Origin of the sequence: Caloramator sp. (assembly GCF_020054765.1) — a bacterium.
GTDB classification, from domain to species: Bacteria; Bacillota; Clostridia; order Clostridiales; family Caloramatoraceae; genus Thermobrachium; species Thermobrachium proteoclasticum.
The window spans coordinates 1-96,497 of record NZ_JAIHAO010000011.1; the positions used below are offsets into that span (position 1 = coordinate 1).

Sequence of the window (96,497 nt, forward strand, 5' to 3'; positions counted from 1 at the left end):
TGTAGTTAATTTAATTTTACCAGGCATCTAAAACAGGTGCATATTTTTTTTGTAAAAAAAATATGCTGGGGCTACGCCCCAACATTTATTATAGAACCTAAAATTTTTAATAAAAAAATTAATGATTCTATAAACTTAAAAATTTTTTATACGATAAATATTAATGATAAAACTGTAAAGGGTGTGTGGTATGAAAAAAGAAGATTTGGGGGTTCTTAAAATTTCAATTAGTTATTTTTTGCTTGGTGCTATATGGGTGTTTTTTTCTGATAAAATATTATTTAAATCACTGAAATTCAGTGAAGGCTATTTGAATTATTCGATTATTAAGGGGATCATATTTATAGTATTTTCATCTGTATTTATTTTTGTTTTAGTAAAGAGGGAAATAAACAAAAGAATAAAGATTTGGGAATATTATGCGACACACGATTCTATGACAAAGTGTCTAAATAGAAAAGCAGGTTTAGAAAAATTAAATACACTGCTAAAAAACTATTCATTGCGTTCACCTATATCAATTATTTATGTTGATTTAAATAATTTAAAAATGATTAATGATAATTATAGCCATAGTGAAGGAGATAAGGCTATTATTAGAATCGGTAAAATATTCAAACAATCTGTTAAAAAGGATGATTTTGTTGTTAGATTAGGTGGAGATGAGTTTTTGATTGTTCTTTTGAATTCTGATGAGAAAAATGCAGGAAAAATTATTGAAGTTATAAATAATAAAATAAAAGTGTTAAATGTATCAAGTAGAGTAGAACTAAGTATAAGCTGTGGAGTGGTAACCTATTCACAAGAATATATAAATATAGAAGACTTTATAAACGAAGCAGATAGAAGGATGTATGAAAATAAGAAGCTTTTTCACTCACAGTTAAAATTTGCATAAAATAATTATAAAAACGTATTGACAAAAATATAAATTCATTGTATTATAATTTATGTCAAATGAATTGGGCGCGTAGCTCAGCTGGGAGAGCATCTGCCTTACAAGCAGAGGGTCACAGGTTCGAGCCCTGTCGTGCCCACCATAATGGCCCAGTAGCTCAGTTGGTTAGAGTGCCGGCCTGTCACGCCGGAGGTCGAGGGTTCGAGCCCCTTCTGGGTCGCCAACTGGCCAGATAGCTCAGTAGGTAGAGCAGGGGACTGAAAATCCCCGTGTCGCTGGTTCGATTCCGGCTCTGGCCACCAATTTTTATATGCGGGAATAGCTCAGTTGGTAGAGCGTCACCTTGCCAAGGTGAATGCCGCGGGTTCGAGTCCCGTTTCCCGCTCCAAAAATTAATATGGCGGCATAGCCAAGTGGTAAGGCAGAGGTCTGCAAAACCTTTATTCCCCAGTTCGAATCTGGGTGCCGCCTCCAAAGAATAGGGATAGAAGTAAGACTTCTATCCCTATTTTGCTAATATGTATAGTTTTAAATGAAGGAGCGAGTCTGTCAATGGAAAAATTTATAGAAATACCAAATCTCCCAAAGGGGGAAGTCTCTTTGGTTGTGTGTGATGGAAGAATAAACTCAGATGTTGAATATAATTTAAGAGAGATGGGAATTAAAATTATCAAAACAAATAAACAAAAATTATTGTATGAAGCTGTATCCTATCATCCTGACATATTATTTCACCATCTTGGTGGGGACAAAATAGTTATTACACCCAATGTTGATGATAAATTTTATTATGCCTTAGAAGATGAAGGTTTTGATTTAATATTAGGTAAAGATAAGATTGAAGGTAAATATCCAAAGGATGTTTTATACAATGTTGCAAGACTAAAGGATGTTGCCATTTTAAACATAAGATATACTGATGAAATTTTGCTGGATGAATTGATAAAAAGAAACATTAAACTAATTGATGTAAAGCAGGGTTATGCTAAATGTTCTATATGTATTGTATCAGAGGATGCAATAATTACGTCTGATAGAGGAATCTATAAAAAGGCTTTGCAAAATTCAATAAACTCCCTTCTAATCAAACCAGGACATATCGATCTTTTTGAACTAAACTACGGTTTTATTGGAGGATGCACAGGATTTATTTCAAATGACACCATAGCTTTTTACGGTGAAGTTGAATCACATCCTGAAGGTGTTGAAATAAAAAATTTTTTGAATAAATTTGAAAAAAAACATCAAAATCTATCAAAAGGTAAATTAATAGATTATGGTACATTAATACCTCTTAAGGAATATTGTATAATATAACTTTTTAAGTTTATTAGTATATGTTTTTTCTACGAACATATACTAAACTTGAAGGGAGTGATAATATGATTCTCCTATCAATTGGATTTAGTAAGGATAATAAAGAATTTTATGATAGATTAAACGAGCTCTGTCAGTATTTTAAAGAAAAAGGCGTAAATATTGCTATATGTGAAAATAAAGTATCTAATATGAATTATATAAAGTGTGTTTTAAAGGAGACAGAAAGGGATATAAAGGTCTTTGATAGTTTTAGCGAAATGTTTTATATATATGTTTCGAATCTTATCTATGAATATATAGTGAATTATTATGATTCTGTTTCTATAGAAAAGATTATAAAAAACAATTATGATTTCTTATCCAATGAGGATGCAGAAATAATAAAAGAAAAGTGTATAATGGCATTAAATGGAACGGGCATATTTACACAGGATGGAATACAGATTATTATAAATAGAAAAAATACAATTCTAAAGCTAATAGAAGAGTATTTAGATGAAAATAAAGAGCTTATTATAGATGGTTTTATTACCTTTAGATTAAGAAACTTTTCTAATGATTTAAAAAATATAGTAGAAAAGATTACAGAGGAATATATCATTGAAAAGGAATACAGTGAGTTTATAAAGCTTTTAAAATATTTTGTAGATATACAGGAGAGTAAGTATGAGGTTGTTAATGTTATAATACAGAAGGATGGTAATTATTTAATCTACGATAAACAATATAAAAATATAACATCAGAGTTTTTTGAGGATTTTTCTTCTGACATTAAAATAGATGCAACTATTCACGATATGCTAATTAGTGCACTTATTACCTTTGCACCACAAAATATAGTGATTCACGGAGTTGAAAATTCTAAAAGTCAGGAGACAATTGAAACAATTAAAAATATATTTAGTGATAGGTTAAAAATTTGTAGTGGATGTGAAATTTGTAAATCAATTAATAATATTATATTGACATAGCTTAATGCAATTAATATAATAGTAATTAAAATATGAAAGGCGATGAAGGGGAAGAGTAAATCAAACCCAGTTATCAGAGAGGGAAATCCGTTGGCTGAAAGATTTCCTTAACATGGATGATTGAAAACCACCCCAAAGCTCCTACCTGAAATATAGTAGGGATAGGCGTGATGCTGCGTTAATGCTAATGAGTGGACCATATAAGGTCAATTTGGGTGGAACCGCGAGAACTCTCGTCCCATTTTTTGGATGAGGGTTTTTTTATTTGCATAAAAAGCTTAAGGAGGGATAGTATGATTAAAGTTACTTTAAAGGATGGCAAAGTTTTAGAGTTTGAACATCCAGTAAAGGTAGAAGAAGTTGCAAAAAAAATAGGTATGGGACTTTATAAGGCAGCACTTGCTGCAAAGGTTGATGGAGAAGTTGTTGATTTGATGAAGACAATTGATAAGGATGCTGTGGTAGAAATACTTACCTTTGATGATGCGGATGGAAGATGGGCACTAAGACATACAGCTTCCCACATACTTGCACAGGCAGTTAAAAGACTTTATCCAAATGTTAAATTGGCAATAGGTCCAGCAATAGATAATGGATTCTACTATGATTTTGATGCGGATTTTGCTATTACACCAGATATGCTTGCTGAAATTGAAAAGGAAATGCAAAAAATTATAAAAGAGGATTATGAACTTGAAAGATTCGTGCTTTCAAGGGAAGAGGCAATAAAGTTAATGAAGGAAAAGAATGAAGATTATAAAGTAGAATTAATCGAAGAGCTTCCAGAAGGAGAGGAGATATCCTTCTACAAGCAGGGAGAATTTGTTGACCTATGTGCAGGTCCACACGTGCCATCAACAGGAAGAGTTAAGGCTATAAAGCTGCTTTCAGTAGCAGGGGCATATTGGAGAGGCGATGAAAAGAATAAGATGCTTCAAAGAGTTTATGGTACAGCCTTTACTAAAAAGAGTGAGCTTGATGCATACTTAAATATGCTTGAAGAGGCTAAAAAGAGAGACCATAGAAAGTTAGGTAAAGAATTAGAACTGTTTGCAATAATGGAGGAAGGCCCAGGATTCCCATTCTTCTTGCCAAAGGGTATGGTGGTTAGAAATGAACTTGAAAACTTCTGGAGACAAGTACATCAAAAGAATGGATATAAAGAAATAAAGACTCCTATAATATTAAATGAAGCACTATGGCATCGTTCAGGACACTGGGATCACTACAAAGAAAATATGTATTTTACAAAGATAGATGAACAGGATTATGCAGTAAAACCAATGAACTGCCCAGGTGGTATCTTAGTATATAAGAGTCAAATGCATAGCTATAGAGAATTACCACTTAGACTTGGAGAGCTTGGACTTGTACACAGACACGAAATTTCAGGTGCACTACACGGACTTATGAGAGTAAGATGTTTTACTCAAGACGATGCTCATATATTTATGCTTCCATCACAAATAAGGGATGAAGTTTTAGGTGTAATCAACTTGATTGACCATATTTACAAGCTATTTGGATTTGAATATCACGTTGAATTATCAACAAGACCAGAGGATTCAATGGGAAGCGATGAGGATTGGGAAAATGCAACAAATGCACTAATAGATGCATTAAATGCAGCAGGACTTGAGTATAAGATAAATGAAGGTGATGGAGCCTTCTATGGACCAAAGATTGACTTCCATCTTAAGGATTGCTTGGGAAGAACATGGCAATGCGGAACAATACAACTTGATTTCCAAATGCCAGAAAGATTTGACCTACACTACATAGGAGAAGATGGAGAAAAGCATAGACCTGTAATGATACACAGAGTTATATTTGGAAGTATTGAGAGATTTATAGGAATATTAATTGAACACTATGCAGGTGCCTTCCCAACTTGGCTTGCACCAGTTCAAGTTAAAATACTTCCTGTAACAGATAGAGCAAATGAATATGCAAAACAACTTGAGGAAAAGCTAAAGGATAATGGTATAAGAGTTGAAACAGATTTAAGAAATGAAAAAATAGGATATAAAATTAGAGAAGCACAGCTTCAAAAGGTACCATATATGCTGATACTTGGTGACAAAGAAGTAGAGGCAGCAAATATTTCAGTACGTTCAAGAAAAGATGGAGATATTGGTGCTATGTCTGTTGAAGAATTTATTTCAAAGATAAGAGAAGAAATAGATAAAAAAATAAGTACATTATAAAAATCTATTAAAATCTATTGACATACAACAAATAGTATGTTATATTAGTTAAGTGTTAAGTAGAAGCCATCCGCTTCTCACCTTACGCCAAGGGTAGTAAGGTTAGAATTTAGTGGTAAGTTGAATGTTTGCGGATGGAGTATGTCCATCCGCTTTTGTTTTGTAATAAATTAGGAGGTGAATGTTATTAATAAAGAACATTTAATCAATGAAGAAATAAGAGCTAAGGAGCTTAGAGTTGTTACTGCAGATGGAGAACAGCTTGGAATAATGCCAACTAAGCAGGCACTTGAGATAGCTGAAGCAAGGCAGCTTGATTTAGTTTTAATAGCTCCAAAGGCAGAACCACCAGTTGCTAAGATAATGGACTATGGAAAGTTCGTATATGAGCAACAAAAGAAGGAAAAGGAAGCTAAAAAGAAACAAAAACAAATTACAGTAAAGGAAGTAAGAATAACTCCAAACATAGAAGAACACGATTTGAATGTAAAGGCTAAAAATGCTGAAAAGTTCTTAAAGGATGGAGATAAGGTAAAGGTTACTGTAAAGTTTAGAGGAAGAGAAGCTGACTATGCTCACTTTGGTGAAGAAATTTTAAATAGATTTTATGAAAAGATTAGAGAAGTTGGACAAATAGAAAAGCCAGCTAAATTAGAAGGTAAAAATATGACAATGGTTATAGCACCAAAGAAAGGTTGAAAATAAGAGAGGAGGAAACAACTATGCCTAAAATGAAAACTCATAAGGGTGCAGCAAAAAGATATAGAAAAACTGGAAATGGAAAGTTCAAGAGAGCACACGCTTTTAAGAGACATATTCTAACTAAAAAGTCATCTAAGAGAAAGAGACAACTAAGAAAAGGAACTTACGTTGCTAAGACTGAATTCAAGATTGTAAGAAAGTTACTACCATACGTATAAGAGGCAAAGGAGGTTTAAAAAATGGCAAGAGTTAAGAGAGCAGTTCATTCACATAAAAGACGTAGAAAAATATTAAAACTTGCAAAGGGATACTATGGTGCAAAGAGCAAGAATTACAGAATTGCTAAGCAAGCTGTAATGAGAGCATTAAGCACAGCATATGTAGGAAGAAAGTTAAAAAAGAGAGACTTCAGAAAGCTTTGGATAGCAAGAATAAATGCAGCTGCAAGAGCAAATGGACTTTCATACTCAAAGTTCATAAATGGACTAAAGCTTGCTGGAATCAACATCAACAGAAAGATGCTTGCTGAAATAGCTGTTAATGATGAAGCAGCTTTTGCAGAATTAGTAAATATAGCTAAAGAAAAGGTAAATGCATAATATAAAACAAGCTAAAAGGCCTGATTTTCAGGTCTTTTAGCTTTTGTATAAAATACGATTTTTTTGGTATTATACTTAAGTAGTATAATATTGGAGGTTAATCTAAAATGTTTATAAAAGATAAGATAGAGGGAATTAAGTTTTATAGATTTCAGCCAGTTCAAGTATTAGCGTTAGGCTTTGCAGTTGTAATTTTTTTAGGAGCTATACTGCTCTCACTACCTATATCATCAAGAGATGGTAACCCTACCAATTTTATAGATGCTCTATTTACAGCGACTTCAGCAGTTTGTGTCACAGGATTAGTTACAGTAGATATTGGTACTCATTATAGCCTATTTGGACAATTAATTATTCTACTCCTAATTCAAACAGGTGGTTTAGGTTTTATGACCTTTGCAACATTAATTGCCTTGATATTAGGGAAAAAGATATCTCTTCGTGAAAGGCTTATAATGCAGGAGGCATATAATACCTTTAATATACAGGGAGTAGTTAAGCTTGCACTTTATGTTATGGGAATAACATTTTCAATTGAGTTTATAGGTGCACTAATTTTATCAACCCAGTTTATACCTCAATATGGACTTTTAAAGGGATTATATTTTGGATTATTTCATTCGGTTTCAGCCTTTTGTAATGCAGGGTTTGACCTTATAGGAAATTTTCAAAGTTTGACTCCATATGTAGATAACACAGTTATAAACTTAACTGTCATAAGCTTAGTTATAATAGGTGGAATAGGTTTTGCTGTTTTAACTGAGGTTATAAACTATAGAAAAACAAAAAGGTTATCTTTACACGCTAAAGTTGTTCTGTCTGCAACAGCCTTTTTAATAATAAGCGGAGCTATTGGGTTCTTCTTATTGGAATATACGAATCCTAAAACCTTAGGAAGTTTAAATATAAAAGGCAAAATTTTAGCAAGCTTGTTTGCCTCTGTTACTCCAAGAACAGCAGGTTTTAATACAATATCAACTTCGGATATGACCACAGCAGGTAAGTTTTTAACAATAGTACTAATGTTTATAGGTGCATCTTCTGGATCAACAGGTGGAGGTATAAAAACATCTACAGCATTTTTGCTTTTTATGACTGTTGTTGCTGTTGTACAGGGTAAAGAGGATACGGAAATTTATCAAAAGAGAATAAACAAAAGCTATGTCTATAGGGCACTTGCAATAGCATTGATAAGCTTTACAATAGTAACATTTGTTACAATGGTTTTATCAATAGTACAGCAGGGAGATTTTATTGAATATTTATATGAGGCAACATCAGCCTTTGCAACTGTAGGATTAACTTTAGGGCTTACTACAAGGCTAACCTTAATTGGAAAGATTATAATTATAATAACAATGTACATAGGAAGAGTAGGACCGCTTACAATTACAATGGCAATTGCTCATAAACAGCAAACAACAACAAATTTAATTAGATATCCTGAGGACAAGATATTAATTGGCTAATTGGGAGGTTTTTAAAAATGAAATCAAAACAGTTTGTAGTTATAGGACTTGGAAGGTTTGGCTCAAGTATAGCAAAAACGCTTTATTCATTAGGCCACGAGGTATTGGCAATAGACATTGATGAAGAGGTTGTACAGGATATTTCAGACCAAGTAACACATGTTGTTCAGGCAGATGCTACAGACGAAGCAACTTTAAAATCACTTGGAATAAGAAATTTTGATATTGCAGTTATAACAATAGGTTCTGATGTACAATCAAGTGTTCTTGTAACGCTTCTTGTTAAGGAACTTGGTGTAAAATATGTAATAGCAAAGGCACAAAATGAACTTCACGCAAAGGTTTTATATAAAATAGGTGCAGATAGGGTTGTATTCCCAGAAAGAGATATGGGAATTAGGGTAGCACACAATCTATGTTCATCTAACATATTAGACTATATAGAATTGTCATCTGATTACAGCATTATGGAAGTTACAGCACTTGAGGAATGGGAAGATAAGACTTTAAAGGAACTAAATTTAAGAACAAGATACGGAATAAATATAATGGCTATAAAGAGAGGAAATGACATTAACATATCTCCAGTCGCAGAAGATAAAATAAAAAAGGGAGATATTCTAGTTGTAATTGGCGGAACTGATGATATAAAAAATATAGAGATGCAAAGGATGTAATCTGTATGATTTTGAAAAGGGATAGCAGTCTTGTAAAAAATGCACTTAAGCTAAAGCAGAAAAAATATAGAGAGTTGGAAAATAAGTTTTTAGCCGAGGGTATTAGGTTTGTTGAGGAGGCTATTTTGGAAGGTTTAGTTGACCATATTTTTTATAGTAGTCAAATATATGAATTAAAAGGTAATGAGAGAGTTCTTAATAATAATATACCAAAGTATGAAGTAGATGAAAAAACTATAAAGGAATTAACAAATACAACAACACCTCAAAGTGTAGTTGCTGTAGTTAATAAACCTAATGTACAATTAAAAAACGATTTGAATTTTGTTGTATTAGTTGACAGGGTGCAGGACCCCGGAAACTTGGGAACAATAATTAGAACCTGTGATGCTGCAAAAGTTGATGCAGTCTATATAGTTAAGGGTACGGTAGATGTTTATAATGATAAAACATTAAGGTCAACAATGGGTTCGATTTTTCATCTACCTATAGTTTATTTTGATTCCTTTAAGGAGGCGGCAGAGGATTTATATATTAGAGGATTTAATATATATGCTTCAACCTTAGATGGAGAAGATGTTTATAAAACAGATTTTAAGGAAAAGACAGCAATAGTAATAGGGAATGAGGCAAATGGTATGTCTAAAGAGGATATAATGCTCTGTAATAAAAAAATAAAGATACCTATGCTTGGTAGGGCAGAATCCCTAAATGCATCCATTGCAGCAGCTATAATTATATATGAAGTTGTAAGACAAAGATTATAATTACATATTTACACTTAAATAAATATTGTGTTATAATAAGCAAAAAAAGTAAAGGCTGTGAAGGAGGCAAGTAGGCTAATACCCTGCACAGGGAGGATAGGCCATAGATTGAGAGCTTATCTGCAGAAGGATTAGTTGAAGTTTCCCTCTGGAGCTTTCTGCTTGAAATAACAGTAGGGCAGAACGGTGTAACCGTTATTTTAATGAGTGGGCCATTTTGGCCAATTAGGGTGGTACCGCGAAGATTTCCCTTCGTCCCTTTTTGGGATGGAGGGTTTTTTTGTTTGGAAATTTAAATAGAAAGGAGTAGTAAAATGAGGGAGAAGCTACAACAAATAAAGGAAAAAGCACTTTTGAAGCTTAAGGAATGTCAAAATAGTCAAGAGTTGGATGAAGTAAGAGTTAAATACCTTGGAAAAAAGGGAGAGCTTACAACTATTTTAAGAGGAATGGGGCAGCTATCACCTGAGGATAGACCAATAGTAGGAAAAATAGCAAATGAGGTAAGAGAAGAGATTGAGGCAGCAATTGAGGAGACATTAAAGGAAATAAAACAAAGGGAAAAGAATTTGAGACTTTCAATGGAAACTATTGACGTAACTATGCCTGGTAGGGCAAATAGAATAGGTGGACTACACCCACTTACTAAGGCATTAGACGAGATAAAGGAAATATTCATTGGGATGGGATTTTCAATTGCAGAAGGTCCTGAGGTTGAACTTGATTATTATAACTTTGAGGCACTAAACATACCAAAGAACCATCCAGCAAGGGATGAACAGGATACCTTCTACATAAACCAAAATGTAGTTTTAAGAACACAGACATCACCAGTTCAAATCAGAGTAATGGAAAATAAAAAGCCTCCAATAAGAATTATTGCACCAGGTAGAGTTTATAGATCTGATACTGCAGATGCAACACATTCACCAATTTTCCATCAAGTAGAGGGACTTGTTGTCGATAAGGGAATTACTATGGCAAGTTTAAAGGGAACATTAGATGCCTTTGCTAAGAGAATGTTTGGAGAAAAGACAAGAACTAAATTTAGACCTCACCATTTCCCATTTACAGAGCCTTCTGCTGAGGTTGATGTATCCTGCTTTGTTTGTGGCGGAACAGGATGTAGAGTATGTAAAGGTTCAGGTTGGATTGAAATATTAGGATGTGGAATGGTTCATCCAGATGTATTAAGAGCAGGCGGAATAGACCCAGAGGTTTATAGTGGTTTTGCCTTTGGACTTGGACTTGAGAGAATTGTAATGATTAAATATGGAATAGATGATATTAGGCTATTCTATGAAAACGATGTAAGATTTCTAAAGCAGTTCTAAGGAGGGATAGTATGAAGGTTCCATTTAATTGGCTACTTGAATATGTAGATTTAGATAAAGATATAAATGAAGTTGCAGAAAAGCTAACTTTAACGGGTTCAAAGGTAGAGGAAGTTATAGAAAAGGGTAAGGAAATAGATAAAGTAGTAACAGGAAAAATAATAAAGACGGAAAAACATCCAAACGCAGATAAATTAACAGTATGTCAAGTAGACGTAAAGGATGAAGTTATACAGATAGTAACAGGTGCTGATAATATTAAAGAGGGAGATATAATTCCTGTTGCACTTCACGGTTCAACACTTCCAGGTGGTGTAAAGATTAAAAAGGGAAAACTTAGAGGTGTTGAATCTAATGGAATGTTATGTTCAGAGGCAGAACTTGGACTTGCAGATGAGGATTCAGTTCACGGTATTATGATATTAGATGAAAATACACCAATTGGTGTAGACATTAAGGATATACTTGGATTAAATGGTGGAGTAATTGATTTTGAAATAACATCAAATAGGGCAGACTGTTTTTCAGTATATGGAATAGCAAGGGAAACAGCAGCCTCCTTTGGATGTGAACTTAAGAAGGTGGATTTAACTTTTAATGAAAATAGTGAAAATATAGAGGATTTTTTAAAGGTTGAAGTTAAGACTCCTTTATGTAGAAGATATATGGCAAAGATGATAAAGAACATAAAGGTTGGGCCTTCACCTGAATGGATGCAGGCAAAATTACAAGAAGCAGGGGTTAGACCAATAAATAATGTAGTTGATATTACAAACTATGTTATGTTAGAACTTGGACAGCCAATGCACGCCTTTGATTATGAAAATATAGAGGGCAAAAAAATAGTAGTTAAGATGGCAGAGGATGAAAGGTTCACTACATTAGATGGAGTTGAAAGACAGCTTGATAGTTCAATGATAACAATAAATGACGCACAAAAGACGATTGCAATTGCTGGTGTAATGGGAGGACAAAACTCTGAGGTTACAGAGGATACAAATACAATAGTACTTGAGTGTGCAAGCTTTGATGGAGTAACAACAAGACTAACATCAAAGAGATTGGGGCTTAGAACTGAGGCATCATCAAGATTTGAAAAGGATTTAGATCCAAATCTTGTTGAAACAGCATTAAAGAGAGCTTGTCATCTATTTGAAACATTAAAGGTTGGAGAGGTTGTAGGTGGAGTTATCGATTGCTATGAACAAAAATTAGAGCCTCATTATGTAAATGTTAGTCCAAAATGGATAAATAACTTCTTAGGAACAGATATAGCAGTTCAAGATATGGTTACTATGCTTAAGCGTCTTGATATGGAGGTTGAAGTAAAGGATGAGCTTATAATAAAGGTTCCAACCTTTAGACAGGATGTTAAGATAAAAGAGGATGTTGCAGAAGAAATAGCAAGACTTTACGGCTATGATATAATACCTACACAAAAGATTATAGGTGAGGCTGTTGAGGCAGAGATAACAAAGGAACAAAAACTAATTGAAGCTGTAAAAAGAACTATGGTTTCATCAGGGTTGTACGAAACTTTAACATATTCCTTCTTTAGTCCAAAGGTATTTGATAAGATAAACTTACCTTCTGATAATGACCTTAGAAATGTAGTAACTATATCAAATCCTTTAGGTGAAGACTTTAGTGTTATGAGAACAACTTTAATTCCATCAATGCTTGAAGTTATGCAAAGAAATATCTTGAGGGATAATAAGGAAGTTGGACTATTTGATATAGGTAAAGTTTATTTAAATGTTGGTAAGGAATTACCTGATGAAAGATATAAGCTTTGTATAGCAATTGCAGGAGATGTAGATTTCTTTAATCTTAAAGGAATTGTGGAAAACCTAATTAATGGTTTATCAGTAGATAAGGCAGAATTTGAGAGGGAAACTGAAAATAGCATATTCCATCCTGGTAGATGTGCAAAGCTTTTAGTTAGAAAAAGATATGCTGGTGTTTTAGGGGAAGTTCATCCAGACGTTTTAGAAAACTATGATTTAGAAACAAGAGTATATATTGCAGAAATTGATTTAGCAACATTGTTTGAAGCGGCAAAGACAGAAAAGAAATATAAGCCACTACCAAAGTACCCAGCTGTTTTAAGGGATATAGCTCTTTTAGTTAAGGATGAGGTTGAAGTTAAGAAGATTGAAGATATAATGTTAAAGCAGGGCAAGGGAATTATTGAAGAAATAAAACTTTTCGATGTATATAAGGGTAAACAAATACCAGAAGGTTTCAAGAGTGTTGCTTATTCAATTATCTATAGAGCAGAGGACAGAACTTTAAAAGATGAGGAAATAAACAAAGTTCACAATACAATTGTAAAGGAACTTGAGGAAAAGCTTGAGGCAAAACTTAGATAGGATATCCTATCTAAGTTTTTTTATAGAAAACAAAAAAAGGTATAGTAATCTAAAATAAATTAATGTAAAATATAAGTAATTAAGTCTATCTAAACTTGAAAGGGTGCTTGGTATGGTAAATAAAGTTGTTGTTAAGATAAATGGAGTAGAATATACTTTAATGGGAGAAGACTCAGAGGATTACTTATTTTCCATTGCAAATTTTGTTGATAAAAAGATTAAAGAAATACTCTCAAGCAATCCAAAGCACAATACTACATCTTCTGCGGTTTTAACTGCTTTAACGGTTACTGATGAGATGTTTAAGTTAAAGAAGGAAATGGAAAAGTTAAGACAGAGTACTGTTGTTCCAACTGAAAAATTAAGAGAGGCAGAGGAAAGATATAGAGCATTATACGAAGAATTTAAAAGAGTAGTAGATGAAAACAACTCTGCAAAATCCAAACTTGAAGAGGTAGTTTTAAAGGAAAGGGAATATAGTGAAGGTATAAATAGGTTAAAGGCAGATTATGAAGAGAAAATAAAGGAGTATGAGGCACTTTTAAAAGAAAATGCATATCTAAGAGAAAGAAACGAAGAAGTAGAAAGAGAACTAAAGGAAACTAAAGAGATGTTAAGTAGTGTTAAAGAACAGCTTCTTGAAAGCCAGATTGAACTTGTAAGGGTAAAAAAGGATTTAAAGGATTTTAAAGAACTTCAAAGTAAAAAGAGGAGTGTATAAGGGCGGTTAGCCCTTTTTTGGTACATAAAATTTAAAATTTATGAATATATATAATACATAGCAAGTATTTTGGTATATTTATGAATATAGTACAGTCTAAAATAATAAAGTCACGTTATAATAAAAGTCATTTAATTTTAGATAAAAAAATAACTTTTGAAGGCGGAGTAAAAATAAAAAAATTAATTTCACATTATGAAACTGTTAAGGTAAAGAGTGTAAAAAGAAATACTAAGTATTTTGATATTGAACTTTTTATAGAGTGTATTTTAACACTTGAGGTATTAAACGGTAATATACTTGAAAAATATTCATTAACCTATAATTTCGAAAACAATGTAAAGGTATTTAAGGAATATTTTGAGCCACGTGTATCATTTTTAGATTTTATTGAGCTTGATTATGTTATTAAGTTTAAAAAAGTTAATTTAAAGTACGATATAAATTTAGATTATGATACTTTGTCTATTTTAGGTGAATGCTTTATTATTATTAATCTTTTGGTGGAGAGGTGCCTTATGCTAAAGGAAATAGATGAGATGCAGGCATATTTGCAGGTTGCTGCTGGACTTGATGATATGGACATAAAGGATGTTATAGGTAATTTAGATAATATAGTAAAGACATTATCAAACAGATTAAATGAAATAGAAGAAGAAAATAAATTTTTAAAAAGAGAAATAGAGAGACATAGGGCTGAAATTGGTGTATTGAATTCTGAATTGCAAAATGAAAAGATAAAAAATATGAATTTGTCTTTAGAGTGTACAAGGCTTACTGAAAGGATAAAGGATTTAGAGGAAAAATTGGACAAGGAAAGAAAAAAGTGTTCATTGTTAGAGATAGAGAATGCAAGGGCACTTGATGAAATAAAAAGGCTAAAAAAAGAAAGAACTGAAATAACAAGCGAGCTTCAAAGAGAGAAAACGGGCATAGGTAAAAAAATAGTTGAGTTTTTAAAAAAATAGGGCAAAGGCCCTATTTTTTTGTGTCATTAAAAACCGATTTTGAATAATATATAATAAACCATGCTTTGGAGGATGGAACATTGGTACGCAAAGATGCAAACCAAATTCAATATGAGTTTAATACAGGATGGCAAAAGGTAATTAAATCTCAAAGTGAAAGCATATTTGATGACATTAATAGTAAGCTAAAAAAGATTGATATAGAGATGGATGAGCTAAAAAAGCAGGTAGATACATTAAAGAAGATGAATTTAGAGAATTTAAGAAGAGAATATGATGAAAAGAATGAAGTTATAGAGGATTTAAAAAATAATATAAATGATTTAAGTGTTGATGTAGATGATTTTAAAAAGAACATAGAGGATTTATTGAACGAGGTAAATAATCGTGTAGATGAACAGAGAAGGCTTTTTGATTCACAAATACTTATGCTAAACGAAACAATAAAGCTTATACTCGATAAAATAAATGAATTAGATAAAAAAAGTTCAGGTTTCTTTAGGTTTTTTGGAAGATAAAATCACACAAAATATATAACTTGCATAGTATAAATTAGAATTTGAATTTATGGAATAATTTAGGGAGGGAAATATAATGGAGGACCTCTTAAGGAATGGAACACCACAACAGCTTGATATTTATGTAAAGAGGATATTAGCAAAGTATGCAAATGAAGAACAAATATTATTTGCAGAAGAAATTGCAGGGGATCCACCAGCTCCAAATGATAAAAAGGTTCCACTTCACTTCTGTATTGACAAAAAGCTTGTTGGAGAAGATGCATATGCAATAAAATGCATAAATGAAGTTAAAATAACTGATTGGACTGCGACACAGGAGATTATTTGTAACCACAAGGCAAGACTTACCATAACATTCAAAGTTGTACTTTGGGTAAAATATGAAGATAACAGCTTCGGTATAGTTGTTCTTCCAGACGATGTATATAAGCCATATCCAAATGCTTGCTTTATTTCAGCAATGAATGTACCTCAAACTATAGGTTATGGTGAAACTTTAGAAATCATAGGCATTGGAACAAATCCAAAGTTTAAGTGGGTAAAGGATGTACCATTAACTGAATTTGATGCACCAATTCCACCAGAGTGCTTTGATGACCCAACTATACAATCACATCTATTGATTAAGGCTATAAAACCTGAATATGACATTTTAAATGACTGCCCATATACAACTCACGCTGTAGGTCATTCTTCAACTGGTGAGACTTGGGAACTAAATGGTATTCATGCACCACAGGGAGCAACAGAAGTTTTACTCAGCATATTTGTAGATGTTCTTGATAAATTAGGAGTAGACCAAGATATTCTAATTGAAGGAATACCTCTTGATTGCTAAAAAGGCTGCTTATGCAGCCTTTTAGGCTGTTGAAAAGTTATATATTGATTAGCCCCATGAAGGATTTCTTAGGCATCAGTTCTACGACTTAAGCAATTCTAAGCTTTTCTTTATTTGAAAAAGTCCTACCCTTGCGATGCCATCATCCTTATGGCTGCTCGGCTCGGCACGTCCTGTGCCGAATTATGGACTTTTTCAAAGTCGAAAAGCAATAATTGCTAAAGTTCATGAAAGAGCCTTTTGAAATCCTTTCATGGGGCTTTTTTATACTTAAGCTAACAGTGGGCAAGGCTGCTTATGTTTTTATAATGCAAATAATAATTATATTAGTATAAAAATAAGCCTTTATATTTATTAGAATTGTAAAATAGGATAAATAGTGTATAATTAAGTTGTTATAAATGTTAAGGGAGAGATTAAATATGTTGGAACTTTTGGCACCAGCAGGTGATATGGAGAGTTTAAAGGCAGCTGTTTTAAATGGAGCAGATGCTGTTTATTTAGGTGGAAAGGAATTTTCTGCAAGACAGAGTGCAGCAAATTTTAATAGAGTAGAGTTAATTGAGGCAGTTAGATTTTGCCACGCATATAATGTTAAGGTCTATGTTACTATAAATACTCTTTTAAAAAATACAGAATTAAAAGGAGCCCTCGATTATGCGTCCTTTTTATATTCAATTGGTGTTGATGCAGTTATTGTACAGGATTTGGGTTTTTTACATCTTTTGAGAAGGTATATTCCTGATTTTGAAGTTCATGCAAGTACTCAAATGACTGCTCATAATTTAGATTCTGTTGAGATGCTATATGACTTAGGGGTAAAGAGGGTTGTACTATCAAGGGAGCTATCACTTGACGAAATTAAATATATATCTAAAAACACAAGGGCAGAGCTTGAAATGTTTGTACACGGAGCACTTTGTATAAGTTTTTCAGGACAGTGCCTTATGAGCAGTATTATAGGAGGAAGAAGTGGTAATCGTGGAAGATGTGCACAGCCTTGTAGGTTAGAGTATAGCCTTGATAATAAGAGGGCATACCACTTAAGCCCCAAAGATTTATCAACTTTAGAATTTATAGACAAAATAAAGGAGCTTGGAGTTTATTCTTTAAAAATAGAAGGAAGAATGAAGAGACCAGAATACGTTGCAACGGTAGTTTCAGCATACAGAGCGGCCATCGATGGAAAACTTGAAAAATCCCATATAAAGGATGTAACACAGATATTTAATAGGGGAGGATTTACCTCTGCCTTTATGTTTAAAAGGCAAGGCAGTGAAATGATGAGTTATAAAAAACCCAGAAACTGGGGTACATATCTTGGAAGGGTTACTAATGTTAGGGGCGATTTTGCAAGAGTAAAACTTGATGCCCAACTAAATGATGGTGATGGTGTTGAAGTATTTGATAGAGGTGTTGGTGTTGTTGTTGCCAATATGAAAAAGGATGGTAAAGTTGTTAAAAGTGCATTACAGGGACAAGAGGTTGAGTTTTATTTAAAGGGAGCAAAGAGGGGAGATATACTCTATAAAACCTCCGATGCAGAGCTTATAGATAGAGCAAGGGAGAGCTTTGCAGGAAGGGATATAAAAAGAGTACCTATAGATGTTTATATTAAGGTAAGAAAGAATGAGGATATTGTTTTAAGGATTAGGGATATCTATGGTGACGAGGTTGAAGTTAAATCAGAACCACCAGAGATTGCGATTAATAAGCCGATTACTTTAGAAAAATTAAAGGACAGCCTATCAAAGACTAAAGATACACCATATATATTAACAAATCTAACTGCAGATTTAGATGAAGATGTAATAATTCCTGTTTCAAGGATTAACTCTATAAGAAGAGAAGGGATTGAAAAGCTCTTAGATAAAAAACAAAATAAAAAGAAAGAAATAGAAATAGAGTTTAATTTAGAAAAGAAAATTAAGAAGGATAAAATGAATTTAATATTAATAACAGGGAGACAGGATATTGTTGAGGGTGTTTATGACTATTTTGATGAAGTTTACTTTGGAGGAGATAATTTAAGAATAAATAATGGGGATATAGAAGAATTAATTGATAAAGGGTATAATGTTAATTTATGGATACCTGAGATTATATTAGAGGAAGAAAAGAAAACTAAAGACAAAATATTAAGTATGAAAAATAAAGGTATAAAATCAGCCCTTTGTGGTAATTTGGGTATGTATAAGTATTTAATAGAGAACGGATTTGATGTAAAACTTGATAAGGGTTTTAACATTTTTAATTCGGTTTCAACTGAGGTGCTTAATAATGCTGGAAGCTTTATTTCAAATGAACTAAACCTAAAGGAAATAAAGGATTTAGTAGATTGTACAAATTTAGACACAATGCTCTTTATATATGGTAGAATAAAAATGATGGTATCAAGGCAATGCTTCATTGGAAGCTCAAAGGGTGAAGGAAGAGAGGAATGTGGGTTAGTCTGTCAAAATAAAATACATTATCTAAAGGATAGAATAAATGAGGATTTTTTAATTGTGCCAGATAGATACTGTAGAAATCATATCTATAATTCAAAGGTTTTATGTATGTTGGAGGATATAAGGGAAATATATAAAACTGGTGCAAAATATTTAGTTGTACAGTTTTTAGATGAAAAGATTGATGAGGCAAGGAAGATATCAAGGGCCTTTAGAGAGGCAGTTGATATGCTAAACAACAATGAATTTATTCACACAGAAAACATAAAAGAAGTTTTGGATATGCTTAAGGGGAAAATTACTAAAGGACATTATTATAGAGGTGTTTTATAAGGAAGGATGGGTTTATATGAACGAAAAGACTTTAAGGATACTTGAGTTTAATAAAATAATTGATATGCTTCAGATGAGGGCTACAACTGAAATTGCAAAAAAAATGATAAGAGAGCTAAAGCCCTCAAGTAATATTCACGAGGTTAGAGAAAGACTTGAGGAAACAAAGGAAGGTTTTGAGGTTGTTTTAAAGTGGGGTAGTTTACCTATTAGTGTTACCTATGACTTGCAGGATACTTTAAAGAGGGCAAATATGGGATATACTCTTCAACCTATTGAGCTTTTGAGGGTAAATGCACTATTAAGATGTACAAGACAACTTAAGGAGTTTATGAAGGATGGTAACAAGCAGGAAATATGCCCTATTATATATGAAATAATCGATTCATTGGCTACAATAAAGGGACTTGAAAATGAGATTGAAACAAAGATAATAAGCGAATCAGAAATATCAGACAGAGCAAGTGAAAAGCTATATAGCATAAGAAGAGCAATAAGGGACAAAAATGCAAAGGTTAAAGAAAAACTCCAGTCAATGCTTCAGAGCTATTCTAAATATCTTCAGGATCCAATTATAACATTAAGGGGAGATAGATATGTTCTTCCTGTAAAGGCTGAATTTAAAGGAAACGTTCCAGGCCTTGTACATGACCAATCTGCAAGCGGTTCAACTTTTTTTATTGAACCTATGGCTGTAGTTGAACTTAATAATGAAATTAAGGAGCTTATGCTTAAGGAAAAGCAAGAGATTGAAAGAATTCTTTATGAACTAAGTGTAAAGGTTGCAGATAATGCAGATATGTTAGAACATAATAATCTAAACATAGGATACATCGATTTTATATTAGCAAAGGGAAGATTTGGACTTGATTTAGATGCATCAATTCCTGAGATTAACCAAAGAGGGTTTATTAATTTAAAAAGGGCAAGACATCCTTTAATAGATAAGGAAGTAGTAGTACCAATTGATGTTAAGTTAGGTGATACGTATAAGGCACTTGTTATAACAGGCCCTAATACAGGAGGAAAGACTGTTACTTTAAAAACAACAGGGCTTCTGACGCTAATGGCAATGACAGGACTTGCAATACCAGCTTCATCTGGTTCGCAGGTATCTGTATTTAATAAGGTGTTTGCAGATATTGGAGACGAGCAAAGTATAGAACAGAGCCTATCAACCTTCTCTTCTCATATGACAAATATAGTAAACATATTAAAGGAAGTAGATGAAACATCACTAATTCTTGTGGATGAGCTTGGAGCTGGAACAGACCCAACAGAGGGTGCAGCCCTTGCGATGTCAATACTTGAGTATATATTTGAAAAGGGTGCAAAGATAGTTGCAACTACACATTATAGCGAACTTAAGGTTTTTGCTATGGAGAAGGAAGGTTTTGAAAATGCAAGTGTTGAATTTGATGTGGAAACCTTAAGACCAACCTACAGGCTTTTGATTGGAATTCCAGGCAAGTCTAATGCCTTTGAAATATCAAAAAGGCTTGGGTTGAGTAATGAAATTATTGAAAATGCGAAGTTAAAGATTTCAAAGGATGCAGCAAGATTTGAGGATGTAATACAGGCACTTCAAAATAAAACTATACAACTTGAAAAAGAATATGAGGAGATTGAAGCAATTAAAAAGGAATCTCTTGAAATAAAGAGGCAACTTTCTGAAAAGAAGTTTAAACTTGATAGTCAGAGAGAAAATATTATAAAAAAGGCACAGGATGAGGCAAGAAGGATACTGCAGCAGGCAAAATATGAGGCAGATTCAATAGTAAAGGAACTTGTTGAACTTAAGAAAAACAGTGAAGCAGTCTCTTTAAAGCAGGCAGAAGAGGCAAGAAGAAAGCTTAAGGAAAACATTGATGAGTTAAATAAGAAGGCTGTTGAAAAGAAGGAGGAAGAATTTGAAGTATTAGAGGATGTTAATGTGGGAGATGAGGTATTTGTAACAACAGTTTCACAAAAGGGTGTTGTTCTATCAAAGCCAGATTCAAAGGGAGAAGTACAGGTTCAAATAGGCATTATAAAGATGAATGTTCCTTTGAATAAACTAAAGAGGGTAGAACAGGATAAAAAGGAAGTTAAAAAATCAGGAGTTACTAATATAATAAAACAAAAGGCACAAAATATATCAGCGGAAATTGATTTAAGAGGACAGACAGTAGATGAGGCATTATACAATTTAGACAAGTATTTAGATGATGCATATCTTGCTGGACTTAATTTTGTAAGAATCATACACGGTAAAGGAACTGGAGCTCTAAGAGAGGGAATAAAGCAGGAACTAAGAAAGCATCAGTATGTAAAATCAATGCGTTCGGGAGATATAAATGAAGGTGGAAGTGGAGTAACAATTGTTGAATTAAAATAGAAAAGCAGGGCTGTCTGAATATTTATATTAAGACAGCCCTTTTTATATTGCTTAAGTATGTTTTAAATTTATATTAAAATACATTAAGAAAAATTTATATTAAGTTTTTGACTAAATTATTGAAAAGTGTTGAAATATAATATAAATTGTAAAATATCTAAGGGGTGATTTTATGATATTAGTGAGTGCTTGTTTATTAGGTGTATGTTGTAAATACAATGGGGGTGATAATAAAAATCAAAAAGTAGTTGATTTAGTTAAAAAATATAATTTAATACCTGTTTGCCCAGAACAATTAGGAGGACTTAGCACTCCAAGGAAACCAGCAGAAATTACGGCAGAGGATGCAAAAAAGGTTTTGGATGGAATAGGGAAAGTAGTCAATGTTTGTGGGGAAGATGTAACAGAAAACTTTATAAAGGGAGCCTATGAAACTTTAAAATTAGCAAAGCTCTATGATGTGAAAATTGCAATATTAAAATCAAAAAGTCCATCCTGCGGGTGTGGATTTATATATGATGGAAGTTTTAGTGGTAAATTGAAAAGCGGAAATGGAGTAACAACAGAGCTTTTAATTCAAAATGGAATAAAGGTTTATACTGAAGATGTTATAGATTATAAAATAATAGAGAAAATTATGAAAATTGATTATTAAAAATTTTTTAAGAAAACTGTGTTGAAATAAATCATTCTTTTTAGTAAAATAGTAAAGTCGAAAAAAGTAAAAAAATATCGAATAACACAGGAAGGAAGGGTAGAATGCAAGCTTTAAAGGAACAAAATTATCAAGTACAGCAGAAAAAGAGTTTAGGACTTATTGAAGCAATAGCAGTAGTAATTGGTGTTGTAATAGGTTCAGGTATTTTCTTTAAACCAGCAAAGGTTTTTACTGATGCAGGAGCACCTGGACTTGGAATTCTTGCTTGGGTAGTAGGTGGAATTATTACAATGGCAGCAGGACTTACTGTTGCGGAAATAGCAGCAGCAATTCCAAAAACAGGCGGATTATTTGCATATCTTAAGGAATTGTATGGAGAAAAATGGGCCTTCCTATTAGGATGGGTACAGACATTAGTATACATACCAGGTTCAATGGCTGCACTTGGTATAGTATTTGCAACACAGGCAACTGCCTTTGTTACTTTAACAGATTTTCAACAAAAAATATTAGCAGTTGGAGTAATAGGATTTTTAATGGTAGTGAATATGCTTTCAACTAAGTTTGGTGGAAAGCTTCAATCAGTAGCAACAGTAGCTAAGCTACTTCCAATGTTTGTTTTAGTGATATTTGGATTACTTAAAGGCCAAGCTCATAACTTTACTCCAATAGTGTCAAATGCAAGTACGACTGCTGGATTTGGAGCTGCAATACTTGGAACACTTTGGGCATATGATGGCTGGATAAATGTAGGAAATATTGCAGGAGAAATAGAAAATCCAGGCAAGAACCTACCAAGAGCTATAATAGGTGGATTATTACTTGTTATGGTGGCATATATTACAGTAAATGTTGCTTTAATAAACGTGCTTCCAGTTGAACAGATAATGGCTTCTAAAAAGGCTGCATCAGATGTTGCTAAGGTGCTATTTGGCGAGGGAGGAGCAGCATTTATATCAGCTGGAATATTGATATCAATATTTGGTGCTTTAAATGGTTATATATTAACAGGTACAAGAGTTCCTTATGCTATGGCAAAGGAAAGACTTCTTCCTTATCACGAAGTTTTATCAAAGGAAAATGAAAAGTATGGAACTCCTGTTAATGCTATGGTTTTAACATTTATTATGACTACAATATATGTTGCAACAGGTTCCTTTGATATATTAACAGAACTTGTTGTGTTTGTACTTTGGATATTCTTTACTATGGCTGTTGCAGGCGTATTTATTTTAAGAAAGAATTTCCCACATCTACACAGACCATATGAAGTCCCATTATTCCCAATAATTCCACTTATAGGTATTGCAGGTGGTGTGTTTATACTAATAAATACACTTCTTACAAACACAACATATGCACTTTATGGTGTGGTTGTAACATTAGTTGGACTTCCAGTTTACAAATATCTTAGAAAGAACTAATTAAGCTTAAAAGACTGCCATTTAGGAAAAACCTGAGGCAGTCTTTATTTTTTTATGGTATAATTATGCTAAATGGAAGGGGAGGTGTTATATTGCTTTCTGGAAAAAAGTTTTTTTAAGGGCAGTTGAACTTGAGGATTCGAGGATAATATCAGCTTGGCTTAACGACAGGGACACCAATATAAATTTAGATATAATTTACCCATTATCAAGACGTTATGCAGATTCTTATGTTTTATCTTCTGAGGAAGAGGCAAGTAAAAGAATTTTTGTTATTGATAATCAGGACAGAAAACCGATAGGACTTTTTATAATAGATAAAATAAAATGGGAATATAGAAATTGTGAAATAGGAATTGTAATCTATGATAAAAATCAAAGGGGAAAAGGATTAGGTGAAGATGCATTAAGAACAGGACTTGATTTTATATTTAATGAGATGAATATGAATCTTGTATATCTTCACGTTTTAAGTGACAATAAAGCAGCATTAAATTTATATAGAAAACTTGGTTTTGAATTTGAGGGCGAGCTTAGAGATAGAATATATAAGAATGGAAAATATCATAATCTTATAGTTATGAGTAAAAAAAGAGAGGAGGATATAATATGAAAATAGGTTTTATAAGTGATATTCACGGTTATCCTAAAAGGTTTAAAAGGGCAATGGAACTTTTAAAGGATGCAGATGTTGTGCTATGTGCAGGTGATGTTTTATATCACGGGCCAAGAAATCCAATTTTAGAAGGGTATAATCCACAAGGTTTAGTAGAGGAGCTTAAAAACATTCAAAAAGAACTAATAATTGCAAGAGGAAATTGTGATGCGGAAGTAGATTTAATGGTTTTAGAGTATCCTGTTTTTACTCCAGTTGTATTTTATGAAAAGGATGGAGTAAGGTTTATGGTAAATCACGGCCACGAATATAGCGATGACGAGATAAAAATGATGATTGATAGATTTAATATTGATGTTATGGTTTTAGGACATACGCATATAAGAAGATTTGAGAAGTATAAAAACTCTGTAATTATAAATCCTGGAAGTATTTCTGTACCAAAGGGAGATGATATTCCTTCGTTTGCATATTATGAGGATGGTTACATAGTATTTGTTAATTTAAATAATGGTGAAATAATTGAAAAAAATAAAATTTAAATGGGGGATAGTTATGGATTATAAAGAAGTATTAAAAAGGGCAAAGGAAAATCTAAATGGTAGCTGTAGAGTGTGTAGTGTTTGTAATGGAAGGGCCTGTGCTGGAGAAGTTCCAGGAATGGGTGGTACAGGTACAGGAAGTGCGTTTTTAGCAAACTATGAGGCACTTGATAGGCTTAAAGTAAATATGAGGGTAATTCATAGTGCTAAGGATCCAGACACTTCTATAGAACTATTTGGTAAGAAATTAAGAATTCCAGTAATGGCGGCACCGGTATCAGGTACAACTCTTAATATGGGAGGTAAATTTACAGAAAGAGAGTATATTTCCTGGGTAATAAGGGGATGTTTAAGTGGAGGAATTTATCCTATTGTTGGAGATACTGCCGTAGATTCCTTTTTACCAACAAATTTAGAAGAGCTTAAAAAGGTTGGAGGACAAGGAATTGCAATAATAAAGCCTTGGGAGAATAAAAACATAATACAAAAGATTAAAATGGCAGAGGATGCTGGTGTATTTGCAGTTGGAGTTGATATAGATGCAGCAGGATTAATTACCTTGGCACTTTATGGGAAACCTGTAGGTCCTAAAACAGTTGAAGAGATTAAGGAACTGGTTCAATCTACTAAATTACCATTTATATTAAAGGGAGTTATGACTGTAGAGGATGCAATGCTTGCTGTTGAAACTGGGGCAAGTGCTATTGTTGTATCAAATCACGGTGGAAGGGTATTAGACCATACTCCTGGAGTTGCAGAGGTATTGCCAGAAATTGCAAAGGTTGTAAAGGGTAAGATTACAATACTTGCAGATGGTGGAGTTAGAACAGGTGTTGATGTTTTAAAGATGTTGGCACTTGGTGCAGACGCTGTTTTGATTGGAAGGCCATTTGTAACTGCATCCTTTGGTGGAGGAGAAGAAGGAGTTAAGGCATATATAGACAAGATAGCAGCAGAATTGAAGTCTGCAATGATTTTAACAGGATGTAACAGCATTAGGGATATAGATGAGAGAGTTATAAGATATTAAGGAATATGGAATAAAGAATAATATAATTAACAAATATAGTGATAATTGGTATACAAAAGCCCAATGAAGGTATTTGATAAGTCTTAGCTTTTTGATTTTGTAAAAGTCCTTAATATTGTACAGGTGTTCCAAGTTAGTGACCTTTACGGATGAGGGCATAGCAAGGGTAGGACTTTTTAAACAAAAGCTTAGATTAGTGAAATGAACGAACGATAACAAAACCTTCAAAGGGCTTTTTTTATTATAGCCAAATTAGGTTGGTTATGATTAGAAGGTATAGTTTTCTACTTCTTATTTGGTTGGATAAGAGATACGTATAATTGTTTTTAGAGGAGCACAACTTTAGTTTTAACCTAATTTTAATTTATTGATAAAAATTTTTTTGTTTAAAGTGTGTCAGATAAACTTTGATAGATTTAATGTATTTCTGTACTTTTATAACCTAAAATAAAGTAAATAGGAGTTAATTAATAATTATTATTGTCAGAAACTTAACAATATTATCTATTTTTTATCAATATAACAGAAGATTTTGTGAGATATAACAGATTACAAAAAGTGATAAAAATAATTGAAAAATAAGCAAAAAATATATTGATACAGATAACAAAAAGGTATATAATAGGCTTAAGAAAGATGTTCTACATAAGGAGGTAATTACTATGAAGTTTAATGAATGGCAAGGTTTTGTTGAGGGTCGTTGGACTGAAGAAATAGATGTAAGAGATTTTATACAAAAGAACTATACACCATATGAAGGAGATGCATCATTTTTAGTACCTACTTCAGAAAAGACTGCAAAGCTTTGGGAAGAAGCAAAGAAGCTTATAATAGAAGAAATAAAAAAGGGTGTAATAGATGTAGATACTGAAACAGTTTCAGAAGTAAATGCATATAAGCCTGGATATTTAGATAAAGAAAATGAAGTGATTGTTGGTTTTCAAACAGATGCTCCACTTAAGAGAATAGTTAACCCTTGGGGCGGAATAAGAATGGCAGTTCAAGCTGCAGAAGCTTATGGATATAAAGTTAACCAAGAAATAGTAGATATATTTACAAAATATAGAAAGACACACAATCAAGGTGTATTTGATGCTTACACAGATGAAATGAAGCTTGCAAGAAAATCAGGTGTTATAACAGGTCTTCCAGATGCATATGGTAGAGGAAGAATAATAGGTGACTACAGAAGACTTGCATTATATGGGGCAGACTACCTAATAGAAAAGAAACAACAAGATAAGAAAAAGCTTGTTGGTGCAATGACTGAAGAAGTAATTAGACTAAGAGAAGAGTTAACTGAACAAATTAAGGCACTTGAAGAATTAAAGAAGATGGCTGCATCCTATGGTTATGATGTTTCAAAACCAGCAAAGGATGCAAAGGAAGCAGTTCAATGGGTTTACTTTGCATACCTTGCAGCAATCAAGCAACAAAATGGTGCTGCAATGTCCCTTGGAAGAGTAAGTACATTCCTTGATATATATATAGAAAGAGACCTAAGAAATGGTGTTATAACTGAAGTTGAAGCACAAGAACTTATAGACCAATTTGTTATGAAGCTAAGAATGGCAAGACACCTAAGAACTCCTGAATATAATGAACTATTTGCAGGAGATCCAACTTGGATAACAGAAGCTATTGGTGGTATGGGTGTAGATGGAAGAACACTTGTAACAAAGAACAGCTTCAGATTCCTACACACACTTGTAAATCTTGGTCCTGCACCAGAACCAAATATGACAGTGCTTTGGTCAACTAAACTTCCAGAAAACTTTAAGAAGTTCTGTGCAGAAATGTCAATAAAGACAGACTCAATACAATATGAAAATGACGATGTTATGAGACCAATATTTGGTGATGACTATGCTATTGCTTGCTGCGTATCTGCTATGAAGGTTGGAAAGCAAATGCAATTCTTTGGAGCAAGAGCAAACCTTGGTAAGGCACTACTATACTCAATAAATGGTGGTGTTGATGAAAAGCTTGGAATGCAAATAGGACCAAAGACAGATATTCCACAAGGTGAATACTTAGATTACGATGATGTAATGAGAAGATTTGATGAAACTATGGAATGGTTAGCAGGCCTTTATGTAAATACTATGAATGTAATACACTATATGCATGATAAGTATGCTTATGAATCACTACAAATGGCACTGCACGATACAGAAGTTGAAAGACTTATGGCCTTTGGTATAGCAGGTCTATCAGTTGCAGCAGACTCATTAAGTGCTATAAAGTATGCAAAGGTTAAGCCAATAAGAGTAGATGGAATAGCAGTAGATTTTGAAGTTGAAGGCGAATATCCAAAATACGGAAATGATGATGATAGAGTAGACCAAATAGCAGTTGAGCTTGTAGAAAGATTTATAGAAAAACTAAAGAAACATGCAACATACAGAAATGCAATACACACACTTTCAGTATTAACAATAACTTCAAATGTTGTATATGGTAAGAAGACTGGTTCAACACCAGATGGAAGAAAGAAGGGTGAACCATTTGCTCCAGGTGCAAATCCAATGCACGGAAGAGATATACAAGGTGCACTTGCATCACTTAACTCAGTTGCAAAAATACCATATACAAGCTGTATGGATGGGGTATCAAATACATTCTCAATACTTCCAGACGCACTTGGAAAGGATATGGAGGAGAGAGTAAATAATCTTGTTGCGATAATGGATGGATACTTTGCACAAAATGCACACCACCTAAATGTTAACGTGCTAAATAGAGAAACACTTATGGATGCTATGGAACATCCAGAAAAGTATCCAACACTTACAATAAGAGTTTCAGGATATGCAGTAAACTTTACAAGACTAACAAAGGAACAACAACTTGATGTTATAAAGAGAACATTCCATGAAAGAATATAAAGGGGAGTAGGAAATGTTAAAGGCAAGAGTTCATTCCATTGAAACAATGGGACTTGTTGATGGACCTGGAATAAGAGTTGTAGTTTTTATGCAGGGATGCAAACTAAGATGTGCCTATTGCCACAACCCTGATACTTGGGATAGAAACGGTGGATTTGAAATAACAGTTGATGAGCTTTTGCAGAAGGTCAAGAGGTATAAAATATATTTTAATCACTCGGGCGGCGGTGTTACACTTTCAGGCGGAGATCCCCTCCTCCAGCCTGAATTTGTAATAGAATTTTTTAAAAGATGTAAAGAGGAAGGAATACACACAACTCTTGATACATCAGGATATGGAATTGGTATGTATGATGAAATATTAAGATATACAGATTTAGTGCTTCTTGATATAAAGCATATTGAAGATGTTGAACATAAAAAGCTTACAGGTTATGATAGGCATGGGTTTTTAGAATTTTTAGATGCGGTTAAAAAAAATAACACAAAGCTTTGGATAAGACACGTTGTTGTTCCAGGTATAACGGATACAGAAGACCATATAAGGGCTCTTGCTGATTATATTAACACCATTCCAAATGTTGAAAAGGTAGAGCTACTACCATATCACGTGCACGGAGTAAACAAATATGCTGAGCTGGGTATGAAATATAGGCTTGAAGGTGTAGAACCTTTATCTAAGGAAAGATTAGAGCAGTTGAAAGGTATAATGAATACAAAATTAAAGGATGTCCAAATTAAATAGGACATCCTTTAATTTTGTATTCGAGTTAAATAATTAACATACTTATAACGTAAATATAAATACATAGTAACAGAAGAAATTTATTATAAAATAAGAATTTAAATAGGAGGTATATGCTATGAATAGCAAAATTAAGAAAATATTTTGTGGGGCTTTATGTAGCATTGTACTTGTTGGTTCTTTAGTTACAACAGGTATTAGGAATACTTTTAATGTTAAAGCAGAAAGTCCCCGAAAAGTAAAAAATGTAATTATGTTAATTGGAGATGGGATGAGCACAGAAGCTATAACGCTTGCAAGATGGTATAATAATGGACAACCACTTGCTATGGATGAAATCTCTGTAGGAGCAGTAAAAACTTATTGGGTAGATGGTCCAATAACAGATTCAGCACCTGGTGGTACAGCTTATGCTGTTGGGCAAAAAACAAAAAATAAATATGTTGGAGTGTCAAAAGATAAAAAACCTTTAGCAACTATATTGGAGGCTGCAAAGTTAGATGGGAAAGCAACTGGTCTTGTAGTTACTTGTGAAGTTCCACATGCTACACCAGCGGATTTTTCAGCACATATTGATTCAAGAAGTAACTATGATGCAATCATAAAACAACAGGTTTATAATGGATTAGATGTGGTGTTAGGTGGAGGTAAGAAATATTCGGAAGTATATAAGGATGAATTAATAGCAAAAGGTTATGATTATGTCACAACAAAGCAGGAGATGCTTCAAGCTACATCTAATAAAATTTGGGGTATGTTTGCTGATGTAGATATGGCCTACGATATAGATAGAGAAAAAACAAGAGCAGAGGAACCGACTCTCGCAGAAATGACAAAAAAGGCAATAGAAGTTTTATCAAAGGATAAAGATGGATTCTTTTTAATGGTAGAGGGAAGTAAGATTGACTGGGCTGCACACGCCAATGATCCAGTTGGTTGAAACAGGTTCAACAAAGGATAAGAGATACTCTTATGATAATATTAGTTTTGAAGATAGCGTGAACAAAATAAAAAATTTTAAAATGACTGCACAAACATTTAATAATTTAATTGTTGGGAAAAGTGATGATGAAATAAGAAGTATTGTTGCTGAAAATTATGGAATAAATGATTTAAATTCAGATGAATTAAATAAAATAAAGTCAAACAAAATAAATGAAGTTATAAGTGCACGTTTAAGGGTAGGTTTTACTACAGGTGGACATACAGGTGAAGACGTTTATCTTGGTATATATGCTCCTTTTGGAGTAGAAAAGCTAAAGGGAGTAGTTGATAATACAGAAGTTAATAGGTATATGCAAAGGATACTTTTAGGAGAAGAAAAATTAAATACATTGACAGGAGAATTATTTGTTGAAGGACAGTCTGCTTTTGAAGCAAAGGGAGCAACAGTAAATATAATTATACCTAAAGTTCAGGATCCTAAGGATGCTACAAAGGAAATTGATGATGTTAAAAATGCATATGTAATTGTAACAAAGGGTTCGGATGTACTTAAGTTATATTTGTACACAAATAAGTATGAGTTAAATGGCAATATAGTAGAAATAGAATCTGTAATGCCTTTTGTTTCCGGAAAGTTTTATATTCCTAATAAAATTGTTGATTTAATTAAGTAAGGAGGCATTATATATGAATTTTAAAATATATAATAAAAAAATTACAAGTATTGTATTGGCGTCAATATTGTCAATTTCGGCAATTACTTTTAAAAGTTTAAGAGAAAATAATATAGCAATGGCAGAAGAACAAAGAAAGGTAAAGAATGTAATATTTTTGATACCAGATGGTATGAGTATAGCAACGACAACGCTTGCGAGATGGTATAAGGATGCACAGGATGGAATAGTAGGAAATGATAAATTAACATTAGATGAGATAGCATCAGGATATGTAAAAACATATTGGGCAAATGGTCCAATAACAGATTCAGCACCTGCTGCAACAGCTTATGCACTTGGAGTAAAATCAAATAATAAGTATGTAGGAGTAGATACAGATAAGATTCCAAAGGCTTCAATACTTGAAGCTGCAAAATTAAATGGTAAGGCTACTGGTATTGTTGCAACTTCAGAAATAATGCATGCAACACCTGCAGATTTTACGGCACATTATCCAGATAGAAGTAATTATAATGCATTATCAAAGCAACAGATTTATAATAATGCTGATGTTGTTTTAGGTGGAGGAGATAGTTTCTTTGCTAAGGATGGTGCAGGCAAAAGAAATGATAATAAAGATTTGAAAGAAGAAATTAAAAAACTTGGGTATGATTATGTAACAACTAAGAATGAAATGATAAATTCAAAAGCAAGTAAGATATGGGGAGTTTTTGCACCAAAGGATTTAGCATATGATATAGATAGAGCAGAAACAAGACCTGAGGAACCAACTCTTGCAGAAATGACAAGAAAGGCAATAGAAGTTTTATCAAAGGATAAAGATGGATTCTTTTTAATGGTAGAGGGAAGTAAGATTGACTGGGCTGCACACGCCAATGATCCAGTTGGCTATGAAACTGGTTCTACATCAGATAGTAGATATAAGTATGATAATATTACATTTGCAGATAGTGTTTTCAATATAAAAAATGCTAAGGCTACTGTACAAAGGTTTAATAATATGATAATTGGAAAATCTGATAGCGAAATATTAAGCCTTGTATCAACATATTATGGTTATAATGATATAAACAGTGAAGAGTTAGCAAAAATAAAAGATGGTAAGATAAATGAAGTTGTAAGTAATAGAACAAAAATAGGTTTTACAACAGGTGGACACACAGGTGGAGATGTAATGCTTTATGTTTATGCACCTTATGATATAGAAAGATTATCAGGTACAGTTGATAATACTGAAATTAATAGATATATACAAAGAGTTTTAGGTGTAGATTTAAGTAAGGCTACTAAAGAATTATTTATTAATGCTAAAGATGCATTTGAAAATATTGGTGCTAATTTTACATTAGATTTAAGTGATTCAGATAATCCAAAGGCAATAGTAAAGAAAGGAGATATAACACTAACTGCATATGCATATACAAATAAAATTGATATTAATGGAACAGAATACACATTAGATGGTGTAATTGTTTATAATGGTGATAAAATTTTCTTATCTCAAAAAGCAGTTGACTTATTTAATGAAAAATATAATGAAGCTGTAAATAAAGGCTCTGAAAATAATATAAATAAAAATAATAACAATGAAAATAGTAGTTCAGAAAAGCAAACACATAATACAGATAAAAAATTACCAAAAACAGGATCACCTTTTGATTTCACATTAATAGTTGTAGGAGCAGTTTTTGTTATTATAATAGGTACATCATTAATGATTATTTCAGAAAAAAGTGCATAATAGGGACAGTTACTTATTTTATTAAGTTATAACCAATGAAAGAGCAGACACTAATTTTGGATGTCTGCTCTTTCTTACTTTTGTAAAAAGGGACGGTTACTTAATTTTTGACCTACTCAAACAATAAGGGGTAAGGTATAATATAAAAAATTAACATTATATAGACTTGACTGTTTTTATCAATTATTGATTTAAAGGCACATTGTATATTTTAATTCTATTTAGTAAATAAGTAGGGACGGTTACTTATTTTTGCAATACTTTTAGTTTTTAAGGGGTAGAGGATGAGGTATTTTAAAGTGGTATATAACTTATTTTTAAAATATTGATCAGAATACTTGCAATAAAGTTTTAAATTAGTAAAGAAACTTGAAAGTTATTCTTATAAGATTTATAGCTAAAATAAAATTAGATAATGTTCTCAGGCTATAAAAAATAAGTAACTGTCCCCAGTTTTAATGTTTTACTGTACAATAAGTAAAATATAATTTAATATATATAAAAAATTCAGGAGTGATTTTATGGAAAGATATATTATAATTATCTTTAAATTAATGCTGTCCTTTATATTAGGAGGAACTGTTGGTTATGAGAGAGAATTTAAAAATAGACCAGCAGGACTTCGTACACACGTTTTAGTATGCCTTGGTGCTACTTTAGTACAAATAATTTCAATTGATTATTATAAATTAAATTCTATAGTTAATTATGATCCTATGAGGCTTGGAGCTCAAGTGATAAGTGGCATAGGTTTTTTAGGTGCAGGTACAATATTAAAGGAGGGTGTAAATGTAAAGGGATTAACTACTGCAGCAAGCATATGGTCTGTTGCTTGCATTGGTCTTGCTGTTGGTTCTGGGCTATATTTTGAAGGTATTATTACAACTTCATTTATTTATTTCTGTCTAAGATGGTTTAAGGGAATAGAAAAAAGAATTATTCAAGGTAAAAGATATATAGTTTTTAGTATGATTTTAAAGGATGAACCTGGAGTTATAGGGGAAATTGCAAGTATATTTGGTAAAAAGAAAATTAATATAACTAATATAGAGCTTCAAAAAATAGATGATTATTATGTTGAGGTGGAAATTTCAACAAACCTTATGTATATGCAAAATGCAGGTGAAATAATGGGTTTATTAGAAAATGTTAAAGGTATTGAGACAATTAAGATGAAGGAGGAATAAACAAAATATTTTAAATATAAAAAATATTTGATAAAATAAGAATAGGTAAATTTATAGGGGGTGAATAACAATGATAAAAAATTTTGATGAATTGATTGAAATTGTAAAGCAACAGCCTAAGATGAAGCTTGCAGTTGCAACAGCAGAAGATGAAGAGGTTCTTTTAGCAGTTGATGAAGCTGTAAAACTTGGTATAATTGATGCAATTCTTGTAGGTAATAAAGAAAAGATATTAAAAATAGCAAATGAACTAAAAATAAATGTTGACTCATATGAAGTTATACATACAGATAATTTAACAGATGCAGCAAGGATTGCTGTATCACTTGTGGCGGATAATATTGCTGACTTTTTAATGAAGGGTTTAATTGGTACAGCAGACCTTTTAAAGGCAGTATTAGACAAGGAGAAGGGGCTAAGAGGAAGTGGGCTTTTGAGTCACGTTATGGTATATAGCGTTCCAACTTATCATAAACTTCTTTTTTTAACTGATGGAGGTATGGTTACATATCCAGATCTTTATCAAAAGGTTCAAATAGTAAATAATGCTGTTAAAGTAGCAAAGGCATTTGGAATAAATCCAATTCATGTTGCTCCTCTTTGTGCTGTAGAAGTTGTAAACCCTGATATGCAGGCTACACTTGATGCAGCTGCCTTATCTAAAATGAACCAAAGAGGACAAATAAAAGATTGTGTTATTGATGGGCCATTGGCACTTGATAATGCAATATCTATAGAGGCAGCAAAACATAAGGGTATTACAAGTCCTGTTGCAGGTCAGGCAGATATACTACTTGTTCCTAATATTGAGGCAGGAAACATATTAGGAAAGTCGTTAACTTATTTTGCAAAGGCAAAGTCTGCAGGGATTATTATGGGAGCAAAATGTCCAATAGTATTAGTTTCAAGAGCAGATACACACGAAGCAAAACTAAACTCCATAGCACTTGGAAGTTTGGTTGCTAATAATAAATAACCTATATGGGGGGATGAGGATGAAAAAAATAATGTCAGGCAATGAAGCTATTGCCAGAGGAGCATGGGAAGCGGGATGTACATTTGCTGCAGCATATCCAGGTACTCCAAGTACAGAAATATTAGAAAATATAGCCCAATATGAAGAAATTTATTCAGAGTGGTCTCCGAATGAAAAGGTTGCTGTGGAGGTAGCCTGTGGGGCATCTATTGCGGGTGCAAGAGCACTTTGTGCAATGAAGCATGTGGGATTAAATGTTGCTGCAGATCCACTTTTTACAATTGCATATGAAGGAGCAAATGGAGGTTTAGTTATAATTTCTGCAGATGATCCTGGTATGCACAGCTCACAAAACGAACAGGACAATAGATTATATGCACCACACGCAAAGGTTGCAATGATTGAACCTTCAGATAGCCAAGAGTGTAAAGATTATATAAAATATGCGTTTGAAATAAGTGAAAAATATGACACTCCTGTTTTGTTTAGGATAACAACAAGAATAGCTCATAGTAAAGGTGTGGTTGAGCTTTCAGAAAGAGAAGAAGTTGGGTTTAAAGATTATGAAAAAAATGTTAAAAAATATGTTATGATTCCAGGAAATGCAAGAATAAAACACGTTGAGGTTGAAGAAAGGTTAAAAAAGCTAAAGGAATTATCAAACAATACTCCATTAAACAGAATAGAATGGGGAGATAAAAAAATAGGAATAGTAACAAGCGGAGTTTCTTATCAATATGCAAAAGAAGTATTTGGCGATAGTGCATCATATCTAAAGATTGGATTTAGTTACCCTTTACCAGATGAGTTGATAAGAAATTTTGCAAAAGAAGTTGAAATGTTATATGTGGTAGAAGAAAACGAGCCTTATCTTGAAAACTACATAAAGTCAATGGGAATTGACTGTGTAGGAAAAGAGATAATACCAATCTGTGGAGAACTTAATCCAGATATTGTAAGAGGAGCATTTTTGGGGAAACAGGAAAAAGAAAAGTATCAATTAGATATAAACGTACCATCAAGGCCACCAGTATTATGTCCAGGTTGTCCTCATAGAGGAATTTTTTATGCAGTAAGTAAGTATAAAGACATTATAGCAACAGGTGACATAGGCTGTTATACTTTAGGAATGATGCCGCCACTTAATGTTACGGATACAGTCATTTGTATGGGAGCTGGAATATCAGCAGCAATAGGATTTGAAAAGGTATATAAAATGGCAAATAGAAAGGGAAAAATATTTGGATTTGTTGGAGATTCAACCTTCTTCCATTCAGGAATTACAGGGTTAATAGATGCAGTTTATAATCAAAGTCCAATAGTTGCTGTTATTTTGGATAACAGTATTACAGCTATGACAGGACATCAGGAAAATCCGGGAACAGGAAAAACAATAAAGGGTGAGATAACTCAGGTTGTTGACATTTTGAGTATTGTAAAGGCTGTTGGTATTAAGGAAGAAAATATAAGAGTGGTTGATCCATATGATTTAAAGGCTACAGAAGAGGCTGTAAAGGATGCATATAATTCAAAGGAGCCCTTTGTAATTATAACAAAACAGCCTTGTGCTTTAATTAAAGAAGTACAAAAGAAGAGATCAGGCAAATATTTAGTTATAAATCAAGAAAAATGTAAAAAGTGCAAGGCTTGTTTGAGAACAGGCTGTCCTGCTATTTCAATAAGAAACAACAACGTAGTTATAGATAAGAATATGTGCAATGCTTGTACAGTTTGTCAACAGGTATGCAAATTTGATGCAATTGAAAAAGGGGGGAATTTCTAATGGTTAAAAGCATATTGTTCGTTGGAGTAGGTGGACAAGGAATTATATTGGCATCAAAAGTGCTTACTGAGGGACTATTAAAGTTTGGATATGATGTTAAAATGTCTGAAGTTCACGGAATGGCACAACGAGGAGGAAGTGTTACAACACAAGTAAGGTTTGGAGATAAGGTATATTCCCCCTTAATTGGTGAAGGTGAAGCTGATGTTGTAGTTTCTTTTGAAAAGGTTGAGGCTGTAAGGTGGATTAACTATTTAAAAAAGCATGGTAAATTGATTGTTAATGATTATGAGATATATTCCTTACCTGTACTTATAGGTAAGGAGGAGTATCCTAATAATATTGAAGAAGAGCTTAAAGAATCGGGAGTAGAATATAAGCTGTTTAATGCAGCAAAGATTGCTGAGGATGTTGGTAATATAAAAACACAAAATATGGTTATATTAGGTGCATTAGTTAAATCGTTAGCACTTGAGACGTTAGATTGGGATGGAGTTATAAAAGATGTTTTGCCTGAAAAGTTAGTTGAAATAAATACAAAGGCATTTAAATTAGGATTATCAATTTAGGGACGGTTACTTATTGATGCAATAACAATTACAATTCTATTTAAAAATTAATTATACCAAAGTAGATATGGATATTAGCATATCTACTTTGGTCAGTTTAAACAAATTTCTTCTTTATATTATTGAAACTAATAATTAACAATAAAAGTATATATTTTAAAGTTATTACTTTAGAAAAATTAAATAGTAATAATGGTATAAAATCACCTCATAATTGGAAAAATAAGTATAAAAACATTTGGAGGTGATTTTTTTTATGCCAAGAATGGCAAGGGAAAAATCATACGATTCAATATATCACATAATGGTAAAGAGTATTTCAGAAGTAAATCTATTCAAGGATGATGAAGATAAGATTAATTACTTAAATTATATGAAAAAAGCTCAAGAACAATTTGAATTTATAGTGTATTCATATTGTTTAATGGACAATCATGCCCATTTTGTTATAGATGCTAATGGTGCTGACATATCAAAAATAATGCATTTTATAAACTACAAATATGCTATGTGCTTTAATAAAAGGCATAAAAGGCACGGACATTTATTTCAGGATAGATTTAAAAGCAAAATTGTAAAGAGCGAACGCTACCTTTTTGCATTAACAGCATATGTTCATTTTAATGCAACTGCAATTAAGGGGTATGAGCACCACCCTGAGGAATATCCCTTTTCTTCTTTAGCAATATATTTAGGATTAAAGAAAGACAATTTTGATTTAATTGATGACGTGTTTGTTTTATCAATGTTTGGGTTAAATGATGTTAGTGCACGTGTACAATATAGAGATTTTATTTTTAAAGTTAAAAAATTTATAGATATACAAAAAGAAGAATTTTCAAATGAACCTACTGAATACAGAAGTATGAGAAAAATTTTAGTTAGAGATTTTTCACCTGAAAAAATAATTTTGATTATTATGCAAAAGTTTAATATAAATAAGTATGCTCTTTTTAAATATAGAAGAGACGGTGTTGAAGCTAAGGCTCTTATTTGTTTTATATTAAGAAAACTATGTGATTTAAAGTGTGCTGACATATGTAAGATACTTGGTAATATAGGTCAAGCAAGGGTTTCAAGATTGTGCGGCATAGGAGCAGAGTTGGTAAGAAATAAAAAATACGAATGTATTATAAATGAAATACTTCAACAGGCTTTATAAAGTAAATAAAAAATTATTCATTTGATGAAAAGGGAGTAATTTTTTTGAAATATAAAAAATATATAAATTTTATTATGGTGGTAATGGACAAGCCCAAATAAAAACTTATATGTAGCAACTAATTATATATGTTTATATGCATAAATTTTTAAAATAATGTAGTATTAATAATGGATTGAGGGATAATTTTATGATTGAGAAAGACATAATATGTTGGACAAATAAATATTAAAATTAAACCAATATATACAATAATTCAATTTGTTACTATATATAATGCTAAGGTGATTACACAAAAATTAATTTATGTATTATTAAGATAGAGAGATGACCTATGCTAATTGTTGCACAGTTTTAGCTTTTAGGGAGTATTTTAAATTAATAGATGCTAAAATAAGTAACCGTCCCCAAAGTCACCCAAAGTCACCCAAAGTCACCCAAACTCAATGTGAAGGTAACATTAGGGTTGAAAAATAAGTAACCGTCCCTATTGTTAATAATGCTATAATTAAAATTATATGATAAAATAATTTAAAATCCCAAACCAAGGAGTGATACATATGATAAAGATTTTTGGCGACTACCATACACATACAATATATAGCCACGGTAAAGGTACAATAGAGGAAAATGTTGTTGCAGCGATTAATAAAGGACTAAAGGAAATTGTAATATCGGATCACGGTCCTGGTCATATGTTTTTCGGTGTAAACTATAAAAAATTAAAGAAGATGAGGGCAGAAATAGATAAGTTAAACGAAAAATACAAGGATAAAATAAAAATCTATTTAGGTGTTGAGGCGAATATTATAAGTACTGAAGGAGATATAGATGTAACCGAAAAAGAATTAAAACTTCTTGATAAGATTTTAGTTGGTTTTCATAATGGTGCAAAACTAAAATCATTAAAGGATTTTTATATACTATATATTAAAAACAAAATGGCAAAGTATAATAAGAAGTTAAGAGAAGAGTGTAGAAGAACAAATACTCATGCGTTAATAAAAGCAATAAACAAGTATAAAATAGATATAATTACTCACCCAGGTGCAAAAGTTGATATTGATACAAGAGAACTTGCGAAGGCAGCGGTAAAAAGAGGAACAGCTCTTGAAATTAATTCAAGTCATAGATTTTTAACGTTAGATTATGTTAAAATAGCAATGGAAGAGGGAGTTATGTTTTCAATAGACAGCGATGCTCACAAACCTGAAGATGTTGGTAACTTTGATTGGGCATTAAATGTTGCAAAACAGGCAAATCTTCCACCAACAAGAATAATTAATGCAGAAAAATAATTAAGGAGGTCAATTATGCAGTTTGTTATTGTTACAGGTTTATCAGGTGCTGGAAAAACTCAAACTATAAGGTGTTTAGAGGATATAGGATTTTTTTGTATAGATAATTTACCACCAGCACTTATTCCAAAGTTTGCAGAATTATGCTATCAATCAAAGGGAAAGATTGATAGAATAGCAATAGTTGTTGATATTAGAGGTAGAAATTTCTTTGATAACATATTTGTAGGATTAAAATCCCTTGAAGATATGGGACTAAAATATGAAATATTATTCCTTGATGCACAGGATGATGTTTTAATAAAAAGATTTAAAGAATCAAGAAGAAGTCATCCACTTTCATCAGGAAAAAGAATTGAAGATGCAATTCTTGAAGAAAGAAAAAAGCTTGAGGATATAAAATCAAAGGCAAGCCATATTATAGATACTTCAAGGCTTACAGTAAGACAGCTAAAGGAAGAGATAAACAAGATTTATATTATGGGTGAAAAATTTGAAAGTCTAATCATAACAGTTACTTCCTTTGGTTTTAAATATGGAATTCCACTTGACTGTGATCTTGTGTTTGATGTAAGATTTATTCCTAATCCCTATTATATAGATGAACTAAAAAGACAATCAGGTATAGATAAGGAAGTTTACGACTATGTTTTTAAATGGGATGAGACAAATAAATTTGTTGAAAAGACAACCGACCTTTTAGAATTTTTAATACCAAACTATATAAGAGAAGGAAAATCCCAACTTGTTATTGGAATAGGATGTACAGGTGGAAGACATCGTTCCGTTGCAATAGCAAATAAAATTTATGAAAATCTAAAAAATAATAACCATACTGTACTTATATCGCATAGAGATATAACAAAGGATTTAGCGGGGGATGGAAAGTAATGATGATATTTGAATGGTTTAGGCCGGGTCTTAACATCAAAAGATGGATTTTGATGGGATTTTGTGGTCTTTTGCTATTTATTTTAGGTATTTCAAAAATTTTATTTAGAGGTTTAATATATGATTCCTATTTTGTTTTGTTTATATATATATTAATTATCGGAATAATACTAATGTATGCCTCTATAAAATTGGCCTTTAAAAATTTTATGGAGATTATAACAGGTATATCAGTAAACAAAGAAACTGTTTCAAATAAATTTTTTGAACAGAGAATGCAGGTAAGAGGCCCTAAAATCGTTGCGATAGGTGGAGGAACAGGTCTTTCAACAATGCTTAGAGGTCTTAAGGAATATACCACAAACATAACTGCAATAGTTACAGTTGCAGATGATGGTGGAGGTTCTGGAAAGTTAAGAAGAACATTAGGAATGCTTCCACCAGGTGATATAAGAAACTGCCTTGTTGCACTTGCACATACCGAGCCCCTAATGGAAGAACTTATGCAGTATAGGTTTACAGATGGAGATCTTAAGGGACAAAGTTTTGGAAATCTTTTTATAGCAGCAATGAATGGTATTTCGAATAATTTTGAAGATGCTATAAAGAAGATGAGTGATGTTCTTGTAGTTCAAGGAAAGGTTTATCCTGTTACATTAACGGATGTTACATTATGTGCAAAGCTGAAAAATGGTGAGATAGTAAAAGGTGAATCCGTCATTCCGGAGGTTTGCTATGAAAAAAAACAGCAAATAGATTATATTTTTCTTGAACCTGAGGATGCAAAACCTTTAGATGAAGCAATATCAGCCATTGAAGATGCTGATTGTATAATTATAGGTCCAGGAAGCCTTTATACAAGTATAATGCCAAACCTTGTAATAAAAGAGGTTGCAGAGGCAGTGAAAAAATCAAAGGCTATAAAGGTTTATATTTCAAATATAATGACTCAGCTTGGCGAAACAGAAGGATATAAACTATCCGACCATCTAAATGCAATTGAAAAGCACTGTGGTGGAAAGTTTATAAACTTTATAATAGCAAATAATGGTAAAATACCAGAGGAGTATTTTAAAAAGTATAAAGAGGACGGACAAGAAGTTGTTGAAAATGACGTTGAAAATATTAGGGATACAGTTGATATAATATTTAAAGACCTTGTTTATATTAATGAAAATGGCCTTTTAAGACACAATACAAAGGTATTGGCAAAAACAATAATGGAGCTTATTATAAAATACATTTTCCCTAACGATAGAAGAAGAGTATTAGATTATTATTATTTAAGCGAGAGACTAAAGAACAAAAGGTAGGTGATATAATGTCCTTTTCGTCGGTTGCAAAAAGTGAACTATGCAGAATTCAAGACGAAAAGAGTTGCTGTCAGCTGGCGGAACTTTCTGCAATAATGAAAATGAGTGGAACAATTCAAATAAATGGTAAGAATGGACTTGGTTTAAGGGTTTCAACAGAAAACCCTGCCATTGCAAGAAGGATTTTTTCACTTTTAAAAAATATATTTGGTGTTCATACAGACATAATGGTAAAAAAGAACAGTACATTCAAAAAAAATAACATCTATATGCTTTTAATAACACCTGAGATGGGGGCAAAGGACATATTATTAAAAACAGGGATACTAAAGCAGCACTCGGATGGTACCTTAGGTATTTACCATAAAATTCATTCTGAGATTATAAAAAAATCCTGCTGTAGACGTGCGTATGTAAGAGGAGCTTTTTTAGGTGGTGGTTCAATTAGCAATCCTGAAAAGACATACCATCTTGAGTTTGTTACAAATTCCCTTGAATATGCTGAAGATTTAATGAAACTAATAAACTCATATAACCTAACATCAAAGGTAATCCAGAGAAAGAGTAATTTTGTTGTTTATTTAAAAGAAGGTGAACAGATTATTGACCTTTTAAATATAATTGGTGCACATAATGCACTTTTAGAGCTTGAAAATGTTAGAATATATAAAGAGATGAGAAATAATGTTAATAGGCTTGTAAACTGTGAAACAGCAAACCTTAATAAGACTGTTGATGCGGCTGTAAGACAAATAGAATCTATTAATTTTATAAAGGAAAAGGTAGGTTTAAAAAAGCTTCCACCAAATTTAAGGGAGATTGCAGAGCTTAGATTAAACTTTCCTGATGTATCCTTAAAGGAACTTGGGCAGATGTTAAATCCTCCTATTGGCAAGTCAGGTGTAAATCATCGATTAAGAAAAATAGAAAAAATCGCAGAAGAATTAAAAGATTCCTAAGGGCTATGTTTAAAGCCCTTTTTTTGATATAATTATTATTAAGACTTAAGGTTAGGGAGTGGAGCTATGTCAAAACACGAGGAGATTATAAAATACATTCAAAGTCTTAAGGTGGGTACTAAAATTTCTGTAAGATCAATAGCAAACGCTTTGGATGTAAGTGATGGAACTGCATATAGAGCTATAAAGGATGCAGAAACATTGGGAATTGTAAGTACAATACCAAGAGTTGGAACTGTTAGAATTGAAAAAGTAGAAAAAAAGAACATAGAAAACTTAACCTATGCAGAGGTTGTAAACATAGTTGAAGGTTCGGTACTTGGGGGAAAGGATGGTCTTCATAAAACATTAAATAAATTTGTTATAGGTGCTATGACTCTTGAGATAATGAAAAAATATATATCTCCAGGTAATCTTTTAATTGTTGGTAATAGAGAAGAGGCACAGAGACTTGCTCTTGAAAAAGATTGTGCTGTTTTGATTACAGGTGGATTTACTTGTTCTGATGAAATAAAGCAGCTTGCAAACAAAAAAGGACTTCCTATTATTTCATCAACCTACGACACCTTTACAACAGCTTCAATGATAAATAAGGCAATATCAGAAAACCTAATAAAAAAGGATATAATACTTGTTGAAGATATAATGAAGACAGAGATATCCTACATCAATGTTAACTCTACTATAAAGGAACTTAAGGAAAAAATGCTCATAACAAAGCACGGTAAGTTCCCTGTTGTAGATGATTTTAATAAGGTTGTAGGTATAATAACAATAAAAGACATAAAGCTTGATGCAGAAGATGATGACCCAGTTGGTAGATATATGACAAAGGAACCTATTACTGTAACACCAAAAACTTCTGTTGCCTACGTTGCACATATAATTGTTTGGGAGGGGATTGAATTAATTCCTGTTGTTGAGAATAAGCAACTTGTTGGTGTGGTAAGTAGGCACGATGTTATAAAGGCACTGCAGTATGTTAACAGACAACCACAGGTTGGACAAACAATAGATGATTTAGTATTAAAGAACTTTACTTGTATAAATACAGAAAAGGGGATGAAATTTACAGGAAAAATAATACCAGAGATGTTAAATCCAATAGGTACAGCAAGCTGGAACGCTCTAACTTTAGTTATGTCAACGGTAGGAACCATAGCACTAAGGCAGAGAAATCATCTAAATATTGCAGTTGACTCCTTTTCTGTTTTTTATGTAAAGCCAGTTCAGGTAGATTCGGTTGTTACTATAAATACAACGATAATAGATATGGGAAGACATTATTCAAAAGTAGAAATTGAGATGTATAATGAAAATGAAAAGGAACTTATAGGGAAGGCAATCCTTAGTGCAAAAATACTAAAGAAAAATTGATGGAGGTTAATATGTCGGGTTTTGTTCACCTACACGTCCATACAGAATACAGCCTTCTTGATGGTTCAGCAAAGATAAATAAATTGGTAAAAAAGGCAAGGGAACTTAATATGAATGCCCTTGCCATTACTGACCACGGCAGTATGTATGGAGTAATAGAATTCTATAAAAAATGTAAAGAGAACAACATAAAGCCAATTATAGGCTGTGAAGTATATGTTGCACCAAGGGGACGCTATAGAAAAGAAGGCAGTATTGATGCAGAAAATTATCACTTGGTCCTTCTTGCTAAAACAAATGAAGGCTACAAGAATTTGATGAAGATAGTTTCTTCTGCTTTTATAGACGGTTTTTACTATAAGCCAAGGGCAGATTATGAACTTTTAAGGGAAAATAGTGGAGACTTAATTGCCCTAAGTGCCTGCTTAGGAGGAGAGATACAATCTCTACTTTTAAAGGGTGATTATGATTTAGCAAGGGAGAAGGCACTTTTATATAACGAAATATTTGGTCAAGGGAATTTCTATCTTGAACTTCAAAACCACGGCTTTGATGAACAGAAAAAAGTAAATGAGTTTCTTGTAAAGTTGTCTAAGGAAACAGGAATTCCCTTAGTTGCAACAAATGACGTCCATTATGTTGAAAGGGAGGATGCAAAGGCCCACGAAATACTTCTCTGCATACAAACGGGTAAAACAATAGATGATGAAGATAGGATGAGTTTTGAGGTAGATGAATTCTATCTTAAATCAATAGAAGAGATGCAGGAGATATTTAAGGACTATCAAGAGGCCCTTTCAAACACATTAAAGATTGCAGATGAATGCAATGTTGAGTTTGAGTTTAATGTTACTAAACTTCCAAAGTTTGAAACACCAGATGGGATTCCATCAAATGAATATCTTAGAAAGCTTTGTTTTGAAGGGTTATATGAAAAATATAGTAACGTGTCTCAGGATATTATTGATAGATTAGAATATGAGCTTTCAGTAATAGAAAAGATGGGGTATGTTGATTACTTTTTAATAGTTTGGGATTTTATAAAGTTTGCAAAGGATAATAACATAATAACAGGACCTGGGCGTGGTTCTGCAGCAGGTTCAATTGTTGCTTATACATTAGGCATAACAAAGATAGATCCAATAAAGTACAACCTGCTATTTGAAAGATTTTTAAATCCAGAAAGAGTAAGTATGCCCGATATCGATTCTGATTTTTGCTATGAAAGAAGACAAGAGGTTATTGACTATGTTGTTAGAAAATATGGTCAGGATAGGGTTGCTCAAATAATAACCTTTGGTACGATGGCGGCAAGGGCTGTAATTAGGGATGTTGGAAGAGCACTTAACTATCCCTATGCAGAGGTTGATAGAATAGCTAAAATGATTCCTATGGAGCTTAATATAACTATAGATAGGGCTCTTGAGTTAAACCCTGAACTTAGACAAGAATATGAAAACAATGAAAGAATAAGATATCTAATTGATATATCAAAATCACTTGAGGGGCTTCCAAGACACTCCTCTACCCACGCAGCAGGTGTTGTTATAGCATCAGCTCCACTTGTTGAGTTTGTTCCTCTTTCTAAAAACGATGAAGCAGTTGTAACACAGTTTCCTATGACAATACTTGAGGAACTTGGCCTTTTAAAGATGGATTTTTTAGGCCTCAGAACTCTTACAGTTATTAGGGATACAATTGATTTAATTAAGAAACATAGAGGAATAGATATCGACTTAGATAAACTAACCTATGATGACAAGGAAGTATTTGAACTTATAAGCCAAGGCAACACAGAGGGAGTATTCCAGCTTGAATCAACAGGAATGACAAACTTTATGAAGGAACTTAAACCAAACTCCCTTGAAGATATAATAGCTGGTATATCCCTATACAGACCTGGGCCTATGGATCAAATTCCAACATATATCAAAAATAAAAATAATCCAGATAACATTGAATACCTTGATGAAAAACTAAAGCCTATTCTTGATGTAACGTATGGCTGTATGGTTTATCAAGAACAGGTAATGCAGATAGTTAGAGATATAGCAGGGTATTCATTAGGTAGGTCAGACCTTGTTCGACGTGCAATGGCAAAGAAAAAGCACGATGTAATGCTAAAGGAAAGGCAAAACTTTATATATGGACTTGATGATGAAGATGGGAACATGCTTGTAAAGGGTGCAGTAAGAAACGGTGTAAGTGAAGAGGTTGCTAACAAGATATTTGACCTTATGATTGACTTTGCAAGCTATGCCTTCAATAAGTCCCACGCAGCAGCCTATGCGGTTGTAGCATACCAAACAGCATATTTAAAGAAATATTATCCAGTAGAGTTTATGACAGCCCTCATTACAAGTGTTGTTGGAAATAACGATAAAGTAGCCTTTTACATTCAAGCTTGCAAAAAGATGGGTATTGAGGTTTTACCACCTGATGTAAATGAAAGTGATTACTCCTTTACTGTAATAGGCAATAAAATAAGATTTGGACTTGGGGCAATAAAGAATGTTGGACGTGGTGCTGTTGAGGCAATAAAGGAGGCAAGAATAAAAAAAGGTGTCTTTACAGGGTTTGTTGATTTCTGCTATAAAGTAAACCTGTCTGAAGTGAATAAGAAGGCAGTTGAAAGTATGATTAAGGCAGGTGCCTTTGACTCATTAAAAATAAGAAGATCACAACTTATGGCTTCCTTTGAAAGAATAATGGATGCTGTTGCAAGTGAAAAGAGGAAAACAATTGATGGACAGATGTCCCTGTTTGGTCTTGATATGCAAAATCAAAATACTGTAAAGGAAGAATATGATAATATTAAAGAGTTTGACAAAAAACATCTTCTTGCTATGGAAAAGGAGATGATGGGGCTTTATATAAGTGGACATCCACTTGACGAGTTTAAAAAGGAAATAGAGCTTCTTGCAACAACTAAAATATCGGATATAGTAAGTATCGATGATGGAGAAGTAGCAATTGAACATAAGGTTAAAGATGGGGAAAAGGTCATTATTGCAGGGATAATAACATCAGTAAATATAAAGGCTACAAGAAACAATGATATGATGGCATTTATAACAGTTCAAGATTTATACAGCAGTGTAGAAGTTTTAGTGTTTCCTAAAATATATCAAAGGTCAAATAAAAATATTTTAGAGGATAATATAGTATTGATTAAGGGAAGAATAAGTATTAAAGAAGATGAACAGCCAAAGGTAATTGCAGATGAAATAGAGCCTTTAAGAAATACCGAATTTAAAATAAATAAGGTGTATATAAGATTAAATGAAGAGAGCTGGAACAAGGAGATTGAGGAGCTAAAACCAATATTAAAAAAACATAGTGGAAATAATCCTGTGTATGTTGTTTTAAGCAATTCAAAAAAGATGTTTCAGGCATCAAGAGAACTTTGGGTTGATTTAACAAAGGAGTTAATGGAGGAGCTTACAAATAAAATTGGTGCCGAAAACATAAAAATCTCGTAAATTTCTTTGACAAAATCATAGGGACAATATAAAATTTAACTTGTCCCTATGATTTTTTAAATAAAATAAATAAAAAAAATTAACGATTTTTATATTGATTTTATTTGACAAATTTTTTAAAATTAACTTGTTAGATTTTTGATGACAATTGAATAAATATTAAATTTTAGTTGCATTTTAATTTATAAAAACATTTTAGTGGACACGAATAATAGGAATGGACAAGATACATATTATAATTAATACAGTTTTTGAATTATCCTTTTACCAGTTCTTCTTGGTAAATTGTATGATAATATTTTTTATAACAAGAGTGGGACATAGCTTGTCCCTATGGACAAAAAAGGAGGTAATAAAATGAGAACAATAGGAGTATTAACAAGTGGCGGAGACGCACCAGGTATGAACGCGGCTATTCGCGCAGTTGTTAGAACAGGTATAGCAAATGGCTTAAGAGTTATGGGAATACAAAGAGGATACAGCGGACTTATGAATGGAGAAATATTTGAAATGACGAGATCAAGCGTTTCAGATATTATCCAAAGAGGTGGAACAATCCTTAAGTCTGCAAGAAGTACAGAGTTTAGAACACCAGAGGGAAGAAAGAAGGCCTACAACGTACTTAAGGTATTTGGTATAGAAGGTTTAGTTGTTATTGGTGGAGATGGTTCCTTCACAGGAGCAAAACTTCTATCAGATGAGTGGGATATAAAGACAGTAGGAATCCCAGGAACTATAGATAATGACCTTGCATACACAGATTATACAATAGGTTTTGATACAGCAGTTAACACTGTACTTGATGCTATAAACAAGCTAAGAGATACATCAACTTCCCACGAAAGAGTAAGTGTTGTTGAAGTTATGGGAAGACACTGTGGAGATATTGCACTATATGCAGGACTTGCAGGTGGAGCAGAGAGCATAATAATTCCTGAAGAAGATTATAATTTTGATGAACTTTGTAAAACTATAATTGAAGGCAAAGTTAAAGGAAAGTTACACAACCTAATTCTTCTTGCTGAAGGTATAGGTGGTGCAGAAGACCTTGCAAAGAAGATAGAAGAGGTTACAGGAATTGAATCAAGAGCAACAGTTCTTGGACACATTCAAAGAGGTGGAAGCCCAACAGCCTTTGATAGAATATTAGCTTCAAGACTTGGAGCAAGAGCAGTAGAACTTCTACTTGAAGGAAAGTCAAAGAGGGTTGTTGGTATAAGAGACAACAAGATTGTAGATTTTGATATAACTGAGGCTCTTGAAATGGAAAAAAGAAGAGATGACCATAAGAAGCTTTATGAACTATCTAAAATATTAGGATATTAATTAAAAGGAGTGAAATTATGAGAAAGACAAAAATAGTATGTACAATAGGGCCTGCAAGCGAAAAGGAAGAAGTTTTAAGAAAACTTATTGAAAGTGGAATGAATGTAGCAAGACTTAACTTCTCACACGGTTCCCACGAAGAACACAGTGCAAGAATAGAAACAATAAAGAAGTTAAGAAAGGAACTTAATAAGCCTGTTGCAATACTACTTGATACAAAGGGACCAGAAATAAGAACAGGTACATTTAAGGATAAAAAGATTGAGCTTGTTGAAGGACAAAGCTTTATAATAACAACAAGACAAGTTGAAGGAGATAATACAATCTGTTCTGTTTCATACGACAAGCTACACGAAGATGTAAAACCTGGAGATACAATACTAATAGATGATGGTCTTGTAGGACTTAAAGTTGAAAAGATAGAAGGACAAGACATTCACTGTACAGTTCAAAACAGTGGACCTGTTAGCAACTACAAGGGAGTTAATGTACCAAATGTTAAGATAAACCTTCCAGCTCTTACAGAAAAGGATATAGCAGACCTTAAGTTTGGTATAGAACAAGGTGTAGATATAATAGCTGCTTCATTCGTTAGAAAGCCACAAGACGTTATAGCAATTAGAAAGGTTCTTGAAAAGAACGGAGGAGAAGGAATACTTATAATATCAAAAATAGAAAATCAAGAAGGTGTTGACAACATAGATGAAATCCTAAAGCTATCAGACGGTATAATGGTAGCAAGAGGAGACCTTGGTGTTGAAATTCCTACAGAAGAAGTTCCACTTGTTCAAAAGATGATTATAGAAAAGTGTAACAAGGCTGGTAAGCCAGTTATAACTGCAACACAAATGCTTGACTCAATGATGAGAAATCCAAGACCAACAAGAGCAGAAGCAAGTGACGTGGCAAATGCAATATTTGACGGAACAGATGCTATAATGCTAAGTGGTGAAACTGCAAATGGTAAGTATCCAATCGAAGCAGTTACAACAATGGCAAGAATAGCAGAAAAGGCAGAAAGTGCTCTTAACTATCAAGTGGTACTTGAAAAGAGAAGAGCATACCATAAAAATTCAGTTCCTGATGCTATAAGCCTTGCAACAGTTACTGCGGCTACTGAACTTAATGCTTCAGCAGTAATTACTGCAACTCAATCAGGAAGCACAGCAAAGATGGTATCAAAATATAGACCAAAGTGTCCAATTATAGCAGTTACTCCATATGAAGAAGTGGCAAGAAAGCTTGCAGTTTCTTGGGGTGTATTCCCAGTTATTACAGAAAAGGTTGAAACTACTGATGAATTAATAGAAAAGTCAGTTCAAGAGGCTCTAAACAACGGATATGTTAAGAAGGGAGACCTTGTTGTTGTAGCAGCAGGTGTTCCAGTTGGATATACAGGAACAACTAACCTAATGAAGGTACATATAGTTGGGGATGTACTTGTTAAAGGAAAAGGAATGGGTAACTCAACATATGGAACAGCTTGCGTTGTAACAGATATGTCAAAGCTTGAGGAACAATTAAATGAAGGTGACATATTAGTTGTTAGAAATATAGAAAAGGAACAACTTCCAATCATTATGGATAGAGTAAGTGGTGTAGTTGCAGAAGAAGGAGGACTTACATCACACGTTGCAGTAGAATGTATAAACGCAGGAATTCCTGTTATAGTTGGTGCAGAGGGTGCAACAGAAATAATAAAGTCAGGCACACTTGTTACTATAGACCCAAGAAATGGTATGGTATACAGTGGAAAAGCTAATGTAATGTAAAAAAGTTAGGCCCTATGGCCTAACTTTATCATAAGTTTACCTCCTTAAGCCCTTTCAATAGGGCTTATTTTAATTTATAATAAACATAGAGGGGGTAGGCTTATATGAATAAGAGAAGATTAGGTAAAACAAACATAATGGTCTCTGAAGTTGGTTTTGGAGGAATTCCTATTCAAAGAATAACCCAAAGAGAAGCAGAGAAAGTTATAAAATTTGCTGTTGAAGGTGGTATAAACTTTATAGATACAGCAAGAGGATATGGAGTTAGTGAAGAATACATAGGCAATGCACTTTTAGGAATAAGAGAAAAAGTTTATATTGCAACAAAATCAATGGCAAGAACTAAGGATGCAATGAAGGAGGATATTGAAAGGAGCCTTAAAAATTTAAGGACAGACTACATAGACCTTTATCAGCTTCATAACGTAAAGGATGAAGAAACCCTAAAGCAAGTAATGACGGAGGGTGGAGCCCTTGAGGCACTACTTGAAGCTAAAAGGAATAGGAAGATATTACACATTGGTATAACCTCCCATAGCCTTGATTTATTAAAAAAGATATTAGAGTATGATGTATTTGAAACTATTATGTACCCCTACAACATAGTAGAGGACCAAGCAGAGGAGTTATTCGAAGAGGCAAACAGAAGGGATATAGGAGTAATAGCAATGAAGCCTTTAGCAGGTGGGGCATTTGAGGATGGTGAACTTGCAATATCCTATATACTAAACAACAAAAATATATCAACTGTTATACCAGGTATGGATAGCATTGAACATGTAAAACAAAATATATCAGCTGTAGATATAGAATTTAATGATGAAATGATGAAAAAGTGTAAGGAAATAAAGGAAAAATATACTCAAAGCTTTTGCAGAAGATGTGGATATTGTATGCCCTGTCCTCAAGGAATAGATATACCTTTCTCCTTTATTTTGAAGGGTTATTATGATAGATATGATTTAAAGGATTGGGCAACAGAAAGATATACCGCAATGAAAAAACACGCCTCTGACTGCATAAAGTGTGGTTTATGTGAAACAAAGTGTCCATATAATTTAAAAATAAGGGATATGCTAAGAGAGGTAGTTGAAAGTTTTGGATTTTGATGTATAATAATAAGATTAATTGTAAATAATTAAAATAGAAAATTAGCGGGGGCTTAATTCTACACCATTTCACACCTTCAAGGTGTGTTTTTTTTATAGTATAATGTTGTATTGGTATCAAAAATATAAAGGATAGGTGATGAAGTTGAAGAATATACCTGTTGAAAAGAACAAGGATTATATAGTTAATATCACAGGAATGGGATTTCAGGGAGAAGGAGTAGGAAGAGTTGAAGATTATACACTTTTTATTGAAGGTGCAATAGAGGGAGAAGAAGTAAAGGTAAAGGCTGTGAAGACACAAAAAAACTTTGGGTTTGGTAAACTTTTAGAGGTTATTAAACCATCAGAATACAGAACTACTCCAATATGTCCTGTATATAAAAGATGTGGAGGATGCCAGATACAGCATCTAACCTATGAAGGACAGCTAAACTTTAAGAAAAACAGAGTGAAGGACTGCATTGAAAGGATAGGAAAATTAGAGGGAGTTACTATACATAATACATTGGGTATGAAAAATCCATATAGATATAGAAACAAGGTACAGCTACCTGTTGGTGAAAAAGATGGAGAGGTTGTTATTGGTTTCTTTGCTCCAAGAACCCACGTCATAATAGATATTGAAACTTGCTATATACAGGATGAAGTAGCAGATAAGGTTATTAGAATCACTAAAGATTGGATAAAAGAATATAAGGTAGAACCATACAATGAGCAAACAAAAGATGGACTAATAAGGCACATAATGGTAAGACAAGGCTTTAAAACGGGTGATGTGATGGTGGTTCTTGTTTCAAGAAAAAAACAAGTTCCATATTTAGATGAGTTTGTTGAAATGATAAGAAAAAACATAGAAAACATAAAGAGCATTGTTTTAAATATAAATCCAAAGGATACAAACGTTATATTAGGCGAAGAGTGTATAACACTTTATGGGCAGGATTATATAACTGATTATATAGGAGAGTTTAGGTTTAATATTTCTCCTCTTTCCTTCTTTCAAGTAAATCCTGTTCAAACAGAGGTTTTATATAACAAGGCACTCGAATATGCGAATTTAACTGGTGAAGAAGTAGTTTTTGATGCCTACTGCGGTACAGGTACAATTTCATTATTTTTAGCCAAGAAGGCTAAAAAGGTATATGGTGTTGAAATTGTGCCACAGGCAATAGAAAATGCTTGGGAAAATGCAAAACAAAATAATGTGGGAAATGTTGAATTTATTGTTGGTGAGTCAGAAAATGTAATTCCTAAACTAATAGAAGAGGGAATTAAAGCAGATGTAATTGTAGTTGACCCACCAAGAAAGGGGTGCGAAAAGACTCTTCTTGAGGCTATAGCAAAGAGTAATCCTAAGAGGATTGTTTATGTTTCCTGTGATCCTGCAACGCTTGCAAGGGATTTAGCAATCCTAAATGATTTTGAATATAAGACAAAGGAAGTTCAACCAGTTGATATGTTTCCACAAACTGCACACGTGGAGTGTGTAGCGTTGATAGAGAAGAAATAGCTTAAAATAAAGAATCAGGGGCAATTTGCCCCTTTTTTTACATTTGTTTTATGTCTCTTCTGTTTTTTTTTATATGTAAGTACTCAAATCTTTTGGCAAGGAAGTATAATATATATAAATGTATTTTATTGGAGGTGATACTTTGGCAAAACACGAATTTGGAATAATAGATGCTTTTGAAGAAAACAAATGGTATAGTAATTACGAACCTGAAAAATATAATTGTGTTTCTGTCGATGATGATTTAGTTTGCGAATTAATTATAAAATATAATGAAGAATTAATGGAACTAAAGACATATTTTCAAGTTAAAACCCAGCAAGGTACAGGATTAGATTATTGTGGTGTAACGCTTATCCCTCCAGAATCCCTCAAACAGTTTAGGGATATCATTATGAAGGCAAATAATTACTTCATAGCAAAAGAACTTGAACTTCTCACTGAAAAAATTACCGAGGCTATAATAAAAAATAAGTATTTAATTCACTATGGAATATAAAGGCTTTTTGTTTTGTAGCGTAAATATACTGGTGTTAAGGGTAAATTGATAAAAAAATATATTAGAAAAAGAAGGAAAATAAGTGAGTATATAGAATTAGATAGATATATAAAGACTATTTTTGTGTTTCAAGTTTAATTTTGAATTTCAATTGGAGTGTTTTAAAATTTTATTTTTATTTGCAAGAGAGTATTTTAAAATAAAAATTTATGAATAATTAAGAATGAATTCTATAGAATCTAAATATTCTTGCGTTAGATGACAAAGTAAGAACAGCAGCCTACTGCAGAGTATTAACAGACAAATTAGAAAAGTTATCAAACTATGAAGTACAGGTAGCTTATTATACATCCTATATAACAAATCATCCAGATTAAGAATTTGTTTGAAATTTGAAGGACTAATTATATTAGAAATAATTGGGGGCAATAAATTAGAGAAATAATAATCAAATATGCAATTCGTATATTTTAAAGATATGAAACTAATGGTATAATTAATTGGGGGTTGAAAGAAGAATATAGTAATATAACTAAATTTTAACATTAGATTTTCGTTGTTTAAGATGACAGGAATATAGTATTGAGAAAACAAAATCCGATGAATCTAAAGAGTTTTTTTATAATAGATAATGCAAAAATTGATAATTATTAAAAAATAAAATTACTAAATTTATAAATTTATTGCGATTATAAACAATTGAAATTTTACAGTCTATGCTTTTGAGAGAAAAAATGATAAATTAAAGATTTATTAATAGAAGTTATTGTAAATGGTATAAAGAAAAAATTAAGTTTATGAAAAATGTATAAATGGGTGGGGTAAAATGAGAAAAGATATTTTAATTATATATGCTATATTGGGAGTATATGGATATTATAGATTCCTTATAATATTACTTAGTCTAAGAAAATTAAAAAGTAATTCAAACAATTTAAAGAATAATCTTTTTAATAAAGTTTGTTGTATGGATTTATTAATTGGTTTTGTACTAATTTGTATATTATTAAAATATTTTACGATAGATGAACGTGAACCTGTATTTATTATTATGCTCTTTTCTATTTCATTAATATTAAGTGGTTTGCGTATTATATTTAATATTTCTCCTAAAAAGGTTGTCTATAGAAAAATTTATAATTATGTCGCGAATTCATATATAATTATTTCAGCGTGGATGATAGGTGAAGTGTTAAATAACTATAATATATTAATGGCATTTGAATTAAGTACAGGATTTTTTTTATTAACTTTTTTTACTATTTATTATATAAACTATTTGCATTAAATATTGTAATTGAGGAGTTGATAAGATGAATGTAGTCGAGGTTAAAAATCTGCAAAAGACTATAAATGGCAGAGAGGTTTTAAGAGATATAAATTTGTTTGTTAAACAAAATGAAATATATGGTTTGTTAGGAAAGAATGGTGCGGGTAAAACAACAACAATAAGATCTATACTTGGCTTAATAAAGAAAGATTATGGATATATAAAAATTTTTGGTGAAGAAGTTGAAAAGATAGATTATAAAAGAGTTGGAGTTATGTTTGATTATGAAACTTTTAACATTGATTGGACTATTGAAGATAATTTGAAATCTATGTGTTACATATATGGTGCAGATGAACAAGATATATTTTCATATATTGATTTATTGCAAATCAATAAAGTAGATTTAAAGAAAAAATTCAGGCATTTATCAAAAGGTATGAAGAGGAAGGTTTCATTAATAAGTGTTCTTCTTCCAAATCCAGATTTACTAATACTTGATGAGCCGACATCAGGATTAGATCCAGAAATGCAAATAGTAGTGAGAAATTTTATTTTGCAGCTAAAAAAGAAAGGAAAAACAATAATATTTAGTTCACATAATTTACAAGAAACGCAAAAAGTATGTGATAAAGTATCTATAGTTAATGAAGGTGAAACATTAGTTGAATTTCCCATACAGAAAAATTATTACATAGTAAAAGGAGAATTTACAGGGTTAGATATGTATAAAATTAAAAATACTGATTTTTATATTATGGGAGATGAATTAATAAAAAATTTTGGTATTAGTGATTATAAAGTAGTTGAGAGTTTAGAAGAAATATATATGTTAGCAGCAGGAGGAGATGTTGTATATGGTAAATAAGATAAAATTTATTAAGTTAGAGTTGAAAAATTTAATAAAATCAATGTTTATTTCATTAGTTTTAATCAATGTAATTTTATTTATGTTATTGTTAAATTTAAATGATTTTTTTGCAACATTAAAAAATATGAGGGATTTATCACAATTATATGTTTTAGTTTTATTAATTTCAATTTCATACTCAATTATATTCATATCAACTATAAATTTAGAAAAAGAAAAGTTATATAATTTATATCATAGATATTTCGTAATTCCGATAAAATCTCCGTATAATTTAATTATAAAAATAATTCCTCTTGTTATTATTGATTTAGTATTACTGATTTTTTGGGGGGTTATTTTATTTTTAATGTATAGTCCAGTTAAATTACAAATATATTTACTATATTTGTTATTATCAATTATTTTTATAATCGGAGGTATTTTAACATTTTTTTATTTTAATTTAACTATAAGCAATTCAAGTATATTACACGCTATTAAATTTATTTTGATATTTGCTTTTGCATATATTCCTAAATTCTTAATAACTAAAAATATATCAATACAACTTTTGTTTGGATTGATTTTATTTTTAATTATTGCAATATTTTTTGTTGGAATATTTTTAGTTAACAAACTTAGTTCAGAAAAGGTCTTGTTGCAATAAAATTTTAAAATTCAATCTTCCTTTCAAAAAGGCATACTTATAAAGGTGGTTCAACCTTTGTATTATAAACTTATGTATAATATTTTGGTTATGAATGGATTATTAGTGAACAAACGCATTAATAATGCAAAAAATTCACATTAAGAAAATTTAAGATGTTTAAATGAGCGTTTTTAAAATTAATAAATTAAGTTTTTTATATTAAGAAATCAATAAAATAAGGTGTTACTATGAACAGAAGAACAATTAAAATATTTGTTATTTTAATTATATCATTACTTGTATTACTGATAGTGCAATTTAAACCCTTACTTAATTATATTAATAATATAATTATATATAAAGAAACTCGTATTAATTTGTATAATAAAAAAACTATTTTTAAAGCTACATCTCCAGCAAGTTTTCACGGTGATGGGATAGATTATTATGTATTTCAACTTGAAAAAGCAGATGTTGATTTAATATTAAGTGATAAAATAAAAAAATCTAAATGGAATAGATTACCTATAGATAAAGATATATATACTGTTATTGATAAGCAACTTACTTATGATATTGAATTAACAAATTTGCTTAAAAACACAAGCTATAGCCCAATACCAAATGTTAAAAATGGGTATTATTTATTTTTATATAAAAATTATACCAAAGATTATTACTTTAATTTTAAGTTGTATATATTGGATGCAGATAATCTTTTACTTTACTTGATTAAATATGACTCTTAATTTTTATAAATTAGATAGGCAATAAAAAAATTATACTAAAATTATTGGTGGCCATATCATTTTCAAAAAAATTATTTAAGTGATATGGCTAATTGTTTTTAAAGAATGACAAAAAATGTTTTTCGAATTCATTGAATAAAATACCATAAATTGGTATAATAAAGTTATGAATGCTAACAATAGAATTGATTAAGGGGGAGTGGATGTGGGTTTTGAATTCTATGCATTTGATGTGTTATTTTTATTTTTCCCAATTATAATATTTACAGTGATTATTTTTATTATGTTTATAAATATAAAGGAATATAATAGGAACAAGTCTTCTCCTATTTTGTCAGAAAGAGTTAGGGTTATTACAAAAAGAACTGAAATTAGTGCTACTATGCATACAAACCCGGATATACATCATATAGCCCATACAGATTATTATATTACTTTTGAAAATGAGTCGGGTCAAAGATTTCAGCTCAAGGTAGGGCCAACAGATTATGGTTTGATATCTGAGGGAGACTATGGGATAGTAACCTATCAAGGTAAATGGTTTAAGAAGTTTGAGAGGCTATATAATTACTAAACTAATTTAAAAATTTTCCTACATATTTGGAGGGGTTGTAATGCCATTTGAAATTATACGAAACGATATAACTAAAGTATGTGTTGATGCTATTGTAAATGCAGCAAATCCATCATTGCTTGGTGGGGGTGGGGTGGATGGAGCAATTCATAAAGCTGCTGGACCTGAATTACTTGAGGAATGTAAAACATTAGGCGGGTGCAAGGTTGGACAAGCAAAAATTACAAAAGGATATAACTTACCTGCAAAATATGTAATTCATACAGTTGGACCAGTTTGGACTGGAGGAGATAATAACGAGGAAAAGCTTCTTTCGGATTGCTATAAAAATTCACTTAAATTGGCAAAAGAATATAATCTTGAGAGTATAGCTTTTCCTTTAATTTCAGCTGGTGCTTATGGTTTTCCTAAAGATAAAGCCTTTAAAATTGCAATTACAGAAATTGAGAATTTTCTTTTAAAAAATGATATGTTGGTTTACTTAGTGATATATGACAGAGATGCATTTTTAATTTCTAAGAAATTGTTTACAACGATAAAACAATATATAGATGATAAATATATACAAGAACATCAATTATATAGAAGGACTAATAAATTCAGATCAGTATCAAATTATTTATATGAAGAAGATTTAATTCCACAGGAAAGAAGTATTTACATTCCAACAAAAAAACGTAACCTTGATGATGTAGTAAATCAAATAGATGAGACATTTTCACAAGCACTTATTCGTTTAATTGATGAAAAGGGTATGAATGATGTTGAAGTTTATAAAAGAGCAAATGTAGATCGTAGGTTGTTTTCTAAAATTCGTAATGATATATATTATCAACCAAGTAAAAATACAGCAATTGCCTTTGCAATAGCATTAAAGCTAAACCTTGATGAAACAAAAGATTTATTAGCAAAGGCAGGGTATGCACTTTCCCATAGTAGTAAATTTGACTTAATTATTGAATATTTTATTGAAGAAGGTAATTATAATATCTATGAAATAAATGAAGTTTTATTTGCATTTGGACAAAAACTATTAGTTGGGTAATTGTTATTAATTTGAATGTGATAATATAAAAATTATAGATATAAAATTTGTCGCCTTTTAAGCGACCTATATCAAATATTATAGTGCTATCATAAAAATAATAAAAAGAAAGGGAGGATAGCACTATGAAAAAGGGGTTAACTGAATTAGTTTTTATACTTGATAGAAGTGGCTCAATGTGTGGACTTGAAGGAGATACTATTGGAGGATTTAACTCAATTTTAGCAAAGCAAAAAAAAGAAGAAGGAGAGGCTGTAATAACTACAGTATTATTTGATGATAAATATGAATTGCTGCATAATGGTGTTAATATAAAAGATGTAATTCCTATAACAGATAAGGAATACTATGTAAGGGGAACAACAGCACTGTTAGATGCTATAGGGAGAACTATAAATAAAGTTGTAAATGAACAGAAAAACAAATCAGAGGACGAGCGTGCTGAACACGTTTTATTTGTGATTATAACAGATGGAATGGAAAATGCCAGCCAAGAGTATACCTTTGACAAAGTTAGACAAATGATAGAATATCAAAAAACTAATTATGGTTGGGAATTTATATTTCTTGGTGCAAATATTGATGCTATTTCTACTGCAGCACGTTTTGGAATTGGGCAAGATAGAGCAGCAAATTATAATGCAGATAAAGAAGGAGTATTACTTAATTATCAGGTGATTAATGAAACAGTTAGTTGTTTACGTACGAGTCACAAAATCGCAGATAATTGGAAAGAACGTATAGAAAAAGATTTTAAGAGGAGAAGAAAATAAAAACAAATTTTAAAGATAGGCCATATCACACATATAACTTATGTAAAGTGATATGGCTTATCTTTTAAAAGTTGAGTTATATTATTAATAAAAGTATGGTTTAAATTTGATTGTTATAAAAGGATTATTTGAAAAAAATACAATTTTATTATAAAATAAACTTCGAGTAAAACTCATTATTTAAATTATATTTAGTAGAGCTATTGAGACTTTATAGAGTTAAAATAAAGTTAATTTAAGTTATGCAGTAATGCTCAAAAATTAATATTTTGGAGGAACAATATGTATAACTATGTTATTGTAGGTGCAGGATTTGCAGGATGTGTATTGGCAGAAAGGATAGCAAATGTTTTAAACAAAAAGGTTTTAATAATTGAAAAGAGAAATCACATTGGAGGAAACGCTTATGATTATTTTAATGAGGATGGAATTTTAGTACATAAATACGGTCCTCATATTTTCCACACAAATAATAAGGAAGTTTGGGATTATCTTTCAAAGTTTACTGAATGGTATTATTACCAACACAGGGTATTGGCCTATGTTGATGGACAAACTGTTCCAATGCCTATTAATTTAGATACAATAAATATGCTATATAATTCTAATTTCACACCAGATGAGTTAAAAGATTTTTTTGAAAAAATAAGAGATAAAAAGGAAGAAATATTTAATTCAGAAGATATGGTTATTAGTAAAGTCGGAAAAGAACTTTATGAAAAGTTTTTTAAAGGATATACAAAGAAACAATGGGACTTATATCCATCACAATTAGAGCCAGAGGTTACCGCAAGAATACCAATTAGAACTAATAAGGATGGTAGATATTTTACAGATAGATATCAAGGTATGCCAAAGTATGGTTATACCAAAATGTTTGAGCGTATGTTAAACAGTTCAAATATACATATAATGTTAAATGCGGACTATAAAGATGTTATAAGCAATATAAAATATGAAAAATTGATTTATACAGGTCCAATTGATTATTATTTTGATTATAAATATGGCAAACTCCCATACAGGTCATTAAAGTTTGAATTTGAAACCTTAGATTGTGAAAAATATCAAGAGGTTGGAACTGTAAACTATCCAAATGATTACGACTTTACAAGAATAACTGAATTTAAACATTTGACAGGTCAAAGGCATTATAAAACAACAATTGTAAGAGAATTTTCTACATCAGAGGGTGAACCGTATTACCCAATTCCTCAAAAGAAAAATATTGAACAATACAAACTCTATGAAGAAGAGGCAAAAAAATTAGATAATGTATATTTTATTGGACGCCTTGCTAATTATAAATATTTTAATATGGATAAGGTAGTAGAGGAGGCTCTAAATCTCTTTAATAAAAGCATAAAATAAGTTGCTTGAGTTTTAAATTTGATTTTTTGTAGTTAAATTTTACAAATTCATAATATTTATGGGTTAAAAATTTAGATTAGATTAAAAATACTGTATATATATTGACTGCATAAAAAATAAATGATTATACTTAAAAAGTAAATGTTCTAAATCAATAGAACTTTAGCAATAAACTCTTAAAGGAGTAAGGTTGAATAATATGAGAAGGATTAGAAGAATATATGACTTTATACCCCGATATGCTGTAATTCCGTTACTTTTATGCGTAGTAATTAATTTTTCAGTATATTCTGGAGCACGGTTGTTTTATAAAAACAGGGTATTTCACGATTTGACAACCAATTTAGATAATATGATCCCAGTAGTACCGATATTTATAATTTTTTACTTAGGAAGCTATCTGTTTTGGATTTTCAACTATATATTAATAAGTCGAATAAGCGAAGAAAATTGCTATCGACTTGCAATATCAGATATATTAGGTAAATTAATCTGTTTTATTATATATATTACATTTCCTACAACAAATATAAGACCTAATATTACTTCATCTAATATTTTTGTGGACATGCTTAAATTTGTATATAATGTAGATGCGGCTAATAATCTTTTTCCATCAATACATGTTTTAGTTAGCTGGTATTGTTTTATTGGCATTAGAAATAATAAAACAATTCCTGCTTGGTATAGGTATTTTTCTTTGTTTATGGCTATAATGATAAGTATATCAACTTTAACTACAAAGCAGCACGTTATAGCAGATGTTATTGCAGGATTAGTGTTAGCTGAAGTAACCTGGAAGCTTTCTTTACAGCTACAACTTTACAGAGCAAAAAAATTAGTAAATCAGGAGGTATAAATGAAGGTTTTAACTATAGCAATTCCTTGCTACAATTCAGCATCTTATATGGAGAGAGCAATAGAATCACTACTTGTGGGAAGTGATGATATTGAAATTTTAATTATTAATGATGGGTCTAAGGATAATACAGCAATAATTGCTGACGAATATGAGAAAAAGTATCCAAATATAATACGTGCAATACACAAAAAAAATGGTGGACACGGCGATGTTGTAAACACAGGATTAAAATATGCAACAGGAATGTATTATAAAGTTTTAGATAGCGATGACTGGTTTGATAAAAAAAGTTTTATCAAAGTGTTAGATGTTTTAAGAAGTATGGCTAATAAACCTGAGCCAATTGATATGCTAATTACAAATTATGTATATGAAAAGGTAAGTATAGGAAAATCAAAAAGCATTAACTATAAAAGTGCTATGCCGGAGGAAAGAATTTTTACTTGGGATGATATAGGAGCTTTCAAAATAAGCCAGAATATATTAATGCATTCTGTTATTTATCGTACAAAGATTTTAAGAAATTGTAATTTAGAGCTTCCGAAACATACATTTTATGTTGATAATATTTTTGTGTTTAAACCATTACCTTATGTAAAAACAATGTATTATATAAATGTTGACCTTTATAGATACTTTATTGGAAGAGAAGATCAGTCAGTTAATGAAAAAATAATGATAGGACGTATAGATCAACAGATAAAGGTTACAAAGATAATGATTGATCTATACGATCCTACGCAAATAGAGAGCAAAAAGCTTCGTAAATATATGACTCAATATTTAACTATGATGATGACAGTGAGTACAGTGCTCCTTTTAAAATCCAATACAGTAGAAAACTTAAATAAGAAGGATGAGTTATGGAATTATTTACGTTCTAAAAATAAAAACTTATATGAAGAAGTAAATAAAACGTTGTTAGGCAAGCTAATGCAAATGGATACTTTTATAGGAAAAAAGATAATATTATCAGGTTATTCTTTATCAAGAAAAATTTACGCATTTAATTAATGATTTATATTTGTGATAGAACAAAGAATTATTTTGAAAAAAGGACAGGTATGAATAATACTTGTCCTTTTTTATAATTGATATATCACTAATGTTATAAAAGAGTATATGTGCTTACCTGTAATCTTTATTTAATGATTGTAACAATCAATAAAATTTTTGAAAAATTTATTGATTAAAAATATTCTGTATATTAAAATAAAACTGAAAATATTGAGTATTTCAGTTTTATTGAAGGGAGTTTTAAAAATGAATAAACCGGTTTTATCCTCTCATTTTCAATCAAGAACGCCATCAGATATAAGATTAGCACAAATGAAATATGAAGAGCGTAAAGTTAAGCCGCAAGCTGTTATAAATGTAGGTATAGGAAATGTATCACTTCCAACTAATCCAGCTATGATGAAGAGAATGTTCTCACTTGATGCAGCTGAAAGTCCATTTTCAAAAGGGGTTATAAGATATTCAACAACAGCTGGTTTTAAAGAATGCCAAGATGCATTTAAAAATATTTTAAAATGTGAAGGTTTTGATACAAGTAATCTTTATGTTCAAATAACCGATGGTGGTTCAGCTGCTATGGAAATACTTTTATTAGGGGTATGTGGTCCTGCAGGTTCAGATGAGAGACCTCTTTTAATGATTGATCCAGCATATACAAATTATATTTCCTTTGCTGAAAGAATAGGCAGAAGGATTGTTACAGTTAAACGTAAATTAAATGAAAAAGGGAAATTCAGCCTTCCTGAAATAGATAAAATTGAAGAAATGATAAAGAGGTATAATCCAGGAGCACTTCTTGTCATACCATATGACAACCCAACAGGACAGTTATACGATTACGAAACACTTATTGAACTTGCAAAACTATGTGTTAAATATAATATGTGGATGGTAAGCGATGAGGCATATCGTGAACTTTATTATACAGATGATACAAGATTAGTAAGTATATGGGGAATCACAGATGAAGATGTTCCTGGAATTGAAGGTAGAAGGATAAGTATAGAGACTGCTTCAAAGGTATGGAATGCCTGTGGCTTAAGAATAGGTGCATTAATAACAGATAATGCAGAATTTAATAATCGTGCTGTAGCAGAATATACAGCAAACCTTTGTGCAAATGTATTAGGACAATACATATTTGGAGCACTTGCCCACGAATCAAAGGAACAAATTTTGGATTGGTGTAAAAACTTGAGAAACTATTATAAAGAACAGATTATGACAGTATACAACGGTCTTAAAAAATTAGAACCTAACTTAATTGTTTCAAGCCCTGATGCTTCAATATACTTGGTTATAGATGTTAGAAATGTAGTAAAACCAGGATTTGATTCAATTGATTTTGTTCTTTACTGTGCAGAAAAGGGTGTGGTTGAAATAGACGGTGTTGAAACAACATTATTAGTAGCACCGATGAAGGGTTTCTACAATGTTGAGGAGGGTGAATACAACCCTGGAGCTACACAATTTAGAATTTCTTTCGTAGAGTCACCAGATAAAATGGCAAAGGTTCCTGAACTATTTGTAAAGCTACTAAAACAATATGAGTCACAACGATGATTTTATTAGGTAGACATATTATTTATATATTGTATTAATTTTAATATTGATAGCTGATACAGGCATTTTCTTTAAATGTCTGTATTTTTATTTAGATTTTAAAGAGAAATTATTTGGAATATATAATTCTATATTTAATTTCAGAATATTCAATATTGACTATGGAGTGGGTAGGTTTTATAATATACCCATAGGGGGTATATTATAAACTGAAAAATTATAATAATAATTTTATACTTAAATAAATTAATAGGTTTATAAATAATTTAATAATCCTATCAAAAAATAAATCTATCCGAAATTAGTAAATAATATATGTTGAGGTGATTATTATGGAAAAAATAGTTATAATAGGTGGTGTAGCAGCAGGTGCAACAGCAGCAGCAAAAGCAAGAAGACTTTCGGCTGATGCTAAAATTACTATCCTTGAAGCAGGGCCTGATATTTCATTTGCGAATTGTGGGCTTCCTTATTATATAGGTGGAGATATAAAAAACAGATCAAAACTTATACTACAAAGTCCAGAAAGTTTTTACGAACAATATCAGGTAGATGTTCATGTAAATACAAAAGCTATAGAAATAGATAGACAAAATAAAATTGTATATGCTGTTAATACTGTTACAGGTCAAAAGATGGCGTTTGAGTATACAAAATTGATTTTAGCTCAGGGTGGTAAGCCTATTGCTCCTCCAATTCCTGGTGCAGAACAAGATCATGTTTTTCAACTTTGGACACTTGAAGATATGGATAAAATACATTCATTTATAGAAAATAAAAAACCCAAAACAGCTGTTGTTGTAGGTGGTGGGTTTATAGGACTTGAAATGACAGAAGCATTAGTAAAAAGAGGAATAAAGGTTTCAGTAGTGGAAATGATGCCTCACGTGATGAGTATAATGGAAGCAGAAATAGCAGGTTTTATTCAGCAAGAAATGTTGTCATATGGGGTAAATATACTAACAGGTAAAGCTGTATCTGAGATAGGTAAAAACAGCGTAACACTTAAAGATGGCATAAAAGTGGATGCAGATATGGTATTATTATCAATTGGTGTTAGACCTACATTACAACTTGCACAAGAAGCAGGTCTTGCTATAGGTGATGCAGGAGGACTTTTAGTTGATTCAACATTAAAGACAAGTGATGACAATATTTATGCAGCAGGCGATATGATTGAATTTGAACACAGAGTTCTTGGTAAGAAGGTTCGTATTCCTCTGGCGGGCCCTGCTAATCGTCAAGGAAGAATTGCAGCTGAGAATGCTCTTGGTAAAAAACATGAGTATAAAGGCCCTATTGGTACATCAATAGTAAGGGTTTTTGATGCAGTTGCAGGAATTACAGGGCTTTCATTAAAAGCTGCAAGGTCTGCAGGATTTAATGCAGATGCAATTGTAGTTCATAAGGAACACCATACTTCTTATTACCCTGGATCAGAATTAGTTACAGTGCTTATTGTTTATGATAAAGATACTGGATTAATATTAGGAGGCCAAACAGCTGGTTATGCAGGAGCAGATAGAAGGTTAGATGTTTTAGCAACTGCTGTGGCATCAAAACTTACTGTTTATGACCTTGCTGATATAGATTTTGCATACTCACCACCATTAGGAACTGCAAATGATGCTATTAATATGGCAGCCTTTGTAGCTGAGAATAGAATTTCAGGTTATTCGCCTTCATTAACTGTTTCTGAAATTGATGATTTTTTAAATGGAAAAGATGCGTTGTGGATTGATGTTAGAGATGTATTTGCATTTGAAAAATCACATGTAGAGGGTGCAGTAAATGTACCACTTGAAATGATAGCAACTGTTCTAAACAGAATTGCAAAAGATCAATTAATATTAATTTATGATCAAACAGGAAAGAAAGGACATCAAGCAGTACGTACTTTTATTGGGGCAGGATTTACAAATGTGTATAATGTAAGTGGTGGATTTGAAAGTCTTTCACGTTATGTAAGGGCAATTAATCCAATAAATTTCCAAATTAATTTACCTTCACCAGAAGTCAAAAAAATAGGAGAAAAGAATACTGAAGATAAGAAGAATGTTGCAACAGAAGAAATAAAGAAGGAACAGTCTAATGAACCTTTAATTGTTGATGTTCGAACAGAAGAAGAATTTGAGTATGGAGCATTTCCAGGGGCTATAAATATACCTTTAGATGAATTAGAATATAGAATAGATGAATTAGGAAATAAGGACAGAAAAATAATTTTATATTGTGCGTCAGGAGCAAGAAGTGCTTATGCTGTCCAAATTCTTAGAGCTTATGGTTTTACAAATCTTGAAAATGGTGGCGGATTAACAAGAATGATGGCACGCTTAAGAAATAAATAAAAATAATAGGTAATAGGCAAATTGATTGCTTGAACTCTTAGTTTTTGATGATATAATTGTATTGTAAGCAAATATAAAGGGATATATTATTTTGTTAAATTTTGGGGGTAAAAATGAAATTTCAAATTACAAATGAAAATATTCAAAAATATAATGGAATAACTAAACTAGAATTTCCAAAGTATACAACACAATTAATTAACTTAGCAAATCAAAATGCACAGGGAACTAGACCAAAAGTTGTTGGTCAACTATCTGAATTGTTTCAAGAATTTCAAAAACAGACAAATGATATTTCTATTAAAAATTGGGAAAGTTGGTATTTGGATAAATATCCTAATGCAATTGAAGAAGCAACAATAAAAATTTATGAACAGATAGAGAACTTTAAAAAAGCTATAGAATTGATAGATAAAAATTTAGTGGAAAAATGGGTTCGAGATCTTGTTATTAATAAAACGTATAATGGTTTATATGTTCAACAAGCAATTTTAGCAGCATTTGCTGAAAAGACAGGCCAAGATTTTAGATTAGCTACACCTTATGAAGAATCACAAGGTATTGATGGTTTTGTAGGAGAAACACCTTATTCTATTAAACCTGATTCATATAAAACAATGGGACATTTGTCAGAAACAATTAATGTAAAAATGATTTATTATTCAAAAACTAAAACAGGTTTGTATGTTGAAGTGGAGAAATAGCTGTCAAATTAACTTTTATATTAGAATACAAACAAATATCAGATCAATCTAAAATTGTTTTTACAAATCCATTAGTAATAGATCAAATAAAAAACATGTCGCTTAAGACATGTTTTTTTATTTATATTTAGTTAAACATATAAAAAATTAAAGTAAATAACTCAAACAAAATACTGTATGTTGCAATGGGGTAAATTATTAGTTATTATAGTGATGTTGTGAATATTACTTTATAAGATTAAATTAGCTTAGTTAAGCACAAGAAAGGATGAACCTAATGAGCACATTCCATAAATTATATTTTAAAAATTCATCAGATATGTCAGAAATCCCTTCTAATTCAATAGATTTAGTTGTAACATCGCCACCATATCCAATGATTGAAATGTGGGATGAGCTATTTTTTGAAGACAAAAATGTCAAACAGGCCTTTGAAAAAGGTGATGGCAGAAGTGCATTTGAATTTATGCATCAAAATCTTGATAAAGTTTGGGTGGAATTAAGTAGAGTTGTAAAAAGTGGAGGAATTGTTTGTATAAATATAGGAGATGCAACTAGAACAATAAATAATAATTTTGAAATTTATATGAATCATTCCAGAATAATAGCCACAATGAATAAATTAGGTTTTAAATCTTTACCGTCTATAATATGGAGAAAACAAACAAATGCACCAAACAAATTTATGGGGTCTGGTATGTTACCAGCAGGTGCATATGTTACATTAGAACATGAATATATATTAATTTTTAGAAAAGATAAAAAAAGAGAGTTTAAAACGCAGATTGAAAAGAAGATTAGGCAAGAAAGCGCTTATTTTTGGGAGGAACGTAATATATGGTTTTCTGATTTGTGGGATTTTAAAGGAGTTAATCAAAATTTAAAGGGAAATTCACGTTCAAGAAGTGCTGCTTATCCATATGAATTAGCCTATAGATTAATAAATATGTATTCTATTAAAGGAGATACTATCTTAGATCCTTTTTTAGGTACAGGTACAACTACTATAGCAGCGATGGCTTGTCAAAGGAATAGCATTGGTTATGAGATTGATAAAAATCTTTTAGAAATTATTGAAGAAAATGTATGGAAATCTATATCTTCGGCCAATAAGAGAACTCTTCAACGTATTAAGGATCATGACTATTTTATAAAAAATTACGAAAAGCCCATAAAACATTTTAATCAAAATTTAAAAATGCCAGTTATAACAAGTCAAGAAACAAATATTAAATTTAGTCTAATTGATAAAATTGAAAAAAATAATGATTATAATTATACTTGCTACTATAAAGATGTAATATCAGATGAAGATTTTTAAAATAGAGGAGGACAAGAGATGAAGATTTCAAAGAAGGATGCGTTGATGTGGTTTGAATTTTTTGCACAACTACCAGAGGATGAGGAGTTAAGTCCAAAGCAAGAAGAGATTGTTTATGCCACTTTTGCACAAATTGAAGCAGTAGTTGAACATAGAAATACTATGTTAATGTCTCAAATTAAAAATTTAAAAACATTAGAAAACAGAACTTATTTTGTTGGAAATGAAGATAAATTTCCTAAAGGTTGTCGTTCTTGTTTACTGGGCAATGGTTTGGGTGCTATTAGGAAAACAAACAAGTGTAATTTAGATTGTAAGTTTTGCTATAACTATGGACAGTTAGAAGATATGCCTCCAGTTGGAGAAGGTTTATGGGAAATTGGAGGAACAAAGTTTTATGAAAGGGATATAGATCTACTTTTATCAATACAAAATAAACCTACTGGTGTTGCATATGTATATTTAGAACCATTTATGGAAATTGAAAAATATTATTCTGTAATAAAAAAATTTAGTGAAGCTAAAATCCATCAACATATGTACACAAATGGTACTTTGGCAACAGAGGAGACATTAAAGGCATTAGGTGAAGCTGGACTTAATGAGATACGCTTTAATTTAGGTGCTACTAACTGTTCAGACAAGGTTATAGAAAATATAGGTATAGCGAAACAGTATATTGAAAGAGTAGGTATTGAAACACCAATGACACCAGAGTTTTTTGAATCATTTTTAAAGAAAAAACAGGCTATATTAGATACAAAACTTGATTTTATAAACTGTGCAGAACTTCATTTAAATGAAAATAACATATACAATTATTATGGAGAAAATATGTATATATCAAGAGGTGGTTATATTTCACCAATTTGGAGTAGGGAGCTTACTCTTAAACTAATGAAAATTGCTGAAGAAGAAAACTGGGATTTAGTAATTCACGATTGTTCAAATTATACAAAGTTTGCAAGAGGTTTAAATTTAGGCAGCAAAGAGGGAAAGTGGTTTGGAGCAAGTAATTATGCTTGTGAGTTTTCAAGAATTCCATATGATGTATTTTTACCTATTTTGCAAGATGATAATTTTAAATTCATAAGTGAAGAAGATTTACCATATGGATACAGGCCAGGGGAATTATTTTTCTAAAATATTGACACCTATGTCAACCTAAAGTAAAAACTTTGATTTTTAAATAAATTTAAATCACCACTTTGGACGTGAATTTTTACCAATAGGTAAGCCAATGGGAATATTCAAAAAATAGTATATACAAAAATATGAAAGAAAAAGGGTCTTCTACAAATGAAGGTAGAGGACTCTTTTTCTTTCATAATAAATAAAGACTATTTACATTTAGATTTGATTATTGTATAAATATTTATTGTAATAATCTATAATGAAGAGTAATAATATGTTATAATACTTTTAAAAAGGGTTATATTTTAAATATTAGGGGGAGAAAAAATGGAAGGAGATAAAATTAAAAAATTCGAAGAGTTTTTTACAAATTCCTTCAGGGATGGGAAAGTAGTAAGAGAGTTGAGGTTATCTTCTGAGGAAGTAGAATATATTAGGAAATCATACCCAAATGTTCAAATATCTAAATTAAGTGGATATGAAAAAAATAAGGATAAAAATTGGTATACAGTAAAATTAGGACGATAAGTTTTAATTTATTACAATTAGAAAGTAGGTTGTGAGATATGGAACATAAGAATAAAGCAGTTGTACTTGGAGCAAATTATTATATTGGACTTAGTGTTATTAGATGCCTTGGAAGTGAAGGAGTTAAAGTAGCAGCAGTTGATTATTCTAAAAAGGGTACATATGGATTTTACTCAAAATATTGTTCAGAGATTTTGATAGGTCCGCACTATAAGGAAAAGCCACAGGAGTTTTTACAATTTTTAATAGACTACGCAAAAAAGCAAGAACATCCTCCAGTTCTATTTCCTTGTGCAGACCCTTATGTAGAGTTTGTTGATGAACATTTAGATGTATTAAAGCAGTACTATTTAATACACGATATTGAGCGAGATTTATATACAAAGCTTATGAACAAAGGAACCTTAAGGGATTTGGCAATAGAACACGGAGTCAGAGTTCCAGAGACTGTAAGTGTTGATGAAGAGAATTTTATTGAAAAAGTGGAAAAAGAAATTAAGTATCCTTGTTTAGTAAAACCTGTTGATTCTCATACCTTTGTTTCAATATTTAGAAGAAAGCTTTTTAAAGTTTATAATAGAGAAGAATTATTAGAATGTGTTCAAAAAGCAAAGGAGGCTAATACAGAAGTTATAATTCAAAGGATAATAAAAGGTTTTGATGACTGTATGCACACCTTTGATGCCTATTTAAACAAAGATTCAAAGGTAACTCATTGGGTTACTTGTCAAAAAATGCGTCAATATCCTATAAACTATGGTGCTTCTGTGTATACAAAACAAAAATATGTACCAGAACTTTACGACATAGGAGCTAAATTTTTAGAAGGAGTAAAGTTTAAGGGATTTGCAGAAATTGAGTTTAAAAAGGATGAGGAAACAGAAAATTTCTATTTGATTGAAGTAAATGTTAGGACAACAAATTTAAATAATCTGTTATATAAGGTTGGAATTAATATGCCATATATTGCCTATAGGGATTTAACAGGAAATCCATTGCCAAATGATGCTGTGACTTGGGATACAAATAGAGCTTTTTGGTATGCCTATGAAGATATTTTGGCAATAAAAGAATATATTCGCACTAAACAGCTAACTTTATCTCAAGTTATTACCTCCTTCTTCAGACCAAAGGCTTATGCAATTTGGGATATTAAAGACCCAAAACCATTCTTTGTATTTTTAAATTCAAAAATATCAAGAGTATTTGATAAGATATTTAAAAGGGGATAAAAATTATTTGTTGAGAGGAGAGTAAGATGATTAAATTATATGATTTAATAAAATGTCTTGACGAAGTAGAAATAAGAAACGGCAAAAATATAGATATAGAGGGAATAGCTTATAATTCTAAAAACGTTTTAAATGGTGATTTGTTTGTATGCATTAAAGGATATAAAACAGATGGACATAAATTTATATTAGATGCAGTTACAAATGGTGCAGTTGCACTTGTTGTTGAAGAGTTTCAAGATGGTTGGACAATACCCCAAATTAAAGTAAAAAACAGTAGAGAAGCATTATCAAGATTAAGTGATAGATTCTATGGTAGTCCTTCTAAAAAAATGAAGGTAATAGGTGTAACAGCAACTAATGGTAAGACAAGCACAACTTTTATGACAAACGCTGTATTGGAAAATAGTGGTTTTAAAACAGGCCTAATAGGTACAGTTGCTGTTAAATATGGAAATACAATTATACCTGCAAACTTGACAACTCCAGAGTCATTAGACTTACATAGATATTTTGATAAGATGTATAGGGAAGGGGTTACCCACGTAACTATGGAGGTGTCCTCTTCAGCACTTGATTTGAAACGTGTAAACGATGTGGATTTTGACATTGTTGTCTTTAATAACATAAGTAGAGAACACATAGACCTTCACGGTTCCTTTGAGGAATACTTTAGAGTTAAATCAAGTCTTATTACTAATGCAAAGGAAAATCAATTTGCTATTTTGAATTTAGATTGTCCATACGTTGCTTCTCTTGTTGATAAAACAAAGGCTAAGGTTATAACTTATGGTATTGAAAACCCAAATGGACATCTTTATTGCAAAAATCTTGACCTTTCAACAGGAAGAGCAAAGTTTACAGTTGAAATTAGAAAAGAGTTTAGAGGTGAAGACATTCTTTATACACCAACATCCTTTGATGTAGAGCTTAAAACGCCAGGATACCACTCAGTTTATAATGCTATGGTTGCAATTACTGTTGGATTAATATGTGGTGTTCCAGTTGATGTCATAAAGGATGCACTATTGAAGTTTGGCGGTGTTGAAAGACGTTTTGAAATAATATATGAAGAGGATTTTAAGATTATTGACGACCATTTTGCAAACCCAGGAAATATTGATGTGACATTAGAAACACTACAAAAAATGAAGTATAACAATTTAAAGCTGGTTTATGCAATAAGAGGAAATAGAGGTCCTATAGTTAATAGAGAAAATGCAGAAACAATCGTAAAATGGGCACATAAATTAGGTCTAAAGGAAATAATTGCAACTTTAAGTAGATCCCATACGACTGAAAAGGATTGGGTTAAAGAGGAAGAAGTAATGGTTTTTAAGGAAGTTATGAATAAAGCTGGTATAGATGTTATTTTATACGATGAATTGTATGATTCAATAAAGCACGCAATAAAGGAAGTAGGAAAAGATGATGTAATTCTTCTTGCTGGTTGTCAAGGAATGGACTATGGAGCAAAGGTTGCACTTGAAATCATAAGAGAACTAAATCCTAATATTGATACATTAAAGCTATTTAAACCATTACAAAATAGAGTAGCAGGTGTGTAACTATAAATATACGCAGTCTAAAGAAAGAAGGGAAGATAGATGAACGATAAGGTCATAGGTATAATCGGAGGAATGGGACCAGAAGCAACTGCAGATCTATTTATGAAAATAATTCAAAAAACAAAGGTTGAAAAGGATCAAGATCACTTTAGAATAATAATAGACAACAACCCTAAAATTCCAGATAGAACAAAGGCAATTTTATATGGTGGCGAAAGTCCAATAAATACACTCATAAATACTGCAAAGAATCTTGAAAAGGTTGGTGTGGATGTTGCATGTATTCCTTGTATGACATCGCACTATTTCATAGAAGAAATTCAAAACAGTGTGTCTTACCCTATAATAAATGCCTTTGATGTAGTGAGAGAATATATATTTAAGCATTATCCAAATGTTAAAAATATTGGTGTTTTAGCAACAACGGGAACAGTTAAAACTGGTATATTCAAAAAACACCTCGATTTTGCTAATGTTATATATCCATCTCCAACTATTCAGGAGGAAAAGGTGATGGAGGCAATATATGGCGAAAAGGGAATAAAAAGAGGTGTTAAAAACGAAATACCATTAAATTTATTAAAGAGTGCAGCAGAGCATTTAATTTCTCAAGGAGCAGAGCTTATAATACTTGGATGTACAGAAATAGGATTAGTTTTAAAACAAGAGCACGTTGAAGTACCTGTGATTGACCCTATGGATGTTTTGGCTGATGCACTTATAAAATAACAAAAAACGACAACACAATGCAGCAGTAATCCCCATCTTAGTTGTGGTAAAATACAATTGAGATGGGGTGATTTACGTGGACAAATATATACTAATGAAGGAAGTAGAAAAATTAAATCGAATGGTAGAATGGACTGATTATAATAAATTGCAAAATAATGACATTATAAAGCAAAGTCAAATAGTAGATAAACTAATAGTTGCATATATGAAGCAAATACACAATAAAATAACAGTAGCAAAGTAGGAGGAATTATGAAATTTCATAGAGCAGTTGCCGTATATATATTAAATACAAAAAATGAAATTTTATTACTTTATCACAAAAAACTAAATACGTATCTTCCGCCAGGTGGACACGTTGAAGAAGGGGAGTTAACTCACGTTGCAGCAGAAAGAGAAGCCCTTGAGGAGGCTGGCGTTAAAATTGAGTTTATTGATGTAAAAAATAATCTTGGTGATGAAAGGGCAACACCTTTACCAACTCCTTTTTTAGTTCAGCTTGAGGATATAGGAGACCATTATCACGAAGATTTTGTGTATTTAGCACGATCAAAAAGTGATAGGCTTATAAATAATGAAGGACACAAGGATATTGGATGGTTTTCAATTGATGAGGCCTATAAATTAGAATTGTTTGAAAATGTAAAAAAACAATTAGATTATATTAGAAAAATTATATGTGTTTAATCTAAAAAGTCCTCTTGTTAAGTCAGAGGGCTTTTTATTATGGTAACAGGTTTAATGGTTATATATGGATATTATTATAATTTATTCTATATCGAATATAAAAATTAAACTACATATAGGAATAAATATAATTTGGCATTTAATTTGCATATATTTAAAACAAGAATATTAAGGGGGGATTTATATGTTACAAAACCTACAGGTTGAAACTTCGACTGTAAAGAATAAGACGGTAAAGGTTCCACATACTTATGTAATCATCTTTATGGTAGTTTTACTTGCTTGGCTTCTTACATTTTTAGTTCCAGTTGGAAAGTTTGAAACTCAAGAGGTTAAGTACAAACAGGGAGAAAAGGAGAAGATGAAGACAGTTGTTAAAGCAGATAGTTTCTAATTAGTTTCCAATATGAAGTTGATGAATCAGGTAATGTAGTTAGAAAACCTGCAAAAATATGGGGAACAGAGGATACTGGCGGTTATGGTATGTTAAACTATGTATTTGAAGGTCTTGTAACAGGATATAAATGGGGTTCTGCAGTTGGTATAGTAGCATTTATACTTGTTATAGGCGGTGCGTTTGGAATTATTTTAAGAACAGGTGCAGTTGATTCAGGAATAATGTCAATGATAAAAGTAACAAAAGGAAAAGAATTTCTAATAATACCAGTTCTCTTTGTTTTATTCTCACTTGGTGGTGCAGTATTTGGAATGGGTGAAGAGACTATTCCATTTGCAATGATAGTTATACCTCTTGTAATAGCTTTAGGATATGATGCGGTTGTTGGTGTACTTATAACATATGTAGCAAGCCAGATTGGATTTGCAACATCTTGGATGAATCCATTTAGCATTGCTGTTGCACAGGGAGTTTCTGGAGTTCCTGTATTTTCAGGTGCAACCTTTAGAATAATAATGTGGATTGTATTTACCTTTGTAGGTTTAGTTTATACAATGGTTTATGTAAGCAAAGTTAAGAGGAATCCAGAATATTCAGTTTCTAAGGAAGCAAATGAGTACTTCAAAAAAGAGGCAATTAAAGAAGATGGAAAGCATGAATTTAATTTAGGACATAAATTAGTTCTTTTAACAATACTATTAGGAATAATTTGGGTTGTATGGGGCGTTACAAAGAAGGCTTATTACATTCCGGAGATTGCATCACAATTCTTTGTTATGGGACTTGTTTCAGGTATAATAGGTGTTATATTTAAACTAAATGATATGAAGGCAGATGACATTGCAACATCCTTCCAAAGAGGAGCAGCAGACTTAGTTGGAGCAGCACTTGTTGTTGGTATGGCAAAGGGAATATTAATAATACTTGGTGGTTCTGACCCTTCAACTCCAACAGTATTAAACACTATATTAAATGGAATGGGCAAAACTGTAGGACAATTAGGAGGAGCTTTTGCAGGTTAGTTTATGTATTTATTCCAATCAATATTCAACTTCTTTGTTGTATCAGGTTCAGGTCAAGCAACTCTAACAATGCCAATAATGGCTCCACTTTCAGACTTAGTTGGAGTTTCAAGACAGACTGCTGTACTTGCTTTCCAACTTGGTGATGGATTAACTAATGTTATAGTACCAACATCAGCTTGTTTAATAGGTGTTTTAGGTGTTGCAAGAATAGATTGGGGTAAATGGGCAAAATGGCAAATTAAGATGCAAGGATTTCTATTCTTATTAGGAACAATATTTGTTTTGATAGCACACTTTATAGGATTCTAATATGTGTATTTAAAAATTAGCAGAAGGTAAACTACATTTTCAGATTGATGACAAACCCATTTGTTAGCTAAAGTATGAAAAAGCCCCATGAAAGGATTTCAATTGGCTCTTTCATGAGCTTTAGCAATTATTGCTTTTCGACTTTGAAAAAGTCCGTAATTCGGCACAGGACGTGCTGAGCCGAGCGGCCATCAGGACGATGGCATCGCGAGGGTAGGACTTTTTCAAACAAAGAAAAGCTTAGAATTGCTTAAGCCGTAGAACCGATGCCTAAGAAATCCTTCATGGGGCTAATCATTACATAACTTTTCCAACAGGCTGAAAAAGTAAACTACCTTTTGCTAATTTTTGTTTGCATTTTATTGTAGATAGGTATATAATAATATATGAACAATTATTCATATATTCAAGTGAGGTGGTTTTATGGATAAAAAAATAGATATATGTTCTTGTAATGTAATACATCAAGAAGTGGTTAATGAGGTAAAAAATAATATGCCTGAGGAAGAATTGCTTTTCGATTTAGCAGAATTTTTTAAGGTCTTTGGTGATAGTACAAGAATTAAAATAATGTATGCACTTTTTGAACATGAGATGTGTGTATGTGATATAGCAGCACTTCTTAATATGTCTCAATCTGCAGTTTCACACCAGCTTAGGGTGTTAAAACAAGCAAGACTTGTTAAATATAGAAAGGAAGGAAAAGTGGTGTATTATTCCCTTGATGATGAACATATAAAAGACATTGTAAAAGAGGGGCTTGAACATATAAATGAAGGGAGATGAGGGATTTGAAATATGAATATTATTTAGAAGGTTTAGGCTGTGCAAATTGTGCAGCAAAAATGGAAAAAAGGATTAAAGAAATAGAAGGTGTAGAGTTCGCTTCTATTGATTTTGTGAATAAAAAGCTAATAATTGAAACAAAGAATGTTGAGTCTGTATCAAAGGAAGCTGAAAATATAATAAAAAGTATTGAATCACACGTCAATATGGTAAGCATAAATAATATTGATGATAGATTAGAGGAGAAAAGGGAGTTTAAATCACAATTTATACAATATTTAATTGGAGTTGTATTTTTCCTAATAATGATTTTTTCTAAAAATGAAAATCTAAAATTAACATTTGCTTTTATATCCTATATATTAGTTGGAGGAGATATTGTTTTTAAGGCCCTTAAAAATATTATAAAGGGACAAGTTTTTGATGAAAACTTTTTAATGACAGTTGCAACATTTGGAGCCTTTTTAATAGGAGAGTATCCCGAGGCAATATCAGTTATGCTTTTTTACAAGATAGGTGAAACTTTGCAGGATATGGCTGTTGATAAATCAAGGAAATCAATTAAAAACCTATTAAAGCTCAAGGCTGAATTTGCAAATCTTCTAAAGGACAATAAACCTATAAAAGTAAAGATAGAAGAATTAAAAATAGATGACATTATTCTTGTAAAGGCAGGAGAAAGAATACCTGTTGATGGAGTAGTTGTTGAAGGGGTAAGTTCATTAGATACATCAGCATTAACTGGAGAAACTATGCCATATTTTGTGAACGAGGGTAAAGAAGTTTTGTCAGGAAGTATAAACTTAGATGGAATAATAAAAGTTAAAGTTACAAAGCCATACAAAGATTCAACAGTAAAAAGAATATTAGATTTAGTTGAAAACGCAGCAGCAAATAAAGCAAAAACAGAAAACTTTATTACAAAGTTTGCAAGATACTATACTCCTATAGTAGTAGGTTTGTCCTTTTTACTTTCGGTGCTTCCACCTTTTTTAGGCTATGGTAGCTTTAAAGAATGGATATATAGAGCTTTAATATTCTTAGTTGTATCCTGTCCCTGTGCTCTTGTTATATCAATCCCACTTAGTTTCTTTAGTGGTATTGGGCTTGCATCAAAAAGGGGGATTTTGATTAAAGGAAGTAACTATATTGAAGTACTTTGTGATCTAAAAACCGTTGTTTTTGATAAAACAGGAACGTTAACGTTAGGAAAGTTTAAGGTGTCTGATATTGTGCCTATGAACGGCTTTAATAAAGAAGATGTGCTAAAGTATGCGGCATATGTAGAGAGCTTTTCCAACCATCCAATTGCGGTATCAATAGTAAAAGAATATGGAGAGTATATAGATAAAAATAAAGTAACTCAATTAAAGGAGATAGCTGGACAAGGTTTAATTGCAGTAGTAGAAGGTAAAAAAGTAATAGTTGGAAATTTAAATCTTATGAAGTTAAATGGGATAGAAGTTTTAGAAGAATTAAGTGGAACAGTGGTATTTGTAGCAGTTGAAGGAATTTTAGCAGGCTATATAATTATTTCAGATACAATAAAAGACTCCAGTAAACAAGTCATAGAAGCACTAAACAAATTAAATATAGATACAGTAATGTTAACAGGTGATAATAAAAACTCGGCAGAGAATGTAGCAGGACAATTGGGTATAAAACAATATTATTACGGGCTTCTTCCACAGGATAAGGTGGAAAGGTTTAACGAGATTAAGAAGGAAACTTCGGGAAAAGTTGCCTTTGTTGGCGATGGAATAAATGATGCACCGGTTCTTAAAATATCGGATGTAGGAATTGCAATGGGAGCATTAGGTCAAGATGCTGCAATAGAAGCAGCAGATATAGTAATTACAAATGATGAAATAGAAAAGGTTTATGAAGCAATTAATATTTCAAAATATACAAGGAAAATTGTTTGGCAAAATATTATATTGGCACTTTCTGTTAAAATATTGGTGTTAGCTTTAGCTGCTATAGGTTTATCTAATATGTGGGAGGCAGTTTTTGCAGATGTAGGGGTTGCATTACTTGCAGTATTGAATTCTCGACGAATACTAAAGATGAATAGATAACATTTAGATTATATGCCCCTTAAAGGATTTATTTAAATCATTTAAGGGGCATAATTATATTACTTAATTTCCTTTAAAACAGCAAGTAAATAATCCCACATTCTCTTTACAGATGATATGCTAATGTGTTCATCTGGTGTATGGACATCGTATAGATTAGGTCCAAAGGAAATCATATCAACATCTTCACCCAATTTTTCTTTAAACAGACCACATTCAACACCAGCGTGGATTGCAACTATTTCTGCGTCCTTTCCAAACATCCTCTTGTATACATCCATAAATAGCTGTCTTAGTTTTGAATCTGGGTCATATTGCCATTCTGGGTAGTCAGAATCTGCAACAAGTTCAGCACCTATAACTTCTGCAACCTTCTTGGCTTGGTTGAGTATATTATATTTTAAGCTTCTAACTGAACTTCTAACTGCAGATTGGAAAAGAATTTCATTTTCCTTTGTTTCTACTACACCAAGGTTAGTTGAACTTTCAACAAGCCCATCAATTGCCATACTCATTGTTTGTATTCCATTTGGGATAAGAACAAGTGATGCAATAACTTTATTTTTTGTATCCTCATCAAAGCATTTATTTATTTCTTTATCAATCTTTGAAACAAATACATTTACATTTGCATCTGAACTTCTAAGTTCATTCTTTAAAATCTTATCCCATTCGTTTATTTTATCTTGAAGCTTTTGAAGATGATTTTCGTTTATTAAAATAGTAGCATCGCATTCTCTTGGAATTGCATTCATTTTAGAACCACCGTTTATTTCGACTAAGTCAAAGTTTAATGCTTTTGAAAGATCATCTAAAATTCTTCCCATTATTTTGTTAGCGTTTCCTCTTCCTTTGTCTATTTCCATACCAGAGTGACCACCCTTAAGTCCTCTAATACTAATAGTATAGGCAGCCTTATTTTTGTCAGCGTCTACAAGGTTTGCCTTAACCTTATGAGTTGTTCTAACGCCACCTGCACAGCTAACAAGAAGCTTGCCTTCTTCTTCAGAGTCTATATTTATTAACATTTTTCCCTTTAGATTACTTCCATCAAGTGCCATTGCACCACCCATACCTGTTTCTTCTTCAACTGTTAAAAGAACTTCGATTGGTGGGTGAGGAATATCATTGGATGAGAGAATTGCAAGTGCATAAGCTATTGCTATACCATTATCTGCTCCAAGAGTTGTTCCGTTTGCGTATATGTAATCTCCATCTAATCTAAGTTGTATAGCATCCCTTTCAAAGTCGTGCCTTGTATCTTTGTTTTTTTCACAAACCATATCCATATGTCCTTGTATAATTACAGTTGGAGCATTTTCATATCCTTTTGTTCCAGACTTTTTGATTATTACATTTAGTGCTTTATCTTGAATAACCTCAAGGTTATGCTTTTTAGCAAAATCAACAAGATAGTCACTTATTGCCTTTTCGTTTCCTGAACCCCTTGGAATTTTGGATATTTCTTCGAAATATTCAAATACTAATTGTGGTTCTAATCCTCTTAAAACGTCAGCCATTTTATTACCTCCCTATAGGTTTTTTTATTACATAAATATTATATGAAAATAAAAAATATTAATCAATCTAATTATTTAGAAAAATTATAAAAATATATTGACTTCAAAATTCAGATAATTTATAATAAAAACAAACATAAACAAACAAAAACAAGCATAAAAAATAATAAAACGAACACAAATAAACAAGAGGTGAAGGAATGAAGGTTCTTAAATATACTTTTAAAACCGAAATGGCACTTCATGCAAGACCAACTACAATGATTATATCAGAGACAAATAAATTTAAATCTGATATAAGAATAGAAAAGGATAATATAAATGTAAATGCTAAGAGTTTAATAAGTGTTTTAAGCCTTGTGGTAGAAAAAGGGGATACTATTAAGATAGTTATAGAGGGTTCTGATGAGGAAGAGGCATATAATTCTATAAAAAATTTATTTGAAAGTTTAGAGAATTAGGTGATGTTATGTTTGCAGAGGAACGAAAAGCCAAAATACTTGAAATGATAAATTCAGGTAACAGTGTTAGAGTTTCAGAACTTTCAAGGTTGTTTAATGTATCAGAAGCAACAATCAGGAGAGATTTAATTGAACTTGAGCAGGCTGGTTGTATTGTAAGAACCCACGGAGGAGCTGTATCCAATACAAGCACAAATTTTGAACCTTCCTTTAAAGAAAAACAAGATAAATTTCTAAAGGAAAAGGAACAAATAGCTAAAAAGGCAGCTTCTTTAATAGAGGATGGAGATACAGTTACCATTGATTCAGGTACTACAACTCAGTTTATTTCAAAGTATTTAAATGCTAAGGGTGTAACAGTTGTTACAAACTCGGTTAATCTTGCAGATGAACTATCTGATAGGGAAGATGTTGAGGTAATAGTAACAGGTGGATTACTTAGAACAAAAACTAAGGCGATGGTTGGGCCTGTTGCTGAGGAAACGCTAAAAAAGCTTAAGGTTGATAAGCTCTTCTTAGGTGCCAATGGAATATCTATAAAATCTGGTGTAACAACTCCTAATATAGTTGAGGCCAATACTAAAAGAGTAATGATAGAAGGGGCGAAAGAGGTATTTTTATTAATAGATAGTTCTAAATTTGATGAGGTTAATTTTTCTTTAATATGTCCTGTGTCAAAAATAGATTATATCGTTACAGATAAGCTTCCTAAGGACTATGAAAAATATGAACATTTAGGTATAAAATTCATACTAATATAAGAAGGTGATAAATTGATTTTTACGGTAACTTTAAATCCAGCAATAGATAAAACAATTGTATTAGATAAACTTTTATTAGGACACGTAAATAGGAGTATTAGTACAAGGGATGATATAGGGGGAAAAGGAATAAACGTTGCAAAGGTTATAAAAAACTTAGGATATAATGTATGTGCATTAGGGTTTATTGGTAAGGAAAATAGCGATTATATATATAGGAAATTGAATAAATACGGGGTTTGCCACGATTTTATTGAGGTTGATGGAGAAACAAGGACAAATATTAAGATTGTTGAGAGGGAAGAAGGAATATTTACTGATATAAACCAATGTGGTTTTAGTGTGGATAATCTTGATTTAGAGAAGTTAATAAGAAAGCTTAAAAATAGAGTCAACAGAGAGGATGTTGTTGTTCTTTCAGGAAGCTTGCCTAAGGGAATTGAAAGTAATGTATATAAAGTTATTATAGAACAATTAAAACAAAAAGATGTAAAGATAATACTTGATGCAGAAGGACAAGCACTAAGATATGGTATAGAAGCTAATCCATATTTAATTAAACCTAATATTAATGAGTTAAAAACAATCGTAAGTTGTAGTGAAAACATAGAGGATATAAAGGAATCAGTTGAAGAATTTGTGAATAAGGGAATTATAGTTGCAGTATCTATGGGAGAAAATGGAGCATTGCTTTTTTCAAAGGAACAAAGTCTATATTCAAAACCATTAAAGGTAGATGTAAAAAGTACTGTTGGTGCAGGTGATTCAATGGTTGCAGCTTTTGCAATAGGGGTACACGAAAATATGCCTTTAGAGGATACATTTAGGTTAGCAATTGCTTCATCTACTGCAAAGGTAACTATGGAAGGTAGCCAAGCACCCGACAGAAAAGAAATACTAAAATATATAGAATTAGTAGAAATACAGAGGAGGTAACAAAAATGGAACTACAAAAAATCTTAGCACCAGAAAGAGTACAATTTAATCTAAAATCAAAATCAAAGATGGAGGTAATTGAAGAACTAATAGACATTCTATATAGAGACGGAAAAATAACAGATAAAGAGAAATTTAAAGAGGTGGTGATAAAGAGAGAAGAGGAATTTACTACAGGAATTGGAATGGGAGTTGCAATACCTCACGGAAAATCAGAATATGTTGTAGAACCAGCTTTAGTTTTTGGTATATCAAAAGAAGGTATTGATTATGATTCAATGGATGGAAAATTAGCACACATATTCTTTTTAATTGCAGTACCTAATAATGCAAATAATGAACATTTAACAATTTTAAGTATGCTTTCAAGAAAACTTATGTATGAAGATGTTAGGAATAAACTAATTAGTTCAAAAAGTTATGAAGATGTTATAAATGCATTTAAAGAATGATGAGGGGGAAGATATTATGAAACTTTTAGCAGTAACATCCTGCCCAACAGGAATTGCTCATACTTATATGGCTGCTGAAGCACTTAAGATAGCAGCTAAGGAACTTGAGGTTGAAATTAAAATAGAAACAAGAGGTTCGGTAGGAGTTGAAAATGAAATAACTGCAGAAGATGTAAAAGAGGCACATGCTGTTATAATTGCAGCTGATACAAAAATTGATAAATCAAAATTTAATGGGCTTCCAATGATTGAAGTTTCAGTAAAAGATGCTATAAAGGATGCAAAGGGATTAATTCAATCGGCAATGAAGCTTGAAAAGAAAAATACTTATGTTGACAAGGTGTTTGAAGCAAAGCAGGAAGAAAAGAAAAAAATTACAGGAGCATATAAGCATTTAATGACTGGTGTTTCATTTATGATTCCTTTTGTAGTTGCAGGTGGTATATTAATTGCTCTATCCTTTGCCTTTGGTATAAAGGCATTTGAACAAAAAGGAACACTTGCTGCTGCACTTATGGATATAGGTGGTGGGGGAGCATTTTCACTTATTGTACCTATATTAGCAGGATATATAGCATATTCAATAGCTGATAGACCAGGTCTTGTACCAGGTATGATAGGTGGTGTTCTTTCAAGTAAATTAGGTGCAGGTTTCTTAGGTGGTATTATTGCAGGTTTTGCGGCAGGTTATGTTGTAGAATTTTTAAAGAAAACAATTAAATTACCCAAAACTATGGAAGGTTTAATGCCTGTTTTAGTACTACCATTATTATCAACATTAATTGTTGGACTTGGTATGATATATGTAGTAGGTACTCCAGTTGCTTCTATAAATAAGGCAATGGAGGGCTGGTTGAATAGCTTAAGTGGAGGAAGTGCAGTAACTCTTGGAATAGTGTTAGGACTTATGATGGCCTTTGATATGGGTGGTCCAGTAAACAAAGCTGCTTACACTTTTGCAGTTGGTACATTAGCAGCAGGACAACCTTCAACTGTTATGGCAGCAGTAATGGCAGCTGGTATGGTACCACCACTTGGAGTATTTTTGGCGACAAGAATAGCAAAAAATAAATTTACAAAGGATGAAATAGAGGCAGGTAAAGCAGCATTTTTCCTTGGAATTTCATTCATAACAGAGGGTGCAATACCATTTGCTGCAGCTGATCCACTTAGAGTTATACCATCAATTATGGTCGGCTCAGCAGTAACAGGAGCCCTTTCAATGGCATTTAAATGTACACTTGCTGTACCACATGGAGGAATATTTGTTTTACCAATACCAAATGCAGTAGGTGGATTATTGTTGTACACATTATCAATAGTTATAGGTACTATAGTATCAGGTATAATGATAGCGGCACTTAAGAAGTAAAAATGGGACCAAAAGGTCCCATTTTATTTGCATTCAAAGCTTCCGCAGTCGGTTGCTTCTTTATCCTTTGCAGGATTATGATGGTTAACAACTTGAATTGAATTTAGTGTGCAATAGTTTTGGGCACCTGCATGATGCTTACAGTCACGTACGGTACATGAAATATTTTTGTTTAGCATAGATTTTACCTCCTATAACAAGGTTTTATTGTAATACTTATATCTTTTATTACAGGTATATTTTTAGTTAAAAAACTATAAAATATTCATTAATTTTTGCTCTTTTTCATATTTTATAATTAAGTGATTGTGTGGGGGGAGACGATGAAAAGGAGGTATATTGCACTTTTTATAATTGTGCTTATGTGCATTATAGTTGCAGTTGGTGGGACACTTATTTTTGTAAGAAGTGACAGTGTTTTTAAGAAAAACAAAAATTCAAGCTCAAGGTATTATATTTTTGTTGATATAACTATAAATAGACTTTATTTATATAAAGATAATGAACTTGTGAAAACTTATCCAGTAGCCTCAGGTCGTCCAAATACTCCATCGCCTATTGGAGTTTGGAAAATAATAAGCAAGGATACTTGGGGAGAAGGTTTTGGTGGAAGATGGATGGGTTTTAATGTTCCTTGGGGGAAATATGGTATACACGGAACAAATGAACCCTGGTCAATAGGGCACGATGAGTCTGAAGGATGTATAAGGATGTACAATAAGGATGTTAGGGAGTTATATAAAATAGTTCCAATAGGAACAACAGTAAGAATTTATGGAGGACCATATGGTCCTTTTGGAGAAGGGTTTAGAGTATTAAGACCTGGAGATAGAGGAGCTGATGTATATGAAGTTCAAAGGCTTTTAAAGGAAAAGGGATATTTTAAAGGTTATGTTAATGGAATTTATGGTGAGGATATGAAACAGGCAGTATTTAATTTTCAAAAAAAGAATGGTTTAAAGCAGAGCAATGAAATAGGTTATATTTTTTACGAAAAATTAGGAATTAAACTGATGGATTGATGGGCATGCTTTTTTATATGCATGCCTAAATTAATTATTCACACAGGATAATTTTGTATTATAATTAGTATATAAACACTATTAAGGGGTTGGCTGCTATGTTTGATTTAAATAGTATGTTTTCGATTATTAAACACGTAACAATCTTAAATGTAATTGACATTTTAATTGTTGCTTACATTTTCTATAAGCTGTTTACATTAATTAGAAAAACAAGAGCAGAACAGCTGGTAAAGGGACTTGTGTTTATATTATTAGTTATGAAGGTTAGCGAAATATTAGGATTTATAACTTTACATTGGCTAATTCAAAACACATTAACAGTAGGTTTAATTGCACTTATAATTATATTTCAGCCAGAACTTAGGAAGGCACTTGAGCACCTTGGAAGAAGCAAAATATTAAACAGAAGACTATTTGATAGTGATGAAGAGGTAGAAAAGGTTGTAAATGAAATTGTTGTTGCAGCAGATAATATGTCTAAGAGTAAGAGAGGAGCTTTGATTGTAATTGAGCAGGATACAGGTCTTAATGATTACGTAGAAAGCGGAACAGTAATTGATGGTGTTGTTTCATCACAGCTTTTAGAAAACATATTTGTTGAAAACACTCCACTTCACGATGGTGCTGTTATTATTAGAAAAGATAGAATTGTAGCTGCATCCTGTGTTTTACCATTGACTGAACAGTTTGTATCAAAGGAACTTGGTACAAGACATAGGGCTGCAATAGGTATAACAGAAACTTGTGATGCAATAGCAGTTGTTGTTTCAGAGGAAACAGGGATAATTTCAATATCTATTAATGGTAAGCTTGTTAGGGGGTATAATGCAGAAAGATTAAAAAAGGTTTTATATGGTGTATTAAAGAAAAATATAGAAATAGATACAACATTATTTAAGAGGGTGAAAATATGGCTGTCAAAGATAAACAGCAAATAATGGCAATAACAGCTTCTATTTTTATAGCTTTTATACTTTGGCTTTATGTTATGGGGGAAAAGAATCCAGTCTTAGTTAGAACAATTGAAGATATACCGGTTACTCTCTATAACACAGAAAATATAGCTCGCTCTAATTTGGTTATGTTGCCTGAACAAACCTTTACAATAAATCTTACTGTGAAAGGAAGAGCTCTTGATGTTTTTAAGGTGACTAAGGATGACTTTAAGGTAGAGGCTGATATGGGAGGTTATCTAAAGAGGGGAGATAACAACATACCAGTTGAGATAAGAAGAAAGCCCCAAGGTATTGAAGTTGTAAGTGAAGGTATTTTCCCGTATATAAGGGTAAAGCTTGATAACCTTGTTTCAAAAGCCTTTCCTGTTAATATAAATATAACAGGAATACCTAAACAAGGCTATGATAATTTAAAACCAGTTGTTAAACCATCTGAAATATTAGTAGTTGGACCAGAGGAATATATAAATAAAGTTAATTATGTTGAGGGCCGGGTGGATATAACTGGTGCGTTTTCTGATATAAGTAATTCAATAGTAGTAAAGCCCTATGATAGAGAAAGAAAACAAGTTTTAAATGTAGAAACAGATCCAAGGTATGTAGATGTGTTTGTAAGTATAAAATCAGCAAAGCAAGTACCTATAAAGGTAGTTACAAAAAATTCACTACCAAAGGGAAAGACGATAAAGTCCATAAATTTATCTGAACCTAATATATATATTTTAGGAGATTTAAATGTTTTAAATAATATAAAGCAGATAGAAACAAAACCTATAGATTTACAAAATATTAATCAAACTACATCAATACAGGTTGAACTTAATATCCCAAAGGGTATTTATCTAAAAAATAAAGAAAATAGCATATTAGTGGAATTAGCTGTAGAAAATATTATACAAAAGGAGATAAAACTTCCTATAAGCATACAAAATCAAAATGGAGAATATGTTTATAGTCCTTCTTCTGAAGAAGTTAATTTATTAATAAGAGGAAGTGAAAGTCAAGTAAACCAAATTGATTTAAATCAGTTTATAGCAGTTTTAGATGTATCTGAATTATCAGAAGGGGAATTTACTCTTCCAATAAAAATAATAAAACCTGAGCAATTTGAAATAGTAAGTAATGAACCAGAAAAGATAAAGATAAAAATAAGCAAAAGATAATGGAGGTATTGTATGACAATAAGAGTAAACAACATAAGAATTTCATTAGATGACAGTATAGATAAGGTTTTAGATATTGCCTGCAAGATGGCAAAGGTTAATAAGAAGGATATTTGGGATTATAAAATATTAAAGGAATCAATAGATGCAAGAAGAAAAAATAAGATAGATTTTGTTTATCAGGTTGAATTTAAATGTAATAATGAATCAAGGGTTGTAGCAAAGGCAAATTCTAAGGATGTATTATTAGATGATACATATCTTGATGAAAATTTCAACTTCGGAGATGAAAAATTGTTAAAGAGACCAATAATAGTTGGAACAGGACCGGCAGGGCTTTTTGTCGGTCTTATTTTAGCAAAAAACGGTTACAGACCAATTATTTTGGAAAGAGGATCAAGTGTTGAAAAAAGAACTAAAGATATACAAAACTTTTGGAATACTGGAGAATTGAATTTAGATAGTAATGTGCAGTTCGGTGAAGGTGGAGCAGGAACCTTTTCAGATGGAAAACTTACTACAAGAATAAAGGATACAAGAATAACTTATGTTCTTGAAGAGTTTGTAGAGGCAGGAGCTCCACCTGAAATAATGTATTCTGGTAAACCACATATAGGTACAGATATACTTCAGACGGTAGTAAAAAATATAAGGGAGAAAATAAAATCCTTTGGAGGAGAAGTTAAATTTGATTCAAAGGTAACAGATATAATAGTTAAAGACAATAAAATTAATGGTGTGATAGTTAACAATGAATATGAAATAGATTCGGATGTTGTTGTATTTGCAATAGGGCATAGTGCACGAGACACCTATGAAATGCTTCTAAAAAGAGGTGTTGAATTTGAACAAAAACCCTTTGCAATAGGCGTTAGAATCGAACATCTTCAGAGTATGATTGATGAAAATCAATACGGAAAATTTGCAAAACATCCGAAGCTTAAAGCCGCAGACTATAGACTTACCTTTACAAGTAAAACATATGGAAGACCTTGTTATAGTTTTTGTATGTGCCCAGGAGGAACAGTTGTAGCAGCAGCATCAGAGGAAAATAGGCTTGTAACAAATGGTATGAGTGAATATAAAAGGGATAAGGATAATGCAAATAGTGCTATAGTTGTGGGAGTAGGCTCTCCTGACTTTGCAAGTTCACATCCCCTTGCTGGAATGGAGTTTCAAAGATATTATGAAGAATTAGCGTATAAAGTAGGTGGAGGAGGGTATGTCGCTCCTATACAACTTGTTGGTGATTTTCTAAAGGATGAGGTTTCTAAGAAACTTGGTAAAGTTAAACCAAGTTATACAAGAGGATATAAGTTTGCAAATTTAAGTGATTGTTTGCCTAATTATGTTATAGGTGTTTTAAAAGAGGCACTATATGATTTTGATAAAAAAATAAAAGGTTTTGCAAGTTATGATGCAATTATAACTGGAATTGAAACAAGAACTTCAGCACCTGTAAAGATTATAAGAATGGAAAATTTCGAATCCAGTACAATAAAAGGTCTATATCCATCAGGTGAAGGGGCAGGATATGCTGGTGGAATAATGTCTGCTGCAGTTGATGGAATAAAAACAGCTGAAAAAATAATGCAAAAATATGCACCAATTGAATAAAAAAGGTATACTAATTTGTTAAATATGCATAATAAATTTTAAATATTTTTGTTGCAAATATGGGGCATTATACAGTAAAATAAGAATAGATAAAGTTTTTAGAAAATTATAATATAAATTTCAAATAGGGGTGGAGTTTTTATGAGGGGACTAATTCTTGCAATAAATCCAGGGTCAACGTCGACAAAAATTGCAATATTCCAAAAAGATGTGAAGGTAAAACAAACGAATATCACTCATGATGCAACAGAACTTGCAAAATATGAAAAAATTGCAGACCAGTTTGATTTTAGAAAAAAACAAATTTTAGAGTATTTAAAGGAAGAGGGTATAAACATAGAGGCTTTTGATTGTATTGTGGGACGTGGTGGACTTTTAAGACCTATGCCATCTGGTACATATAAAGTTACTGATAAAATGATTGAGGATTTAAAAGTAGGTTATCAAGGGGAACATGCTTCTAATTTAGGGGGAATAATAGCAAAGTCCATAGCAGACGAAATAGGAAAAGAAGCCTTTATAGTTGACCCTGTTGCAGTTGATGAGTTTGAGGAAATAGCAAGAATTTCAGGTATACCAGAAATTAAAAGAAGGTCCCTTGTTCATGCTTTAAACATTAAAGCTGTATCAAGAAGGGTAGCAAAGGATTTAGGAAAAAATTTAGATGATTGCAACTTTATAGTAGCACATTTAGGCGGAGGAATATCTGTTGCACCTTTAAAAAAAGGGAAAATAGTAGATGTTAATAACGCAAATGAAAGTGGGCCCTTTTCACCAGAGAGGTGTGGACAGGTACCTGTTGGTGATTTAGTTAAGCTTGCTTTTTCGGGTAAATATACTCAAAAAGAATTAAAAAAGAAGATGGTAGGTCAGGCAGGACTTGTGGGGTATTTAGGTACAAATGATGCACGTGTTGTAGAAGAGATGATTAAAAATAGTGATAAAAAGGCAAAACTAATATTTGAGGCTATGTGTTATCAAATAGGAAAAGAAATAGGTGCAGCAAGTACAGTTTTATTTGGAAATGTTGAGAAAATAATTTTAACTGGTGGTTTGGCATATTCAAAAAGACTTGTAGAATACATAACTGATATGGTTAAGTTTATAGCAGATGTTGTAGTAATTCCGGGAGAAGATGAAATGCAGGCCTTAGCAGAAGGTGCCTATAGAGTCTTAATAGGTGAAGAGATGGCTAAAATTTATGAAGAAGAGGTGAAAATATGATAAGGACCTTTGATGAAATTTTAAACAAAGTTAAATGTGGTGAGAGAAAAAAGATTGCAGTTGCAGTTGCACAAGATGAGCCAGTTTTAGAGGCAGTAAGAGATGCAAAGAATATGGGACTTGCAGATGCAATTTTAGTTGGAGATAAGGAAAAAATTCAAGAGATAGCAAATACATTAGGAATTAATTTAGACGATTTTGAAGTAATTGATGAGAAGGACAATTCAAAGGCTGCTATGAAGGCAGTTGAACTTGTATCAACTAAGAAGGCAGATATGTTAATGAAGGGGCTAATAGATACTGCAACCTTTTTAAGAGCAGTTCTTGATAAAGAAAAGGGATTAAGGACAGGAAGAGTACTATCACACGTTGCTGTGTTTGAAGTTCCAGCACTTCAAAGAATACTTCTTGTAACAGATGCTGCAATGAATATAGCACCAGATTTAAATACTAAAAAACAAATACTTGAAAATGCTGTAAAGGTAGCACATGCAATTGGAATTGAAGTTCCAAAGGTTGCACCTGTATGTGCAGTTGAGGTTGTAAACCCAGATATGCAGCCAACTCTCGATGCAGCAGCTCTATCAAAGATGAATGATAGAGGACAAATAAAGGGATGTATAGTTGATGGACCGCTTGCAATAGATAATGCTCTATCAGAGGAAGCAGCAAAGCACAAGGGAATTAAGAGTCCAGTTGCAGGTCAGGCAGATATTATACTTGTTCCAAATATCGAAACAGGTAATGTTATGTACAAGACATTGACATATACTGCAAATGCGAAGAATGGAGGAATTCTTGTTGGGGCAGCAGCACCAGTAATATTAACTTCAAGAGCTGACAGTAATGAAAGTAAGCTTTATTCAATAGCTCTTGCGTGCCTTGTTGCTTGTCTATAATTAAAAGGAGGATGTACTATGTATAGAATGCTAATAATAAACCCTGGTTCTACATCAACTAAAATAGCAGTTTATGATGATTTAAACCCAGTATTTGTAGAAACATTAAGACATTCAGCAGAAGAATTAGCACCCTATGCAACTATATTTGATCAATATGAATTTAGAAAGAATGTTATTATAAAGGCAGTTGAAGAAAAGGGAATAGATTTAGGCACATTAAATGCAGTAGTTGGACGTGGAGGACTTTTAAAACCAATTGAGGGCGGAACATATGCAGTAAATGAAAATATGCTTGAGGATTTAAAAATAGGTGTACAAGGACAGCACGCTTCAAATTTAGGTGGAGTAATTGCATTTGAAATAGCTAAAAAATATAATATACCTTCCTTTATAGTTGACCCTGTTGTGGTTGATGAAATGCAGGATGTTGCAAGAATATCAGGTATGCCAGAGATTGAAAGAAAGAGTATATTCCACGCATTAAATCAAAAGGCTGTTGCAAAAAGGTATGCTAAGGAAAAAGGTGTAAAATACGAAGATCTAAATCTTATAGTTGCTCATATGGGTGGTGGAATTTCAGTTGGAGCTCATAAAAAAGGAAGAGTTGTTGATGTAAATAATGCACTCGATGGGGAAGGCCCCTTCTCGCCTGAAAGATCAGGAGGACTTCCAGTAGGAGACCTTGTTAAGATGTGCTTCTCAGGAAAATATACACAAGATGAAATAAAGAAGAAGATTACAGGCAAAGGTGGACTTGTTGCATACCTTGGAACAAATGATGGTAGAGAAGTAAAGAAGATGATGGACGAAGGTAACAAGGAAGCAGAACTTATATACAAGGCTATGGCCTATCAAGTGGCTAAGGAAATAGGAAGTTGTGCAGCGGTCTTAAAGGGTGAAGTAGATGCTATAATATTAACAGGAGGACTTGCATACGGGGAAGAGTATGTAAGCTGGATAAAGGAAAGAATAAGCTTTATTGCACCAGTTGTGGTATATCCAGGAGAAGATGAAATGCTTGCACTTGCTGAAGGTGGACTTAGAGTGTTAAAAGGAGAAGAAGCAGCTAAGGAATATAAATAGGATGTGATTATATGGAAACAAGAATTAGAATATTTACTGGACATTTTGGAAGCGGCAAAACTGAAATTTCAATAAACTATGCTATAAAACTTAGAAATGAAGGTAAGAAGGTATGTATAGCAGACCTTGATATAGTAAACCCTTACTTTTGTACAAGGGATGAAAAGGATTATCTTGAAAGCTTAGGAATAAGGGTTATAGCAACACCTAAAGAGATGGCAAATGCAGAACTTGGAACAATTCCACTTGAAACATTATCTGTATTTAATGACAAAAGCTATGATGTGGTTCTTGATGTTGGTGGTGATGACCAAGGGGCTGTTGCCCTTGGTCAATATAACAGATACTTTAATATGGAAGACTATGATATGTACTTTGTAATAAATACCACAAGACCATTTACAAAGGATGTTGATGGAATTTTAGAGTATATTAGGGACATTGAAGCCGCATCAAGGCTTAAAGTAAAGTATTTGATTAATAATTCCAACTTATCCTATGAAACAAAAATTGAGGATATACTAAATGGTCAAAATATTGTGGAAGAAGTATCAAAGAAGACTAATATACCAATCAAATATACAGTTGTTAGAGAAGATTTAGTAGAAGAAGTAAAGGACAAAATTAAAAACGAGATATTCCCAATCAAGATATTTATGCTCCCTCCTTGGAGAAAATATCTTGATGAATAAATAATTATAAAATAGGAGGTAGACTATGGGAAAGGTAACTTTTAGAGAAGAAAGATGCAAAGGCTGTGGACTTTGTATCGAAGTTTGCCCTGTAAAAATAATTGAATTTGATGAAAAACTAAACACGAAGGGATATCATCCAGCAACTGTAAAGGGAGATAATATGCAAAAGTGTATCGCTTGTGCATCTTGTGCAAGAATATGTCCTGATGTAGTAATAAAGGTTGAAAAATAAAGGGTTTAAGGAGGTAAGCTTAGATGGCTGATAAGGTTTTAATGAAGGGAAATGAAGCGATAGGTGAAGCTGCCATTCACGCAGGATGCCAATGTTTCTTTGGATATCCTATAACACCACAAACAGAAGTTGCAGCTTATATGGCAAGGAGAATGCCAAAGGTAGGAAGAGTTTTCCTACAAGCAGAAAGTGAAGTAGCAGCAATAAATATGGTTTATGGTGCTGCAGGTGCAGGAGTTAGAGTAATGACTTCTTCATCAAGCCCAGGTATAAGCTTAAAGGCAGAAGGTATATCATATATAGCAGGTGCAGAGCTTCCTTGCGTAATTATTAATATAGTTCGTGGAGGCCCAGGACTTGGAGGTATACAACCAGCACAATCAGATTACTTCCAAGCAACTAAGGGTGGTGGACACGGAGACTACAGATTAGTAGTGTTTGCTCCAGCATCAGTTCAGGAAATGGTTGATCTTGTTCAAGATGCCTTTGATGTTGCAGACAAGTATAGAAATCCTGTTATGGTTATGGGAGATGGTATGCTTGGACAAATGATGGAACCAGTTGAATTTAAGGAAAGACCAAAGAAGGAACTTCCAGAAAAGACTTGGGCTGCAAATGGGTTAAAGGGAAGAGAAAAACATAATGTAATAAATTCTCTTTTCCTAAAGCCAGAAGAACTTGAAGCACATAACAATAAACTTCAAGAAAAATATAGAGAGATTGAAAAGAATGAAGTTAGATATGAATTATACAATTGTGATGAAGAAATGGATCTTGTTATAGTATCATATGGTACGTTATCAAGAATATGCAAAAATGCTATAAAGATGCTAAAGAAGGAAGGTATAAATGTTGGCTTAATTAGACCAATAACTTTATGGCCATATCCAGTTGAAGCCTTTGATAAGGTTATAGATAAGACTAAGAATGGATTTATTTCAGTTGAAATGAGCTGTGGACAAATGCTTGAGGATGTTCAGCTTGCAGTTAATGGTAGAAAACCAGTTCACTTCTATGGAAGAAGTGGTGGTATGGTTCCAACTCCAGCTGAAATAGCAAACAAGATAAAGGGAATTGTAGGAGGTGCAAAATAATGACAGTAGTATTTGATAGACCAAAGGCATTACTTGATGTGCCAACTCACTATTGTCCTGGATGTACACACGGTGTTATCCATAGATTAGTTGCAGAAGTAATTGATGAACTTGGAATACTTGATAAGACTATAGGTGTTGCACCTGTTGGATGTTCAGTTCTTGCTTATGATTATTTTGCTTGTGATATGTATGAAGCTGCACACGGAAGAGCACCAGCTGTTGCAACAGGAATAAAAAGAGCAGTACCAGACAGCGTTGTATTTACATATCAAGGAGATGGTGACCTTGCAGCTATAGGTACAGCTGAAATAGTTCATGCTGCAGCAAGAGGTGAAAAAATAACAACAATATTTGTTAACAATGCCATTTATGGTATGACTGGTGGACAAATGGCACCTACTACACTCCCAGGTCAAGTAACAGAAACTTCACCATACGGAAGAGATGTAAAGACAGCAGGATATCCAATTAGGGTATCAGAAATGATTTCAACTTTAGATGGTGCAGTATATGTTGAAAGAGTTTCAGTCGATAGCGTTCCAAATATAATAAAGGCTAAAAAAGCAATTAAGAAGGCATTTGAAATACAACTTCAAGGATTAGGATTCTCCCTTGTAGAAGTATTATCAATATGTCCAACAAACTGGGGATTATCACCAAATGAATCAGTTAAGTGGCTAAGAGACAATATGATTCCGTACTATCCACTTGGAGTTAAGAAGGATGCAACTACAGGGGAGGTGAAGTAATATGGCAAATCAAGAAATTATATTTGCTGGATTTGGAGGACAAGGAATTCTTTCAATGGGTAAATTTTTGGCATATGCAGGACTGGAAGAAAACTTAAATGTTTCTTGGTTCCCATCATATGGGCCAGAAATGCGTGGAGGTACTTCAAACTGTTCAGTTATACTTTCAGATGAACCAGTAGGTTCACCACTTGTTGTTGATGCAACAACAGTAGTTGTTATGAATAGACCATCACTTGATAAATTCGAAAGTCACGTTGTGAAGGGTGGATTATTAATAATAGACAGTGACCTTGTAAACCGAGAACCAGAAAGAACAGATATAGAAATTATAAAAATACCTGCTCAAAAGATAGCAGAAGAAGTAGGTTCAAAGAAGATCGCAAATATGGTTCTGCTTGGAGCACTTGTTGAAAAGACTAAGATAGTAAAGATGGAATCACTTCTTAAGGCACTAAAGGAACACGGAAAAGAACAATTCTATGAATTAAATAAAAAGGCTCTTGAAAGAGGAGCAGAGTTTGGAAGATAATAAAAAGGCTGCATTTTGCAGCCTTTTTATCTTTTTATAAAGGCTCTTTGTCAATTGTTGGGGCGGGTATTCGGTTAGAATGCCTGTCCTATCTTGTTTGAGAGTTATTTTAGAAAGATAAGTTAGATTGGGGAGAGTA

General features: G+C 32.0%; 87 protein-coding genes, 5 tRNA genes, 1 pseudogene and 3 other annotated features. Of the genes and pseudogenes, 91 read left to right on the forward strand and 2 right to left on the reverse strand.

Features of this window, described 5'->3' with window-relative positions; genetic code table 11:
• Positions 1 to 190: 190 nt before the first annotated feature.
• The 74 genes and pseudogenes from JG776_RS05415 (at position 191) to JG776_RS05775 (ending at position 79,581) form a co-directional block, all read left to right on the forward strand.
• Positions 191 to 898 (forward strand): diguanylate cyclase, encoded by a 708-nt coding sequence (locus tag JG776_RS05415; protein WP_291965417.1) that lies wholly within the window; start codon positions 191 to 193, stop codon positions 896 to 898.
• A 66-nt stretch (positions 899 to 964) separates the two neighbouring features.
• Positions 965 to 1,040 (forward strand) — tRNA-Val (locus tag JG776_RS05420).
• Between the two features lie 4 nt (positions 1,041 to 1,044).
• Positions 1,045 to 1,121, forward strand: a tRNA-Asp gene (locus JG776_RS05425).
• A 3-nt stretch (positions 1,122 to 1,124) separates the two neighbouring features.
• Positions 1,125 to 1,200 (forward strand) — tRNA-Phe (locus JG776_RS05430).
• Between the two features lie 10 nt (positions 1,201 to 1,210).
• Positions 1,211 to 1,286 (forward strand) — tRNA-Gly (locus tag JG776_RS05435).
• An 11-nt stretch (positions 1,287 to 1,297) separates the two neighbouring features.
• Positions 1,298 to 1,372, forward strand: a tRNA-Cys gene (locus JG776_RS05440).
• 78 nt (positions 1,373 to 1,450) lie between these two features.
• On the forward strand, positions 1,451 to 2,215 hold the full coding sequence (locus JG776_RS05445; protein WP_291965419.1) for a DUF6873 family GME fold protein: 765 nt from the start codon (positions 1,451 to 1,453) through the stop codon (positions 2,213 to 2,215).
• Positions 2,216 to 2,280: 65 nt separating this feature from the next.
• The gene (gene ytxC, locus JG776_RS05450) at positions 2,281 to 3,189 is read left to right on the forward strand and encodes a putative sporulation protein YtxC (protein WP_291965421.1); all 909 of its coding nucleotides are present in this window, start codon (positions 2,281 to 2,283) and stop codon (positions 3,187 to 3,189) included.
• 33 nt (positions 3,190 to 3,222) lie between these two features.
• Positions 3,223 to 3,433, forward strand: a binding site (T-box leader).
• Positions 3,434 to 3,482: 49 nt separating this feature from the next.
• The gene (thrS, locus tag JG776_RS05455) at positions 3,483 to 5,396 is read left to right on the forward strand and encodes a threonine--tRNA ligase (protein ID WP_291965423.1); all 1,914 of its coding nucleotides are present in this window, start codon (positions 3,483 to 3,485) and stop codon (positions 5,394 to 5,396) included.
• 51 nt (positions 5,397 to 5,447) lie between these two features.
• Positions 5,448 to 5,563 (forward strand) — a sequence feature (ribosomal protein L20 leader region).
• 10 nt (positions 5,564 to 5,573) lie between these two features.
• Complete coding sequence (gene infC, locus JG776_RS05460) at positions 5,574 to 6,095, forward strand: translation initiation factor IF-3 (protein ID WP_027307653.1); 522 nt, start codon at positions 5,574 to 5,576, stop codon at positions 6,093 to 6,095.
• A 23-nt stretch (positions 6,096 to 6,118) separates the two neighbouring features.
• A complete protein-coding gene (gene rpmI, locus JG776_RS05465; protein ID WP_027307652.1) occupies positions 6,119 to 6,316 on the forward strand; it encodes a 50S ribosomal protein L35 in 198 nt (65 codons plus the stop codon).
• 21 nt (positions 6,317 to 6,337) lie between these two features.
• The gene (rplT, locus tag JG776_RS05470) at positions 6,338 to 6,697 is read left to right on the forward strand and encodes a 50S ribosomal protein L20 (protein ID WP_027307651.1); all 360 of its coding nucleotides are present in this window, start codon (positions 6,338 to 6,340) and stop codon (positions 6,695 to 6,697) included.
• Between the two features lie 107 nt (positions 6,698 to 6,804).
• Positions 6,805 to 8,166: a TrkH family potassium uptake protein gene (locus tag JG776_RS05475; RefSeq protein ID WP_291965427.1), complete on the forward strand. Its 1,362-nt coding sequence runs from the start codon at positions 6,805 to 6,807 to the stop codon at positions 8,164 to 8,166.
• A 17-nt stretch (positions 8,167 to 8,183) separates the two neighbouring features.
• Positions 8,184 to 8,843, forward strand: coding sequence for a TrkA family potassium uptake protein (locus tag JG776_RS05480; protein WP_291965429.1), 660 nt, complete (start codon positions 8,184 to 8,186; stop codon positions 8,841 to 8,843).
• Positions 8,844 to 8,848: 5 nt separating this feature from the next.
• A complete protein-coding gene (locus JG776_RS05485; RefSeq protein ID WP_291965430.1) occupies positions 8,849 to 9,610 on the forward strand; it encodes an RNA methyltransferase in 762 nt (253 codons plus the stop codon).
• Between the two features lie 48 nt (positions 9,611 to 9,658).
• Positions 9,659 to 9,873 (forward strand) — a binding site (T-box leader).
• 51 nt (positions 9,874 to 9,924) lie between these two features.
• Positions 9,925 to 10,944, forward strand: coding sequence for a phenylalanine--tRNA ligase subunit alpha (gene pheS / locus JG776_RS05490; protein ID WP_291965432.1), 1,020 nt, complete (start codon positions 9,925 to 9,927; stop codon positions 10,942 to 10,944).
• Between the two features lie 11 nt (positions 10,945 to 10,955).
• Entirely contained in the window at positions 10,956 to 13,316 is a 2,361-nt protein-coding gene (gene pheT, locus JG776_RS05495) for a phenylalanine--tRNA ligase subunit beta (RefSeq protein WP_291965434.1), read from the forward strand.
• 112 nt (positions 13,317 to 13,428) lie between these two features.
• Positions 13,429 to 14,037, forward strand: coding sequence for a cell division protein ZapA (gene zapA, locus JG776_RS05500; RefSeq protein WP_291965436.1), 609 nt, complete (start codon positions 13,429 to 13,431; stop codon positions 14,035 to 14,037).
• Between the two features lie 80 nt (positions 14,038 to 14,117).
• Positions 14,118 to 15,005 carry a hypothetical protein gene (locus tag JG776_RS05505; protein ID WP_291965439.1) on the forward strand — a complete coding sequence of 296 codons (888 nt, stop codon included), beginning with the start codon at positions 14,118 to 14,120 and terminating at the stop codon, positions 15,003 to 15,005.
• Between the two features lie 80 nt (positions 15,006 to 15,085).
• A complete protein-coding gene (locus tag JG776_RS05510) occupies positions 15,086 to 15,523 on the forward strand; it encodes a hypothetical protein (RefSeq protein ID WP_291965441.1) in 438 nt (145 codons plus the stop codon).
• A 76-nt stretch (positions 15,524 to 15,599) separates the two neighbouring features.
• Complete coding sequence (locus tag JG776_RS05515) at positions 15,600 to 16,364, forward strand: hypothetical protein (RefSeq protein WP_291965443.1); 765 nt, start codon at positions 15,600 to 15,602, stop codon at positions 16,362 to 16,364.
• 422 nt (positions 16,365 to 16,786) lie between these two features.
• Positions 16,787 to 19,147 carry a U32 family peptidase gene (locus tag JG776_RS05520; RefSeq protein WP_291965445.1) on the forward strand — a complete coding sequence of 787 codons (2,361 nt, stop codon included), beginning with the start codon at positions 16,787 to 16,789 and terminating at the stop codon, positions 19,145 to 19,147.
• A gap of 16 nt (positions 19,148 to 19,163) precedes the next feature.
• Positions 19,164 to 21,524: an endonuclease MutS2 gene (locus JG776_RS05525; protein ID WP_291965447.1), complete on the forward strand. Its 2,361-nt coding sequence runs from the start codon at positions 19,164 to 19,166 to the stop codon at positions 21,522 to 21,524.
• Positions 21,525 to 21,696: 172 nt separating this feature from the next.
• Positions 21,697 to 22,179, forward strand: a complete 483-nt coding sequence (locus JG776_RS05530; protein WP_291965449.1) for a DUF523 domain-containing protein — start codon at positions 21,697 to 21,699, stop codon at positions 22,177 to 22,179.
• A 104-nt stretch (positions 22,180 to 22,283) separates the two neighbouring features.
• Positions 22,284 to 23,606, forward strand: coding sequence for an amino acid permease (locus JG776_RS05535; protein WP_291965451.1), 1,323 nt, complete (start codon positions 22,284 to 22,286; stop codon positions 23,604 to 23,606).
• A gap of 91 nt (positions 23,607 to 23,697) precedes the next feature.
• Positions 23,698 to 24,219 (forward strand): GNAT family protein, encoded by a 522-nt coding sequence (locus JG776_RS05540; protein ID WP_291965586.1) that lies wholly within the window; start codon positions 23,698 to 23,700, stop codon positions 24,217 to 24,219.
• Positions 24,216 to 24,764, forward strand: coding sequence for a phosphodiesterase (gene yfcE, locus JG776_RS05545; RefSeq protein WP_291965453.1), 549 nt, complete (start codon positions 24,216 to 24,218; stop codon positions 24,762 to 24,764). Before JG776_RS05540 ends, yfcE begins: the two co-directional genes overlap by 4 nt.
• 13 nt (positions 24,765 to 24,777) lie before the next feature.
• Positions 24,778 to 25,794: an alpha-hydroxy-acid oxidizing protein gene (locus JG776_RS05550; RefSeq protein WP_291965455.1), complete on the forward strand. Its 1,017-nt coding sequence runs from the start codon at positions 24,778 to 24,780 to the stop codon at positions 25,792 to 25,794.
• A 662-nt stretch (positions 25,795 to 26,456) separates the two neighbouring features.
• The gene (gene pflB / locus JG776_RS05555) at positions 26,457 to 28,682 is read left to right on the forward strand and encodes a formate C-acetyltransferase (protein ID WP_291965456.1); all 2,226 of its coding nucleotides are present in this window, start codon (positions 26,457 to 26,459) and stop codon (positions 28,680 to 28,682) included.
• Between the two features lie 13 nt (positions 28,683 to 28,695).
• The gene (gene pflA / locus JG776_RS05560) at positions 28,696 to 29,427 is read left to right on the forward strand and encodes a pyruvate formate-lyase-activating protein (protein WP_291965458.1); all 732 of its coding nucleotides are present in this window, start codon (positions 28,696 to 28,698) and stop codon (positions 29,425 to 29,427) included.
• Between the two features lie 118 nt (positions 29,428 to 29,545).
• Positions 29,546 to 30,367, forward strand: coding sequence for an alkaline phosphatase (locus JG776_RS05565; RefSeq protein WP_291965460.1), 822 nt, complete (start codon positions 29,546 to 29,548; stop codon positions 30,365 to 30,367).
• Positions 30,351 to 31,046, forward strand: a complete 696-nt coding sequence (locus JG776_RS05570; RefSeq protein WP_291965462.1) for a hypothetical protein — start codon at positions 30,351 to 30,353, stop codon at positions 31,044 to 31,046. The genes JG776_RS05565 and JG776_RS05570 overlap by 17 nt, the downstream gene beginning before the upstream one ends.
• A 13-nt stretch (positions 31,047 to 31,059) precedes the next feature.
• Positions 31,060 to 32,790 carry an alkaline phosphatase gene (locus JG776_RS05575; protein WP_291965463.1) on the forward strand — a complete coding sequence of 577 codons (1,731 nt, stop codon included), beginning with the start codon at positions 31,060 to 31,062 and terminating at the stop codon, positions 32,788 to 32,790.
• A gap of 521 nt (positions 32,791 to 33,311) precedes the next feature.
• Positions 33,312 to 33,977 (forward strand): MgtC/SapB family protein, encoded by a 666-nt coding sequence (locus tag JG776_RS05580; protein ID WP_291965465.1) that lies wholly within the window; start codon positions 33,312 to 33,314, stop codon positions 33,975 to 33,977.
• A gap of 70 nt (positions 33,978 to 34,047) precedes the next feature.
• Complete coding sequence (ptb, locus tag JG776_RS05585) at positions 34,048 to 34,953, forward strand: phosphate butyryltransferase (protein ID WP_291965467.1); 906 nt, start codon at positions 34,048 to 34,050, stop codon at positions 34,951 to 34,953.
• Positions 34,954 to 34,972: 19 nt separating this feature from the next.
• Positions 34,973 to 36,736 (forward strand): indolepyruvate ferredoxin oxidoreductase subunit alpha, encoded by a 1,764-nt coding sequence (iorA, locus tag JG776_RS05590; RefSeq protein WP_291965469.1) that lies wholly within the window; start codon positions 34,973 to 34,975, stop codon positions 36,734 to 36,736.
• Entirely contained in the window at positions 36,736 to 37,305 is a 570-nt protein-coding gene (locus tag JG776_RS05595) for an indolepyruvate oxidoreductase subunit beta (protein ID WP_291965471.1), read from the forward strand. The genes iorA and JG776_RS05595 overlap by 1 nt, the downstream gene beginning before the upstream one ends.
• Positions 37,306 to 37,561: 256 nt before the next feature.
• Positions 37,562 to 38,467 carry a transposase gene (locus JG776_RS05600; RefSeq protein WP_291965473.1) on the forward strand — a complete coding sequence of 302 codons (906 nt, stop codon included), beginning with the start codon at positions 37,562 to 37,564 and terminating at the stop codon, positions 38,465 to 38,467.
• Positions 38,468 to 39,027: 560 nt separating this feature from the next.
• Positions 39,028 to 39,765 carry a PHP domain-containing protein gene (locus tag JG776_RS05605; protein ID WP_291965476.1) on the forward strand — a complete coding sequence of 246 codons (738 nt, stop codon included), beginning with the start codon at positions 39,028 to 39,030 and terminating at the stop codon, positions 39,763 to 39,765.
• 15 nt (positions 39,766 to 39,780) lie between these two features.
• Complete coding sequence (gene rapZ / locus JG776_RS05610) at positions 39,781 to 40,656, forward strand: RNase adapter RapZ (protein ID WP_291965478.1); 876 nt, start codon at positions 39,781 to 39,783, stop codon at positions 40,654 to 40,656.
• Positions 40,656 to 41,969, forward strand: a complete 1,314-nt coding sequence (locus JG776_RS05615) for a YvcK family protein (protein ID WP_291965480.1) — start codon at positions 40,656 to 40,658, stop codon at positions 41,967 to 41,969. Before rapZ ends, JG776_RS05615 begins: the two co-directional genes overlap by 1 nt.
• An 8-nt stretch (positions 41,970 to 41,977) precedes the next feature.
• Positions 41,978 to 42,928, forward strand: coding sequence for a DNA-binding protein WhiA (whiA, locus tag JG776_RS05620; protein WP_291965482.1), 951 nt, complete (start codon positions 41,978 to 41,980; stop codon positions 42,926 to 42,928).
• Positions 42,929 to 42,994: 66 nt separating this feature from the next.
• Positions 42,995 to 44,305 (forward strand): DRTGG domain-containing protein, encoded by a 1,311-nt coding sequence (locus tag JG776_RS05625; protein ID WP_027307625.1) that lies wholly within the window; start codon positions 42,995 to 42,997, stop codon positions 44,303 to 44,305.
• An 11-nt stretch (positions 44,306 to 44,316) separates the two neighbouring features.
• The gene (locus tag JG776_RS05630; protein WP_291965484.1) at positions 44,317 to 47,787 is read left to right on the forward strand and encodes a DNA polymerase III subunit alpha; all 3,471 of its coding nucleotides are present in this window, start codon (positions 44,317 to 44,319) and stop codon (positions 47,785 to 47,787) included.
• A gap of 357 nt (positions 47,788 to 48,144) precedes the next feature.
• The gene (gene pfkA / locus JG776_RS05635) at positions 48,145 to 49,113 is read left to right on the forward strand and encodes a 6-phosphofructokinase (RefSeq protein WP_291965486.1); all 969 of its coding nucleotides are present in this window, start codon (positions 48,145 to 48,147) and stop codon (positions 49,111 to 49,113) included.
• Positions 49,114 to 49,130: 17 nt separating this feature from the next.
• A complete protein-coding gene (gene pyk / locus JG776_RS05640) occupies positions 49,131 to 50,885 on the forward strand; it encodes a pyruvate kinase (protein ID WP_291965488.1) in 1,755 nt (584 codons plus the stop codon).
• A 104-nt stretch (positions 50,886 to 50,989) separates the two neighbouring features.
• Positions 50,990 to 51,994 carry an aldo/keto reductase gene (locus tag JG776_RS05645; RefSeq protein WP_291965490.1) on the forward strand — a complete coding sequence of 335 codons (1,005 nt, stop codon included), beginning with the start codon at positions 50,990 to 50,992 and terminating at the stop codon, positions 51,992 to 51,994.
• Positions 51,995 to 52,133: 139 nt separating this feature from the next.
• On the forward strand, positions 52,134 to 53,507 hold the full coding sequence (gene rlmD / locus JG776_RS05650) for a 23S rRNA (uracil(1939)-C(5))-methyltransferase RlmD (RefSeq protein WP_291965493.1): 1,374 nt from the start codon (positions 52,134 to 52,136) through the stop codon (positions 53,505 to 53,507).
• A 142-nt stretch (positions 53,508 to 53,649) separates the two neighbouring features.
• Positions 53,650 to 54,006, forward strand: coding sequence for a hypothetical protein (locus tag JG776_RS05655; protein WP_291965495.1), 357 nt, complete (start codon positions 53,650 to 53,652; stop codon positions 54,004 to 54,006).
• A gap of 826 nt (positions 54,007 to 54,832) precedes the next feature.
• The gene (locus JG776_RS05660; protein WP_291965499.1) at positions 54,833 to 55,294 is read left to right on the forward strand and encodes a hypothetical protein; all 462 of its coding nucleotides are present in this window, start codon (positions 54,833 to 54,835) and stop codon (positions 55,292 to 55,294) included.
• Positions 55,295 to 55,319: 25 nt separating this feature from the next.
• Positions 55,320 to 56,144 carry an ABC transporter ATP-binding protein gene (locus JG776_RS05665; RefSeq protein WP_291965501.1) on the forward strand — a complete coding sequence of 275 codons (825 nt, stop codon included), beginning with the start codon at positions 55,320 to 55,322 and terminating at the stop codon, positions 56,142 to 56,144.
• Entirely contained in the window at positions 56,134 to 56,796 is a 663-nt protein-coding gene (locus tag JG776_RS05670) for a hypothetical protein (RefSeq protein ID WP_291965503.1), read from the forward strand. The genes JG776_RS05665 and JG776_RS05670 overlap by 11 nt, the downstream gene beginning before the upstream one ends.
• Before the next feature lie 230 nt (positions 56,797 to 57,026).
• Entirely contained in the window at positions 57,027 to 57,527 is a 501-nt protein-coding gene (locus JG776_RS05675) for a hypothetical protein (protein ID WP_027307615.1), read from the forward strand.
• Positions 57,528 to 57,732: 205 nt separating this feature from the next.
• The gene (locus tag JG776_RS05680; RefSeq protein ID WP_291965507.1) at positions 57,733 to 58,101 is read left to right on the forward strand and encodes a DUF2500 domain-containing protein; all 369 of its coding nucleotides are present in this window, start codon (positions 57,733 to 57,735) and stop codon (positions 58,099 to 58,101) included.
• Positions 58,102 to 58,141: 40 nt separating this feature from the next.
• Positions 58,142 to 59,146: an O-acetyl-ADP-ribose deacetylase gene (locus JG776_RS05685; RefSeq protein WP_291965509.1), complete on the forward strand. Its 1,005-nt coding sequence runs from the start codon at positions 58,142 to 58,144 to the stop codon at positions 59,144 to 59,146.
• A 125-nt stretch (positions 59,147 to 59,271) separates the two neighbouring features.
• On the forward strand, positions 59,272 to 59,919 hold the full coding sequence (locus JG776_RS05690) for a vWA domain-containing protein (RefSeq protein WP_291965511.1): 648 nt from the start codon (positions 59,272 to 59,274) through the stop codon (positions 59,917 to 59,919).
• Between the two features lie 282 nt (positions 59,920 to 60,201).
• Positions 60,202 to 61,290 carry a UDP-galactopyranose mutase gene (gene glf, locus JG776_RS05695; protein ID WP_291965512.1) on the forward strand — a complete coding sequence of 363 codons (1,089 nt, stop codon included), beginning with the start codon at positions 60,202 to 60,204 and terminating at the stop codon, positions 61,288 to 61,290.
• Between the two features lie 199 nt (positions 61,291 to 61,489).
• A complete protein-coding gene (locus JG776_RS05700; RefSeq protein ID WP_291965514.1) occupies positions 61,490 to 62,149 on the forward strand; it encodes a phosphatase PAP2 family protein in 660 nt (219 codons plus the stop codon).
• A complete protein-coding gene (locus JG776_RS05705) occupies positions 62,150 to 63,166 on the forward strand; it encodes a glycosyltransferase family 2 protein (RefSeq protein WP_291965516.1) in 1,017 nt (338 codons plus the stop codon).
• Between the two features lie 249 nt (positions 63,167 to 63,415).
• Entirely contained in the window at positions 63,416 to 64,732 is a 1,317-nt protein-coding gene (locus JG776_RS05710) for an aminotransferase class I/II-fold pyridoxal phosphate-dependent enzyme (RefSeq protein ID WP_291965518.1), read from the forward strand.
• A 332-nt stretch (positions 64,733 to 65,064) separates the two neighbouring features.
• On the forward strand, positions 65,065 to 67,080 hold the full coding sequence (locus tag JG776_RS05715; protein ID WP_291965520.1) for an FAD-dependent oxidoreductase: 2,016 nt from the start codon (positions 65,065 to 65,067) through the stop codon (positions 67,078 to 67,080).
• Positions 67,081 to 67,193: 113 nt separating this feature from the next.
• Positions 67,194 to 67,784 (forward strand): MjaI family restriction endonuclease, encoded by a 591-nt coding sequence (locus tag JG776_RS05720; protein WP_291965522.1) that lies wholly within the window; start codon positions 67,194 to 67,196, stop codon positions 67,782 to 67,784.
• Positions 67,785 to 68,061: 277 nt separating this feature from the next.
• Entirely contained in the window at positions 68,062 to 69,105 is a 1,044-nt protein-coding gene (locus JG776_RS05725; protein WP_291965524.1) for a site-specific DNA-methyltransferase, read from the forward strand.
• A gap of 18 nt (positions 69,106 to 69,123) precedes the next feature.
• Complete coding sequence (locus tag JG776_RS05730; RefSeq protein ID WP_291965526.1) at positions 69,124 to 70,248, forward strand: radical SAM protein; 1,125 nt, start codon at positions 69,124 to 69,126, stop codon at positions 70,246 to 70,248.
• A gap of 318 nt (positions 70,249 to 70,566) precedes the next feature.
• A complete protein-coding gene (locus JG776_RS05735; protein WP_291965529.1) occupies positions 70,567 to 70,767 on the forward strand; it encodes a hypothetical protein in 201 nt (66 codons plus the stop codon).
• A 38-nt stretch (positions 70,768 to 70,805) separates the two neighbouring features.
• The gene (locus tag JG776_RS05740) at positions 70,806 to 71,999 is read left to right on the forward strand and encodes a carboxylate--amine ligase (protein WP_291965531.1); all 1,194 of its coding nucleotides are present in this window, start codon (positions 70,806 to 70,808) and stop codon (positions 71,997 to 71,999) included.
• Between the two features lie 26 nt (positions 72,000 to 72,025).
• Entirely contained in the window at positions 72,026 to 73,567 is a 1,542-nt protein-coding gene (locus JG776_RS05745) for a UDP-N-acetylmuramoyl-L-alanyl-D-glutamate--2,6-diaminopimelate ligase (protein ID WP_291965534.1), read from the forward strand.
• Between the two features lie 39 nt (positions 73,568 to 73,606).
• A complete protein-coding gene (locus JG776_RS05750) occupies positions 73,607 to 74,296 on the forward strand; it encodes an amino acid racemase (RefSeq protein WP_291965536.1) in 690 nt (229 codons plus the stop codon).
• 76 nt (positions 74,297 to 74,372) lie between these two features.
• Positions 74,373 to 74,543 carry a Spo0E family sporulation regulatory protein-aspartic acid phosphatase gene (locus JG776_RS05755; RefSeq protein ID WP_291965538.1) on the forward strand — a complete coding sequence of 57 codons (171 nt, stop codon included), beginning with the start codon at positions 74,373 to 74,375 and terminating at the stop codon, positions 74,541 to 74,543.
• An 8-nt stretch (positions 74,544 to 74,551) separates the two neighbouring features.
• On the forward strand, positions 74,552 to 74,986 hold the full coding sequence (locus tag JG776_RS05760) for an NUDIX domain-containing protein (protein WP_291965540.1): 435 nt from the start codon (positions 74,552 to 74,554) through the stop codon (positions 74,984 to 74,986).
• Between the two features lie 184 nt (positions 74,987 to 75,170).
• Complete coding sequence (locus JG776_RS12420; RefSeq protein ID WP_366934193.1) at positions 75,171 to 75,380, forward strand: hypothetical protein; 210 nt, start codon at positions 75,171 to 75,173, stop codon at positions 75,378 to 75,380.
• A gap of 89 nt (positions 75,381 to 75,469) precedes the next feature.
• Positions 75,470 to 76,717: pseudogene (gene yfcC / locus JG776_RS05765) on the forward strand (putative basic amino acid antiporter YfcC).
• 423 nt (positions 76,718 to 77,140) lie between these two features.
• Positions 77,141 to 77,503 (forward strand): metalloregulator ArsR/SmtB family transcription factor, encoded by a 363-nt coding sequence (locus JG776_RS05770; RefSeq protein ID WP_291965542.1) that lies wholly within the window; start codon positions 77,141 to 77,143, stop codon positions 77,501 to 77,503.
• Positions 77,500 to 79,581, forward strand: a complete 2,082-nt coding sequence (locus tag JG776_RS05775; RefSeq protein WP_291965544.1) for a heavy metal translocating P-type ATPase — start codon at positions 77,500 to 77,502, stop codon at positions 79,579 to 79,581. The genes JG776_RS05770 and JG776_RS05775 overlap by 4 nt, the downstream gene beginning before the upstream one ends.
• Before the next feature lie 59 nt (positions 79,582 to 79,640).
• On the opposite strand, the gene JG776_RS05780 is transcribed toward JG776_RS05775, so the two are convergent.
• Positions 79,641 to 81,101: an aminoacyl-histidine dipeptidase gene (locus tag JG776_RS05780; RefSeq protein WP_291965546.1), complete on the reverse strand. Its 1,461-nt coding sequence runs from the start codon at positions 81,099 to 81,101 to the stop codon at positions 79,641 to 79,643.
• Positions 81,102 to 81,301: 200 nt separating this feature from the next.
• On the opposite strand from JG776_RS05780, the gene JG776_RS05785 reads away from it, so the two are divergent.
• The 5 genes from JG776_RS05785 to JG776_RS05805 are packed head-to-tail and all read left to right on the forward strand — an operon-like array spanning position 81,302 to position 85,083.
• A complete protein-coding gene (locus JG776_RS05785; RefSeq protein ID WP_291965548.1) occupies positions 81,302 to 81,562 on the forward strand; it encodes an HPr family phosphocarrier protein in 261 nt (86 codons plus the stop codon).
• A gap of 8 nt (positions 81,563 to 81,570) precedes the next feature.
• Positions 81,571 to 82,323 carry a DeoR/GlpR family DNA-binding transcription regulator gene (locus JG776_RS05790; RefSeq protein WP_291965550.1) on the forward strand — a complete coding sequence of 251 codons (753 nt, stop codon included), beginning with the start codon at positions 81,571 to 81,573 and terminating at the stop codon, positions 82,321 to 82,323.
• Positions 82,324 to 82,335: 12 nt separating this feature from the next.
• Entirely contained in the window at positions 82,336 to 83,259 is a 924-nt protein-coding gene (gene pfkB / locus JG776_RS05795) for a 1-phosphofructokinase (RefSeq protein ID WP_291965553.1), read from the forward strand.
• Positions 83,260 to 83,264: 5 nt separating this feature from the next.
• Positions 83,265 to 83,711 (forward strand): PTS sugar transporter subunit IIA, encoded by a 447-nt coding sequence (locus JG776_RS05800; protein ID WP_291965555.1) that lies wholly within the window; start codon positions 83,265 to 83,267, stop codon positions 83,709 to 83,711.
• A gap of 16 nt (positions 83,712 to 83,727) precedes the next feature.
• The gene (locus JG776_RS05805) at positions 83,728 to 85,083 is read left to right on the forward strand and encodes a PTS fructose transporter subunit IIC (protein WP_291965557.1); all 1,356 of its coding nucleotides are present in this window, start codon (positions 83,728 to 83,730) and stop codon (positions 85,081 to 85,083) included.
• Between the two features lie 23 nt (positions 85,084 to 85,106).
• On the opposite strand, the gene JG776_RS05810 is transcribed toward JG776_RS05805, so the two are convergent.
• Positions 85,107 to 85,262, reverse strand: coding sequence for a DUF1540 domain-containing protein (locus JG776_RS05810; protein ID WP_291965559.1), 156 nt, complete (start codon positions 85,260 to 85,262; stop codon positions 85,107 to 85,109).
• A 144-nt stretch (positions 85,263 to 85,406) separates the two neighbouring features.
• On the opposite strand from JG776_RS05810, the gene JG776_RS05815 reads away from it, so the two are divergent.
• From JG776_RS05815 to JG776_RS05870, 12 genes are all read left to right on the forward strand, one after another.
• Positions 85,407 to 86,105, forward strand: coding sequence for a L,D-transpeptidase family protein (locus JG776_RS05815; protein WP_291965562.1), 699 nt, complete (start codon positions 85,407 to 85,409; stop codon positions 86,103 to 86,105).
• A 98-nt stretch (positions 86,106 to 86,203) separates the two neighbouring features.
• On the forward strand, positions 86,204 to 87,046 hold the full coding sequence (cdaA, locus tag JG776_RS05820) for a diadenylate cyclase CdaA (RefSeq protein ID WP_291965564.1): 843 nt from the start codon (positions 86,204 to 86,206) through the stop codon (positions 87,044 to 87,046).
• Positions 87,019 to 88,227, forward strand: a complete 1,209-nt coding sequence (locus JG776_RS05825; protein ID WP_291965566.1) for a CdaR family protein — start codon at positions 87,019 to 87,021, stop codon at positions 88,225 to 88,227. Before cdaA ends, JG776_RS05825 begins: the two co-directional genes overlap by 28 nt.
• A 12-nt stretch (positions 88,228 to 88,239) precedes the next feature.
• On the forward strand, positions 88,240 to 89,844 hold the full coding sequence (locus JG776_RS05830; RefSeq protein ID WP_291965568.1) for an NAD(P)/FAD-dependent oxidoreductase: 1,605 nt from the start codon (positions 88,240 to 88,242) through the stop codon (positions 89,842 to 89,844).
• 141 nt (positions 89,845 to 89,985) lie between these two features.
• Positions 89,986 to 91,068 carry a butyrate kinase gene (gene buk / locus JG776_RS05835; RefSeq protein WP_291965571.1) on the forward strand — a complete coding sequence of 361 codons (1,083 nt, stop codon included), beginning with the start codon at positions 89,986 to 89,988 and terminating at the stop codon, positions 91,066 to 91,068.
• Entirely contained in the window at positions 91,065 to 91,967 is a 903-nt protein-coding gene (gene ptb / locus JG776_RS05840) for a phosphate butyryltransferase (protein ID WP_291965572.1), read from the forward strand. Before buk (JG776_RS05835) ends, ptb (JG776_RS05840) begins: the two co-directional genes overlap by 4 nt.
• Positions 91,968 to 91,985: 18 nt before the next feature.
• A complete protein-coding gene (buk, locus tag JG776_RS05845; RefSeq protein WP_291965574.1) occupies positions 91,986 to 93,053 on the forward strand; it encodes a butyrate kinase in 1,068 nt (355 codons plus the stop codon).
• 11 nt (positions 93,054 to 93,064) lie between these two features.
• Positions 93,065 to 93,745 carry an ATP-binding protein gene (locus tag JG776_RS05850; protein ID WP_291965576.1) on the forward strand — a complete coding sequence of 227 codons (681 nt, stop codon included), beginning with the start codon at positions 93,065 to 93,067 and terminating at the stop codon, positions 93,743 to 93,745.
• A gap of 25 nt (positions 93,746 to 93,770) precedes the next feature.
• On the forward strand, positions 93,771 to 93,980 hold the full coding sequence (locus JG776_RS05855; protein WP_018661041.1) for a 4Fe-4S binding protein: 210 nt from the start codon (positions 93,771 to 93,773) through the stop codon (positions 93,978 to 93,980).
• Between the two features lie 23 nt (positions 93,981 to 94,003).
• The gene (locus JG776_RS05860) at positions 94,004 to 95,074 is read left to right on the forward strand and encodes a 3-methyl-2-oxobutanoate dehydrogenase subunit VorB (protein WP_291965581.1); all 1,071 of its coding nucleotides are present in this window, start codon (positions 94,004 to 94,006) and stop codon (positions 95,072 to 95,074) included.
• A complete protein-coding gene (locus tag JG776_RS05865; protein WP_027307583.1) occupies positions 95,074 to 95,826 on the forward strand; it encodes a thiamine pyrophosphate-dependent enzyme in 753 nt (250 codons plus the stop codon). The genes JG776_RS05860 and JG776_RS05865 overlap by 1 nt, the downstream gene beginning before the upstream one ends.
• A 1-nt stretch (position 95,827) precedes the next feature.
• A complete protein-coding gene (locus JG776_RS05870; RefSeq protein WP_291965584.1) occupies positions 95,828 to 96,358 on the forward strand; it encodes a 2-oxoacid:acceptor oxidoreductase family protein in 531 nt (176 codons plus the stop codon).
• The last annotated feature ends 139 nt before the right edge of the window (positions 96,359 to 96,497 follow it).

What these genes read in the sequence shown, in the direction of transcription:
- JG776_RS05605 (WP_291965476.1), top strand. Translation starts at nt 39,028, where the DNA reads ATGATAAAGATTTTTGGCGACTACCATACACATACAATATATAGCCAC.
- JG776_RS05645 (WP_291965490.1), top strand. Translation starts at nt 50,990, where the DNA reads ATGAATAAGAGAAGATTAGGTAAAACAAACATAATGGTCTCTGAAGTT.
- JG776_RS05825 (WP_291965566.1), top strand. Translation starts at nt 87,019, where the DNA reads ATGGCTGTCAAAGATAAACAGCAAATAATGGCAATAACAGCTTCTATT.
- JG776_RS05690 (WP_291965511.1), top strand. Translation starts at nt 59,272, where the DNA reads ATGAAAAAGGGGTTAACTGAATTAGTTTTTATACTTGATAGAAGTGGC.
- JG776_RS05625 (WP_027307625.1), top strand. Translation starts at nt 42,995, where the DNA reads ATGTCAAAACACGAGGAGATTATAAAATACATTCAAAGTCTTAAGGTG.
- JG776_RS05785 (WP_291965548.1), top strand. Translation starts at nt 81,302, where the DNA reads ATGAAGGTTCTTAAATATACTTTTAAAACCGAAATGGCACTTCATGCA.
- JG776_RS05705 (WP_291965516.1), top strand. Translation starts at nt 62,150, where the DNA reads ATGAAGGTTTTAACTATAGCAATTCCTTGCTACAATTCAGCATCTTAT.
- JG776_RS05670 (WP_291965503.1), top strand. Translation starts at nt 56,134, where the DNA reads ATGGTAAATAAGATAAAATTTATTAAGTTAGAGTTGAAAAATTTAATA.
- cdaA (WP_291965564.1), top strand. Translation starts at nt 86,204, where the DNA reads ATGTTTGATTTAAATAGTATGTTTTCGATTATTAAACACGTAACAATC.
- JG776_RS05475 (WP_291965427.1), top strand. Translation starts at nt 6,805, where the DNA reads ATGTTTATAAAAGATAAGATAGAGGGAATTAAGTTTTATAGATTTCAG.
- JG776_RS05575 (WP_291965463.1), top strand. Translation starts at nt 31,060, where the DNA reads ATGAATTTTAAAATATATAATAAAAAAATTACAAGTATTGTATTGGCG.
- JG776_RS05665 (WP_291965501.1), top strand. Translation starts at nt 55,320, where the DNA reads ATGAATGTAGTCGAGGTTAAAAATCTGCAAAAGACTATAAATGGCAGA.
- JG776_RS05515 (WP_291965443.1), top strand. Translation starts at nt 15,600, where the DNA reads ATGGAGGACCTCTTAAGGAATGGAACACCACAACAGCTTGATATTTAT.
- JG776_RS05565 (WP_291965460.1), top strand. Translation starts at nt 29,546, where the DNA reads ATGAATAGCAAAATTAAGAAAATATTTTGTGGGGCTTTATGTAGCATT.
- JG776_RS05485 (WP_291965430.1), top strand. Translation starts at nt 8,849, where the DNA reads ATGATTTTGAAAAGGGATAGCAGTCTTGTAAAAAATGCACTTAAGCTA.
- JG776_RS05830 (WP_291965568.1), top strand. Translation starts at nt 88,240, where the DNA reads ATGACAATAAGAGTAAACAACATAAGAATTTCATTAGATGACAGTATA.
- ytxC (WP_291965421.1), top strand. Translation starts at nt 2,281, where the DNA reads ATGATTCTCCTATCAATTGGATTTAGTAAGGATAATAAAGAATTTTAT.
- JG776_RS05480 (WP_291965429.1), top strand. Translation starts at nt 8,184, where the DNA reads ATGAAATCAAAACAGTTTGTAGTTATAGGACTTGGAAGGTTTGGCTCA.
- JG776_RS05860 (WP_291965581.1), top strand. Translation starts at nt 94,004, where the DNA reads ATGGCTGATAAGGTTTTAATGAAGGGAAATGAAGCGATAGGTGAAGCT.
- JG776_RS05535 (WP_291965451.1), top strand. Translation starts at nt 22,284, where the DNA reads ATGCAAGCTTTAAAGGAACAAAATTATCAAGTACAGCAGAAAAAGAGT.
- JG776_RS05815 (WP_291965562.1), top strand. Translation starts at nt 85,407, where the DNA reads ATGAAAAGGAGGTATATTGCACTTTTTATAATTGTGCTTATGTGCATT.
- pflB (WP_291965456.1), top strand. Translation starts at nt 26,457, where the DNA reads ATGAAGTTTAATGAATGGCAAGGTTTTGTTGAGGGTCGTTGGACTGAA.
- rpmI (WP_027307652.1), top strand. Translation starts at nt 6,119, where the DNA reads ATGCCTAAAATGAAAACTCATAAGGGTGCAGCAAAAAGATATAGAAAA.
- JG776_RS05580 (WP_291965465.1), top strand. Translation starts at nt 33,312, where the DNA reads ATGGAAAGATATATTATAATTATCTTTAAATTAATGCTGTCCTTTATA.
- JG776_RS05780 (WP_291965546.1), bottom strand. Translation starts at nt 81,101, where the DNA reads ATGGCTGACGTTTTAAGAGGATTAGAACCACAATTAGTATTTGAATAT.
- JG776_RS05850 (WP_291965576.1), top strand. Translation starts at nt 93,065, where the DNA reads ATGGAAACAAGAATTAGAATATTTACTGGACATTTTGGAAGCGGCAAA.
- pyk (WP_291965488.1), top strand. Translation starts at nt 49,131, where the DNA reads ATGAGAAAGACAAAAATAGTATGTACAATAGGGCCTGCAAGCGAAAAG.
- JG776_RS05760 (WP_291965540.1), top strand. Translation starts at nt 74,552, where the DNA reads ATGAAATTTCATAGAGCAGTTGCCGTATATATATTAAATACAAAAAAT.
- whiA (WP_291965482.1), top strand. Translation starts at nt 41,978, where the DNA reads ATGTCCTTTTCGTCGGTTGCAAAAAGTGAACTATGCAGAATTCAAGAC.
- JG776_RS05740 (WP_291965531.1), top strand. Translation starts at nt 70,806, where the DNA reads ATGGAACATAAGAATAAAGCAGTTGTACTTGGAGCAAATTATTATATT.
- zapA (WP_291965436.1), top strand. Translation starts at nt 13,429, where the DNA reads ATGGTAAATAAAGTTGTTGTTAAGATAAATGGAGTAGAATATACTTTA.
- JG776_RS05660 (WP_291965499.1), top strand. Translation starts at nt 54,833, where the DNA reads ATGAGAAAAGATATTTTAATTATATATGCTATATTGGGAGTATATGGA.
- glf (WP_291965512.1), top strand. Translation starts at nt 60,202, where the DNA reads ATGTATAACTATGTTATTGTAGGTGCAGGATTTGCAGGATGTGTATTG.
- JG776_RS05445 (WP_291965419.1), top strand. Translation starts at nt 1,451, where the DNA reads ATGGAAAAATTTATAGAAATACCAAATCTCCCAAAGGGGGAAGTCTCT.
- JG776_RS05630 (WP_291965484.1), top strand. Translation starts at nt 44,317, where the DNA reads ATGTCGGGTTTTGTTCACCTACACGTCCATACAGAATACAGCCTTCTT.
- rplT (WP_027307651.1), top strand. Translation starts at nt 6,338, where the DNA reads ATGGCAAGAGTTAAGAGAGCAGTTCATTCACATAAAAGACGTAGAAAA.
- JG776_RS05870 (WP_291965584.1), top strand. Translation starts at nt 95,828, where the DNA reads ATGGCAAATCAAGAAATTATATTTGCTGGATTTGGAGGACAAGGAATT.
- JG776_RS05710 (WP_291965518.1), top strand. Translation starts at nt 63,416, where the DNA reads ATGAATAAACCGGTTTTATCCTCTCATTTTCAATCAAGAACGCCATCA.
- JG776_RS05520 (WP_291965445.1), top strand. Translation starts at nt 16,787, where the DNA reads ATGTTGGAACTTTTGGCACCAGCAGGTGATATGGAGAGTTTAAAGGCA.
- rapZ (WP_291965478.1), top strand. Translation starts at nt 39,781, where the DNA reads ATGCAGTTTGTTATTGTTACAGGTTTATCAGGTGCTGGAAAAACTCAA.
- JG776_RS05505 (WP_291965439.1), top strand. Translation starts at nt 14,118, where the DNA reads ATGAATATAGTACAGTCTAAAATAATAAAGTCACGTTATAATAAAAGT.
- JG776_RS05550 (WP_291965455.1), top strand. Translation starts at nt 24,778, where the DNA reads ATGGATTATAAAGAAGTATTAAAAAGGGCAAAGGAAAATCTAAATGGT.
- iorA (WP_291965469.1), top strand. Translation starts at nt 34,973, where the DNA reads ATGAAAAAAATAATGTCAGGCAATGAAGCTATTGCCAGAGGAGCATGG.
- JG776_RS05750 (WP_291965536.1), top strand. Translation starts at nt 73,607, where the DNA reads ATGAACGATAAGGTCATAGGTATAATCGGAGGAATGGGACCAGAAGCA.
- pflA (WP_291965458.1), top strand. Translation starts at nt 28,696, where the DNA reads ATGTTAAAGGCAAGAGTTCATTCCATTGAAACAATGGGACTTGTTGAT.
- ptb (WP_291965572.1), top strand. Translation starts at nt 91,065, where the DNA reads ATGATAAGGACCTTTGATGAAATTTTAAACAAAGTTAAATGTGGTGAG.
- JG776_RS05720 (WP_291965522.1), top strand. Translation starts at nt 67,194, where the DNA reads ATGAAATTTCAAATTACAAATGAAAATATTCAAAAATATAATGGAATA.
- JG776_RS05735 (WP_291965529.1), top strand. Translation starts at nt 70,567, where the DNA reads ATGGAAGGAGATAAAATTAAAAAATTCGAAGAGTTTTTTACAAATTCC.
- JG776_RS05600 (WP_291965473.1), top strand. Translation starts at nt 37,562, where the DNA reads ATGCCAAGAATGGCAAGGGAAAAATCATACGATTCAATATATCACATA.
- JG776_RS12420 (WP_366934193.1), top strand. Translation starts at nt 75,171, where the DNA reads ATGTTACAAAACCTACAGGTTGAAACTTCGACTGTAAAGAATAAGACG.
- JG776_RS05415 (WP_291965417.1), top strand. Translation starts at nt 191, where the DNA reads ATGAAAAAAGAAGATTTGGGGGTTCTTAAAATTTCAATTAGTTATTTT.
- JG776_RS05770 (WP_291965542.1), top strand. Translation starts at nt 77,141, where the DNA reads ATGGATAAAAAAATAGATATATGTTCTTGTAATGTAATACATCAAGAA.
- JG776_RS05725 (WP_291965524.1), top strand. Translation starts at nt 68,062, where the DNA reads ATGAGCACATTCCATAAATTATATTTTAAAAATTCATCAGATATGTCA.
- JG776_RS05865 (WP_027307583.1), top strand. Translation starts at nt 95,074, where the DNA reads ATGACAGTAGTATTTGATAGACCAAAGGCATTACTTGATGTGCCAACT.
- buk (WP_291965574.1), top strand. Translation starts at nt 91,986, where the DNA reads ATGTATAGAATGCTAATAATAAACCCTGGTTCTACATCAACTAAAATA.
- pheS (WP_291965432.1), top strand. Translation starts at nt 9,925, where the DNA reads ATGAGGGAGAAGCTACAACAAATAAAGGAAAAAGCACTTTTGAAGCTT.
- JG776_RS05615 (WP_291965480.1), top strand. Translation starts at nt 40,656, where the DNA reads ATGATGATATTTGAATGGTTTAGGCCGGGTCTTAACATCAAAAGATGG.
- JG776_RS05530 (WP_291965449.1), top strand. Translation starts at nt 21,697, where the DNA reads ATGATATTAGTGAGTGCTTGTTTATTAGGTGTATGTTGTAAATACAAT.
- pfkA (WP_291965486.1), top strand. Translation starts at nt 48,145, where the DNA reads ATGAGAACAATAGGAGTATTAACAAGTGGCGGAGACGCACCAGGTATG.
- JG776_RS05525 (WP_291965447.1), top strand. Translation starts at nt 19,164, where the DNA reads ATGAACGAAAAGACTTTAAGGATACTTGAGTTTAATAAAATAATTGAT.
- JG776_RS05810 (WP_291965559.1), bottom strand. Translation starts at nt 85,262, where the DNA reads ATGCTAAACAAAAATATTTCATGTACCGTACGTGACTGTAAGCATCAT.
- JG776_RS05715 (WP_291965520.1), top strand. Translation starts at nt 65,065, where the DNA reads ATGGAAAAAATAGTTATAATAGGTGGTGTAGCAGCAGGTGCAACAGCA.
- JG776_RS05685 (WP_291965509.1), top strand. Translation starts at nt 58,142, where the DNA reads ATGCCATTTGAAATTATACGAAACGATATAACTAAAGTATGTGTTGAT.
- JG776_RS05790 (WP_291965550.1), top strand. Translation starts at nt 81,571, where the DNA reads ATGTTTGCAGAGGAACGAAAAGCCAAAATACTTGAAATGATAAATTCA.
- yfcE (WP_291965453.1), top strand. Translation starts at nt 24,216, where the DNA reads ATGAAAATAGGTTTTATAAGTGATATTCACGGTTATCCTAAAAGGTTT.
- JG776_RS05745 (WP_291965534.1), top strand. Translation starts at nt 72,026, where the DNA reads ATGATTAAATTATATGATTTAATAAAATGTCTTGACGAAGTAGAAATA.
- JG776_RS05700 (WP_291965514.1), top strand. Translation starts at nt 61,490, where the DNA reads ATGAGAAGGATTAGAAGAATATATGACTTTATACCCCGATATGCTGTA.
- JG776_RS05775 (WP_291965544.1), top strand. Translation starts at nt 77,500, where the DNA reads ATGAGGGATTTGAAATATGAATATTATTTAGAAGGTTTAGGCTGTGCA.
- JG776_RS05675 (WP_027307615.1), top strand. Translation starts at nt 57,027, where the DNA reads ATGAACAGAAGAACAATTAAAATATTTGTTATTTTAATTATATCATTA.
- JG776_RS05730 (WP_291965526.1), top strand. Translation starts at nt 69,124, where the DNA reads ATGAAGATTTCAAAGAAGGATGCGTTGATGTGGTTTGAATTTTTTGCA.
- buk (WP_291965571.1), top strand. Translation starts at nt 89,986, where the DNA reads ATGAGGGGACTAATTCTTGCAATAAATCCAGGGTCAACGTCGACAAAA.
- JG776_RS05570 (WP_291965462.1), top strand. Translation starts at nt 30,351, where the DNA reads ATGATCCAGTTGGTTGAAACAGGTTCAACAAAGGATAAGAGATACTCT.
- JG776_RS05800 (WP_291965555.1), top strand. Translation starts at nt 83,265, where the DNA reads ATGGAACTACAAAAAATCTTAGCACCAGAAAGAGTACAATTTAATCTA.
- pheT (WP_291965434.1), top strand. Translation starts at nt 10,956, where the DNA reads ATGAAGGTTCCATTTAATTGGCTACTTGAATATGTAGATTTAGATAAA.
- JG776_RS05855 (WP_018661041.1), top strand. Translation starts at nt 93,771, where the DNA reads ATGGGAAAGGTAACTTTTAGAGAAGAAAGATGCAAAGGCTGTGGACTT.
- rlmD (WP_291965493.1), top strand. Translation starts at nt 52,134, where the DNA reads ATGAAGTTGAAGAATATACCTGTTGAAAAGAACAAGGATTATATAGTT.
- ptb (WP_291965467.1), top strand. Translation starts at nt 34,048, where the DNA reads ATGATAAAAAATTTTGATGAATTGATTGAAATTGTAAAGCAACAGCCT.
- JG776_RS05595 (WP_291965471.1), top strand. Translation starts at nt 36,736, where the DNA reads ATGGTTAAAAGCATATTGTTCGTTGGAGTAGGTGGACAAGGAATTATA.
- JG776_RS05805 (WP_291965557.1), top strand. Translation starts at nt 83,728, where the DNA reads ATGAAACTTTTAGCAGTAACATCCTGCCCAACAGGAATTGCTCATACT.
- thrS (WP_291965423.1), top strand. Translation starts at nt 3,483, where the DNA reads ATGATTAAAGTTACTTTAAAGGATGGCAAAGTTTTAGAGTTTGAACAT.